This is a genomic window from Streptomyces sp. NPDC001401, assembly GCF_042895385.1.
Classification (GTDB): Bacteria; Actinomycetota; Actinomycetes; order Streptomycetales; family Streptomycetaceae; genus Streptomyces.
This window is the reverse complement of sequence record NZ_JBIAWI010000002.1, coordinates 604,304-719,253: the sequence shown is the minus strand read 5'-3', so window position 1 is coordinate 719,253 and position 114,950 is coordinate 604,304. Positions and strand designations below refer to the sequence as shown.

The following is a 114,950-nucleotide window of genomic DNA, read 5'->3' as shown; positions in this document are numbered from 1 at the left end:
CTCGCCCTGCGGGACGGGGAGTTGGCGGAGGCGCGGCACGGGTTCGCCGAATCGCTGCGGATCCGGGAGGAGCTGGGCTACCTCGTCGGTACGGCACCGGCACTGGCATCCCTCGCCGACGCGGAGGCGGAACCGGAGGCTTCGCGCCTGCGGGAGGAGGCCCGTCGGCTGTTCCGGTTGCTGGGCGGTGTACCGACCTGGCTGGCACGGCAGTTGGCGCCTCCGGCTGCGGGGGCGGCCACCGCGTGAGGGTCGCCGATGCCGAGAGGCCGCTGAGAGGAACCTGAGAGGTTGCTGTGCCAGGCTGGCGCGCCCGACCCCTTGGAGGAGCGCCCGATGAGCCTCGTCAACGGCCTGCCCGCACATGTCCTCTTGGTCCACTTCGTCGTCGTACTGGTACCGCTGACGGCTCTGGCCCTGGTCGTGTGCGCCGTGTGGCCGGCCGCTGCCCGCCGCATGGGTCTGGTCCTGCCGGTGCTGGCCCTGGTCACCCTGGCGAGCGTGCCGCTGACCACGGGGGCCGGCGAGTGGCTGGAGAAGCACGTGCGCGGCAACGCCCTGATACAGCGGCACGCGGAACTCGGCGACGGACTGCTGCCCTGGGCGCTGGGACTGTTCGTCCTGGCGGCGGGGGTCTGGTGGACGACCCGCCGGTCACCGGCACAGCGGGACGGCGCCAGGTCCGCGTCCGTCATCCGGATCGCGGCCGCCGTGCTGTCCGTCGCGGTGGCGGCCGGCGCCGTCGTCGACGTCTACCGCATCGGCGACTCCGGCGCGAAGGCGGCCTGGCAGGACGGCTACTCGAAGACGGCGACGGGAGCGGTCGAAGGGAACTGACGCCGGTCGCGGTATTCAAGCCTGTCCGGCGTTTGAGGACGAGGCCCCTTCAGGGCCGACAGCGGGCGTCTGGGGGCTGCAAGCCCCCAGCGGCCGCCCCCGCGAAGTGCCCCGCCACGAGCCCCCGCACCGCATCCAGATCCCGCACGATCAGCGCATCCAGCAGGGCCGTGTGTTCCGTCGCGTCCGCCACCAGGTCGGCGTGCCCCCGGGCGGCCGGGCCGCCGACCAGGGGCCACTGGGCCCGGCGGTGCAGGTCGTCGGCGATCTGCACGAGTTGCTCGTTGCCGGACAGGGCGAACAGCGCACGGTGGAAATTGCGGTCCGCCTCGGCGTACGTCGCCCGGCAGCCGGAGGACGCGGCACGGGCGGTCGCCTCGGCGAGGGGGCGCAACGCGGTCCACCGCTCGGCAGGCACCGTACGGGCCAGGCGCAGCATCACGGGGATCTCGATCAGCGCGCGGACCTCGGCCAGCTCGGCCAGCTCGCGGGCCCCGCGCTCGATCACCCGGAAGCCCCGGTTGGGGACGACCTCGACGGCGCCCTCGAGGGCGAGCTGCTGCATCGCCTCCCGCACCGGCGTCGCGGAGACCCCGAACCGCTCCCCCAGCGCGGGCGCCGAGTACACCTCGCCCGGGATCAGCTCGCCCGCGACCAGCGCGGTGCGCAGCGCGTCGAGGATCTGCCCGCGCACGGAGGCCCGCTGGACCAGGCGGGGCCGGGGTATCGGCTGCTCACTGTGCGTGTGCTCGCCACGGGTGGCCGTCTCGGCGACGCCCCGCTCCCGGTCCACGTCCTGAGCCCTGGGCTGCGGCGGCACGCGAGGCACCCCGCCGGTGCGGGCCTCCGGAATCCCCGTCTCCGCGGAGCTGTGCGTGCTCTGCTTCACGGGTCCTCCTCCGGACGTGTCGGTACTTGGGGTCATTACGGCGGGTTGTTACTCGTCCGTCAAGCACCTTAAGCGCAGTTGCCGTCAGTTCAAATCCCATTGAACTTCAGTAAGGCTAGGCTTGCCTTAGTAGTCGCCATTGCGCGGGGCGACGCACAGGCGCAGCACGACTACGGAGTGTGCGCACGGCCGGACGTCGTGGCGAGTTTCTAACTGCATCGGCATGCGCGGCCCACCCGTCCGCCGATCACCGTGCCGCGACCCCGAACCGGCAAGCTGTCGGCAGCCGCCGCGAGTTGAGGCACCCTCAGGCACGTCAGCCACAGGCCGTCCCGTAAGATCGGCGCGAACAAGGCGCCCGCCCGGTTACAGGCAATTCACAACTTCCTCACTTGCCGCAGGAACTTTCCGTAGAACCATCCGTACGGGTAGTCTTATTCGAACTCAACTCCCGCCCCTCAAGCGGCAGTTCGAGCAGAACGCCGCCCTGGGCATCCCCTTGCACTTCCTTGGCGGCCTCTTGCCCCGAAACCCCCTGAGGGCCGGTGGGATTGGGCCACTATGGCGGGCGTTACGCCCTATCCCAATGCAAGGGACCCCAGATGAGACTGACCGACATATCGCTGGACTGGCTGCTTCCGGGCGCCGTACTGCTCCTGGGCATGCTGGCGGCGGTGGCGGTGCTCGCGCGCAGCAAGCGGTCCGGGGAGCACGCGAAGACGGACGATTCGTGGGAGCGCAGCGAGGAGCGCCGCCGGCGCAAGGAGGCCATATATGGCACCGCCTCCTATGTCCTGCTGTTCTGCTGTGCGGCGGTCGCCGCCGCCCTCTCCTTCCACGGTCTGGTCGGCTTCGGCCAGCAGAACCTCGGCCTCACCAACGGCTGGGAATACCTGGTGCCGTTCGGCCTGGACGGTGCGGCCATGTTCTGTTCCGTGCTCGCGGTGCGCGAGGCCAGCCACGGTGACGCGGCCCTCGGCTCCCGGATACTTGTGTGGACGTTCGCGGGCGCCGCGGCCTGGTTCAACTGGGTGCACGCGCCCAGGGGCATCGGCCACGACGGTGCGCCGCAGTTCTTCTCCGGAATGTCCCTGTCTGCGGCCGTCCTCTTCGACCGCGCACTGAAGCAGACCCGCCGGGCCGCGCTGCGCGAGCAGGGTCTGGTGCCGCGTCCGCTGCCGCAGATCCGTATCGTCCGCTGGCTGCGGGCCCCCCGCGAGACCTACAAGGCCTGGTCGCTGATGCTCCTGGAGGGCGTGCGCAGCCTGGACGAGGCGGTCGACGAGGTACGCGAGGACCAGCGGCAGAAGGAGGCGAACCGGCTGCGCCGCCGCGAGGCGGACCGCCTGGAGCGTGCCCAGCTGAAGGCCATCAGCCGGGGCCACCGCGGGTTCATCGGCCGCGGCGGCGGACGCCAGGTGGAGCCCCAGGCCCTGGAGCGAGCCTCCGCCTCGGTTTCCGCGGAGCCTGCCATATCCAGCGCGGAACCGCTGCCCGTACGCTCACGCCCGTCCCTCCAGCCCGTCCGCAAGGCCGGTACTGAACCGGTGACCGTCGACCTCACCGCGGAGGACGACACCATGGCACTGCCGCGCCTCGACTCCCTGGAGCGCAAGCTCAAGGACCTCGAGCAGCAGTTCGGCTAGGAACGGCCTGCACGGGAAGGGGGCGTGACCCGAAGGTCACGCCCCCTTCCCGTGCTATGCCGCTCCGGCGTCGAGTTCGAACCACACCACCTTCCCCACCCCGTGCGCCCGTACCCCCCAGGCATCCGCGAGGGACTGCACCAGGACCAGGCCTCTGCCGTGCGTGCCGTCGTCGGCGTTCGGTACGCGCAGTCTGGGCCTGCGGGCCACGAAGTCCCTTACCTCCACCCGCAGTCCACGGGGTCCGACGGTGGCCGTCAGCACCGCGTCGTGGTCGGTGTGGATGAGTGCGTTGGTGACGAGTTCGCTGGTGAGCAGCTCCGCTATCTCCGACCGACCGGGCCTGCCCCACTGCCGTAACAGCTCGCGCAGCGCCTTGCGTGCCTCGGGCACCGCCTTCAGGTCCGACCGTCCGAGTCTCTTCCGTAGCTGGGACGGCTGCACCTGGTCCGCGCCGCCGTCGGTCTCTTCCTCCGTCTTCGCCGAGAAGGCCCCGATCGCTATGGGACCGCCCCCTCGTGCCTGCCTATTCATGACCCCCGCCCGCGTGCCGATGTCGGTTCCCCTCCTTGTCGAACACGTTCACGGGATCCATGCCCCACTGGGCACGCGGCAGTCATGTCGAATCCTCAACGACCAGGTGTTCGGCCACGGATGCGGCCCTTCCGACCGGGTAGATGACACGCTGGACAGTGCCGTCCGAGCGCCGAGGGAGCCGCCGTGCACGACGACCGAACGCTGGTGGAGGCGCGCCTGGAGCGCGCCATGGGACAGTTCGTGCGCCCCGCACAGTACGCGGAGCGCGTGCCGCTGGTTCTGTCTGTGTGGCATGTGCCCGGCGAACCAGTGCCGGTGGACCAGGCGCTGCAGGCCGATTACGAGTCCTTCACAACCGGAAGGGCGTGGGGAAAGCCCTGGTCGACGAGTTGGTTCCGGTTGACCGGGCGGGTCCCCGAGGAGTGGGCCGGGCGCCGGGTCGAGGCGGTGATCGACCCCGGGTTCACGGGCGACGGCCCCGGTTTCCAGGCGGAGGGACTGCTCTACGACGCCGCAGGCGTGCCCCTGAAGGGCATTCACCCGCGCAACCGTCACCTCGCTGTCGGCTCCCCGGCAAGCGGAGGCGAACCGGTGCATCTGCTCCTGGAGGCGGCAGCCAATCCGGCCGTGCTGCACGGCTTCGAGCCTACGCACCTGGGAGACGTCCGGACCGCCGGGGATCGGCTCATCTACCGATTCCGCTCTGCCGACCTCGCTGTACTCGACGAAGCCGTGTGGCAGCTGGTCCTGGACGTCGAGGTGCTTTCGGAACTGATGCACGAGCTGCCCATGGACCGGCCGCGGCGGCACGAGATCCTGCGCGCGCTGGAGGACATGCTCGACGCCCTCGACCTGCACGACGTCTCCGGCACGGCGGACGCCGCCCGGGCCGCGCTGACGGACGTCCTGTCCCGCCCGGCGTCGGCGAGCGCGCACCGGATCTCCGCAACCGGACACGCACACATCGACTCGGCCTGGCTGTGGCCGCTGCGCGAGACGGTCCGCAAGGCCTCGCGCACCTTCGCCAACGTCACCGCGCTCGCCGCCGACTACCCCGAGCTGGTGTTCTCCTGCTCGCAGGCCCAGCAGTACGCCTGGGTGAAGGAGCACCAGCCGCACATCTGGGAGCGGATCAAGAAGGCGGTCGGGGACGGCAACTGGGCGCCTGTCGGCTCGATGTGGGTCGAGTCCGACGCCAACATGCCCGGTGGTGAGGCGCTGGCCCGGCAGATCGTGCACGGAAAGCGGTTCTTCGCCGAGGAGTTCGGGGTGGAGACGGAGGAGATCTGGCTGCCGGACTCCTTCGGCTACACCGCGGCCTTCCCACAGCTCGCGAAACTGGCCGGAATTCGCTGGTTCCTCACCCAGAAACTCAGCTGGAACCAGTCGAACAAAATGCCCCATCACACCTTCTGGTGGGAGGGCATCGACGGCACCCGCGTCTTCACGCACTTCCCGCCCGTCGACACCTACAACTCCCAGTTTCACGGCCGCGAACTCGCCCGCGCGGAACGCAACTTCGCCGAGAAGGGACGGGCCACCCGCTCACTGGTGCCGTTCGGGTGGGGCGACGGGGGCGGCGGTCCGACCCGCGAAATGCTGGAGAAGGCCCGGCGGCTGCGCTCCCTGGAGGGCTCACCGCGGGTGGAGATCGAGAAGCCGTCCGCCTTCTTCGCGGCCGCCGAGCAGGAGTACGGGCCCGAGGCCCCGGTGTGGTCGGGCGAGCTGTACCTGGAGCTGCACCGGGCCACGTACACCACCCAGGCGAAGACCAAGCAGGGCAACCGGCGCTCTGAACACGCCCTGCGCGAGGCCGAGTTGTGGTGTGCGACAGCGGCGGTACGCAATCCGTCGTACGCCTACCCGTACGACGCCCTGGACCGGCTGTGGAAGACGGTGCTGCTGCACCAGTTCCACGACATCCTGCCCGGTTCGTCGATCGCCTGGGTGCACCGGGAGGCGCGGGACACGTACGCGCAGGTGCTGGCCGAGGTGGAGGAGATCACGGCCGGGGCGGTGGCCGCGCTGGGAGCGGGCGGGCCTTCGGTGTTCAACGCCTCGCCGTACGAGCGGACGGAGATCGCAGGGGGCGTGCTGGTCACGGTGCCGGGGCTGGGGAGCGCGCCGGTCGCGGGCGCGGCGGGCGAGGTCGTCCGGGCGGAAGGGGACGGCGACACCCACCTACTGGAGAACTCCCGGCTCCAAGTCACCGTGGACGCCCAGGGGTTGATCTCCTCCGTGCGCGACCTCGCCGCCGACCGCGAGGTGCTGTCCGGCCCCGGCAACCTGCTCCAGCTGCACCCCGACCATCCCAACGCCTGGGACGCCTGGGACATCGACCGGCACTACCGGCGCCGGCACACGGATCTGACGGACGTCGAGTCGGTGGAGCTGGTGGAGGACGGGCCGCTCAGGGCTGCGGTGCGGGTGACGCGGACGTTCGGGAAGTCGCGGATCACTCAGGAGATCCGGCTGGCGGCCGGCGCCCGGCGCCTCGACATCGTCACCGACGTCGACTGGCAGGAGTCCGAGAAGGTGCTGAAGGCCGCCTTCCCGCTCGACGTGCACGCCGAACGCTCCACGGCGGAGATCCAGTTCGGGCACATCCACCGCCCGACGCACACCAACACGTCCTGGGACGCGGCCCGTTTCGAGATCTGCGCGCACCGCTGGCTGAGGGTCGCGGAGGAGGGCTACGGCGTGGCCGTCCTCAACGACTCGACGTACGGCCACGACGTGACCCGTACCCCGCACCAGGGCGGCCTCGGCACGACCGTACGTCTGACGCTGCTGCGCGCCCCGCACAGCCCGGACCCGGAAACCGACCTGGGCGCGCACCGCTTCACCTACGCGCTGCTGCCGGGCGCGGACGTCGGGCACGCGGTCGCGGAGGGGCTCGCGCTGAACCTGCCGCTGCGCGTGGCGCAGGCGCCGGTCGTGGAGCCGCTGGTGCGGGTCGACCACCCTGCCGTGACCGTCGAGTCGGTGAAGCTCGCGGAGGACCGCAGCGGGGATGTGGTGGTACGGCTCTACGAGTCCCGGGGCGGGCGGGCGCGGGCCACGCTGGCGCCCGGGTTCCCGGTGGGCCGCGCCGAGGTGACGGACCTGCTGGAACGGCCGCTGCACGAAAGCGACTTGAGCTTCGAGCTGCGGCCGTTCCAGATCCTCACCCTGCGGCTGCGACCGGCGTAGCGGCCCTCGCTTCCGCTACTTCGCGCCGATGTGGAAGATCTTGCGGCTGTCGCGGGTCATGTCGACGACCAGCTTGGTGGTGCTCGACTTGCTCCAGGTCAGGGTGACGACGGCCTCCGTACGGTTCGCGGTGCTGCCGTTGTCGGTGACCTTCCAGGCGAGCGGGACGTTCTGGGCGCGCAGGACGCCGTCGGCGTGCTCCCTGTCCTCCCAGGCCGCCAGTTCCTTCTGGAAGGCGGGGGTGAGGTAGTGGGCGCGCAGTGCGTCGCCGAGGTTGCCGCTGTCCTCGTCGGTCACCGCGTCGATGTAGGTGCCGTAGAAGTCGGCGATGCGGGTGATGTTGTCGGACGGCTTGCCGCTGACGCTGCGCGGGGTGCCGGCGGAGGCCGACTGGGCGGTGGCGCCGAGGCCGAGGGCGACGGCGAGGAGGCCGGCGGTCAGGGCGGTGCGGGTCTTGCTGTTCATGTGTGTTCCCCGTTTTCCGAAGTGTGTGGTGATGGTCGGTGGGCCGCCCTCCCGACCCCCGTGGCGAGAGGGCGGCCCTGGTGGTGCGGTCAGTGGAGCTTGTTCACGGCCGTGGTGGCCGTCTTCTTGAAGGCCTTCACCGGGACGCCTTCGAAGCCGCCGAGCTGCGCCCAGTTCACGACCGTGACGGTGCGGCCGTCCCGGCCGACCGACAGCAGGCGGACGTCGCTCGCGCCCGAGGAGGTCTCGGTGTGGACGCCGTAGACGTGGGCGCCCTCCTCGACGGGCAGACTGCCGTAGTCCTTGCCGGTGGCCTCGGTGTCCGGGTCCTTCAACTCGATCCGGCCCGGGCAGGACTTGATGTCCTTGTTCAGCCATGAGGTCAGCTGCTTCGCCGAACGGGTGTCGGGCAGCACGACGGTGATCTGCCGGGCGTTCGTGTCGAGGTCGGTGCGGAAGTCGCGGTGCCAGGCGGACTCGTGGCCCGGCAGCGCTCTCAGACAGATGTCCCAGTCCGTGTCCTCCGGTACGCCGCCGGTGACCTTGCCGGCCGTCCAGGACGAGGTCGGGTGCGGCGGCAGATCGGCCGCCGCGAGAAAGCCGGGCGCCTTCGGTACGGCGCCGGCCGGCCCGGCCGACGCCACGGCCAGACCCGTGACGGCGAGTGTGATGAGCGCGCCTGCTCGGGTGCGCTTGGGCATGGATGTCCCCCCGTGAATCAGTGCATGGGTGTCGATGCCGCCCGACGCCGGTTGGTCGGTCCGGCCCTGGTCGGTGCGACACCAAGAGCATCGGCGGTCACAGCGGGCGGACGCAACGGCCGACGCCCCATCCGCGACGGTGGAACCATCCCAGCCCTTCTGACGTGCAGGTATATGAGTGCCTGGGATGGGGGAATCGGTGGACGACGGGGGATCAGTGGAGACTCGGGACGACGTCGAGGCGTTCGCGGCGCTGTTACGGCAGCTGAAGGACCGCACGGACCGGAGCTACGGCTCCCTGGCCCGCCGCGTCAACATGAACACCTCCACGCTCCACCGTTACTGCGCGGGCGAAGCCGTACCGCAGGACTTCGCTCCCGTGGAGCGGCTCGCGGCCTTCTGCGAGGCGACGCCGGAGGAGCGCCTCGAACTGCACCGGCTGTGGCTGCTCGCGGTCGCGGCGCGGCAGCGCCCGCGGGCGGTCGAGGCGGCCGTGGAGCCGGCGAAGACCGAAGAGGCACCGCCATCGGGCCCGGACAGTCCGGTGGTGCGCGCGCCCTGGTACCGGCGCAGGCGGACGCTTCTCGGCGCGGCGGTGGCAACCGTACTGCTGGTCACGCTGGGCAGCCTGTCGGCGCTGTCGGCGGATCGCTCGCCGGACGACGCGGCGCTGGCGCCCGGACATTCCCGTACCGGTGCCGGCGCCTCGCACCACCCCTCGGCCTCGGCGACCGGGCCCTCTCCCACCCGCTCCTCCGCCTCCCCCTCGTCGGGTGTACGGGGCTCGGCGAGCCCAGGGTCGAAGGACGGCCCGTCGGCGGCCGCGAAGAGCAACGCACCCGTGGCCACCGGCGTCCCCCTCGCCTGGACCACCGACTCGCAGGTCTGGGACGGGGGCTGCGCACACGACTACGTCATCGGCAAGGAGCCGGACCAGGTGCCCCCGCCGCCGGTGCCGCAGGACGCCGCGGCATGGGCGGCGACGCAGGGGGCGGTGCACGGGCGGCAGACGATGGTGCAGATCTCGGTGCAGGGGAAGTCGTCCACGGCAGTGGTCCTGGAAGCCCTCCGGGTCCGCATCGTCAGCCGCGGCACCCCGCTCAAGGGCACCACGTACGACATGGCGCAGGGCTGCGGCGGCGGCCTCGGCCCGCGCTACTTCGACGTGAACCTCGACATCAACCGCCCCATCGCCCACGCGGTCTCCGGCGTCGACGACAAAGGAGACCGCGTCCCCGCCGTGCAGTTCCCCTACCGCGTCTCCGCACAGGACCCTGAGGTGCTGCTGGTCACCGCGACGACCGAGGCCTACGACTGCGGCTGGTATCTGGAGCTCGACTGGTCCTCCCAGGGCCGCACCGGCACGGTCCGCATCGACGACCACGGCCGCCCGTTCCGCACCAGCAGCATCAAGGGGCTGCCCCGCTACTGGTACGGAACGAACGGCCACGGCGTGCGCCAGTGGGTGCCGGCCGTCGAACCGGACGCTTCCTAGGGCCGAGGCACGTTACGGATGTTGGAGCGGGCCATCTGCAGCATCCGGCCGACGCCGCCGTCCAGCACGATCTTCGAGGCGGACAGGGCGAAGCCGGTCACCATCTCGGCGCTGATCTTCGGTGGGATGGACAGGGCGTTGGGGTCGGTGACGATGTCGACGAGGGCCGGGCCCTTGTGTTTGAAGGCGTCCTTGAGCGCGCCGGCGAGGTCCTTGGGCTTCTCGACGCGTACACCGTGGGCGCCGCAGGCCCGGGCGACGGCCGCGAAGTCGGGGTTCTTGTTGGTGGTCCCGTAGGACGGCAGCCCGGCGACGAGCATCTCCAACTCGACCATGCCCAGCGAGGAGTTGTTGAAGAGGACGACCTTCACCGGGAGGTCGTGCTGCACCAGGGTCAGGAAGTCGCCCATCAGCATGGAGAACCCGCCGTCCCCCGACATCGACACGACCTGCCTGTTCCGGTCGGTGAACTGGGCCCCGATCGCCATCGGCAGCGCGTTCGCCATCGAGCCGTGGGAGAAGGAACCGATGACGCGGCGGCGGCCGTTGGGCGAGATGTAGCGGGCGGCCCACACATTGCACATCCCCGTGTCGACGGTGAACACCGCGTCCTCGTCGGCGAGTTCGTCGAGTACGGAGGCCACGTACTCGGGGTGGATGGGGACATGTTTCTCCACCTTGCGCGTGTAGGCCTTCACCACCCCCTCCAGCGCGTCCGCGTGCTTCTTGAGCATGCGATCGAGGAAGCGCCGGTTCTCCTTCGGCCGCACCCGCGGGATCAGACAGCGCAGCGTCTCCCGTACGTCGCCCCACACGGCCAGGTCCAGCTTGGAGCGGCGGCCCAGGTGCTCGGGCCTGACGTCGACCTGAGCGATCTTGACGTCGTCGGGGAGGAACGCGTTGTACGGGAAGTCGGTGCCGAGCAGGATCAGCAGATCGCACTCGTGGGTGGCCTCGTAGGCGGCGCCGTAGCCGAGCAGCCCGCTCATTCCGACGTCGTACGGGTTGTCGTACTGGATCCACTCCTTGCCCCGCAGCGCATGTCCGACCGGTGACTTGACCTTCCCGGCGAACTCCATGACCTCGGCGTGCGCGCCCGCGGTGCCGCTGCCGCAGAACAGGGTGACCTTGTCGGCCTCGTCGATCATCTCGACCAGGCGGTCGAGCTCGGCGTCGCCGGGGCGGACGGTGGGCCGGGAGGTGACGAGGGCGGTCTGGGCGGCCTTGTCGGGGGCGGGCTGGTCGGCGATGTCGCCGGGGAGGGAGACGACACTGACGCCGGACTGCCCGACGGCGTGCTGGATGGCGGTCTGCAGCAGCCGGGGCATCTGCTTCGGGTTGGAGATCAGCTCGCTGTAGTGGCTGCACTCACGGAACAGCTGGTCGGGGTGGGTCTCCTGGAAGTAGCCGAGACCGATCTCGCTGGAGGGGATGTGCGAGGCGAGCGCGAGGACGGGGGCCATGGAGCGGTGGGCGTCGTACAGGCCGTTGATGAGGTGGAGGTTGCCGGGGCCGCAGGAACCGGCGCACGCGGTCAGCTTTCCGGTGATCTGGGCCTCCGCGCCGGCCGCGAAGGCGGCGGTCTCCTCGTGGCGGACGTGCACCCAGTCGATGGCGGCGTTGCGGCGGACGGCGTCCACCACCGGGTTGAGGCTGTCGCCGACGACGCCGTAGAGGCGTTTGACTCCGGCGCGGACGAGGATGTCGACGAACTGTTCGGCGACGTTCTGCTTGGCCATGGCGCACTCATGCCCTTCGGTCTCCGCGGATCCCTGTGGGTCCATGAATTCACAGGCCGCCTCGTCATGCCTCCCAAACGGCGGCAGCCGTACGGTCGTCCGCGTACCCCTTGACCCTGACCTGGGTGTCGGCGAGGAACGCGGCGAGGCCGGGCGGGGTGGGTCCGGACCACCGGGTCGTCAGGTACCGGCACAGATCGGGTTCGCCGCGCAACGGCTCCGCGAGGCCGCCGCTGCACATCAGGAGCGTGTCACCCGGGTGGGCTACGGAGGCGCGGAACCGGAAGGGCTCGCGGGGCGGCTCCGGGGCGGGGTCGTACGGGCTCGGGGGTGTCGTGATCCCGAGGTCCATGGTGAGCCGGTCGCCCTCGGGTGTCTCGGCGGGCAGCGAGCCGAAGCCGACGACCGGCTCGCCGGTGGCATCGGTGACCCGCGGCTCGATGTCCTGCCAGTCTCCGTCGCGGAGGCGGAACAGTCCCCCGGCGCCCACGCCGAAGAAGACGCGCGTACGGCAGTCGGGGTCGGCGGGCAGGAGCAGGCAGCGCAGACTGGCCGCGTACTCCTCGGGCTCGATGCCCTGCTCAGCGGCGCTGGCGCGGAGTTTGCCGAGGCTGCGGTCGGTGAGGCGGTGCAGACCGGACTTGAGGTCGCCGCGCCGGGCGGCCCTTATGTCATCCGCGAGCCGGGCATGGCTGCGGCCGACGGCCCGGCCGATCCAGTGGCAGGCCTCGGCGGCCGCCCGGTGCGCCCCCGGTGTGGCGCGCGCGCCCGTGGCCATCGCCACCAGGATCAGCGCGTGCTCGCCGGTGCCGAAGCGGGCGGTGAGGAGCGAGTCGCGTCGGGGTTCGCCCCGGTAGCGGGCGGAGTCCCCGCGGACGGAGACGGCACGGAGGGTGCAGGCGCCGTAGCGGGCGCCGTCCAGCACGGTGTCCGCGACCAGGTCGTCGAGGTCGTCGGGGTCGGCGGGCGGGAGCGCGGTGGGTTCGGCGTCGTAGGTGGGCGGGCCCGAACCGACGTAGTCGACGGAGGCCGGGGGGAGGGTGGGGAGGTCGAGGTGGGTGGCGGTACGGGTGGCCTGCCGGGCGGGTTCGGGGTCCTGAAGGGGGTCGGCCGCGGGGGCCGGGGCCGGCGGGGCGGCGCCCTGCTGCGGGACGGGGTTCTCGACGGTGGCGCGATGGCGCGCGGTGTGCGGGAGCGGGTTGTCCGCGGCCTGAGGCGCTCGGTTGTCGGCGGCATGGCGCGGCCGGTGCTCCGCGGCCGGCGAGGCTTCCGGGTCCGCCGGGGTGGCGGCAGCGGTCGGCGAGCCGCCCCGGGCGGGGTCCGCGTCGGCCCCGCCGCCGGCCTCGGGGGGCATTCGCGATTCGGGGACCGCCGTGACGGGGGTTTCCGTGGAGGTACGGCCGCCGGGCGCGGCCGGCGGGGGGTCCCAGGGTGCCCGTGGCTTGGCGAACCCCTCGTCCACGGCCTCCGCCCCGGCATCGGCACCCACGGCTCCGGCGACCGACGCGAACCGGTCGTCCAGGGTGTCGGGCGCGGGTGCGGGGCCCGTGTCCTCGGTGGATTCGTCGTACAGCTGCCCCCACCAGTCGTCCTCGTGACCGGTGGGACTTCCCCCCTGCTGGCTCATGCCCCTAATTGTCCACCGCATGGGCGGTATGAAAACGGGGCATCAGGAAAAACCGGCACGCCAGTCCGCATCGAGCGATGCGCCGGGTGAGTCGTCGAACGGCGGTGCGGAACAAAGTCGCCGGGCGGCTCCACCCCCCAGGGGAGAACCGGATGACCACTGGCTGACCTGCGTCGCCTCCTTCTGTCCGGCACTCTGGTCAGATGGGAGTGTGGGACCTCCTGCTGGTCGGACTGGTCCTCCTGCTCGGCCTGTGCGGAGTGCTGGTGCCCGGGGTGCCGGGGTCGTGGCTCGTGTGGGCCGCGGTCCTGTGGTGGGCGCTGAAGGCCACACAGCCGGTGTCCTGGTGGATCCTGGTGGGTGCGACCCTCGCGCTGTTCCTCTCCCAGGTGGTGCGCTGGGCACTGCCGCCCAGACGGCTGCGCGCGAGCGGCGCCACCCCCCGGATGGGGGTGTACGCAGGGGCGGGCGCATTCCTGGGCTTCGTCCTCATACCCGTGCTCGGCGCGATCCCCGGCTTCATGGGCGGCATCTACCTCTACGAACGCCGCCGCCTCGGCGGGCACGGCGAGGCGATGGCGGCGCTGCGCACCGCGATGCGCTCGGGCGGCTCCAGCGTGCTTGCGGAGCTGTTCACGTGTCTGCTGATCGCGGGGGCGTGGCTGGGCGCGGTGATCTGGGGCTGACGTAGGGCCATGGGACTAGGCCGAGGATCCGATGTGCGGAGCGGGGCGGGCGTGTTTCGCTGCTCCCATGACCGAATTCAGCGAGGCGGAACGCGCGTATCTGAAGTCGCAGCGGCTGGGGCGGCTGGCCACCGTCGACCCGCACGGGCAGCCGCAGGCCAACCCGGTCGGCTTCTTTCCCCAGGACGACGGCACCATCCTGATCGGCGGCTACGCCATGGGCCGCACCAAGAAGTGGCGCAACCTCCAGCAGAACCCGAAGGTCGCCCTGGTCGTGGACGACATCGCGAGCCTGCGCCCGTGGAAGGTACGAGGCGTCGACATCCGCGGCGAGGCCGAACTCCTCACCGGACCGCACGAGTTGGGCCCGCACTTCAGCGAGGAGCTGATCCGCATCCATCCGAGGCGGATCCACAGCTGGGGTCTGGAGGACTAGAGAGCCGGCGAACTAGAGGGCGCCTTCGAGCGTCAACAACTGCACCTTCCGTTCGAGGCCCCCCGCGTATCCGGTCAGCGAACCGTCCGCTCCGATCACGCGGTGGCACGGCCTGACGATCAGCAGCGGATTGGCACCGATCGCACCGCCCACGGCCCGCACGGCAGCCCGTGAGGCGCCGATCCGCGCGGCGATCTCGCCGTACGTGGTGGTCGCCCCGTAGGGAACGGTGTCGAGGGCTGCCCACACCCGCTCCCTGAACTCACTCCCGGCCGTTCTGAACTCCAACCGGAATTCCTTCAGTTCACCGGCGAAGTAGGCCGCCAACTGCTCCTCGGCAGCACGGAACGGTGCGGGCTCCAGCCGCCAACTCTCCTGCACCGTACGGCCGTTCTTCTGCCCGGGCACGGAGACGGAGGTCAGGGCGCCGTTCGGGTCGGCGGTGAGGAGAAGGGGCCCGACAGGGCTGTCGAAGCGGCTCCAGAGAACAGTCATGGCAGTCATGCGGGTCAGTCCAACTCTCCTGCTGCACGCAGGTGTTGCAGGGCATACGAGCGCCAGGGGCGCCAGTTGTCGGGGACGTCCGGGCCGGGCGGGGCGACGTCGGGATCACCCAGCGCCCGGGTGCGGATCACGGCGACCGTGCCGGCGTCCATGCCGGGCACCGCGAGCAGCGCGGCCTCGGCGTCGTCGCGGTCGGCTCCCGGATCCAGGCGTACGGCGCCGTCGGCGAGGGCGGCGGTGAGCGCGCCCAGGGTGCCGTCCGGTTCGGCCTCCGCGAGGACGGCCGGCTCGGGAAACAGATGGGTGAGTCCGGAGGACGGCGCATCGAGCGCCTTCCCGTACCGCCGTACGAGCCGCTCGGCCTCCGCCCGCCCCACCAGTGCGCGCACCGCCAGTTCCTCGGGATCGGCGGCCCCCGGCGACCGCAGCCCGGGCCGGGCGGCGACCAGCGGCGCGAGCCGATCGTCACCGCCGAGCCGCTCGTCGACGGCGTACGGATCGGCGTCGAGATCGAAGAGCCGCCGCAGCCGCCCCACGGCGGTGGTCAGATCACGGGGATCGGTGAGATGCAGCCGGGCGTCCAGCCAGCCGCCGGGATGGGCACCGGACGCGGACCTGGCCGCCCCCGGCCGCTCGTCGACGGCGACGACGCCGGTACCGTGCGGAAGCCGCAGGGTACGGCGGTACGTCCGCCGCCCGCGCCCCCCGCTGACCTCCTCCACACCCGCCACGGCCTCCTCCGCGAGCAGATCGAAGACGGCACCGGCCTGGTACGGCCCCCGGTGGGCGAGCCGCAGCGGAATCCCGCCGGTCTCGACGACCGCACGCCGACCGCCCCTACCCGCCCTCGGGGCGGCCGCCCGCAGCTCGCTCGGCGTCGACGCGTACACGTCCCGGATCGTGTCGTTGAACTGCCGCACACTGGCGAACCCGGACGCGAACGCGATCTCCGTGATCGGCAGCTCCGTCGTCTGCACCAGGACCCGCGCGGTGTGCGCACGCTGAGCCCGGGCGAGGGCAACGGGCCCGGCACCGAGCTCACCGGTGAGCTGCCGCTGTACCTGCCGGGCGCTGTACCCGAGCCGCGTGGCAAGCCCGGCGACACCTTCCCGGTCGACCACCCCGTCGCCAATGAGCCGCATGGCCCGCCCCACGACATCCGCCCGCACGTTCCACTCGGCCGACCCCGGCACGGCATCCGGCCGACACCGCCGGCAGGCCCGGAACCCCGAGCCCTGCGCGGCGGCGGCCGTCGCAAAGAACCGAACATTGCGCCGCTTCGGCGTCACCGCCGGGCAGCTGGGCCGGCAGTAGATCCCGGTCGTCTCGACGGCGAAGAAGAACTCCCCGTCGAACCGGCCATCCCGACTCCGCACGGCTTCGTACCTGCTGTCTTCGTCCATCACACCATCCAGTCTCCGCCGCATGGGACTGCCGGGCTAGCGGAAATCGGACGTGGAGCTGAACAGCATCTTCAGCCCGTCCGGCACCCTCAGCCCGTCCGGCGTTTGAGGACGAGGCCGTTCAGGCCGAAGGGGGGTCTGGGGGCACAGCCCCCAGGGACGGCGCCCCCAACCGCCGGAGGCACCCTCAGCGCCGCCGCTTCAGCTCCATAGCCGCCCGCCCCGCGGCGCCCTTCCGCTTCCACTCCCGCCGAAGCTCCGCCCGGACCCGCGCATCGGTCTTGGCCACGATCCACTGGTTCTCCCGCATGAGCTTGCGGTAACTCTCCAGCCTCCGGTGCGACAACTCACCGCTCTCCACAGCGCCCCGCACCGCACACCCCGGCTCCGCATCGTGCGCGCAGTCGTGGAAGCGGCACCGCTCGGCCAGTTCCTCGATCTCGGAGAAGACCTGTCCCACCCCGCTCTCGGCGTCCCAGAGGCCGACGCCCCTGAGCCCCGGTGTGTCGATGAGGACACCCCCGTCGGGCAGTGCGAGCAGGTTGCGCGTGGTCGTCGTATGACGACCCTTGCCGTCGACGTCCCGCGCGGCCTGCACTTCCATGACGTCGGAGCCGAGGAGAGCGTTGGCGAGGGTCGACTTGCCCGCACCGGACTGCCCGAGCAGCACGGACGTACCGCCGGAGACAAGGCCGACAAGGACATCGAGCCCGTCCCCCTCCACGGCACTGACCGTCAGCACGGTCACGCCCGGCGCCGACAGTTCCACGTCCTGGACGAGATGCGCACGCGTCACCGCGTCCGGCACCAGGTCGGCCTTGGTGAGCACGACCAGCGGCTGCGCGCCCGACTCCCAGGCCAGTGCCAGGAAGCGTTCGATGCGGCCGAGGTCGACTTCGACGGCGAGCGACACGGCGACGATCGCGTGGTCGACATTGGCGGCGAGGATCTGCCCCTCGGACCGCTTGGAGGAGGTGGACCGCACGAAGGCGGTACGGCGAGGCAGCAGTGTCCGCACATAGCGCGGATCGCTGCCGTCAGGGTCGACTGCGACCCAGTCCCCCGTGCACACGACCTTCATCGGGTCACGGGGGACGACGAACTCTGTGTCGGCGCGGACGGTGCCGGCCGGGGTGACGACGTCGCACTGGCCGCGGTCGACCCGGACCACGCGTCCGGGCAGCAGTCCTTCGGTGTCGTACGGTGCGAATTCGTCCGCCCATGCGTCGTCCCAGCCGTAGGGCGCGAGCGCGGAGAAAACAGGGGAAGCGGAGCTGGAAGTCAAGGGTGACCCTTCACAAGGGTGGCCCCGGCGAATGGAGTTGAGGTCAGCCGGTGGCCACGGAGGTGGACTTGATGATCTGGATGCGGGCAGAGCTCGTCGCAAAGACAGCCATCGGTCAACACCTCCATTTCCTCGAACAGTCGACAACGACGATCAGTAGTCGCCGCGCGAAGCAGTGATCAGCCTAGAGCGGCGTACACATGAACTCCACCGAATTACGGGCTTGCGCCGCCTCGGCTTCAAAGGCCACGGCGTGCCGCCCACCACTTGACCTTCCCAACCTATAGTTGACGACGCGTTGGTCGACACGCGTTGAAACACTGTCCGGGTCTGGGGACTTGAAAGCGGTTTCCGGGGTGTGGTCGAGGCAGGGTGAGGAGAACGGATGACGAGGTGGATCGCGCGATCCGCCGCAGGAGCGGCCGCCGCCCTCGCGATACGCCGCGAAACCCACGCGGCTGCCCGGCAGATCCGCAGGGACTTGGGCCTCTCGAGCGTCCAGAGCATTGACGGTCTGGTGGAGCTCGTCGCCGAGCGGCGCGGCCACCCGATAACTGTACTGTACATTGACATGCCGCCCACGGTCAGCGCGTTCTCCCTTGCCACCCCCGACCAGGACTACATCGCAGTCGACGAGCACGCCAGTGAACTCACCCAGGTGAACTCCATCGCCCACGAACTGGGGCATTTCCTTTTCGACAAGGCGGAGGACGTGAGAGTGCCCGTCGAGGGGGGCAACGGCAGCCCGCTGTCGAGGGAGTTGGCGGTTCAGCTCACGCCCGCGCTCAACCCCGATACGGTCACCGCCTTCTTCCAGCGGTCTCACTACGACTCGCCGGTCGAGCGAAAGGTCGAGGCCTTCGCCACCGTGGCGCTGGACCGCAAGATCACGCTCCGAGAGCCCGACGCGCACGGCTTCACCTTCGGCTTCACCCACCGGAGGACTGGTGTCTGAGAGCAGCGCGACCACTGTCTACCTGGTCATCGGCTCCCTCCATCTGACGATCGCCCTCTGGAAGGCCTCAGCCCTCGTACGTTCCCCTTCTCTCGGCCTGGCCTTGCAGGTCGCCACCCACGGACTGGGCGGCATCGTCTACGTGGTCGCCTCTCCTTCTGGGTACCGGAGCCTCGGTTCGGCGTCCGGTCAACCGTGGTTCCCTACGCTGCCGATCTACCTGGGCATCCTGTTGTGCTTCGGGACGCAGCACCTGTTGACGATCTTGTGGACCCCGTCCCGGTCGGATGAGCCGCGGCGGGTCCAGCGGCAGATCGCGGCCTGGGCGGTCGCCTACGGCGTCTCCTTGGCGGTCATGGTGGTCGCGTTTCTGACCACGGATCTCGACGGACCGGCCGATCCGCTCAAGTTCAATACCGCGCAGGTGCACCATCCGCAGGTGCAGGTCTTCCTCGGTGTGTTTCTGACCATGCTCACCTGCGGAACGGTTCACACATGGCGTCTCACGCGACGTGCAAAGGCCGATGACAAGGCGATCATGCACTCCGTCCGCTGGTACGGGCGCAGCATGCTCGTGACGTCCGGGTACGTGGTGTGCTCGGCGCCCGCAGCCGCAGCCGCTGCCCTCGGTCACCACCAACTCGACGACGTGGGGGTGCTGGGCTCCGCCTTCGGAGTCGTGGGATCCATCATGACCTGCTACGGAGTCTCCGGAGCGGCGTTGAGCAAGTGGCTCGGCGAACGTCGGGACATCGCGGTCCTGCAGCCGTTGTGGGATCTCGTCGTCGCAGGAGTCGACCAGGAGCTGTCTCTGGGTTCGGGGCAGCGGCGGTCGGATCACCGGCAAGCCTCAGCCGGTCCCGAGCGATCCAGGCCGAATCGCTTCTTCAATGTCCGGTGGACGCTTCATCGACGAGTGATCGAGATCCTCGACGGAATCCGGCAGCTGGAACGGCGCGCCTGGATCAGCGACCTGCCGACGCAGGCGGTCGCGAGTCTGCACGGCGAGGCGATGCAGACCGACGCCCTCCGAAGCCGGCTGGGCCTGGGGAGGAAGGGCCTGTCCCCCCATGAGCTCGAAGCCGCCGCCACGGCCGCGGTCCTGCGTGACGCGGTCGAACGCCTCCAGGCGGCAGGCTCCGACGGCACGGCACCGGCCGCTTCGGCCGGGCCCGCGCTGTTCGCCCCGGGAAAGAACACGCCCGCCGCCCAGGAGAGGACCCGCCTGGTGCGCGTGGCCCGAGCGCTGCGCTCCCCTCTGGTGGAGTCATCGCTGCAGGTGGTCCGCGCTGCCCGGGAGGGCGAAGGAGCGCCCCGGACTCGCGCAGCGGCACTGTAGTGTCCCGTCCCGATTGCGTTTCTCAGCGACGCACCCATTCGAACGGAGCTGAGCCGTCACGGGCTCGGAGGGGAGCCCCGTGCAACGGGCAGTAGTGCTTGGCGGAAGCTACGCGGGTCTCTTGGCAGCCCGCGTGCTGAGCGACTTCGCCGAAGAGGTCGTCATCGTGGAACCGGACCACCTCGACGATGAGGCAACCGGCCCGGGCGCACCGCACCGGCACCAGTTGCACGCCCTGCTCGCCATGGGGCATACGCAGCTGGAGCGCTGGTTTCCCGGCATCACCGGGGAGTTGACCGCGGGCGGTGCCCTGGTCGGCAGCGGCCGAGCCGTCCAGTTCTACGTCGACGGCAGGCCGCGCCCTCCCCTGGACGACGTCGAAATGCTCGGCGCCACACGCCCGTTCATCGAGAGCGCCGTACGACGGCGTACGCGAGAGCTGCCCGGTGTGCGCTTCCTCGCCGGCCGCGGCAAAGGACTCCTGGTGCGGGGCAACCGCGTGTGCGGCGTCCGCTACGCCCCGCCCGGGCACGAACACGAACACGAACACGAACACGAGACGACGCTCGCCGCCGACCTCGTCGTCGATGCCATGGGCCGGTCGAGTCGCCTGGGCAGTTGGCTCGACCGGGAGGGGTGGCCCGCGCCGCCTGTGGAGCGGATGCGGATCGACCTCGGCTACGCGACGGCCGCATTCCACCGGGGCGGCGAACTCCCGGGGACAGTGATCGCGCACTCCGCCCCAGGACCCGAAAGCGGCTACCAGCCCGCGCGCTGCGAACCCGGAGCACTCGCGGCGGTCGAGAACAACCGGTGGACGGTCGTCCTGGCCGGTTACGCCGGTCACCGACCTACCAGGGACCCACGGGAGTTCATCGCCAGAATGCGCCGTTGCGTCGCCCCGCTGCGGGAGGTCGCCGAGCACTGCGCGCTTCAGGGCGACGTCTCCACCTTCCACTTCCGCGAGAGCCGACGCCGCCTGTTCCGCGCGACAAGCCGCTTCCCGGGCGGACTGGTCGCGGTGGGCGATTCCATGGCCTCCGTCAACCCGGTGTACGGGCAAGGGCTCACCCTCGCGGCTCTGCAGGCCCGCGCGCTCGCCATGTACCTGCGCTCCGGAGCGGCGCCGCATGCTCCCGCCTGGGACTACTTCCGTCGCGCGGACGTCTTCGTCGATGCCGGGTGGAAACTGTCGACCACCGCCGACCTGGCCCAGCCTCACGTCGCCGGCCCCTATCCACGCGGCTATCCCCTGATCCGCTGGGTGGGCGACAAGATCACACAGGCATCGGTCCGGGATCCCGAGATCAACCGCGTCTACATGGACGTCGTCCACATGCGACAGCCTCCGCGAACCCTCACCCACGCTCATGTCCTGCTGCGCACGGCGCGCGTCCTCCTGGACCGCTGACCGTCCGTGCCCGTACCGGAACCACCAACCGAAGGAGAGCAGTGCCCCGATGGCCAGCGGCCCTGACCGAGGCCGGCATCACTGACCCGACGCTGCGGCGCGCCTACGACGCCCAGCGCGACCTGGTACGGAAGTTCGCCCTCCACCAGTACCTCGCCACCCGGCTGCTGCTCCCGGCGAAGCTCCATCCGTCCGTCGTCGCCCTGGTCGCCTTCATGCACGAAACCGACGAGCGGATCGACGCCGGAGAGGTCGGCGCGCGCAAGGAAGCACTGGGTTCATGGCAGCGTGAGGTCGGGGCGGCACTCGACGCAGGCCCCGGCCCGGGGGCTCCCGCGTCCGGTCTGCTCCGGGCGCTCGCCGACACCGCACGCCGATGCCCGGACACGGCCGCGCGCGTGCACGACTTCCTGGACGGGGCGCCCGTCGAGGCCGAATGGACCGGCTTCGACAGCGAGGCCGACTACCAGGCCTACATCGACAGTTACTCGCTGCCCGCCCTGATGCTCACCGCGTCGCTGCTCGCGCCGGCGCCGAAGGAAGATGCGGACGAGCTGTTCCTCCAGGGATGCCGGGCGCTGATCGAGGGGTGGCAGCGCATCGACTTCCTGGCCGATCTCGCCGAGGACGCCGAGCAGGGCCGCATCGGCATCGCACGCGAGGAACTGGACCGGTACGGGCTGACCTTCGAGGACCTGCGAGGCAAGTCGCAGGCATGCGTTCCCGCTCTGGGGCGGCTGGTCGGCGCGCAGGCCGATCTCGCCGAGACCGCGCTCACCGCGTGCCGGGGACTGCCTGATCTGGTCGACGCACCCTACCGGCCGTTCCTGCGGGCCCTGATCTCCCTTCAGGTTCTCCACCTCCAGGCCGTGCGACGCAAGGGAGGTTCCCTCCTGCACGGCGGGGCGCGACCGTCGATCCCAGCCGCCCTCGGCGTCCTGGCGCGGCAGTACCGCGCAGCGAGAAGCGTGCGGCGCCTGTCGAGCTGACGGACGGTCTCCCCCCGGGCCGGCTGTCGTCAATCGTCGTGCTTGGCCAGGCCTACCGCATTTCTGAGGATGCCCATCACGCTCCTGCGGTGCTTGGCCGGCAACGAGCGCATCGTGGCGGCGAGTTCGCTGAGTTCAGGGTCCTCGTCGCCACCGTCCGCAGCCGCCGGCGCCTGGGACGCGCGCTGGGCCGTTTCGACCACTTGGTGGATCGCCGCCTGCAACTGCCGTGACAACTGGTCACTGCCGGCCGACACGCTTCCGCGCAGAGCCACGCGCTCCACCCGCCGGCCCTTGAGTTCGGCGATCAGCCGTGCCTGCTCCAGAACGGGCTCGAGGGCCGTCAGGAGTGCCGTCTTCGGTCCCAGCGTGAAGAAGCCCGGGGCGTCGAAGAACTCCGCCAGGTCTTTGCTGACGTCGAATCCCGGGTTGCGCGAGCCGTTCAACAGGTTGGTGATCGTCGATTTGGCCACACCGACGGCATCGGCGACCTCCTGGAACGTGTGCTTGCGCCCGTTCTCCTTGAGCCTGGTGTCCATGAGGAACCGCAGGCGGTCCTTGAAGGGCAGGTCGACCTCGTCGGGGCTGACGGAATCCCCCGCGAAGAGTTTGCGGACCGTCGCCTCGGTGATGCCCGTTTCGCCGGTGAGCCGGTCGAAGTTGATCACCTCGATGGTGTGGCCCAGTTCCTCGAGCTCCGCCTTGATCGATGCCAGGGCCGCCGCAACGTCCTCCACCCCGGTGGTGCTCTCCATAAGAAGGCGGTCTCCTGCCTCGTCGTCGGTACACCCGCGTGGGCGGCGCACAGAACGTTAGCGCCCGAGGGGCGCGCCCCGCACCTGAGGGGTCACATTTGTAGCCCATCGCGGGCCTCGACGGAACGATCGAGGCGCCAATTGACATCCACGAGTGGGTGCAGCATGATCCCTGATCGTGACAAAGGGTCGACCGCCGGAGAGGTACGCCCCCCGCACGTCAAGTCACAGACACGGACCTGGCGTTCTCGCCAACACAGGAGACGTCTCCACGACGGACCCCTCCCCCTGAAGCTCCGACGGTCACACCGCCACAGGGGAGCGGTGTGGCCGTCGGGTCCGTCGAATACGCCCGGCCCGACCGAACACGCGCGTACGTAGCGGGGGTTGCCCCAGGCGGCCGCTCAACTCCCCAACCCCGCAAAGGGCCCCGGCACCTCCCCCGACCCCCGCCGGATCAGTTCCGTCGGCATGACGACCGTGCGGGGCGGTGAGGTGTCGCCGTGGATGCGGGCGAACAGCAGGTGCGCGGCCGTGGTGGCAAGGGCGACGGGGTCCTGGGCGATGACGGTGACGGGCGGGGTCAGTCGCTCGGCCAGCGGGAAGTCGTCGAAGGCGATGAAGGCGATCTCGGGGGGCAGGACGGTCAGGGCGCCGAAGGCGAGGTTCTCGTTGTCGGCGAGGAGTGCCGTGGGAGGGTCCGGGGAGGTGAGGAGGGCCGTGACGGCCTCGGCGGCGGACCGTGCCGAGCGCAGGCCGTGGCGGGCCAGCCCGGGGTCGGTGTCGATGCCCGCGGCCTGCAGTGCCGTCCGGTAGCCCCGGTGGCGTTCGCCGTTGGTCCAGATGTCCTGCCGGCCGCCGAGGTAGCCGATGCGGCGGTGGCCGTGGGCGATCAGGTGACCTACGGCCTCCTCGACCGCGGCGGAGTTGTCCACCACCACGGTGTCCGCCTCCAGGCTGGGTGCCGCCCGGTCCACGCACACGATCTTGGTGCCCTGTGCCTGGGCCGGACGCAGGAAACGGTGGCTGCCCGCCACCGGAGTGAGGATGAGGCCGTCGACGCGACGCGCGGTGAAGGCGGTGACGACCTCGCGCTCCCGGCGCGGGTCGGCGCGGCTGGAGCCGATGAGCACCACGCTGCCGCTCCGGCGGGCGACGTCCTCGGCGGCGGAGGCGACGGCCGCCATGAAGGGGTCGGCAACGTTGTCGACCAACAGGCCTATCGTCCGGCTCGGTTGGTCCGCGCGGCGCAGCTGACGCGCCAACTCGTCGCGCTGGTAGCCCAGTTTGCGCACCGCGGCCTCGACTCGCGCGGCGGTCCGCGGTGCCACGCTCCCCTCGCCGTTGACCACCCGGGACACCGTCATCGCGCTGACGCCCGCCTCGGCGGCGACGTCCTTCATCGTGGGGCGGCCGACCACGCCGCAGTCCTCCTCGGCAGTCGGGCGGGCACCGCCGGGCCGCGGGTGCAACCTCTTGAGATCCGGTTCACACACGACCCTTGACGCCCACTCATGGGGCTCCCAGAATCGACGAACTGTTAACGATACCAACGCGAAGGCACAACATGGCCTCTGCAAGGGAACCACTTCTCGCGGCACACGGTGTGGTCAAGCGTTTCGGTCACGTCCAGGCGCTGCAGGGCGCCGACTTCACGGCGTACGCGGGCGAGGTCGTCGCCCTGATCGGCGACAACGGCGCAGGCAAGTCGACTCTGGTGAATGTCCTGTCGGGCGTGCTCTCCCCCGACGAGGGCGAAGTGCGGGTGGAGGGGAAGGCGGTGCGGTTCGGCGGGCCGATGGACGCGCAGCGGCACGGACTTGAGACCGTCTACCAGGATCTGTCGCTCGCGCCGGATCTGGATGCGGCGTCCAATCTGTATCTGGGCAGGGAGGTCGTGCGCGGCGGGCTGCTCGGCCGCCTGGGCGTGCTCGACCGGCCCGCGATGCGGCGGGAGGCGGTCAAGGCGTTCGGCGAACTGGGCGTCGAACTGAAAGATGTGACGGCTCCTGTGACAACGTTGTCCGGCGGTCAACGCCAGTCGGTCGCCGTGGCGCGTGCGGTCGCGTTCGCGAACAAGGTCATCTTCATGGACGAGCCGACGGCGGCGCTGGGTGTCATCCAGCGCGCGCGGGTCCTGGACACCGTGCGCAGGGTCGCCGACCGGGGCATCTGTGTGGTGCTGATCAGTCACAACATGCCCGAGGTGCTGTCGGTCTCGGACCGGGTGGAGGTGCTGCGACTCGGCCGGCGGGTCGCCTCGTTCACCGCCGCGGACACGACGATCGAGGAGCTCGTCGGGGCCATGACCGGATCGCTGGACGAACCCGCCCAGCAGAACGGGTCCTTGAGGAAAGCGGAGGACGAGCGATGACCGCCGACAGCAAGGAAGTCCGGCCGGCCGCGGCACAGCAGCAGGACCCGCCCGCGTCGGGCGGCGGTGCGCACACGACCGTGCCCGGCTGGCTGCGGCGAGCGGCCGGAATCAGCGAGCTGTGGACCTTCGTGATCCTCGTGGTGCTGGTCGCGTTCTTCACCATCGCCGCGCCGGGCAAGTTCTTCACCCAGTACGACCTCACGCAGATCGCCGTGAACGCGGCCATCTACCTGGTACTGGGCGTCGGCATGACGTTCGTGATCATCACGGCCGGGATCGATCTGTCGATCGGCTCGGTGCTGGTGCTGGCCGCGGTGGCCGCCGGCGAGTACAACATCCACCACGGCGGGCCCGACGCCGGCTGGGGCACGGTCGTGGTCTGCGTGGTCATCGCCCTTGCGGTGGGCGCCGGTTGGGGCGTGCTGCAAGGGGCGGTGGTGGCGACCGGGAAGGTGCCGCCGCTGATCGTGACGCTCGGCGGTCTGGGGGCCGCGCTGGGCATCGCCGAACTCGCCACCGGGGGCCAGGACCCGGCCGGCGCCGCGGCCACGCATCTGCAGAACAGCCTCGGCTTCGGCAAGGTGCTCGGCATTCCGTGGCTGGTGGTCCTCGCCGCGGTGGTCACCGCCGTGTTCGGCCTGGTGCTGGGCGCGACACGGTTCGGCACGCACACCCTGGCGATCGGCTCCAACCCAACTGCCGTACGGCGTGCGGGAATCGGAGTGGGACGGCACCTGGTGAAGGTGTACGGGCTGATGGGGCTGCTGGCCGGGCTCGGTGCGGTGATGTGGCTGGCGTCCTACGGCACCACGTCGATCGCCGGGCACTCCACCGACAACCTGAAAGTGATCACGGCCGTGGTGCTCGGTGGCACCAGCCTCTTCGGCGGGCGCGGATCCGTGCTGGGCACCGTGATCGGTGTGTTCATCCCGGCCGTGCTCACCACCGGACTGATCGTCATCGGCGTTCAGCAGTACTGGCAGGACGTCGCGGTGGGCGTCGTGCTCGTCGCGGCCGTCTACGTCGACCAGATGCGCAGGAAGACCCGAGAGCAAGCTTAAGGAGATGTCTCGATGTTGAGCATTCGCAGCAGGCGCAGCGCACTGGTCGCCGCGGGCACCGTACTGGCCCTCACCGGGGCCGCCGCGTGCAGTTCGTCGGACAGCGGGGGGTCGGGGTCGTCGGGCGGGGCCGCGCACAAGAAGGTGCGGCTGATCACCGGCGTGAAGAGCGACCCCTTCTACATCACCATGACCTGCGCGGCCAAGACGGAGGCCAAGGCCAAGGGCATGGACTTCAGCGCGGACGGTTCCGCGCAGTGGGACGTGTCGGTGCAGCGCCCGCTCCTCGACTCGGTGGCGGCCTCCCGGCCGGACGGGCTGCTGATCTCGCCGGTGGACACCAGCGCGCTCACGCCGTCGCTGAAGCAGATCCAGTCGGCCGGCACCAAGGTGGCGCTCGTCGACACCACGGTCACCGACTCCTCGATCGGCATCACCCGTATCTCGTCCGACAACGAGAAGGGCGGCCGGGTCGCCGCCGACGCGCTGGCCAAGCTGATGGGCGAGAAGGGCTCGGCCATCGTGATCAGCGTCAAGCCCGGCGTCTCGACGACCGACGCCCGGATCAAGGGCTTCACGGAGGAGATGAAGAAGTACCCGAAGATCAAGATGCTGCCCACGCTCTACGACAACGACCTGCCGGCCACCGCCGCCTCACAGATCCAGTCGACGCTCGCTGCCCACCCCGATCTGGGCGGCGTCTTCGCGGGCAACACCAACACCGGCCAGGGCATCGCCACCGGCCTCAAGCAGGCCGGCAAGGAGGGCAAGGTGAAGGTCGCCGCCTTCGACGCCGAGCCCGACGAGGTCGCCTCGCTCAAGGCGGGCACGCTCCAGGTCCTGGTCGCCCAGGACCCGGCGTCGATCGGCAGGGAGGCCGTCGACCAGCTGGCCGCCGCCTTCGAGGGCAAGTCCGTCCAGAAGTCGATCGGCACCAACATGGTCGCCATCACCAAGGCGAACATGGGCGACCCGTCGGTCAGCAAGTACTTCTACAAGTCGGGCTGCTGAGCGGCAGACTCACTCAACGACCGGGTGACTCAAGCGAGTTCACCCGGTCGGGGCGCCCGTCACCGGCGGGCAGCTCGCCCCTCAACTCTTCGTGCAGCTCTGCCCGTTGAGCGTGAAGTCGTACGGCGAGGTGTTCTTGCCCTGCCAGGACCCGAGGAAGCCGAAGGTGATCGTGCCGTCGGCGGGGACGGCCTTGTTGTAGTCGGCGGCGGTCGCCGTGACCCGGGAGCCGTTCTGGGCGACGCTCGCGTCCCACATCTGGCCGACCTTCTGGCCGTCCCGGAAGGACCAGGCGACACGCCAGGTGTCGAGGGCGTCGGCGGTGGTGACGGAGACGGTGGCCTGGAAGCCGTCGGTCCACTGGCTGACCACGTCGTAGGCGACCTCGCAGGTGGCGGACTCGCTCTTGCCGGGATCCGGAGCGCTGCCCGCCGTGGTCGAGGAGGTGCCCTGGGGTTCCGGGTCGGAGTTCTTGTCCCCGCCGGGCTTATGCGAGGTGGCTGACGGTGCCGGTGTCGGGGAGGCGCTCTTCGGCGACGAGGTGGCGGACGGCAGGGACGGGCGCGGGGCCGCCACCGGGCTGCTGTCGGTCGGTGCGTCGCCCGCGACGGCATCATCGTTGCCGCTGCCGCCGAACGGCATCATCGACGCGGCCAGCGCCAGCAGCGAGACCATGACGGCGGCCACGAGCAGACCGCCCCGGATGACGCGTGCGCGGTCGGTACCGGTCTTGGGTTCGCCGCCCTCCCCGTCCGCGGGGTCCGGGCGCCCGGCGCCGAGGCGCACCTCTGCCGCCCGGCGGCGGCGCTCCAGGTAGGCGAGGCCGCCCCAGCCGATCACACCGCCGGCGAGGGCGGCGGGCAGCCCGCCGCCCTGCGGACGCAGACAGGCGGCGGCCTCCGCACAGTCCACGCAGGTGGCGAGGTGCCGCGAGAGGTCCGGCGGGATGTCGGCGGCGGGCGACCTGGTGATCGCGTCGAGGAGGCGCGCATAGCTGCGGCACTGCGCGTCCATCGGCGTGTCGAGATGGTTGCGGTGGCAGCGGTCCCTGAACAGGACCCGCACCTGGGCGAGTTCGTCACCCACCAGGGCCGGGTCGAGGCCGAGCCGACGGGCCACCACGGGCCGCGGCAGCGCCTCCACCTCGGCCAGCCACAGCAGCGCCGCATCGGGTTCCTGCAGGTCACGCAGGCCGCGCAGGGCGATCGGGCGTTGCAGCGGGGGCCCGGTGTAGCGGTCGGCCTTGTCCGAGTTGAGCCACAGGCGCAGGTCGGGGTCGAGGTCGTGGCCCTGTCCGCCGGTCTCCCAGGCCGCCGCAGTGGTGCGTACGGCGGTCAACAGCAGCGGGATCACGGGGAGGCGGGGCGAGCGGCGGCCGCTGCTCCGGGCGCTGGAGGTCTCGGCGGCGCGGACCTCGCGCATACCGAGCGCGAACGCCTCCGTGGCCAGCTGAGTGGCCGCGGCGGCGCCGGCCGTGCACAGATCGGCGTAGGAAAGCACCGCGTCCCAGCACTCGGAGAACAGCGCGGCCTCGGCGGCGTCCTTCGGGGTCGGCAGGTCGGGCATGAGTCTCCTGCATCCACAAGCGAGGTCAACTCACCATGACGGCAAAGGAGTTGGGGGGAACCTCGCGGCAGGACAGGAGCCTTTCACGTTTTCAACACAACTGACAAGCACTGTGTTCAGTTGTTGTGTTCAGTTGTCCTGACAGAACCCTGTGCACCGGCCGCGAGGCGCAACTCCGCCCTCTTGTACGGACGGAGACGGCGTTCGACTCACGGCACCCAGCCGTCACTCACACCTCTGCCGCCTCCTGCGCCGGAAGACTGTCCATGAACGAGCTGACGGAGAAGACCGCGCGGCCGGGTCCGGGCGGGCCGTATCCGGGGGGCGAGGACAGGCCGAAGTCGTCCATCGTCTGGCGATAGGCCTGCAGCAGCCGGATGTGGTACTCCAGCGGCGCGCCCTGCGGATTGGCCTTGCCGAGCGGGGTGGTGGGCTCGGGGCACCAGGTGGTGAAGCGGGGCGTGATGCCGTGCGACATGAAGAAGCGCAGGCCCTCGGTGGTCGAGGCGATGGCCTCGTCGACCGTCTTGAAGCCGAAGGGCTCGGCCATCTCCACGCCCGCCACGAAGTTGGGGATGACGTTGCGCGCGCCGAAGATCTCCGCCGAGTCCAGGATCCGCTTGTGCCACTCGTCGCGGCCGACGTAGCGCTCCTTGCCCGGGCAGTACATCTTGAAGAGGTACTCGTCCCACACCTCGTAGTTGGGGTGGTAGATCTGCACGCCGTAGTCCTTGAACCGCTGCACGTCGTCGCGCGGCAGCGCCTGGGCGACGACCTTGCCGATCCAACGCCCCGGGAAGCGCTCCTCGATGGCCTTGGCGTAGTGGCCGTAGAAGTCGGCCTCGTCGCGCCCGGCGACCGTCTTGGTGATCGCGCCGCCTGTGAGGGTGTAGGCGGTGGACGCCTTCGCGGTGTCGTAGCGATCGATGATCTCAAGCGCTTCCAGGACCTCCTCCACGTCCTTCACGCCCGTGTACGGCCGGCCGGCCGCCTTGTGCTGGCGCCAGTTGTGGTTGATGTCGCAGTACTGGCACTCCTCCTTGGCGCCGAAGTACTGGCAGACCCGGAAGACGGTGAGGTAGATCAGGTAGCCCCACTGGATGGTCGGGGCGACCTCCATGACCGACTTCCCGCTGGAGAGCTTGTGCCGGTAGTACTCGGGCATGGGCGGCACGCCGACGTCGGCGATGCGCTTCCCGTCGAGGTAGAGGCCGAGCACGCCCTCGTCGTCGGCGGCGACGCGGTAGGGCGAGGTCGGGTTCACGCGCACGGAGACCACGGTGCGGCGCAGGTCGTACGGGCCGCCGGTGAGGATGATCTCCTCCGGCGGGCGCCGCAGTGCGGCCTCACCCAGCTCCGGCAGGGTGCCGTGGTCGAAGGAGAAGATGAAGTACGACTTCGGCTTGACCTCGCCGGACTCGTTGTCGCTGAGGGCGGACGGGTCGAAGGCCACGCCACCTCGCAGCAGGTCCTCTTTGAAGACGGCTTCCCGCGGTACGTGCGGGAACCGCTCCATCAGATCCTCGACCAGTGCGGTACGGCTGCCCATCCCGACTCTCCTTCCGGCAGGCGTTCGACTCCCCACCGTATGCCTCCGGTCGGACGTCAGCCGTGCCGGGTCCCCTCGCGGCGCGCGATGTGTCCAGGTATGGGGGTCTCCGACGGCAGCACCGGGTCGGGTACGGGGGCGCCCCAGGCCGAGGTCAGGGGCAGCGTTCCGGCCCACAGACCGAGCTCGGCATCGGGGCCGTCGCCGTCGTCGGGGGCGCCGGTACGGATCTTGACGGAGGCCTCTTCGAGGGAGAGGGCGAGGAGAGTCGTGGCGGCGAGTTCCTTGCGGCTCGGCTGCCGGGCGTACGACCACTGGCCCGGCGCGGCATGCTCGGTGAGGAGCCGCAGGCCTTCCAGCTTCTCCTCCGGGTCGGTGATCTTGCGGGCCTCGCCGTGGATCATCGCGCTGCGGTAGTTGACGCCGTGCTCGAAGACCGAGCGGGCGAGGATGAGGCCGTCGATGTGCGTGACGGTGACGCAGACCGGCGTACCGCCCGCGAGGCTGCGGCTGGCCACGGAGCCGTGCAGGTAGAGCTGCCGGTCGTCCCGCCCGTAGACGGTGGGCACGACCAGCGGCCGCCCGTCGACCACCACACCCAGGTGGCAGACGAACCCCGCGTCGAGAATCGCGTCGAGGTCGGCCCGCTCCAGGCTGCCCTGCTCGCGGAGGCGGCGGTGACGGGTGAGGTCGGTCTCAGGGAGTGGTCCGAGCGTCATACCGGTGGACGGTACCGATATCGCAGCTGTCAGGCCAGAGTTTTGCGAATAGACCCGTTACACACGCCGAAGCATACGAAATCCGCAGCTCAGGCTTCCCGGTCCCACGCCCCGGGATCCACCGGATGGGCCGGCTCCCCGCCCGTCAGCAGACGTGCGGCCTCCTCGGCGACCGTCATGCCGAGGCGGGACAGCTCGTTGCCCTGGGAGCCCGCGAGGTGCGGGGTGACGAAGGCGTTGGGAAGGTCGTAGAGCGGGGAGTCCGCGGGGAGGGGCTCGGGGTCGGTGACGTCGAGGACGGCGTTCAGGCGGCCGGTGCGGAGCTCGGCGACCAGGGCGTCTTGGTCGACCAGGCCGCCGCGCGCGGTGTTGATGAGGGTCGCCCCGTCGGACATCAGGGCGAGTTCCCGGCGGCCGATCAGATGGTGCGTCTGCGGCGTCTCGGGCGCGTGGATCGTGACGATGTCCGAGGTGTGCAGCAGGTCGTCCAACGGCAGCAGCGGTACGCCGAGTTGGGCCGCCCGGAGCTCGGTGACGTACGGGTCGGTGAGGCTCACGCGCAGGTCGAAGGGGGCCAGCAAGCCGATGACGCGGCGGCCGATGCGGGAGGCGCCGATCACGCCGACGCGACGGCCGTGGTTGCCGATGCCGGGGACGACGCCCCAGCCGGGGTGGGCGCGTTCGGTGCGCAGGCGTTCCCGGGCGCCGAGGAGGTCCTTCCCGGCGAGCAGGATCATCGCGAGGGTGTACTCGGCGACCGGCAGCGCGTTGGCGTCGGCCGCCGAGGAGACCGCGATGCCGCGCCGCCAGACCTCCGGCGTGGCGAAGCCCTTGACCGAGCCGGCCGAGTGCAGGACGGCGCGCAGCTCGGGGGCCGCGTCGAGGACGGCCGCATCCAGGCGGGGGCAGCCCCAGCCGGTGACCAGGATCTCGGTGCGGGCGAGCACCTCCCGGACGCGCGGGTCGGTGAAGTCCTCGGCGATCAGGTCCGGGTCGATGTCCACCGCCTCGCGCAGTCGCGCGAGGACCTCCGGAGGGAAGACGAGCGGCAGGTTCTCGGCGGTCATGGCGAACAGGGCCTGGGGACGCTCGGGCAAGGGGGTGACCCTCCGGCTTCGTCGGGACGTTGCAGAAACAGATCTCCACGCTAGGCGGTCTCGCTGAGGTCCGGCACGGTACCGCGTGCCGTAGGGGCGCGGGGCTGTGACATCAGCGGCTCCGCCTCGGGGCGCGACCAGCCCCCACCGGCCCGCGGTTCATCACCGCGATTCCAGCGGAGCGCTCAGGCGGCAAATGAGAGGGTCAACGTGTACGCACTTCGCGGGAGGGACGGCAGGAATGACGCAGACGGTCACCAACTGGGCGGGCAACATCACCTACACGGCGAAGGAACTGCAGCGTCCGCACTCGCTCGACGCGCTGCGGGCCCTGGTCGCCGACAGCGCGAAGGTGCGCGTGCTGGGCAGCGGCCACTCCTTCAACGAGATCGCCGAGCCGGGCCCCGAGGGCACCCTGCTCTCGATCGCCGCACTGCCGCCGCTGATCGACGTGGACACCACGGCCCGTACGGTACGGGTCTCGGGCGGCGTCCGGTACGCGGAACTGGCCCGGGTGGTGCACGCGCACGGGCTCGCGCTGCCCAACATGGCCTCCCTGCCGCACATCTCCGTGGCCGGCTCGGTGGCGACCGGCACACACGGCTCGGGGGTCACCAACGGATCGCTGGCGTCACCCGTGCGCGAGGTGGAGCTGGTGACGGCGGACGGATCGACGGTGACGATCGGGCGGGGCGACGAGCGCTTCGACGGTGCAGTGACCTCGCTGGGCGCCCTGGGTGTCGTAGTCGCCCTGACCCTCGACCTGGAGCCGTCCTTCGACGTCGAGCAGCACCTGTTCACCGAACTCCCCCTCGCCGGGCTGGACTTGGAGACGTACGAGACGATCGCTTCGGCGGCGTACAGCGTCAGCCTGTTCACCGACTGGCGGGAGCCCGGCTTCCGGCAGGTGTGGCTCAAGCGGCGCACCGACCAGCCGCTCCCGGACTTCCCGTGGGCGGCGCCCGCGACCGAGAAGCTGCACCCCGTGCCGGGAATGCCGGCCGTGAACTGCACCGAGCAGTTCGGCGTGCCGGGGCCGTGGCACGAGCGGCTGCCGCACTTCCGGGCGGAGTTCACGCCGAGCAGCGGGGCCGAGCTGCAGTCGGAGTATCTGCTGCCGCGGCAGCATGCCGTCGACATGCTGCAGGCGCTCGACGGCATCCGGAAGACGGTGGCCCCCGTGCTGCAGACGTGCGAGATACGCACCGTCGCCGCCGACCCGCAGTGGCTCAGCCCCGCATACGGGCGGGACACCGTGGCGGCGCACTTCACCTGGGTGGAGGACACGGCGGCGGTGCTGCCGGTGGTGCGGCGGGTGGAGGAGGCATTGGACGCCTTCGACGCCCGCCCGCACTGGGGCAAGGTCTTCACCACGCCTGCGCCTGTTCTGCGCGGCCGGTATCCGCGACTGGGTGACTTCCGGGTGCTTGCGCGAGCCCTGGACCCGGACGGAAAATTCGCCAACCCCTTCGTGCGGTCCGTGCTGGGCGACTGACTCCCGGAGGACTTCCTAAACCCCCTTTCCTAACCCCTTGTCGAAAGTCCCCCGCAGGCCATAGCCTTGCGCCGCGCCGGTGCCGACGTGCCCGGTCCGCCTGAGCGAAGGGACGGGGGTACGCACCGTTGAAGCGCACATCACGTGACATCCGCACCGCGAACCGCTACGAGGTGCTGCGCCAGATCATCGCCGCGTCTCCCACCTCCCGGCAGGAGCTGGCGGCCGCCACCGGGCTGAGCCTCGCCACGGTCGCCACGCTCGTCGGCGAGCTCCTCGACCTGCGAATGATCACCGAAGTCGGCTTCGAGGACTCGGCGGGCGGCCGCCCCCGGGGCCTCGTGGCCGTCAACGCGTCGGGGGGCGCGTTGATCGGCGTCGACATCGCGGAGACGTACGTCCATGTCGAGCTCTTCGACCTCGCGCTGAACGTCCTGGCCCGCGCCGAGGAGGACGTCCGCCCCGGCGAGAGCCTCCCCGCGCAGATGGTCGGCCATGTCGCCGCCGCCGTCGGCTCGGTGGTCACGCAGGCCGGGATCGAGGGCGCGCGGGTGCTCGGCGTGGGCGTCAGCGTGCCGGGCCAGGTGGACCGGGCGACCGGCATCTCCGAGTACGCGCCCAACTGGGACTGGCACGACGTGCCGCTGCTCGACCTGCTCACCGAGCACATCGCCTACCCCCTCTACCTGGACAACCCGCTGCGTGCCGTCGCGGTGGCCGAGCTGTGGTTCGGGGCCGCCCGCGGGCGCGGGGACGCCGTCGTGGTCAACCTCGGGACGGGCGTGGGCGCCGGGCTCGTCCTGGGCGGCGGGCTGCACCGCGGAGTCAGCAACAGCGCCGGCGAGTGGGGCCACAACACGATCGTGCTCGACGGACGCCTGTGCCACTGCGGCAACCACGGCTGCGTGGAGACGTACGTCGGAGCGCCCGGAATCATGCTGAATCTACGGGAGTTGAGCCCCGGCAGCCCGCTGCTGCACCCGGAGGACCAGACGGCCACCATCGCCGCGCTGGCCCGGGGGATGCGGGAGCAGGACCCGGTGGCGATCAAGGTGGTCCGGGACACCGCCCGTTATCTCGGCGCCGGCATCGCCGACCTGGTCAATCTGTTCAACCCCGAAGTGGTCGTGCTCAGCAGCTGGGTCGCGGCCGCCCTGGGCGAGCCTCTGGTCGCCGAGGTGCGCGAGGCCGTCGCCCGGCACGCGCTGCCGCGGCCGATGGCCGCCACCGAGATCGTCCTCTCCCCGATCCCCACCGACCCGGCGTGTCTGGGCGCGGCGACGTTCGCCCTGGAGGGCGCACTGCAGTCCGTCGGGCAGAGGTCTGCCAAGAAACGCACCACCCCTGCAAGGAGCCGTACCGCACCACCTTCATGACGACGGAAGGGATGCACGTGTCTCACCCCCACCGCAGTAGATCGGTCCTGTTGACGGCCGCAGCCGCACTCGCTGTCGCAGGACCCCTGATATCCGCCCCGCCTTCCTCGGCCGCCACCCCCACGGCGGCCGAAGTCTCCCCGCACGCCGCCCAGACCATCGACGACATCGGTGCGTCGGGCGCCTGGTGGGTCAACGACCTGCAGTACTTCAAGCCCGAGGTGCAGGCCCGGGTGGCCCAACTGCTGTTCTCCCAGCAGGGGTTGGCCCTGAGCTCGTACCGCTACAACATCGGCGGTGGCGGCACCGCGGTCACCACGCCGGCCCGCGCCGCCCAGGACTTCCTGAACTCCGACGGCTCGTACGACTGGAGCAAGGACAAGGGCGGGCAGACGTTCCTCAAGTACGCCGCCCGGTACGGCGTCAAGGACCTGATCGGCTTCGTCAACAGCGCACCGGCCCGGTGGACGACCAACGGGCAGTCCTGCGGCGGCCAGTTGAAGGCGGAGAACGAGTCCGACTACGCCAAGTACGTGGCCGATGTGACCGACCACTTCGCCAAGCAGGGCGTGAAGCTGGACTACATCAGCCCGTTCAACGAGCCGGACAACGACTTCGGGGACTGCGGCCAGGAGGGCATGCAGGTCACGGTCGACCAACGCGACGACATCGTACGGGCGTTGGGCGCCGAGCAGCAGGCCCGCCATCAGCGCACGAGCATCATCGCGGACGAGTCCAGCAAGACCACTCAGTTCACCTCCGAACTCCCGCAGTGGATCTCGCAGCCGGGCACCGGGCAGTACGTGTCCGCGCTCGCCCACCACACGTACAACAACCCCGACGACGGCCAACTCGCCAACGTCTACGAGACGTCGAGGACAGTCGGCAAGAAGTCCTGGGCCACGGAGATCTGCTGCTTCGGCAAGGGCTCGACCGGCTGGAACCAGGAGTACGACCCGACCATCGACAACGCCCTGTTGATGTCCCGGATCATCTACAAGGACTTCGCGAGCTCGCACGACTCGGCCTTCCAGTGGTGGGTCGCGCTCGCGAGCGGCTACGGCACCTCCCCCACCGAGAAGAACGACGTGGGCTGGAACGACGGCCTGATCTACTACGACCCCGACTACGCGACGAACGGCAACCAGAAGCTGTACTTCACCAAGCGGTACTACGCGCTCGGCCAGTACAGCAGGTTCGTCCGGCCGGGCTCGGTCGCGCACAACGTGACCGGGGCGCCGGACGGCGTCGAGGTGTCGTCGTACGACCGGGACGGCAAGTGGGTGGTCGTGGTCAACAACCACAACTCCACTGACACACCGCTGAGTTTGCACTTCAACAACAAGACGCCGGCACGGGCCGAGAAGGCCGTCCGCACCTCGGCCACCGAGGACTGGGCGAACGTCGCCAAGCCGTCGGTGAGCGGCGGCACGGTGTCGGCGACGCTCGCCGCCCGCTCCATCACGACGTACGTCTTCGACCAGAAGGGCCACGGCAGTTCGGCGATCACGGGCGCACTGCAGGGCAGGCAGTCCGGCAAGTGCCTGACCGCGGACGCGTCCGGGGCCGCCATCAGCACGTGCACGGGCGGGGCCGAGCAGTCGTGGTCGTACGACGGCAAGGGCGCTCTCAAGGGCGCGGGCGGGTATCTGACGGCCGGGAGTTCGGGCCTGACGACGTCCGCCGACTTCACCGGTGACGCAAGCCAACGCTGGCTGCTGAACGCCAACGGCCAGATCCTCAGTGAGGCGTCCGGCAAGTGCCTGGACGTCAGCGGGCAGGCGAGCGCCGACGGCAGCAAGGTGATCCTGTACAGCTGCAACGGCGGAAGCAACGAGGTCTGGAACCGGCAGTGAGTCCATGACCACCCCCTTGTCCGAGGGCCGCCGGCACCCTTGACCCGGCGGCCCTCAACCCCCTTGCGAGACCCCCCTGTTCGGGATTCCGAACCGGAGACAACGCTTCGAGCAGACTTCGTCCAACCCCTTGCCGAAGGCTTAGCCGAAGGTTAACGTCCCGCACCGCAACGCATTTTTCGAGCCACGTAGCGCTGAAGCCGTGGAGCTGAAGCCGTGGAGCCGCAGCCGCAATCGAGACAAGGACGTCAGCATGTCGGCAATGAGCAACAGCAACTTCTCCCGCCGGTCACTCTTCCGGGCCGCCGCGGGCATGGCCGCCGCAGGCACCCTGGCAGCGTGCGGCAGCAACAACGGCCGGGGCGGGAGCGGGGGTTCGGGCCCGCAGCTCACCCAGTACTTCCACGCCTACGGTGAGGCCGGGACGGAGCAGGCCCTCAAGCGGTACGCGGCGGCGTACAAGAAGGCCGACGTGAGCACCAACTGGATCACGGGCAACAACTTCGAGTCCGCGCTCTTCGCGGCCCTGCTCACCAAGAAGGCGCCCGACGTCTTCGAGTTCCACCCGCAGCTGCAGCTCGTCAAGAGCGGCCAGGTGGCCGACCTGAGCGACCTCATCGACCCGGTCAAGGACGACTTCAACCAGAACGACATCAAGTCCCACACGGTCGACGGGAAGATCTACGGGATACGGATGATCGACGACCCGCAGTTCTTCTACTACCGCAAGTCGATGCTGGAGAAGGCGAAGGTCGACGTCCCGACCACGCTCGACGAGCTGATCGAGGCCGCGGCCAAGCTCACCACCAGCAAGGTCAAGGGCGTCTTCCTCGGCAACGACTTCAGCGCGATCCAGAACCCCATCATCTGGTCCGCCGGCGCCGACACCATCAACGAGAAGAACGAGATCGCCTATCACACGGACGGCGTCGTCGAGGGCCTCAAGAAGCTTCGCACGCTGTTCACCAGCGGCAACGTGCTTCTGGACGCCCCGACCGACTTCTGGGACCCGTCCTCGCTCAACCAGGGCCTGTGTGCCATCCAGTGGGGCGGCATGTGGTCCATGCCGGCCATGCAGAAGGCCCTCGGCGACGACCTCGGCATCTTCCCGTTCCCGAAGATCGGCAGCGCAGGCAAGCTGTCCGTCTACAACGGCGGCTGGTCGATCTTCGTCAACGCCAAGGGCAAGAACGTCGACGCGGCCAAGGAGTACGTGAAGTGGCTGTGGCTCGACCAGAAGCAGTACCAGGAGGACTGGGCCACCTCGTACGGCTTCCACATCCCGCCGCGCACCTCGATCGCCAACAAGGCCACCAAGCTCAAGTCGGGTCTGCCGGCCGAAGGCGTGAAGCTCTTCACCGACTACGGCCACTTCGACAACATCGCCTACGACCAGACCATGCAGACCGCGTTCGCCGACGTGATCGCGTCCTCCGTCCGTAAGAACGGCAACCCGGAGGCCGCGCTCGACACCTGCGACAAGAAGGTCAACGTCGAGCTCAAGAAGCTGTTCGGATAGGCCGCCGGGAAGACCACGACATGTCGACCACCACCACACGCGGGGTCGCCCAGCCCGCCCCGGCCAAGGCCTCCCAGGCCCGGCCGCGGCGGGGCCTGCGGGGCAACGCCACCCTGAACTTCTGGCTCTTCACCGGGCCCTTCCTGATCGGCCTGGCGATCTTCGTCTTCGTGCCGATCGTCTGGAGCGTCTGGCTCAGCTTCTTCGACGCCCGCTACACCGTCACGCCGAGCCATTTCATCGGTTTCGACAACTACAAGCAGATCCTGACCAACAGCGGCTTTCCTGATTCGCTGCTGACGTTCACCGTGTTCGCCGCGTTCATCGTGCCAACCACCTGGGCGCTGTCGCTCGGGCTCGCGCTGCTGGTGAACCGCCTTCGGTTCATGAGGGCGTTCTTCCGGTCGGTGTTCTTCCTGCCGACCGCCGTCTCGTACGTGGCCGCCGCCCTGATCTGGAAGATGTCCATCTTCAGCGGCGTCCGCTTCGGGCTCGCGAACACGGTCGTCGGTTGGTTCGGCGTCGACAACATCGCCTGGGTGTCCAACCCGACTCCGCCCTGGTACTGGCTGGTCATCGTGACCCTGCGGCTGTGGATCCAGTCGGGCTTCTACATGATCCTGTTCCTGGCGGCGCTGCAGAACATCCCGGCCGAGCTGTACGAGGCCGCCGCCATCGACGGTGCGAAGAAGGGCTGGCAGACCTTCCGGTACATCACGCTGCCGCAGCTGCGCGCCACTTCGACCGCGGTGATCCTGCTGCTGCTCATCGCCGCCTACCAGGCCTTCGACGAGTTCTTCAACATCATCGGGCAGAAGGCGACCTGGGCCCAGACACCGCTCATGGTGCTCTACAAGTCGGCCCTCGGCACCAGCCAGGACTACGGCGCCGGCAGCGCGGGCGCGGTCATCCTGTCGCTGCTCATCTGCCTCGTCACCCTGATCCAGGGCAAGTTCATGGGCTTCGGAAGGGGGGATGAGTCCAAGTGACCACCACCGCACCGCAGATCGGCAAGCAGCGCAAGAAGGGCCGGGGCGTCTTCGGCAACACGGGGCTGTACATCGCCGTCGGCGTCGCCGCCCTGCTCTTCCTGATCCCCTTCTACCTGATCCTCCGCAACTCCCTCTCCACGGACCTGGAGATCACGGGCGAGAACTGGAAGCTGCTGCCCTCCTTCCAATGGGGCAACATCTCCGAGCTGTTCGACGACCCCACGGTCGACTTCGGCCGCTCCATGATCAACTCGCTGGTCGTCGCCGTCCTGACCACGTTCGGCACCCTCCTCGTCTGCTCCCTGGCCGGCTACGGCCTGGCCCGCATCCCGTACAGGCACGCCAACAAGGTCTTCTACGCCGTCCTCGCGACCCTGATGGTCCCGACGGCCGTGACCTTCGTGCCGAGCTTCGTGCTGGTCTCGTCGCTCGGATGGGTGGACACGTACCGCGGTCTGATCATCCCGGGCCTGTTCAGTGGTTTCACCTGCTTCCTTTTCCGGCAGTACTTCCTGGGATTCCCGAAGGAGCTGGAGGAGGCGGCACGCGTGGACGGGCTCGGCTACTGGGGCGCGTACTGGCGGATCGTCGTACCCAACTCGCTGAACTTCTTCGCGGCGATCGCCACGATCACCTTCATCAGCGCCTGGAACTCCTTCCTGTGGCCGCTGGTCATCGGCCAGGACCCGAGCTCCTGGACCGTCCAGATCGCGCTGTCCTCCTTCATGACCAACCAGACCGTCAACTTCCATCTGATCTTCATGGCCACCGCCATCTCCATCCTGCCCCTGATCTTCGTCTTCCTCTTCCTCCAGCGCTGGCTGGTACAGGGAATCGCACAGACCGGCATCAAGGGCTGACGCCCTCCACTCACGACCTGGAGACCGATGTCTTTCCGCACCTCCCCCACTCTCGACTCCGCTCGAGCGGGGGCACCCCCATCGGCCTTTGACTACGTAGAGGACGTCTCACCCGGCAGCGGGGCCCTCCCGCCCCGCGCCTGGTACGCGTCCTCGGATGCGAAGTCCCTGTCGCTGAACGGCAGTTGGCGGCTGCGCGTATCGCCGACCGTCGATGCCGGGGACGACTCGTTCGCCGAGCCCGGATTCGACGCCGGAGGCTGGGCCGAGGTCACCGTCCCCGGCCACTGGGTCCTGCAGGGCGACGGCGCCTTCGGCCTGCCCATCTACACCAACCACCTCTACCCCTTCCCGGTGGACCCGCCGCACGTCCCGACGGAGAACCCGACCGGCGACCATCTGCGCGTCTTCGACCTGCCCGAGGAGTGGCCCGCCGAGGGCGGTTCCGTCCTCCGGTTCGACGGCGTCGAGTCCTGCGCCCGCGTCTGGCTGAACGGCACGGACATCGGCGAGTTCAAGGGCTCCCGGCTGCCGCACGAGTTCGCGGTCGGGCACCTGCTGAAGCCGAGCGGCAACGTCCTGGCCGTACGCGTGCACCAGTGGTCGGCCGGCTCGTACCTCGAGGACCAGGACCAGTGGTGGCTGCCCGGCATCTTCCGTGACGTGACGCTGCTGCACCGCCCGGCGGGCAGCGTGCTCGACTTCTTCGTAAACGCTTCCTACGACCACGTCACGGGCGAGGGCAGCCTGCGCGTCGACTCCGACGTCGACGGGCGGGTGTCCGTGCCCGCCCTGGACATCGATGTCGCCACGGGGGAAACGGTTACGGTACCGGTTCAGCCGTGGTCGGCCGAGGTGCCGAAGCTGTACGACGGCGAGCTGGTCACCGAGGGCGAGCGGGTGCCGCTGCGCATCGGTTTCCGTACCGTGGAGCTGGCCGACGGCCTGATCAAGGTCAACGGCAAGGCGGTGCTCTTCAAGGGCGTCAACCGCCACGAGTGGCACCCGGAGAAGGGCCGCGCACTCGACCTGGAGACCATGCGCGAGGACGTGCTGCTGATGAAGCGGCACAACCTCAACGCGGTGCGCACCTCGCACTACCCGCCTCACCCGGCCTTCCTCGACCTGTGCGACGAGTACGGCCTGTGGGTCATCGACGAGTGCGACCTGGAGACCCACGGCTTCACCGAGCAGGCCTGGCGGGACAACCCCGTCGACGACGACCGCTGGACCCCGGCCCTGATCGACCGCGCGGCCCGCATGGTCGAGCGCGACAAGAACCACCCGTCGGTGGTCATCTGGTCGCTGGGCAACGAGGCCGGCACCGGACGCGGCCTCACCGCCATGGCCGAGTGGATCCACGGCCGGGACTCCTCGCGCCTCGTGCACTACGAGGGCGACTGGAACTCCCGTGACACGGACATGTACTCGCGGATGTACGCCTCCCACGGCGAGGTCGAGCAGATCGGCAAGGAGCTGGACGGCGGCACGCACAAGCGCCGCGACCTCCCCTTCATCCTCTGCGAGTACGGGCACGCCATGGGCAACGGCCCGGGTGGCATCGCCGACTACCAGGAGCTGTTCGAGAAGTACGACCGGCTCCAGGGCGGCTTCATCTGGGAGTGGATCGACCACGGCGTCACCCACCCCGAGCTGGGCTTCGCCTACGGCGGCGACTTCGGCGAGGAGCTGCACGACGGGAACTTCGTCTGCGACGGCCTGATCTTCCCGGACCGGCAGCCCTCCCCGGGCCTGCTGGAGTTCAAGAAGGTCATCGAGCCCGTCTCCATCGACGGCGCCGACGGCACCGTACGGGTCACGAACAAGCAGGACTTCGCCGACCTCTCCGCCTTCGCGTTCGAGTGGTCCTACCAAGTGGACGGCGAGAGCGTCGAGTCGGGCGCCCTGTCCGTGCCCGCGCTCGCCCCGGGCGCCTCGGCCGACGTCAAGCTGCCCGAGCCGCCCGCCGACCACGGGAGCGGCGAGACGCAGTGGACGGTACGGGCACTGCTGGCCGCCGACACCGTCTGGGCGCCCAAGGGCCACGAGGTGGCGTGGGGCCAAGTCCCGGTCACCGCACGGGCGTTGCCCTCCGTGGCAGCGACCGACGGTCCGGTGGCCGGCGACGGCGTGATCACGCTCGGCCCGGCCTCCTTCGACGCCCGCACCGGTGCGCTGAAGACCATCGGCGGAGTCGAGGTGAGCGGCGGTCCGCGGCTGGACGTGTGGCGGGCGACCACCGACAACGACGAGGGTGCCGAGTGGCTGACCGGCATCCGCTCCGCGGAGCTGTGGCGCAAGTACGGCCTGCACCGCATGCGGCACCGCCTCGACTCCGTGGAGCTCGGTGACGACGCGCTGACCGTACGGACCCGGGTGGCGCCCGCCGCCTGGGAGTTCGGGCTCGCCGCGGTGTACCGCTGGACCTCGGACGGCAGCCGCCTGAGGCTGACCGTGTCCGTGGGGCCGGAGGGCGAGTGGCCGGTGCCGCTGCCGCGCCTCGGCGTGCGGTTCGGCCTCACCCAGGCCGACGCCGTGAAGTGGTACGGCGGCGGCCCCGGCGAGGGCTACCCGGACACCAAGTCGGCCTCCAAGGCGGGCCGTTGGGAGTCCACGGTCGACGGGCTGCAGACGCCGTACCTGCGCCCGCAGGAGAACGGCGCGCGCGCCGACGTCCGCTGGGCGGAGCTCGGCGGACTGCGCATCGAGGGCGACCCGGAGTTCTTCCTCAGCGCCCGCCGCTGGACGACGGAGCAGCTGGACGCGGCCACCCACCTCACCGACCTCACCCCCGGCGAGACGGTGTGGGTGAACCTCGACCACGCCGTGCACGGCATCGGCACCGGGTCCTGCGGCCCGGGCGTGCTGCCGCAGTACCAACTGCCGGCCGAACCAGCCGAGTTCTCCTTCGTCTTCTCGGAGATCAGTTGACGGACACGGACATACGGTCCCCTGCGGCCGGCCGGCTCTTCAGTCGGCCGGCCGCAGTCGCGTCCTGCGTCGGCTTCGTCCTGATCGGCATGCTCCAGGCGCTGTACGGCCCCGCGGTGCCGGGCCTGCGTGCGCAGTTCAACCTGTCCCCGTCCGGTGCCGGGCTCGGTCTGAGCCTGCACTTCTCGGGCGGCGTCGCGGGCGTCCTGGCCTTCAACGCGATCCATTCCCGGATCAGCAACAGGGCGCTGCTGGCGGCGAGTTACGGCCTGATGGCACTGGGCGGCGCGGGCTTCGCGCTCGCCCCGAACTGGCCCCTCGCCCTCGCCGCCGCCTTCCTCGGCGGCCTCGGCTTCGGCGGCATCGACTACGGACTCAACCAGCTGTTCGCCGTGGGTTTCGGCGACCGCTCCACGGCCATGCTGAACGTCCTCAACGCCCACTTCGGCATCGGGGCGGTGCTCGGCCCGGCGGTGGTGGCATGGCTGGGGCCGGACGAGTACGCGTACGCCTTCGCGGCGTGTGCGGTGCTGGCTGCGGCGCTGGTCCCGCTGGGCTCAAGTGGCGTACGTACGCGGGGTGTTGAGCCGTCGGACCAGCAGACAGGATCGCTGGGCGGCCTGCCTCGCATCCTGATCGGCTTCCTCGCGCTCTACATCCTGAACGTCGGCGTGGAGGCAGGCGTGGGCGGCTGGGAGCCCACGCATCTGGAGACCGTCGGCTACAGCGCGACCGTGGCCGCGTCGGCGACCTCCGTGTACTGGCTGATGATGACGGCGGGCCGTTTCCTCGTCGTGCCGATCACCCTGAAGTACTCCCCCGAGCGCATCCTGACGCTCTGCGCGGCCGGCATGACCGTGTGCCTGCTGCTGGCACGTGTAAAAGGAGTGGCGCCGGTGGCCTACGCCGGTGTTGGGTTGTTCATCGCGCCGGTCTTCCCGACCGGACTGCCCTGGCTGAACAGGGCGCTTCCCCAGGCGAGGCGCGCCGGTGCCTGGGTCATCGCCGCGTCGATGATCGGCGGAGTGGCGGCTCCCCCGCTGCTGGGGGCGGGCATCGAGGCCTCGGGCATCCACGCCGTCCCCTGGCTGCTGACCGTGCTCTCCGCCGCCTCCCTCGCGGCGACCGTCTGGCTGATCCAACTCACCCGGAGGTTCATCGAGTGATCGGCAGTATCGAGGTCCGCTCCCTCTCCCGCTCCTTCCACACCACCGTGCGCCGTGCGGGTTTCGCCGGCACGCTCAGATCGCTCGTCAACCCGGAGCGGGCCGTCAAGCACGCCGTCTCCGACATCAGCTTCGACGTGGCCCCGGGCGAACTCCTCGCCCTGCTGGGCCCGAACGGCGCCGGCAAGTCCACCACCATCAAGATGCTCACCGGCATCCTCACACCCACCTCCGGCGAGGCCCGGGTCGCGGGCGTGGTGCCGTACGAGGAGCGGGAGCGCAACGCCCGTAACATCGGGGCCGTGTTCGGGCAGCGCACCCAGCTGTGGTGGGACCTGCCGGTCAAGGAGTCGTTCGCGATCCTGCGGGACATCTACGACGTGCCGAATGCCGAACACGCCGCCCGGCTGGGGGAGTTCGACGACATCCTCGAACTCTCCGCCTTCTGGGACACCCGCGTCCGGCATCTCTCCCTCGGCCAGCGCGTGCGCTGCGACCTGGCGGCCGCTCTGCTGCACGACCCGCCGGTGGTCTTCCTCGACGAGCCGACCATCGGCATGGACGTGGTGGTCAAGGAGCAGGTGCGGGAGTTCCTGCGGCATCAGGTCGAACAGCGCGGCCGTACGGTCCTGTTGACCACGCACGACATGACCGAGGTCGAGCGGCTCGCCGAACGGGTCGTGCTGATCAACCACGGACGGCTCGTCCTCGACGGCACCCTCGACGAGATCCGCCGCAAGTTCGGCTCGACCTGGCAGGTGCGGGCGACGCTCGCCGACGGGCACACCGACGTCGTACCGCCGCCGGGCATCGCACTGCTGCGGCAGGACGGCCCGCAGGTGGTGTTCGGACCGGACGGGCCGGAGGCTCCCACGGTCCACCAGGCGCTCAAGGCGGTCATCGAGCGGTACGAGGTGACGGGCGTCGCCATCGACGAGGCGGACCTGGAGGACGTGATGCGGGTCGCGTACGCGCATGCGGAGCCCGCGGCGGAAGGGGTCTGACATGGCCGTTCTGCACGCGTGGCGCACCGCCCGCGTCACCCCGCTCGGCGAGTTGCACGCCCCGCCCCGGATGACGGCCGTCCTGGTCCGGCTGACCGTCCAGGTGGTCCTGGTCGCGTCCCTGTGGAGCGGCCTGTACGCGCATGCCGGCGCCACGGCCGGCATGAGCCGCGAGCAGGCCATCACCTACGCCGTACTGGCCGTACTCGCCTCCCGGCTGCGGGAGTTGGACCAGTACGCGGGCCGGGACACCGTCCTGCAGCACATGCATTTCGGCACCATCGTCTACTGGTATCTGCGTCCGCTGCCGCCCGCCCGCTACCACGCGCTGCGCGCGCTCGGCGAGCAGGTCTACGGGGCCGCGTGGGCGCTCGCCGGATACGCGGTGTGTCTCGCTGCCGGGGTGATCGAGCCGCCCGGATCGGCCGCGGTGGCCGGGGTGTTCGTGGTCAGCCTGCTGCTCGGCCAGCTGGTCCTGTACTTCGTGATGCTTCTTCTGGACCAGCTGTGTTTCTGGACCATCCGCAACTCCTCCGCGATGCTCATCCTGCTCTTCGCCCAGAACCTGCTGTCCGGGGTGTACGCCCCGCTGTGGTTCTTCCCCGACTGGTTCCGCACCATGAGCACCTTCCTGCCCTTCCAGGCGACGCTCAGCGTGCCGCTGTCGCTGTATGTGGGCCGGATCCAACTGGCCGACGCGGGCGGGCAGTTGGCGATCCAGGCCGTGTGGGTCGTACTGCTCTTCCTGCTCACCCGGTTCCTGTGGCGACGGGCCGCCCGCCGTGTCATCTCGCAAGGAGGCTGATGCCCATGAGTGCCGTCCGGATCATGTGGCGCATCACGCGTCTGAACATCCGCGCCCAGATGGAGTACCGCGTCGAGTTCCTGCTGAACATCGCGATCGGCGCGATCTGGCAGGTGTCGGTGATCGTGTTCGCGACCGTCCTGCTGTCCCGGTTCACCGGGATGGGCGGCTGGGACAGCTCGGAGGTGCTGCTGATCCCGGCGACACGGATGCTGGCACACGGGTTGTTCGTGCTGTGCCTGGGCCGGGTGCACCAGCTGGGCCGGTTCATCCAGGAAGGGAAGATCGACATCTATCTGCTGCGGCCGATGCCGGTTCACCGCCAGGTGCAGCTGCAGTTCTTCCCCACCAACGCGATCGGCGACCTGACGGTGGCCGTGGGCCTGATGGTCGGCGCCCTGTCCCGCAGCCAACTCGACTGGACGACGGGTCGGATCACGTACCTGATCGCCTGTCTGCTCGGCGGCATGCTGCTGGAGGCGGCCCTGTTCACCGCGGTGGCCTGCGCCGCGCTCCGTTTCCCGGCCGCCGACTACTGGGGCCGCTGGCTGGAGGAGCTGCTCGGCACCTTCGGCAGCTATCCGCTGAACGTCCTGCCCCGTGCGGTGGGCGGCTTCCTCACCTTCGGCCTCCCGCTCGCGTTCGTCGCCTACTTCCCGGCCGCGGTGCTCACCGGGCACGGCCACGACACGGGCGTCCCGTACTGGCTGGCGGCGGCCTCCCCGCTGCTCGGCGTGCTCGCGTACCTCGGGGCGCGGCTGCTGTGGCGCTGGAGCCTGAACCACTACACGGGGGTGAACGGATGAGCCGCGCCGGGCCTCAGGGCCACTCGCGCTCGAGTTCCTTGATCAGCCGGGAGAGCATGGCCGGCTCCGGCAGATTGCGCAGGGACCTGGCAACCTCTGTCTCCCCGAACTCGCGCTGCTCCAGGGTCTTCGCCGGGTCCACCGCCGCTTCGGCCTGCACCTGGATGTAGTTGAGGCTCGTCGCGACGAGTGTCGAGAACGCGTCCAGGCCCCGGATCCTCCCGGGGCCGCCGGCCTCCAGGTAGGCGCGGACGACTCGCCGCGCGGAGTCCGCATTCAAGCGGTTTCGTCCCGACCATGCGAACACGATCCAGGCCAGCTCACGCTCCGGTGCCGTGGGTCCCGCGTTGTCCCAGTCGATCAGGACCGGGCCTTCGGGGCCCAACAGCACGTTCTGCGGCTGGACATCGAGATGCGAGGTCACCAGTGCGCTCCGGTCGGCCGCGGTCACCAACCGCGCCAGTTCCCCGGCCGGGCCGGCGGCGAACCGGGCCAGTGCGTCCGACCATGGCAGGCCCGCAGCACCCGTCCTTTGGTGCAGTTCCTCCCAGTCGGCCTCCTGAGGGCAGGTCTCGTACCAGGAACTCGGCGCCTCGCTCGCGCCTTCTCCGGCCACATGCAGCAGCGCGAGCGTACGGCCGACCCAGCTGAGGATCTCCGGCCGGGCCGGGTCGGCCCCGGCCCCGTCGACCCATTCGTAGAGCTTCACGGAGGATCCGCCCAACCTGGGCGGAAGCCAGGAGACATGGGCGCCGTCGCGGTTCGCGAGGAGCTTCGGGGAGGCGATGCCGAGTCGCTCCGAGGCCTCCCGCAATGCGGCTTCCCGCTGGACCTGGTGCTCGTCACAGCCGAAGAGCATCTCCTTGACGGCCCATGTCGAGCTTCGGCCCGACAGCTTCCAGATCTGCCCCAGCGCACCGCGCGTGACGGGAGTCATCGTCCACGGACCGGCGCCGAGTCCGTACACCTCGACCAGGTGATCGACCGCGTTGCGCATAGGGGTTCCCCTCTCCTACCTGTGATTCGACGGGTCCGGTGACCGTGTCAGGCGCTCCTGACCGGCGTGAACAGGGCGACGGCCGGGATCCCGGCGCAGCAGCAGCCCGCGACGAGCGCCGCCGGTCCGGTGCCGTGCCGCTCGGCCATCCAGGTGAGGACAGCGGCGCCGACGGGGGCCGCCGAGTAGTGGAGGGTCCAGAAGGCGGAGGTGACGCGACCGAGCAGGGGCTCGGGAGTGATCTCCTGGCGCAGGGACATGGAGCAGGTGCCCGCGATGGCGACGCAGGCCAGGAAGAGCGCGCCCAGGGCGGCCACCACGCGCACGTCCCCGGCCCAGCCCAGGCCGGCGACGGCCGGCCCGCACACCGCGACCGCCCCCATCCAGGTCCGCCCGAAACCGAGCCGGCGCCGGATCCGGGCGACCAGCAGCGAGCCGGCGATCGTGCCGAGCGCGCCGCACGCCATGACGGTGCCGACCGTGCCGTCGTCGTGGCCGAGGTCGTGCTTGAGGTGGTAGATGACCAGGTCGGTCAGGCCGAAGGTGAGGAAGCTGAAGACGAAGAGAAGGGCGGTGAGGGACCGCAGGACGGGGTGGCCGTAGAGGAAGGACACCCCGGTGCGCAGGTCCCGCCAGAGGCCGGTGCGCCGGGGTGGGCGGTCGTCGGCGGGGCGGGCGCGGAAGCGGACGAGGAGCATGCAGGCCGCCGACACCCCGAAGCTCGCCGCGTCCACGCCGACGGCGGCGGCCGGCCCGGTCCAGGCGGCGACCAGTCCCGCGCCCAGCGGCCCCATCACCCCGGCCGCGGCGGCCGTCGCGTTCAGGCGGCCGTTGGCCTCCGTCAGCCGGTCGCTGCTGACCAGGCTGCGGACGACGGTGACGTAGCCGACGGCGAAGAACGTGCCGACGGCCTCGCACAGCGGCAGCACCGCGTACAGCAGCCAGAGCTGCGGCCCGAACAGCCACACGACGGGGATCAGTCCGTACAGCACCATCCGTACGAGGTCGCAGGCGATGAGGAGTCTGCGGCGGTCGGCACGGTCCACCACGACCCCGGCGAAGACCGCCGCGAGGACGGCGGCGGCCGAGCCCACCGCCGTCAGCAGGCCCATGCGGGCGACCGACCCGGTGGCCTGGAGGACCAGCAGGGGCAGGGCGACGAGGGCGAAGGAGTCGCCGAGGACGGACAGGGTCTGGGCCGTCCAGAAGATGCCGAAATCCCGTTGCCGCCAAAGGGGTTGAGCGGTGTGGGGTGTGATGTCGGGCGTGCTACTCACGGACCCTCGACTGCCGGACCCGCCGTCATGGCTGCCGGACCCGCCGTCGTCGCTACCGGACCCGCCGTCGCGGCCGCCGGACTCGCCGTCGTGCCTGCGCGCCTCGTGCGTCACGCACTCCCCCTCACCGCCTCATGCTCCCCCCTCGGCCCGGCAACCCTATGTCCGTCTCGATCCACGGCAACCGAATTTCGGTCGGCGGCGACACAGGGGGGACGCACCCCGCATCCCCCACCTCCGTCCCCTGAGGAGCAGCCGTGCCGCACACGCCGAGAACCCACCGCCGCCGCCTGGTGCGCCCGCTCCCCCTCGCCGCCGCGGGCGCCCTGATCGCCGCCGCGGCCGTCGCGCTCCCCCAGCTCACCCCGGACGCCTCGGCCGCGACCACCCTGCGCGGATACGCCGACGGCCGCGGCGTGAGGATCGGCGCGGCCGTCGGCGACACCCCGCTGACCTCCGACTCGTCGTACACCACCGTCCTGGACCGGGAGTTCGACTCGGTGACGGCGGAGAACGCGATGAAGTGGGACGCGGTGGAGCCGAGCCGGTCCAGCTTCAACTGGGCCGCCGCGGACCGTCTGGTGGCGCATGCCGCCGCCCACCACCAGGGCGTACGCGGCCACACGCTGGTCTGGTACTCGCAGCTGCCCTCCTGGCTCAGGAACGGCAGCTTCTCCGCCTCCGAGCTGAATTCGATCCTCAAGAGCCACATCGACACCGAGGTCGGCCGCTACAAGGGCAAGGTGTACGCCTGGGACGTGGTCAACGAGGCGTTCAACGAGGACGGTTCGATGCGCAGTTCGCTGTGGCAGAACAAGCTCGGTACCGGTTACATCGCGAACGCCCTGAAGTGGGCGCACGCCGCCGACCCCGCCGCGAAGCTGTACATCAACGACTACAACATCGAGGCGGACAACGCGAAGAGCGACGCCCTGTACGCCCTCGCGAAGAAACTCCGCGCGAACGGCGTCCCGTTGAACGGCATCGGTTTCCAGTCGCACTTCGTGGTGGGCGGGGTGCCGTCGTCGATGAAGGCGAACCTCAAGCGCTTCTCCGACCTCGGCCTGGAGGTCTCGGTCACCGAGCTCGACGTCCGCATCCCGCTGCCCGCCTCGGCCGCCGAACTCGCCCAGCAGTCCGCCGACTACAAGAGGGCGAGCGAGAACTGCCTGGGCGTGGCCCGCTGCGCCGGGATCACGGTGTGGGGCGTCTCCGACAAGTACTCGTGGGTGCCGGGCACCTTCGGCGGGTACGGGGCCGCGCTGCCGTACAACGAGAGCTACGCGCCCAAGCCCGCCTACACGGGGCTGTCGAACGGGCTCAATCCGAACGCCTGAGCCGCGCTCGGCGGTCGTTCACGCGGTGACCAGGTCGTCCCAGTGGTCGGCAAGCGCGGGAATGGGCTGCGGAACGGGGCCGAGGCCACCGTCGTACGGTGCTTCGAGCTCGTCGACCGCGTCCTTGACCGCCCGTTCGGAGAGGGCCGGCGGCACGGGAGGAAGCGTGTGGCGGACGCCCGGGCCGTCGCAGGCGTGCGGAGTGGTGTCGGCATGGTGCGGTACCGGTGTGTAGCTGGTCCAGTCGAGGCTGTTGAGACGGTGGAGCTGATCGGCCCAGTGCTGGGCGTCCCGCATGTCACCGCGGCGCAGATGCAGCAGGTACACGCACAGGGCAGCGGTGACGCTGCCGGCGCCTGCTGTACCTCGCCGACCAGGAGGAGGGCGAGCCGGAGAACGTGTACGTCACCCTTCCCAACGCGAGTGGTGGGGCAACCAGCTCTGGCAGGGCTCCCCCGACTCGCCGCGCGACGACGCCCTCGCCGCCGTCGCCGAGGCGGCGCAGGACACCCTCACCGAGTGCCTCTGGCAGGCCTGGCCGGTGTGCGCCGTGCACGACCTCGGGATGCATCTGAGCGAGAAGGACGGCCGGCCCGCGTGGCGGTGCACCGGAGCCGGGCGGGACCCGGAGCACGTACGGGCCGAGGTCGGGGAGCTCCGAGAGCTGGTACGAGACAGCCCGGCCGTCTGTGACGCGGGAGGGAATTCGGTCGCCGAGAAGTAGCTGGGCATACTAGGCTGCTTCCTAGGATGTCTAGGAAACAGAAATTCGGAGGTCGGTCGCGTCCATGGTCAGAGCCGGACTCACCCCAGCCCGCATCGTCGCGGCGGCAGCCGACCTCGCCGACGAGGTCGGCTTCGAGAACGTCACCCTGTCCGCCCTGGCCCGCCACTTCGGCGTGAAGGACGCGAGCCTCTACTCGCACGTCAAAAACCTCGACGACCTCCGCACGCGCCTCGCCCTGTTCGCCGGCGCCGAGCTGATCGACCGCATCGCCGTCGCCGTCGCCGGACGTGCCGGCAAGGACGCGCTGGCCGCCTTCGCCGGCGCCTACCGGGAGTACGCGCTGGAGCGGCCCGGGCGGTACGCCGCCACCCAGATCCGTATGGACCAGGCCCTGGTCGCCGCCTCCCCCGACTTCCGCCGCACCGCCGAGATCACCTACGGCATGCTCCGCGCCTACGGCCTCGAGGAGCCCGATCTCACCGATGCCGTACGCCTGTTGCGCAGCACCTTCCACGGCTACTGCGCCCTGGAGGCCACCGGCGGCTTCGGTGCCGCGCGCGATGTGCAGAAGTCGTGGGACAAGGCCGTGGACGCCCTGCATGTGACGCTCGAACACTGGCCCCGCGAGGAGAAGAACCATGGCTGAGGACCTGCATTACGACGTACGCGGCAAGGGGCCCGTCCTCTTGATAGTCCCCGGTGGGGCCGGACACCCCATGGGCTTCGCCCCGCTGACGGACGTCCTCGCCGACCGCTTCACCGTCGTGACGTACGACCCTCTCGGGCTCGCCCACGGGCGGCTCGGAGAACCCGTCGGCGACCAGCGGGTGGAGGAGTGGAGCGACGGGGCGTCCCGGGTGCTCGACGAGGTTCTCGCCGAGGGCGAGTCCGCTTACGTCTTCGGGACCAGTTCCGGCGGTATCGCCGTCCTCGACCTGCTCGCCCGGCATCCCGAGCGGCTGCGCCACGTCGTCGCGCACGAGGCACCCTGCGTGGGGGTGCTGCCGGACGGGACGCGGCAGCAGGCCATGTTCCGGGAGGTCTACGACACTTATCGCGCCACCGGGCTGCAGGCGGCCGGCCTTCGGCTGGGCGCAGGTCTGGCGGGGCGGGAGCCACAGGAGAGTCCGTCGGGGCAACCCCTGTCACGAGCCGAGGAGTTGGGCACCCCGATGGCCCTCTTTCTTGCCCATGTGCTGCGGCAGTTCACCTCGTACGTTCCCGACCTCACCGCGCTCACGGCCTCCGCCGCCCGCCTCACCCTCGCCGCCGGCTCCGACTCCCGCGGTCAACTCCTTCACCGCACCGCCCAGTTCCTCGCCGAGCAGAGCGGCAGCAGCTTCGTCGAGTTCCCCGGCGGGCATGTCGGTGTGGCCGAGCATCCCGTCGCGTTCGCCGAGCTGCTCGCCGAGACGCTGGTCGCAGGCGGCGGCACACCCGTCCCGCTGACCACTTAGACTGGAAGCTTCGGGGGAGGGAGCGCGCCTTGTCTCAACAGCAGCTGGGACGCGGTCCCTTGAGATCGAACGGCACCGCACCGGAACCCGGCGGGCCGAGTGAGGCCGCCCGGTTCGTCGGCTGGCTGGGGAGCCTCGGCTGCGCTGCCGCCGGGTATGCCGTGTTCCAGTTCCTGTTCGGGGTGCTGCCCGACTCCCTCGGCGGACAGGCCGCCAAATACCTGGTCTCAGGGGTCAGCGGGATCGGGACCGGCGTGGCCGCCTGGCTCGCGGCGGCACTGCTGCGGGCCCGGGCGGGGACGGCCGGCCCCGTCACCAGAACGGCCGCCGTCGTGGCACCCGCTGCGCCCGGCCCCCTTCCCCAGGTCTTCGCCGCCGCGTACGGCACGCTCGTCGACAAGGTGTGCGTGGTCGACGACCCGGCCCGTGGGCGGCTCACCGGCTGGTCGCACTCCCTCGGCGAGAACAGCCCGACCCGCCCCACGTCCGTCGGCACCGCGTACGGCCTGCACATCATGCTCGACTTCGGCGCACCCGACGGGCGGCTGCGCACCGGGGATCTCGTGGACACGCTGTGGCGGCTGCGGCTGCCCGACGGGGGCTGGTCCGCACGGTCGCAGGGTGCGGAGGCCCGACCCGAGGTCACCGCCCTGGTGCTGGGTGCGCTGGCCCGGGCGGGGGCGTCCGGCGAGCGGCTCGCTCAGGAAGTGGGCCGCTGCACGGCCGGCTTCACCCGCGAACTCGACCGTGCCGGGCGGGAGTCGACCCACGTCGTGACCACCGTACTGCGCGGACTGCTGCGCGCCGCGCCCGACTCCGCCGTTCTGCCCGTGCTGCGCGAGGCCCTGGCCGACGGCGCGATCAGCGACCCGCGCCGTGAGCACCTGCGCTGCTGGAGCTACCGCCTCGACCCGCCGTACGGAATGCCCTCCGCACTGCACACGGCGCAGGCGGTCGTGGCCCTGGACCGGGCCGCCCGGGTACTGGACGAGCCCGAGGGCGCGGGGGTGCGCTCCGCCCGGGAGGACGGCGTCCGCTGGCTGCTGGCCTGCACGAGCACGGCCCACACCCGCTGCCCGGACCTGAGGAACCTGCGCGAGGAGGTGCGCCGCCCCCGCACCGACGACCCCTCACGCCACGAGGTCCTGAACGTACGGCACTTCACCGCCTCCTGGGTGCTGCGCGCCCTGATGACCCCGGGCGCCCGGGAGGTCGCGGCGCAGGACGGGCTGGAGGAGGCGCGGCGGGAGCGGCTGGACGGCGCGGCGGCCGCCGTGTGGGCCGGGCAGACGGACGGCATCTGGTCCTGGGGCCGTACGGACAGCAGTGAGCTGCGGCATCCCATGTGGATGACCTATCAAGGCCTTTCGGCGCTGCGGTCACATGCCGTATGGATGTATCGACCGGACGAATGACCGGAAGAACGAACCGAGAACAGTGAACCGAAAGCAGTGGACCCGGAGGTATGTGTGCATGGGCGGTCGGCAGGTTCTGGCGGCGCGACGACTGCTGGCCGGGACACTGGACGGTGAACTGCCCGAGCACGAACTGGTCGCCGCGGCCCGCTTCGTCGTCGCCGAACTCGGCTCGCCCGAGCGGCTGTTGGAGCTGATCGCCGAACTGGCCTCCGGCGAGGGCGATCCGCAAGGATGCGCCCGGTTCTCCTACCGGCACGTCCTCGGCTTCGACAAGCTGTTGCTGATCGACGGCGGGCCGCTGCACAAGCTGCGCGCCCACCTGTGGCACCCCGACGCCGGCGCGATCGGCAAGGAGGACATCCACAACCACCGTTCCCCGCTTGCCTCTTACGTCGTGCGCGGGCGGCTCGCCATGGAGTTGTACGACGTCGAAGGCGGCGGCAGGGACGGAATCCCGGCCGCCCGGTACGAGGAGTCGCTGAAGCAGGGATCGTCGGACTGGCTGCTGGAGCCGGCCGGTCCGGCGCGGCTGCGGCTGACCCATGTGGGGCAGTACGCGGCGGGCAGCGCATACGCCCTGCCGGCGCACACCCTGCACCGCGCCTGGTGCGACACGGACGTGCCGACCGTGACGCTGTTCCTGGAGACGGGGAGCGAACGACGGCAGCACACCGACGTGTTCACCGCGGCGGGCCCGCATCCGGGCGCCGTACCGAAGGTGCCGCTGGAGGTGGACGACTACCTGGGTGCGCTGAACGGACTCGCCGAACTGCTCAGGAGTTCATGAAGGTCAGGAGTTCAGGAAGGCGAGTTCACGAAGGCCTGGTCCACGATGTCGAGGTTGTACTCGTCGATCTCGACCGTGGTCAGCTCGGAGCGCGCGAGCCAGGCGTGGGACTGGTCGGCCCGAGGCAGGGTGACCTGCTCGGTCAGCGGCCTGACCAGGAAGTTCTCCTGCCAGTTCTTGATCTCGTGCCCTCGGTACTCACTGACGAAGGACGACTCGCCGACCTTGCGGACGACCTCCCCCAGGAGCCCCGTCTCCTCCTTCAGCTCCCGCAACGCACCGTCCCGGGCGCTCTCGTCCGGATCGAGCTTGCCGCAGGGAACGCCCCACACTCCGGGCAGGAACTTCTCCGTCTCACTGCGGCGGACCAGCAGCACCCGGCCCTCGTCGTCCATCACGACGGCAGCCGCCAGTCGCTTGTCGCCGGGGATGTCCATGTCCATGGTTCCTCGGTCCCTCGCCGGAGATGAGTCCAAAGGGTCTGATACCCACGAAAGCATCCACCGTACCGCGGACTGACCGCGTTCCGCTGTGACCCGGATCGCTCCGGCCGGGTTTGACCGCCCGGTTCGGCCAGGTGGCGGCCGGCCCGAGGACGTGGTCGACCATGCCGGTGACGGCCCGGGCGGGTGTTTCCCGTGAAGTCTCGGTCATACCGGCAGGCTGGGAGCACGTCGCTTCGGTGACGGCCGAACTGTGCACGCCCAAACCGTTCGTCTCAGGCCCAATCCGTTCGTGTCACGCACGACCCGTTCGTCTGCGCCGAGTTGGGAGAGGACACGGGCCGGACGGGTGAATTCGCTGCTCCATGAGAGGCGTTGTGCGCTGTCGTCGTGCAGCGCACACACGCCGCTCCTCGATCATCTCCGCGTCGGCGCTCGGCCGGCCTGAGACGAGGAGCGGCGCGATGACTGATCGGAATGTTTCCCGGAGGCGGTCTGGCCGGCGGCGCGCCAGGTGGGCCGCGGTCTGTGCGGGGCTCGCCCTGACGCTGGCGGTGGGGCAGCAGTGCGCGGCAGTGGCGGCCGACAGCCCCGCGCCTCCGGCACCACCGCGGAACATCCTCGCCCTCCCGGCGGCGGGGCTCGGCGGGCTCGTCAACCCCGATGCGCCACCGGCCGGGGCCGACGACTGGAACTGCAAGCCCACGCGTCAGCATCCGCGCCCGGTCGTCCTGCTGCACGGGACCTGGGCGAACGCCCATCTCAACTGGGGCATGCTGTCCCCGTATCTGAAGCAGCAGGGCTACTGCGTCTTCGCCGTCAACTACGGCGGGGCGCCCGGCAGTCCGATCAAGGCAACCGCGCACATCCCCGACTCCGCCCGGCAGATCGCCGCTTACGTCGACCGCGTGCTGAAGGCCACCGGGGCCAAACAGGTCGACCTCGTCGGGCACTCCCAGGGCGGCGGTCTGACGCCCCGCTGGTACCTGCGGTTCGCGGGTGGCACGGACCCCGCGCACCCGAAGCGGAACAAGGTGCACAGCCTGATCGGCCTGGCGCCGTCCAACCACGGCACGACCGCCTCCGGCCTCGGCACACTGACCACGAAGCTCGGCCTCAACCAGCCCGTGTCCCTCCTCGTCGGCCAGGCGTACGCGGACCAGATGGTCGGCTCCCAGGTGAACACCACGCTGGACCGGGCCGGGGACACCCAGCCGGGCGTCTCCTACACCGTCATCGCCACGAGGTTCGACGAGGTCGTCACCCCCTACACGCACCAGTTCCTGGCCGCGGGACCGGGCGCGACCGTCAAGAACATCACGATCCAGGACGTCTGCCGCCAGGACCTCTCCGAACACGTCTCGATCGCCTACGACTCCAACGCCGCCCAACTCGTCCGCAACGCCCTCGATCCCGCCCACGCCCAGCCCGTCCAGTGCGGCCTCACCCTGCCCGTGCTCGGCGGCTGAAACCCGCCACGCCGTGACGCCCGCCGCCCCGGGAAACCGGGGCGGCAACCCTTTGAGCGACCGCGGCGACAAGGGGGCATGACTTCAGCAAGACGCACGACCACCCACCGCCGGGTCCGGGCCGCCCGTAAGCCCGTGATCGCCGGACTCGCCGCGACCGCCGCACTGGTCGGCGCCTGGTACGCCACCGCCGGTGCCTCGACGACCGCCGCCTCCGGCCTCGCGGTCGGCACCACCTCGGTGAGTCTGTCGGCCAAGTTCCCTTATCTGTCCGCCGGTTACAACAACACGCGCGAGTGGACGCGGACGGCGACCGCGGTCGCCCCGAACGGCACTCTGCGCGTGGCCTGGCCGGCCTCCGACGGCGTCCACGTCACCCCGCTGACCTCCGCCGGGAAGCGCTCGGGTGCGGACACCGTCGTCAAGGGCGCCAAGGAGGTCGGCGGTCTGGTCGCGCACAACAACGGCTTCGCGCTGCTGACGCGGGTCGCCGACACCAACAAGTGGCACGACACGGCGGCCGCGCTCGTCCGCTACACGAACGGCAGGCAGACCTTCCGCACCAAGCTCACCGGCGCCTCCTCGCACGACACGTCCCCGACGCTCGACGGCCAGCTCACCTGGAACGGCACCAAGTACGGCGCGTACTTCGTCGTGCACGGCGCGGGCGGCTTCGCCGACGGGCACTACGGCGACAAGCTGTCGTACATCAGCGCCAAGGGAGCGAAGCTGAGCGGCGGTTGGGGCTGGGGCTGCAGCCACAACGAGGGCATCGCGCTGCACGCCGAGAAGTCCGGCGCCTTCACCTCCCTCTGCTTCGACGACTGGCGCTCGGGCCTGTTCGTGTCGACGGGCATCGCCGCCCCGGACGTGGCGCCGGTCGTGCAGCGCGAGCAGTGCTGGGCGGGCTACTGCGGCGGTACGTTCCCGAGCCGTACCGGTGACCTGGTGAAGTCCTCGACCGGCCGTTACGCCACCGCGTTCGCCTCCCGCGGCGCCGCCTCGGCCAAGAAGAACCCTGCCGACTCCTCGGGCCGCGGCTGGTCCGTCACCCCGAAGACCAGCACCCACCAGGTCGCGGTCGCCTTCCTGAAGAACCGCAGCTCCGACCCCGGCAAGGCGGTCTACCTGACCGGTGCCAAGGGCACGGAGCACGTGAACGTCCACCTCGCCCCGTACGGCAAGGACAAGCTCCTGCTCTCGTGGGAGTCGCTGAACAACGCCAAGTGCAAGGACGGCACGTGCACGGGCAGGTTCGCGGGCACGCATCTGCGGCTCATCGACTGGAACGGGAAGTTCCAGAGTGCGGACAAGGTGGTAGGCGCACGTATCACGGGCGACATCGCGGTCTGCGCGAACGGTGCACTGACCTGGGCGTACGTGCCGGTGACCCCGTCGTACGCATCGCCTCTGAACGGGGCCTCCCCGACCTCGAAGACCCTGAGGATCGCCCGGCTCACTCCCTGATGGACGCAGGCCGGTGCGGGGGGAAATGAACCGGTGTCCGCCGGAGTGGTCCGGGCAGGTGAGGCTGCCCGGCCACCAGTGCCACACGCCGAGTGGCACGCCGGCCGGCGCGTCGTCGCAGGACCTGGCGCGAGGATGAGACAGGACACGGTCCTCGTCCCTGGCCAGGCGCTGGACGACGTCCGGCGGTAGCCGGCGGGCCCGGGCCGCGCTCGTGCGCACCAGCGGGTGCGTGGACGCGGCCGGGCGGCGCGCGGGGTTCAGCCCTGCGCGCCGCCACCGCTCCGTGAGCTCGTCCCTCCCCCTCGTCAGGGGGCCTCACCCTGCCGGACAGGACTCCTCGACGGCGATCTCGTCCCGGGATCCGCCGAGCCTGACCCGCACCTCGGGCCCCTCGCTCCAGCGCACCGTCAACTCCCCGGCCCCGTCCGCCCGTACGCTCACCGTCTCGCCCAGCGGCACGGGATCCTTCTCACCGGTGAGCCGCGCCAGCGCGACGAACAGGCTGTCTCCCGCTCCGGTGACCCCGGTGAGCGTCCCGGAGAGCCCGACGACCGGCGCCAGTTCGGCCCGCAGGCCCTCTCCCGCCGCCCACCCGGTCAGCCGCACGGCCGTCCCGGGCTCCGCCCCCGCCACCAGATGCGCCCGCACCTCCACGGCCCCGCGCGCCAGCACCACGCTGGTCACCCGGGCGCCTCCACCCGCCGTGTGCCGGGAGGCCACCCACCCCTCCCCCACGCCCAACGGCTCGATCTCCGTCCGGCTCGGATCGTCCCCGAGGATCACGCTGTTGTCGTACGACGACGAAGGCTCCGTCACCGTCGAGTAGGCGAGGCGCGTGTAGTACGGGTCGTAGCGGACGTCCTCGCTGCCGTGGTTGTGGAGGCGGACGACGCCGTCCGAACTCGTGCACTGGAGGAGCCAGTTGGGCGCCGGGATCGGCGTGAGAGCGTCGGAGCGCTCCGCCGGGCCCGGCTCCTCCGTCGCCGTCCACACCGGGTGGTCCGGGGGCAGGAGCAGGCCGAGGAAGCCCTTGCTCGCCCAGTACGGGGAGGCGGGGCCCGAATAGCCTTGCAGGACGGCCGGGTCGGGGCCGTGCCAGCCGAGGGTCAGCAGGCCGCGCGAGTCCACCGCGCCTCGCTCCAGGAAGTACTTCAGGGCCCCCGACGCCAGCCGCCGGGTCTCGCCCGGCGGCAGTGGCGTACGGCCCGTCAGTGCGCCCAGCCACAGCGGGACCGTCGTCGCGAAGCGGTAGGTGAGCGAGCGGCCCTGGTGCATCGGGGCGCCGTCGCCGCCGAACAGGCGGGCGTAGTCGGCGAGATGGCGCTCGAGCCTTCCCCCGTACAGGTCCAGAAGTGCGGCGTCGTCCGCGAGCCAGGCGTGCAGCACCGGGTACAGGTGCATCGCCCAGCCGTTGTAGTAGTCGAACTTGCGGCCGTCGCCGTCCGTGTACCAGCCGTCGCCGACGTACCACTCCTCGATCCGCGCAAGGCCCCGGTCGATCGCCTTGCGCGACGCCTCGGTCTCGTAACCGATTTCGTCGAGGAATCCGCCCACCGTCACCGGGAACAACTCCCAGTTGCAGGGCCAGGCTTCGGCGGTCAGCGCGTCCCCGAGCCAGGCGGCCGCCCGCTGTCGTACGCCCTCGTCCAGCCGGTCCCACAGCAGCGGGCGGGTCAGCCGCAGGGCGAGGGCGATGGAGGCCGCCTCGACCAGGGGCTGACTGCGGTCCTCGATCCGCGGCCAGACGCCCGTGACGCCGGACGCGAGCCCGTCGGCGTAGCGCTCGAGCGCGTTCTCGTCCTGGCGGAAGGCGGCGGCGAGCAGCGTACGGGCGTAGCCCTCCAGGCCGTCGGAGAGCCGGCCGGACCAGCTCGTGCGGTCGCCGGGGAGGTGGTAGAGCGCACCGCCCTCCGCGACGTACGGCTCGACCGCGGCGAGCAGGGCGTCGGCGGCCGCCTCCCAGTGGGCGCGGGTGCAGCCGGTGCGCGGGCTGAGGGTGCGGTCGGCGGGGGGCAGGTGCATCGGCTCTCTTTCGGGACTTGCGGCAACGAACGAAAGGTGAGACCTGGGGCGCCCCGGTTCCGGTCGAGACGCCCCAGGGGTTCATCCCACCCGCACCAGGCCCCTGGGCACCAGATGCGCGGCGACAAGCGCGTCGCGGACAAGTCCCGCGTACACCGTGGCACCGTGGACGGAGGTGTGGGTGTTGTCCTTCTTCTCGTTGTAGAGATAGATCGCCTTGGAGCCCTCGACGCCCAGGGACTCCACCAGCGCCTTCGTCTTCGCCGTCAGGTCGATCAGCGGTACGTCCTCGGCGGCGGCGACCGAACGGATGACAGCAGGATGGTCCACACCGAGGCCATTGACCAGCAGTGCGGTGTTGTTGTTCAAAGTGCCGTCGGCATTGAACCAGCGCCGCACGATCGGAGTCACCAGGACCGGGTCCCCGACTTTCTCCCGTACACCCGCCACCAGAGTCTCCAGATTCGTGCGATATGTCGCTTCGTCCGTGGTCTTGTCGTTGTGCGCCAGCTGGATGAGCACCAGGTCGCCGGGGTGGATCAGCGGCTGCACGGTGGCCCACAGCTGCGGGTTCTGCAGATAGGTCACCGTACTCTCGCCGGAGTCGGCGTAGTTGGCGACGGACAGCCCCTTGCGGAGGTACTGCGGCAGCTGCTGGCCCCAGCCGGAGTACGGGTCGGCGGGCTGGTCGCAGACCGTGGAGTCGCCGACCAGGAAGATCTGACGGGCGTGCCGGGCGGGCGTGACACTGATGTCCGCGAGAGCGGGGGCCGAGCCGCCAACAGCGAGATCAAGGCCGGGAGTTCCGTCCGGCCCGGTCGGCTCGCCCTCCGGTGTGCGCACGTTGACCGTGAAGCTGCGGGCGACTCGTTCACCGGCCGCCGCGGGTGTCTCGGGAAGCAGGGACCGCCGGGTCTCGCCGCTGACGGCGGTGCTCGATGCGGCCTCGCCGCCGAGCAGGACCTTCACGTCGTACGTGCCGGGCGGGACGTCGAAGTGGCAGGCGCCGGCGGTGCAGTTCTCGATGCCGAGGGGCCGGTGTCCCCCGTACGCCTGGGCCGGTACGGCCGTCAGGCAGGCGCTCAGCGTCAGCGCCGCCGACACGGCGAGGTTGAAACGTCTCATTCGCGCATCCCTCCGAGGAAAGACCGGACGACAAGGCCTGGCGGCAGGGACCGTACCGCTGTCTGCAAGCGCTTTCTAGCCCTTGGGCTGATTTCACAAGATTGCCAACCTTGCGCGCGCGAAAGCCCTTTCGCGAAATCGATTCAACTGTCACCCTCACAACCACTCGCACCACCCCCACACGGCTTCCGAAGGAGGCACCCCCCATGTCCGAAACCGCGAACAGACCGGTCGGCCGCCGCACCTTCGTCCTTGGTTCCGCCGCTGCCGCCGGGACGGCGGCCCTCGCCGGGCCGCTCGCCGCCTCGGCGTCCGCCGCGAGCTTCGGCTACTCCGACGACGGGTCGAACTACGTCGTCGACACCGGCGCCAGCCTCGTCTTCAAGGTCAGCAAGACCAACGGCGACCTGACCTCGCTGGTCTACAAGGGCACGGAGTACCAGGGCTACGGCGGCAAGAACTCGCACATCGAATCCGGCCTGGGCACCTCCACGGTGACCATCAAGCAGTCCGGTTCGACGATCCTGATCTCCGTCGCGTACGGCACGCTGAAGCACTACTACGCGGCCCGCAGCGGCGAGAACAACGTCTACCTGTGGACCAACAAGGCCGACGACTCGGTCAGCGCGACCCGCTACATCGTGCGCGTCAAGGCGGGCATGTTCCTCAACGACGAGCCCGACTCGTACACCTACGCGCCGACCACCATCGAGGCCTCGGACGTGTTCGAGAAGTCCGACGGCCAGACCCGCTCGAAGCACTACTCGAAGCTGCGGGTCATGGACTACGACTACATCGGCTGGTCGACGGGGAGCGTGGGCCTGTACGTGGTCCGCTCCAACCACGAGAAGGCCTCCGGCGGCCCCTTCTACCGCTCCCTCCTGCGCCACCAGAGCGCCGACGGCGGCGGCCTGTACGAGATCCTCTACTACGGCGAGAACCAGACGGAAGCCCAGCGCTTCGGTCTCCAGGGCCCGTACGTCATCGCCTTCACGGACGGCGGCGCGCCCTCCTCCTCGCTGTACCACGCGAACCTCACGACCTCGTGGGCGGACTCGCTCGGCATCTCGGGGTACGTCGCGGCGAGCGGCCGCGGCAAGGTCGCCGGTGTCGGGATCACCGGACGGAACACGGCGTTGCCGTACACTGTCGGGCTCGCCAACTCGGCCGCGCAGTACTGGGGTTCGGCCCGTTCCTCGGACGGCTACTTCTCCATCGCGGGCGTGCTGCCGGGGACGTACACCCTGACCGTCTTCAAGGGTGAACTGGCCGTCTACACCAGCTCGGTGACGGTCACCGCGGGCGGTACGACGTCCCTCAACACCATTGCGATCCCGTCCTCCAACGACCCGAGCAACGCGAGCGCGATCTGGCGCATCGGCGACTGGAACGGCTCGCCGAGCGGGTTCAAGAACGCGGACCTGATGACGTACGCGCACCCGTCGGACAGCCGGGCCGCGTCCTGGACCGGCAACGTCGTCGTCGGCAGCGGCACCGAGACCTCGGCCTTCCCCTGCTACCTCTGGAAGGACGTCAACAGCGGCATCATCGTCTACTTCAGGCTGACGGCCGCCCAGGCCGCCGCCGCGCACACCCTGCGCATCGGCGTGACGACGGCCTACGCCAACGGACGGCCGCAGGTCGTCGTCAACGACAACTGGACCTCCGCCGTCCCCTCGCCGCCCTCCCAGCCGAGCACCCGGTCACTGACCGTGGGCTCGTACCGGGGCAACAACTACACATTCACCTACAGCGTGCCGGCGTCCGCCTGGCTGACGGACACCAGCGCGTACAACACGCTGAAGATCTATGTGGCGAGCGGCTCGGGGTCGACGTCCTTCCTCAGTGCGGGCACGTCGATCGACGCGATCGATCTACTGGCCTGAGGTCAACTCCCGTGCGTCCACTGCTGGTTGGTGCCTCCGTTGCAGGTGTACGTGATGATCGCGGCGGAGTTGGCGGTGGACGCGCCGGACACGTCCAGGCACTCCCCGCTCGCGCGCGACTTGACGTTGACGTACGAGCCGGAGGTGGTCAGCGACCACTGCTGGGTGGTGGCCGAGCCACTGCAGTTCTCCTGGGTGACCGTGCTTGCGTTCTCCTGCACGCACAGGGAGCTGTTCCGGACCATCAGCTGGTAGTAGCCGCTGCCGAGGGACTTGAACCAGTACTTCTGGTTGTTGCCGCCGTTGCAGTCGTACTGCTTGATCTGGGCACCCTGCCACAGCGACTGGCTGGTCACGTCGGCGCACTTGCCGCTGTGCCGGGCGATCAGCGTGTTGTACGTGGCACTGGTGCCGGTGACGGTCCCGGCGGCCGTGTCGACGGTGACCTCGGGGTACCAGGACATGGACATCGAGGTGGAGCTGGGGAAGGTCAGCGGCAGCCAGACGTAGCGGGAGTCGTTGACCGTCCCGCCGAAGGAGTTGCCCCAGCGGTCGCCCAGGTAGAGGTAGGAGGTGCCCGAAGTCCCCTGGACTGGAAGGACGTACGCGGTCTGTGAGCCGTAGGCGGTGGAGTCGCCGATGTTCGTCATCGAGGTCCACGGGCCGGAGAGGCTGGTCGCGGTGGCGTACTGCTGCTGGTTGGGGTTCCAGCCGGTGGCGGCCGAAGTCAGCATGAAGTAGACGCCGCCCCGCTTGAAGAGGGCCGGTGCCTCGCGGTGGCCGCCCGGCCAGGGGTTGGCGACCAGGCTGTCGATGCCGGTGTAGTCGGCGGTGAGCCTGTAGATGTGCAGGTCGTAGTTCTCGTTGGCGGCCGAGACCATGTACGCCGTGCCGTCGGTGTCCACGAACGTGGTGATGTCCCGGGACATGTACTGGCCGAGCGGCTGGAAGCTGCCCTGGTAGGTGTAGTTCCCGTCGACTGTGTCCGAGACGGCGACGGCCGCGCGGGCCTGGCTGTAGTCGACGCCGTTCTCCTTGTGCATCCACATCACGAACTTGCCGGTGGAAGCGTTGTAGATGACTTTCGGCCGCTCGATGTAGGCGGTGGACAGCTCGGAGGCGGACGACTGGGTCAGGACGTGGTTCCTGAACTCCGAGTTCTTCAGGTCGGTGGAGCGGTAGGCGTCCACGTACTTGAAGGTGTTGTCGGAGTTGCGGTCCTCGCCGAACCAGTAGTAGTACGAGCCGACCTTGATGACGCCGCCGCCGTGGGCGTGGACGGCGTTGCCCGAAGTGTCCGTGAACTGGATGCCGTTGCTGACGGTCTGGGCGGCCGCCTGGGCCGGTCCGGCGGTCGCGAGGGCGCCGAACAGGCCCAGGCAGAGGGCGAGCAGTACCGCGTACGCACGTCTCATGTCACGCACTCTCCTTCGCGGAGTCGGCCACCGCACCGGTGGCCGTGTCCGCCACGGGGACCCCGAAGTGGGGGGTGCCGTCCGGGTTCCAGCCCAGCTTCTGGATCCGGGTGTGGCGGTTGGGGTCGTTCAGGGGGTCGCCGGTGATCTCCTTGTACTGGCGGGCGTGGTAGACGAGGACGTCGCTGCGGCCGTCCTCGGCGACCGTGAAGCAGTTGTGGCCGGGGCCGTACTGCTTGGTGGTGTCGTTGCTGGTGAAGACGGGGACCTGCGACTTGGACCAGTTGGCGGGGTCCATCAGGTCGGCGTTCGCGTCGACGGTCAGCAGGCCCATGCAGTAGTGGTGGTCGGTGGCGCTGGCCGAGTAGGAGAGGAAGAGCCGGCCGTTGCGGGCGAGGACGGCGGGGCCCTCGTTGACCTTGTAGCCGACGGTCTCCCAGTCGTACTCCGGTGTGGAGAGCCTGACTTGACGGCCCGTCAGGGTCCATGGGTTCGCCATCTTCGACAGCCAGAGGGCGGTGTTGTTGTCCATGCCGGGCTCGTGCTGGGCCCAGACGAGATAGCGGCTGCCCCGGTGGGAGAAGGTGGTGGCGTCGAGAGAGAAGGTTTCCCAGGCGGTTTTCACCTGGCCCCGCTCCACCCAAGTCCCCTTGAAGGGATCGGGGTTGGCGTTCTCCAGGACCCAGATGCGGATGTCCCACACGCTCTCGGCGGGCGCGGAGGCGAAGTAGATGTACCACCTGCCGCCGATGCGGTGGATCTCCGGCGCCCAGATGTGCGCGCCCATGACGCCGGTGGCGTGCTTGGTCCAGATGACGGACTCGGCGGCGGTCGCGAGGCCGTTCAGGGTGCGGGAGCGGCGCAGGACGATGCGGTCGTACTCGGGGACGGTGGCCGTGAAGTAGTAGTGGCCGTCGGCGTGGCGGTGGATGTACGGGTCGGCGCGCCGGCGGACGAGCGGGTTCACGAACGGGGCCGCCTTCGGGGTCGGCGCGGCGGTGGCCACTGCGGGGGTGGCCGCCAGGGCGCCGGCGGCGAGGGCGGCCCCCTTCAGCATCAGGCGGCGGCTGGGGACTGGGGGCAGGTCGTTGTTGCGGCTCATGCGGCTGCCTCTCGGGGGACGTTCGAGGTAGCGAACACCATCTGTGATTACGAACGCCGAAAAGGTAAGGGTGTGGAACGAGGAGGTCAACGGGTCTGACGCGACTCGCAGAGAGCGCTTTCGCAATTTCCGGCGTATCGCAGATTTTCTGTTATCGGCGGCCCTCCCAGCCCGTCTCCTCTGACGTGCGCAGCCATAGCCAGCAGACAGCAGCCGTCGCCGGAGCCCTCGCGGCGGTCGCCGCCCTGCTCTCCACCGCCCACCCCGCCGCGGCCGCCGGTACCCGTGACGTCACCGCCGACGTGCTCGCCGACCGGGACGTGACGCTCACCGGCGACACCGTGGTCACCGTGCCGTCCGGGACGACGACGTACGACGGGGTGTTCCACGGCGAGGGCACGCTCACCGTGCGCGGCGGCGGGACGCTGGTCCTCACCAAGGACAGCGACTTCACGCTCCCCAGGTCACGTCAGCGGCAGGTGGTCAAGACGCAGGGCGGCAACCACCCGTACGTCACCACGGACGACGCCGACCCGCCCGCGATCACCGTCGAGCGGGGCGCGACCCTGCAGTACGGCACCGGCGGGACGACCGGGCTGATCGGGCACTTCCCGTACAACACCCCGGCGTTCCGGCTCAACCAGGACAACATCCGGGTCGACGGCACGCTGCGGCTGTCGCTGACGAGCGCCTACAACCTGGGCACGATCAGCGGCTCGGGCCTGATCACGCAGCCCCGCTTCCTCTGGGGCACCTGGGACCTGTCGGGCACCCACACCTTCTCCGGAGTGATCGACAACGGCACGCAGGTGAACGCCGGACGCCCGGAGTACGCCACGTCGCTGCCGAACGTGCGCAAGATCCTCAACCAGGGCACGTACACGGTCGACACCCCGCTGGGCCAGACCGTGACCATGGGCATGGACTTCTACCAGCGCGAGTACGGCAGTGACATCAACATCCAGTCCCGGCCCGGCAGCAAGGTGATCCTGACCGGCCAGTACAGCTGGTCGAACCAGGGCGGCGACACCAACCCCTCACTCAGCGACCCGTCCCTGAACTGGACGCCCGCGCACAAGAACGTCAACAAGCGCGGCACCAACATCAAGGGCGCGAACGTCCAGTGGGGCAACGGCACGACCGACAAGATCTTCATGCCGGGCACGGCAGAGACCGTTTACATCAACTTGCTCGCGGCGCGCTCCCGTTCGCTGCTCACGTTCGACTACGACGGGCCGGTGACGCTGGGCGCTCCCATCGGCGGCGGCAGGTTCCACGACACGCTGGCCGCGCCCGGCGCCGGGGACATCGTCATCAAGGGGACGAAGGGCAACGACGTGACCTTCGCCGCCGTCCAGTACTACAACGGCTCGACGACGGTCGAGAAGGGCGCGGTACTGCGACTGGGCAGCGGCAAGCCGGGCGGGGACGGCGGGCTCTACACCAAGGGTGACCTCTACAAGGTGGTCGACAACGGCTCGCTGGTGCTGAACAACACGGGCAAGGCCCTGGCCCTGTCCCGGATCAGCGGCAGCGGGTCGCTGACGCAGACCGGGACCGCCACGGCGACCCTGACGGGAAGCGGGGTGACGTACACCGGCACTACGACGGTCAAGAAGGGCACCCTGGCGCTGCGCTCCGGCGCAAACCTCGTCCACAGCAAGGCGATCAGACTCAGCTCGACGGGCTCGCGGCTCGACGCCGGGCCGTCCGGACTGCGCGTGGCCACCACGCTCACCGGCAAGGGGACCGTGGAGGGGGCGGTGACCAACGACGGTGTCGTGGCGGGCGGGGTCACGGTCTCCGGGAGCTACACGCAGAGCGCGAAGGGCGAACTCGTCCTGGGCGCCGAGCCGTTGAAGGTGAAGGGATCCTCGGTCCGACTGGCCGGAGACCTCGACCTGTCGGCCGCCGGGACGAAGCCCGCGCGAGAGATCACCGTCATCGAGCACTCGGGCAAGTCGAAGACCACCGGTACGTTCAGGGGACTGAAGCAAGGCGCACGCCTGAAGCTCGCCGACACCACGTACCGGATCAGCTACAGCGGCGGCGACGGCAACGACGTGACCCTGACCGCGACCAGCACCAGCCACTCCCCGACCGCCGCGCACCCGGACACGGCATCGTCCGGCGCGGCGGCAGCCGCCGGCCCCCGCACCGCCAACACCGCGAGCAGTGGCCTCGGTTGGTGGCCGTACGTGCTGGCGATGGGGCTGCTCCTCGGACTCGTGGTGCCCGCGGCCATGCGCGGGCGCAGTGGCCGACGGAGGGGCGGGCGGCATGCGGCGCAGGGTTAGCGGTTGTCCGGTTCAGCGTCCGCTCGGCGCCTCGAGGAAGCCCAGTCGGGGGGCCAGCGCACGGGCCTCGGCAGCCCAGTCGGCGAGGAAGGCGAGCGTCGACCCACGTTCCTGGTAGCGGAGTTCGCCGGACACGGTGCGGGCGCCGCCGTAGTCCAGCTGCTCCTCGCCCGCGCGGGCCAGCGACAGGGCCGTGAGCCAGTCGTACTTCACGGCCGAGGCGCACACCGCCAGCCGTACGAGGTGTTCGTCGCCGCCCCAGCCGCCCTCCCGCAGGCCGTACAGGTACGCCGCGTACGCCCGCGCCGCGTACTCGGGCAGGCGGGTGGCCGGGACGAACAGGTCGAAGACGGAGTCGGGGAGGTAGTTGCCGAGGTCCTCGCCGAGGGCTCCGTCGCCGGCGAACGCCCAGTCGAAGAGCACGCTGCCGGAGCCGTCGGAGCGGACGTTGGCGGGCCACTGGTCGAGGTGGCTGAGGGCGCGCGGCAGGCTCTCCATGATCTGGAGGAACCACTCGCGGTCGTGGTGCAGGCGGACCATGTCGTGGCGCAGGCCGGGCGGGAAGTGGTCGCGAACCAGCGGCTGTTGCCAGGCTTCGTCGTCGTCGAGGAGTTCTTGGCCGCGGGTCTTGCTGCCCACGTACTCGCGCAGGAACCGACGGGAGAGCCAGGGGCGGTCCGCCGTTTCGCCCACGGCGGCCTGGGCCGCGCCGAGGCGGCGGGCATGTTCGATGTGCCGGGCGAGCGGCCAGGACGTCGCCGGCTCGCCCCGCACGTCCTCCAGCCACAGCGCCACGTCGCCGTCGGGCCGCTCCACGCAGGCGAGCAAGCGGGGAGCGCGGATGCCGTACGGCCGCCAGATCTGCGCGAGGCCGGACTCGTAGACGTGGGCCTCGCGCCGCCAGTGGTTCCAGTGCCGGGGGTCGTCGGAGGCCGCCCAGCGTCCGGTGGCCTTCTTGTTGCGGGTGAGCACCTTCAGGACGGCCGAGCGGTTCCCGCCCGCGTCTCCGGCCGATACGCGCCATACGCCCGCGGTGACGCCGTTCCTGGGGTTGTGCACCAGGGGTTCGAGGACGGGCTTGTCGGTGCCTAGCACCTCGCGTGCCTCGGCGTGCAGGAGAGCGGTTGCAGGCATTGCCCAAGACTAGAGCCCGGGTGATCGTCGCAGGGCGGGCGAAGATCAACTCAAGTGGACACGGTCCGATGTGGATTCCAGCCCCCGCTCGACTACCGTCAATGCCATGACCAGCAACACCGCCCTCACCGAAGCCCTCGCCGCCGGAACCGTCGTTCTCGACGGCGGCATGTCCAACCAGCTCGAGTCCGCCGGGCACGACCTGAGCGACGAGCTGTGGTCGGCGCGGCTGCTCGCCGAGCGTCCCGAGGCGATCACCGAGGCGCATCTCGCGTACTACGAGGCGGGCGCGGACGTCGCGATCACCTCCAGTTATCAGGCCACGTTCGAGGGGTTCGCAAAGCGCGGGATCGGGCGGGAGAAGGCAGCCGAACTGCTCTCCCTGAGCGTGGAGTTGGCGCGCGAGGCGGCGCGGCAGGCGCATGCGAAGGGGGTCGCGCGACCGCTGTGGGTGGCCGCGTCCGTCGGCCCGTACGGGGCGATGCTCGCGGACGGGTCCGAGTACCGGGGGCGGTACGGGCTGAGCGTCGACGAACTGGAGCGCTTCCACCGGCCTCGCCTGGAGGTGCTGGCGGCTGCCGGTCCCGACGTGCTGGCCCTGGAGACGGTGCCCGACTCCGACGAGGCGGCCGCGCTGCTGCGGGGGGTCCGCGGGCTGGGGGTGCCCGCGTGGCTCTCCTACTCGGTCGAGGGTGGACGGACTCGGGCCGGCCAGCCGTTGGAGGAGGCCTTCGGTCTTGCCGCCGACGTGGACGAGGTGATCGCTGTCGGCGTCAACTGCTGTGCGCCGGAGGACGTCGACGGCGCGGTGCGGATTGCTGCCCGTGTCACCGGCAAGCCGGTTGTCGTCTACCCCAACAGTGGCGAGGCCTGGGATGCGGAGGCGCGCGCCTGGACCGGGCGGTCCTCCTTCACCTCCGAGCAGGTGACGGGCTGGCGGACGTCCGGGGCTCGGTTGATCGGCGGGTGCTGCAGGGTGGGGCCGGGGGCCATCGCGGGGATCGCCGGGGCGTTGCGGGGCTGAGCCGGTTCGCCTTCTCGCCGTAGGGCTTCTGTTGTCATGCGGCTGCCGCTTTTCCGTGGTTGATCGCGCCCACGCGGCGGAGCCGCATATTGGCACTGTCCCGCGCCCCTTCAGGGCGCTACTCTCGCCGGTGGGAACCGGTTGCCGGGCTGTTTCTGCAGTTCCGAGGGGGCGAGGCGGGCATGACCAGGAAGAGCGACGACGCGAGCCGCAGCACCATCCGGGATGTGGCCGCCCGTGCGGGGGTGTCCGCGTCGACCGTCTCTCGGGTGCTCGGCGGGGTGTATCCGGTGAGCGCCGCGACGCGTAGCCGTGTGATGCGTGCCGTGCACGAGATGGACTACGTCGCCGACGCCCGTGCCAAGGCGGTCGCCGGGGTCGGGACGCCCGCCCTCGCCTTCGTGCTCGAGGACATCACCGGGCCGTCGTTCGCGCACATGGCGTACGGCGTGGAGCGCGAGGCGACCCGGCTCGGGCATCTGTGCCTGGTGTGCAGCACGGAGGGGGATGTGCGGCACGAGCTGGAGTTCGTGGAGATGATGCGGGCCCAGCGCGCCGCCGCCGTGATCCTTGTGGGCGGCGTCGCCGACACCCCCGAGTACCGCGAGCGGACCCGCCGTATCGCCGACTCGCTGGCGTCGGCCGGTTCGCGGCTGGTGCTGTGCGGCCGGCCGCCGCTCGGCCCCGGCGCCCCGGTGACGGTCATCGAGTACGACAACGAGGGCGGCGCCTACGCCCTGGTCGCCCATGTGCTCGCCCAGGGCCACCGCCGTGTTCTGTTCCTCGGCGGCAAACCGGACCACACGACGGCCCAGGGGCGTGAGCGCGGCTATCTCGCCGCCCATCGCGCCCGCGGTCTGGAGCCCGACCCGGCGCTGCTCCTGCACGGCGACTTCACCCGCGACGCGGGCCACCGTCTGATGCGCGAAGCCCTCAAGGAGGGGCTCGAGTTCACGGCCGTGGTCGCGGCCACCGACATGGTCGCGGCCGGTGCGCTCACCGCGCTGCACGAGGCGGGCCTGGACGTGCCGGGCGATGTTTCGCTGGCCGGTTACGACGACATTCCGTTCGCCCGCGACCTGCACCCCGCCCTGACCACGGTGCACGTCCCGTACGAGGAACTGGGCCGCCTCGCCGTCCGTACGGCCCTGGGCCGCAGTGCGGAGACTCCGGACGAGCATCTGCTGCTGGGGACGCATGTGGTGGTGCGGGACTCGGTGGCGGCAGCGCCGGAGTAGCCGCCCCGCGTGGTCACTGCCGGCGGACCGAGCCGGGCAGCCGCAGGCGCCGTACAACCGAGCGCAGTTCCGTACTGCGCGTGGGCAGACCGTCGACCTGGACCGATGCGGGTGTGGATTCCGCGGTCCTGAGGGAGTCGGCGGTCCACAGGGCGAGTTCGGCATCCCGCGGCCCATAAGCGGTGCGCGGCTCGCCCGCGTCGAAGATCCGCACCGGATGCGACTCGTCCCAGCGCTCCCAGCCGGGGTTCCCGTCGGCCGCGAACCGCACCCACGCCGCGTGCATGGTGTCGGCCAGCTCCTCAGGGGCGCCCTCGCCGGCCAGCCTGCGCGATTCCGGTACGTCGCCGGTGTCGAAGACGAAGCCGAGCTCCAGGGCGTGGCAGGCGCCGAGGTCAGGGAGGCTGGAGGGCCAGCCGAACTCGTAGACGTACGAGGTGTCGGGGCGGGCGTCGGCCAGCCGGTGCAGCGGCACGCGCAGCAGGTGGTCGGTGACCATCTGGCCGACGATCTCGGCGGTGCCGGCCTCCGGGTGCAGGGTGCGGTAGCCGCGGGGCACCTCGGTGCCGCAGCGGCAGCGGGCCATGGCGCCGGCGAGGGCGACCGCACCGAGCCGGTCGACGCGTTCCAGGAGGCCGCCGGGGACGAGCCAGAGGCGGTACTCCTCGCTGGTCCAGCCCAGCATCAGGTCCACGTCCTTCGCCGCGTCGCCGTCGACCAGGGCCTGAAGAGGGTCGCGCGGCACGAGGTCGCCGTCGACGACGATGCCGAAGGAGGGGCCGCCGAGCACGGGGCTGCTGAGCTTGCCGACCTCGGTCTGGGTACGCAGCAGCAGGTCACGGTCGACCTCGGCGAAGGCCGCGGCGGTGGCGGGGATCTTCAGCCGGTTGGCCATGCGGCGCACCATGCGCCGTACCTTGTCCCGTTCGAACGCTTCGGGCGGCCCGCTCTGCAGGACCGCCCGCCGCATGAGCCCCTGTGCCTGCGGGGCGGCCAGCAGGGCGCCGATGCTGATCGCCCCCGCCGACTGGCCCGCGAGGGTGATCCGGTCCGGGTCGCCGCCGAAGGCCGCGACCGACTCGTGGACCCACTGCAGGGCGGCGAGCTGGTCGCGCAGGCCGGGGTTGGCGGGGGCGTCCGGGAACAGTCCGTAGCCCTCGACGCCAAGCCGGTAGTTCACCGAGACGAAGACGACGCCGTCCCGGGCGAAGTTCCGCCCGTCGTACACGGGCACGGCGGAGGATCCCCTGGTCAGGGCGCCGCCATGCAGCCACACCAGAACCGGGAGCCGGGCCCCTGGACCCGGCTCCGGCGTCCACACGTTCAGATTGAGGCAGTCGTCACCAGGGACGACGGGGTCGGACAGGTACTTCTCGAAGGCCTCGGAGTAGGGCGGCTTCGGCGGCGTCGGCCCGAACGCGCTCGCGTCGCGCACACCGTCCCAGGGCTCGGGCGGCACGGGCGGGCGGAACCGGCGGGGGCCGAAGGGGGGTGCGGCGTACGGGATGCCCCGGAACACCGCGATCCCGTGCTCGTACCGGCCTCGTACGGCCCCGTACGGCGTGCTCACCACGGGGCCTGTCTCGACTGCTGCCGTCATACGACCACCAGCCTCCTCACCGCGCCACTGCACCGGTAACAACAGAGCACCACAGGTCGCCCCGGTATTCCGGTGCAGAGCGCGATTCGGCCGCTACTTGGGGTACGCGGCTACTTTCTGTACACGGTTACTACTTCGCGTACATGAGGGTGCCGAAGCCGAGCTGGTCGTAGCCGCCGCTGGTCGAGCCGTAGTCGCCTCCTCCGCCTTCGGGGGCGACGAGGTTGTAGTACATGGCCGAGATGTACTTGTCGTCGAGGTACAGGCGCCGGTTGTAGTGGAAGTGGAGCATGGCCCACACCGGGCGGACCTGACCGCGGGAGCCGGAGGAGATCACCGTCTGGGACGACTGGGCGCAGCTCTGCCCGGTGCCCCACGTGTAGGTGGTGTAGGGCACGTCCTGGCCGGTGTTGTACTTGGCGACGTACTGGGCGGCCTTCATGAAGCGGCGGCTGTCGTACGAGTAGAGGTCGTCTCCCTGGTTCCAGGCCATCTCGCAGAGAGCGCCCATCTGCCCCATGCCCATGATGGTGTGGCCCTGGTCGCGGCCGGACTCCTGCCACTGGCCGAGGGCGTAGCCGTCGGAGTCGGTGTACAGGTACGGGACCGCGTGCGCGATGGAGCCGTTGCCGGCGCCGGACTTGAAGTAGCTGACGGCCTGGTCGTACTTGGCGGCGTTGTCGGTGAGGATCCCGATGGCCATGATCGAGGCCATGTTGCACAGGTCCCAGTTGGCCCAGTAGTTGGTGATGCAGGCGTCGTTGTGGCTGGTCAGGAAGCTGTTGTTGAGCGGGTAGAAGACGTTGACCATCATCTTCTGGAACGCGGCGAGGTCGAACCCGGCGTAGCCGCGCATGAGCTCGGCCGCCTGGCAGAACTCCCAGCCGTAGATGCCGGCCGCGAGGAACCGGTCGGCGTTGCCGGTGAGGGTGGTCAGCTTGGACGACCAGGCGTTGAGGATCTTGACCGCGGTGTCACCGTTGGCGGCCGTACCGCCCACCGCCCAGCGCAGGGCGTTCTGGTAGGCGGCGGCGATGTCGTTGTAGAGGATGCCGTAGTTCTCGCCCGTGCCGCCGCGGATGATCGTGGCCTGCGGGTTGGGCGTCCAGGTGGACTGCGAGTGGGAGTTGGCGGTCAGCTTGTTCCAGCCGGACAGCCAGGGGTCGGTCTTCGCCGCGACCTTGACCTTGGCGCGGTTGATGTCGCCGGCGTTGTGCAGCATGCCAGGGTGGGTGAAGGTCGAGGGGGCTGCGTCGGCGGTGTTGCCCGCCAGCGCGGCCGCGGAGCCCCCGAGGGCGAGTGCGGCGGTGAGACCGCCGGCGGTCCTCAGCAGACCGCGGCGGCTCAACTCGCCCTGTTCAAGGGGCTGGTGGGGGGAGATGCGGCTCATCTTGTGCGACTCCAATCCGTGGGGGGATCAGTCGGGGGTGATGCTCACCTCTTCGAACCGGGCGGTGCCGAGGGCCAGGGGGCTGCGCGAGCAGACCACCAGACCCACGTGGAAGGGGGCGTCGCCGAAGCCGGGGATCTCGCCGGAGGCGAGGGCGGTCCAGGTGGCGCCGTCATCGGTGGAAACCGCTGCGGCGAAGGCGGTCCCGGCGCGCTTCAGCCGCAGCAGCAGGGGCAGTTGTACGGTCGCGGTGCCGGAGAACGCGGAGGCACCGGCCACGGTCCTGCGCAGCATCAGCTGCGCGGAGGTCCCGCCGGTGACGATCACCCCGGCGGCCTGGTCGAACGGTGACAGCGACTTGGCCATCAGCAGCCCCACCCGGTCGGCGGTGGCTCCGCTGCGGGTGACCAGCCGGGCGGTGACGGTGCAGTCGCCGGTGACGGGCTGTCGTACGAACTGCCCTGTCATTCCTTGGTTGTTGACGGTCAGGTCGACGCCCGCGCCGCGGACCGTGAAGGTCCCGCCCTCGTACGACGTGCTGCCCGGCGTGCGGATCGCGACCACGCCGAGCGTCCCGTACGCCCGGTCGTCGAGGATCACGTCGCCGAGGTCGCCGTGGGTCCAGGGGGCGGGCGGCGGTGTGCCGACCGTGAGGGCGAGGGTGGCGGTGCCGTCGCCTGCCGCGTTGCCCGCGCCGGTCGTGATCGTGAACTCGCCGGTCTGGTTGGGGGTTCCGCAGATCAGGCCGGTGCGCCTGTCGACGCGCAGGCCGTCGGGGAGACCGTCGGCGGTGAAGCGTATGGGCTCGTGCGAGGCACGGAGAAGGTGCCGGAACGAGACACCCTGGTTGGCGAACGCCGTTGAGGCGGAGGTGAGTTGGGGCACGGAGGGCGTCGGCATGGATGCCGTCGCCGGGTCCGAGAGCGGTCCGCGGCCACCGGCGTTCGTCTTCGCGACGACGTAGTGGTACGTCGTTCCCGGTGCGCCGGTGGCGTCGGCGTAGCGGATGCGGGTGCCGAAGCCGACGGGACCGATGCCGGTCGCGACGGTGTGGTACGGGCCGTCGGCGTCCTCGGCCCGCAGCACCTTGAAGCGGGCGGAGGGGTCCGGGTCGGTCCAGGCCAGCTCGACGGCGTCGGAGCCGCTTGTCGCCGTGAGGCCGGCCGCGGTTCCGGCCGGGCGCGGTACGGACCACACCTCGCCCGAGGCCGACGTCACGGTGACGTTGTCGAAGGCTCCGGTGCCGGTCTCGGCGTAGTCCTCGTCGACTCCGAGACAGGAGGTGAGGACGAGACCGGCCTGCGCGGTGTGTCCCAACTCGACGTCGGTGGCGCCGACTTCGGTCCAGCGGATGCCGTCCGGGGAGATCGCGCCGGTGCACCGGCGGCCCTTGCGCGTCACCCGCACCCAGTACGGCGCCCGCAGCCGGTAGCCGTCACCTGCGCCCTCGACGTACGGGGCCTCGAGCGGGGTCGCGGACTCCGGGAGGGTGCCGAGGTTGGAGATCGGGAAGGCGGCGCCCGTGGTGATGGCGTCCTGCTGGGCGGGCGGCACGGGCGTGCTGCCAGTGGCGGAGACGTCCGCCCCGTCCGACGGACGCACACTCCACACCCCGCTCCAGGTGTGCAGCGGCAGCCCCTGGATCAGCATGTCGGCGTGCGCCGCATCGGGGTCGACGGAGGCGCGCAGGGTGACGCCGATCTTGGAGTACTGCGAGCTGAGCGGCCACACGATGCGCGCGGTGACCGTGCCGTCGCCCGGCAGCGGCAGATGCGCGAGGCGGTAGGTGTCGGCGGTGCCGCTCGCCTCCAGCACGAAGCGCTCACCGTCGAACGCGGCCGAACCGGGGATCCTCACATCGCCGAGGTCCTGGGTGGACCAGGGGACGGGGAGACCGGCAGCGGCGGAGACGGTGCGTGAATCGCCGCTGCTGCCCTGGGAGTTGGAGGCGATGACCGTGTAGTGGTACGTCCGTCCCGGGCGCGCTTCGATATCGCTGTACGCCGGCTTGTCGAGGCCCGTGGCGATCTCCTCGTACGGGCCCTCGGGCTCGGTCGCCCGGCGGACGGTGTACGTGCTCGCCCACGCGGACGGCAGCCAGCTCACTGTGACGGACTTGCCGTCGCCGACCGCCGTGAGGCCCGCCGGAGCCGTCGGCACCGGCACCGTCGACGAGGTGGACGTCGCGCCAGCGTAGGCGAAGGTGCCCCAGCTGGGCAGGTCGTCGTTGCTGCCCTCGACTGCGCGGGCGCCACCGGTGCCACGGAAGACGGCGGCCTTGGTGTACGGGGTGTCGAGGCCGCGGACGCCGGCGTAGTGGGCGTAAGCCATCTCGTAGATCGGCGGAAGGTTGCCGCGGCCGGTCGCGGAGACGGCCTTCTTGATGTACTTGCCGGTGCGGTCGAGGTCGGGGGTGAAGGGGACGTCGCCGCCGAGGTTGTAGCGGGCGGCGTACTCGAAGTTCGCGAGGATGCGGTTGCCGTTGAAGGCCCACAGGTCGACGCCCTGGTTCCAGGCGACCTGGGCGATGTCCCCGGTCAGGCCGACGGCGAGTTGTTCGTGGCCCTGGTCGCGGCCGGCCTCCTGGCCCTGGCCGGCGTCGGTGACGATGCGGTGCGGGATGCTGCCGTTGCCGGCGCCGGCCGCGGCGAAGCGCAGGGCGTCCTCGAAGAGGACGCGCTCCTCGCAGAACACGCCGATGGCCAGGATGGTCTGAAGGGCCGTCAGATCCCAGTTGCCGTTGGCGTAGAGCATGTAGCCGGACACGGCCGGATACCAGACGTCGAGGAAGGACCGCTCGCAGCGGGCGATGTCCGCCGCCGCCCAACCGTCGTAGTCGCTATGCCGGAGGAGTTCGGCGGCGTTGACGAACTTGAAGGCCTGGAGCCCGGCGCCGAGCGGACCGTCCGCACCGGTGATCGCCGTCAGGGACGCCGACCATGCGTCGAGGATGTCGCGGGCCTTGTCCGCGTGGGCGCGCTCGCCGGTGACCGCCCACATGAGGGCATTCTGGTAGGCGGCGGCCGAGTCGGCGACGGCCTGGTTCTGGAAGTTGGTGGGGCCGCGGCCCCAGGTGGTGATCTGGCCCGTGTTCTGGATGGCGTAGGAGGACGAGGAGCGGGCGTGCGCTGCGAACGCCAAGTAGCCGTCATAGACGGGGGATTGCCTGGCGGTGACGGCTGCTTTCATACGGGCGAGGTCGTCGGCGGTGTGCAGCAGCCCCGGGTGGGTGAAGGCTCTGGTTCCGGTGTCGGTTTGGGCGGCGGCCCGGGCGGCGGTGGGGACGAGCAGTCCGCTCGCGCCCGATGCCAGCAGCAGGGCCGCCGCGCCGCCGAGGAAGCCCCGGCGGCTCGTCGCGGGGGTGCTCATGACGCCGCGGCCGCCTCGGCCTCGGCGGTCGTGAGGAACGTCAGGTTCGTGACGTGCTCGTTGTAGAACCACTGGATCGCGTCGGTGGTGTAGTACCACTTGGGCTTCTTCATCGAGTCGGCGATGACGGCGCCGTTGATCACCAGGTTCTCGAAGGTGACGTTCTTGATGGCGTGGTCGGCGTCGTAGCCGAGGAAGAGCGACGGCTCGGCGCGGGTGCCCGTGTAGGTGAGGTTCTTGACGTAAACGTCTTCGATACCGCGGCCGACCGAGGTGTTGTACTTCGGGTTGAACATCACCTTCATGTAGATGACCTGGCCCCAGCGGAAGTCCTCGATGCGGATGTCCTCGATGCGGACGTTCTTGATGAGGTTGGAGTCGCCGGGATTGAGGGCGATGCAGCCCTGGTAGTTCATCTGGGGTTCGCGGTGGTCGAGGACGTCGATGTTCTTGATGACCAGGTTCTCGAGCGTCTCGGGGGCGTCGGTGTTGCCGTGCGTGCCGACGTTGATCGGGTGCGCGACATCTGCCCACAGGGTGCAGTTCTGGATGGTGATGTCGCGGGTGTCGCCGTAGTAGTTCCAGCGGTGGCAGTAGATGGCGAAACAGTCGTCGGAGTTGCGCATGAAGCAGCCGTCGAAGACGATCCCGGTCGAGGAGAACACGTCGAAACCGTCTCCATTGCCCTTCGAGCTGAACGCACGCGCCTTCTTGACGTGGACGTTCTCGCTCATGCCGAACGTGCCCGCGTAGCCGTTGGGGTTCATGATGATGACGTCCTCGACGCGGATGTTCCTGCTGCCCTCGCAAAGGATGCCGCCGGGGCCGGCGTTGAGCATGCCGTGGCCGGTGAGGGCCGCCTTCTCCACGTCCTTGAAGAACACCTGCGCCTGCAGGACGGCGCCGCCCGCGAGATGGACGGTCTTGCCGCTGGGGACGGTGAGGACGTTGCCGGTGACGGTGTGCACGCCGGGGCCGAAGTAGATGACGTCCGGGTCGTCGGCCGAGGGCGGGTTGGGGCAGATGTGGTTGGTGATGACATGCAGACAGTCGAAGATCTCGTCGTTGATCTGGACGACGACGTCCTTCGGCTCGTCGAGGGTGAACACCAGGGTGTCGCCGCCGAGTTCGGGCCTGATGCCCAGCGAGTCCGGTCTCACCCGGGCCTTGGTGGTGCCGCCCTTGAGGTAGGTGACCTCGATCTCGACGGAGCCCTGGAAGTCGAAGTACACCATCGAGGTGTTGTAGACCTTGCCGGACCCGGTGGTCGGGTTGATCTCCTCCAGCTGAGGCCGGTAGATGTCGAGCGTCTGCCAGTCGCCGTCGGGAGCGGTGCGCACCCGTACCTTGAAGCTGGTGTTGGTCGGCATGGTGGCGGGGCGGGGGTAAGTGACCAGCTTCGGCGCGGAGTTGTCGTCGGCCGCCCGGGCCGCCGTGGCGGTCAGGCCGCCCGACAGTCCGGCGGCGAGCACGGTGGCGCCCGCCGCCTGCAGGGCGGTACGGCGTGACAGAGGCGTGTTCATGCGTGACTCCTTGCAAGAGATCGCAACAGGTCGGTACGAGAGGTTGCTTGCGGCCGGTTACTTGAGGCCGGTGGTGGACATTCCGGCGACGAAGCCGCGCTGGGCGACGAGGAAGATCAGCAGAATCGGGACCACGTACATCACCGAGCCGGCGGCCAGGAGGTTGTTGACGGGCAGTCCGCCCGGAGTGACGTACGAGGTCATGAGGGCGACGGAGAGCGTGGTGCGGTCGCTGGACAGGAGCAGCATGGGGGCGATGAAGTCGCCCCAGCTCCAGGTGAAGGCGATCACGAAGCTCGCGGCCAGCACCGGCCAGGACTGCGGCAGGAAGATCCGCCAGAAGATCCCGGCGTATCCGCAGCCGTCGACGATGGCGGCCTCCTCCAGTTCCCGGGGCATCCCGGCGAAGAACTGCCGGAAGAGGAAGACCAGGTACGGAGCTGCCGCCAGCCCCCACAGCACCCAGGGCCAGTAGGTGTTGACCATGCCGAGCTTCGCGAAGATGAGGTACGTCGGGAAGAGCGTGATCATCTGCGGCAGCATCATCGAGCCGAGCAGCACCCCGAACAGGACCTTCTTGCCGGGGGCGCCCAGCCGGGCGAAGCCGAAGCCGACCCAGGCGGAGCTGAGGGAGACCAGGGTGGCGTAGATGAGCGAGATGACCAGGGAGTTGCGGGCGTAGCCGAGGAAGTCGATCTGGGTGAACGCGTCGGCGAAGTTGTGCCACTGGATCTTGTCGGGCAGCCAGTGCACCGGGGACGCGGCCAGCTCGGGCGTGGTCTTCAGGCCGGTGACGACCAGCCAGCCGAAGGGGCCGAGCATCAGGCCGGTGATCACGACGAGGACGGTGTAGAGGACCAGGCGGGATGCGCGCACCCGCACCTGCGTCGCGGAGTCGGGGGTCTTCGGCGTCATGGTCGCGGCGGTCACTTCTCGGCCTCCGGGTCGACGTTGTAGAACACCACGCCGGACGTGGCTTTGAAGATGAGTCCGGTCACGACGAGGATCAGGACGAAGAGCACCCACAGGAGCGCGGAGGCGTAGCCGTAGCGGCCGAGCGCGAAGTACTCGGCGAACACGTGCATCATGTACATGTAGTTGGTCTGCGGGATCGCGGTGACGCCCTTGGGAGTGGCGTCGGCGGCGATCAGCAGCGGCATGATGGTCTGCACCGAGGCGATCATCCCGGTCACGGCCTGGAAGAGCAGGACCGGTGAGAGCAGCGGCACGGTGATGCTGCGGAAGGTCCGCCAGGCGCTCGCGCCGTCGATCCGGGCCGCCTCATGGAGCTCGCGGGGCACGTCCTGGAGACCCGCCAGCGAGATGATCATGACGTTTCCGGCGGCCCACAGCACCGCCATCAGGATCACGTAGCGGGCGTACGGGTCGTCCAGCCAGGCGACGGCGTTGACGCCGAAGATGTTCAGGACACCGTTGGCGGCACCCGAGTCCCGGTTGAACAGCTGCTTGAAGATGAGCCCCGCGCCCACCGGCGGCACCACGGCCGGCAGATAGAGCAGGGTGCGGAACACACCGCGCGCCTTGAGAGGACGGTTGACCAGGACCGCGAGGGCGAGTCCCGCGATGATCGACAGCGGTACGGAGGTGATGGCGAACACGCCCGCGCGGCTCAGCGAGTCCCACGTCACCGGGTCGGAGAGCAACTCGCGGTAGTTGCCGAGCCCGACATAGCGCCAGTGCGGCGAGATGCCGTCGAAGGTGGTGAAGCTCAGCCACAGGGCGTACGCCATGGGGCCGACGGTCAGCAGCAGGAACCCGATGATCCAGGGCGAGGTGAACATGTAGAAGGCGCGGTGCCGCCGTGCCGTCATCGAGCCGCGGGGCAGGTCCGCGGAGCGGGCGGAGCCGGTGCGCGCGGCGGACCGGGGCCGCTGCGCGGCTTCGGAGATCTGACCGACTGTCATCCCACCTGCTCCTTACCGCGCTTCATCTGCTCGTTGACGACCGAGTTGAGACGTCCCGCGAGGGTGTCCACGGAGATCCGGCCGTTCATCGCGGCCGGGATGACCTGGTTGATGAGGGCTTCCAGCGCGTCCCACTTGATGTAGGGGGTGAAGGGAGTCACCGAGAAGTGCTTCAACTCGGCCTCCTGCACCTTGAGCACGCGTTTCTGGTAGTCCTCCTTGTGCGGCATCAGCGGCTGGAGCGACTTCAGGCTCGGTATCCCCCAGCCGCCCTCCGCGCGCGCCTCGGCCGGTCCCTCGCCGAAGAACCACTCGAAGACCCGCCAGGCGGCGTCCTTGTTGCGCGCCTTCTTCGGCATCCACATGCCCGTGGCGCCCTGACAGGAGCTGAGCCGCGGGCCGCCTTCGAAGACGGGGGCGGGGGCCAGGCGGGACACCTTCGCCACCTTCGGCTCGGCGTTGATCATTCCGCCCAGCCAGTAGCCGCTGCCGGACATGGCCATGCGGTTCGCGACATAGGTGGGCCCGTCCCAGGCGTCGGGGTTGGGCTGGATGAGGCTCGGCCCCACCTTGGTCCTGGCGTAGTCCAGATACCAGGTCAGGGCCTTGCGCGCCTCGGGGGTGGTGAAGTCGACGCGGCTGAAGTCCTCGGTGAAGAGACTGCCTCCGGCGGCGGCCGTCAGGTTCGTGAAGAGGATGCCGAGACCCAGACCGTTGTAGCTGCCGCCGTAGACCGTGGTCTGGCCGTTCTTGCGCTGGACCAGACGCTTGGCGTTGTCCAGCCACTCCTCGAACGTGACCGGCTCGGTCTCGGAGGGGTAGTCGACGCCCGCCTTGTCGAAGAGGGCGGTGTTGTACCAGAACATCGCGTCCTGGGAGAAGTCCTTCGCCATGCCGTAGCGGGGGCCCCTGCCCTGGGTCTTCCCGTCGTAGCGCCACAGGTCGTTGGCCGGCGCCAGGTCGTCGGCCTTGAGGACGGTGGACCTGGCGAAGTACGGGTCCAGGTTCTCGGCCACGCCACGGGCGGCGAAGTACGGCGCGTCGAGGGCGCCGATGCCACGCACCAGATCCGGCGGGTTTCCACTGGTGAGCATCGCGATCAGCCGGGTGATGTCGTCCTGCACCACAGTGATCCTGATGCCCAGTTCCTTCTGCACCTGCTTGATCAGGTCCGCGGAGACGTCGTCGAGTTTGACCATCATCGTGACGCTCTCGCCGCCGCCGGTCGCGGCACCGGCCACTTGCAGGGCACAGCCGCTGAGTGAGACCGCACCGGCCGCGGCACCGGCTGCCGAGAGGGCGAGAAAGCGGCGGCGGCTCACGGGAGCACCGGCCTGGGAGTGCATGAACTACCCACTCTCTTCGCTGAGATGGATGACGGGAGTCGGAGCACGCGACGGGGGATGGATGCGGCGTGCGAATGTTTCGGGAACCGGTTGCTGCACGGTGTCACGGAGCTTCCGTCCGGGAGCACGGCACGTCAAGAGGCATGACGAACTTTCGAAAACAGTGGGTCCGCCGGGCGCAGGGGGTTCAAGTGGCTACGGTGCTGGTCGGAGCGGCAACCGGTTGCCGAATCGGGTCTGCGGCGTGGTCCCGCTCCGGGAAACCGCAGTAACCGATTTCGGCCCAGAGCAGGATCAAGGGCCGCAGCTCGGGCCGCAGCTCCCCGAAGAGGGCCGCCTACAAGCCACCCTTCCGACCGATTGACCGCCGCTTCACCGCAGATCTACGGTAGAAGGCGCTTTCTGAAACAGTTTCCTACGGGGTGGCATCCTCCTTTCCGCCCCCGTCTCGTCCCGCCAAGTCGTCCAGCCAAGTCGTCCAGCGTTCAGGAGAGCCATGCCCAACCCCCAGCCGCCGAGGGCCGTGTTCGCGATGGATCCGGTGCACCTCCCGCTGCTCTTCCCCCCGCCGCTCATGGCCCGGCTGAAGCAGGCGTCCGACCTCGACCCCGGGTTCGTCGTCCGGGACTTCGCCGATCCGGCGGCCGCGGAGACCCTCGCCCGGACGGAAGTGCTGATCACCGGGTGGGGCTGCCCGAGCCTCGACGCCGGCGTGCTGGCCGCGGCGCCCCGCCTGCGCACCGTCCTGCATGCCGCGGGCTCGGTCCGTTCCCTGGTCGGCGAGGCCCTGTGGGAGCGCGGGATCACCGTGTGCAGCGCGGTGACCGGCAACGCCCTGCCGGTCGCGGAGTACACCCTCGCGATGATCCTGCTCGCCGGGAAGGACACCTTCGTCCACCGCGAGCGGTTCCGCACCACCCACGCCTATCCGACCGACGCCGAGACCGCGCGCACGGGCAACGTCGGCCGCCGGATCGGGATCATCGGCGCCTCGCGCGTGGGCCGCCGGCTGCTGGAGCTGCTGCGGCCGTTCGACTTCACGGTCCTGCTCCACGACCCCTACGTCAGCCCCGCCACGGCCACCTCCCTCGGTGCCGAACTCCTGCCGCTGGAGGACCTGTTGCGGCACAGCGACATCGTGTCGCTGCACGCTCCCGACATCCCCGAGACCTACCGCATGCTCGACGCCGGCCGGCTCGCGCTCGTCCGGGACGGCGGCGTCCTGATCAACACCTCGCGCGGCGCCCTGGTCGACCCCGACGCGCTCACCGACGAACTGGTCTCCGGCCGGCTGCACGCGATCCTCGACGTCACCGAACCGGAGCCGCTGCCCGCCGGATCCCCGCTCTACCGCCTGCCCAACGTCTTCCTCACCCCGCACATCGCGGGCTCGCTCGGCAACGAGCTGGAACGTCTCGGCCGTATCGTCGTGGAGGAACTGGAACGCCTGGTCGCGGGCCTGCCACCGGCCCATGAGGTACGGCACTCGGACCTGGCCCGGGTCGCATGAGGGCCGGTGTCCACAGCCCGGCCGGAGCTCGGACAGGGGCTCTCCGCCCGCGTCCGACGCGTGCCGCTCCTCCCCCGTTATCCACAGCCGGGCACCTCGGAGAAACAATGGGATACGGTTTCCGCACCGGCCAGGGGCACGGTCTTCGGCCGTACGGCAAGGGGCCGCATTCCCCGTCGGCCGGGGCAGCAGTCGTGAGGGTGAAGGAGCCGCAGCGGTGAGTCAGCGCAAGGCGTCCGGTGACGCCGGACGGGCCACCATCCGCGACGTGGCGGAGCGGGCAGGGGTCTCCGTCGCGAGCGTGTCGCGCGTCCTGTCCGGCAACTACCCCGTCTCGGAGGACCTGCGCCGCCGGGTGATGAAGGTGGTCCGGGACCTGGACTACGTCACCAACGCCCACGCCCGCTCCCTCGCCGGCGGCGGTACTCCGACGGTCGCCATCCTCATCAACAACATCACCGGCGCCGCATTCGCCCACGTGGCCAAGGGAGTTGAGGGCGCGGCCACACTGCGCGGCTGGCTCTCCCTGGTCGGCACCACCGGCGACGACCCCGAGCGGGAGCTCGCGCTGGTCAACCTCATGCGCCAGCAGGGCGTGGCCGCGGTGGTGCTGCTCGGCGGCGCCTACGACTACGACGAGTACCAGCTGCGCATGGCCCGCTTCGCCCGCTCCCTCGACGCGGCCGGCTCCCATCTCGTCCTGGTCGGCAGGCCGCCCCTGGAGGGCGACGTCCCGGCCACCACGGTCGACTACGACAACGAGGGCGGCGCCTACGCGATGGCCAGCCATCTGCTGTCGGCCGGTCACCGCAGGGTCCTGGTGCTGCCCGGTCCCGCCGAACTCACCACGGCCCAGGGCCGGTTGAGGGGCGCCGAGCGCGCCTTCGAGGCGTACGGGGTGCCCTTCGACCCGGGCATGGTGCGGCACGGGCCGTACGACGACGAGCACGGGTACAGCGCCGTCGAGACGGCCCTGCACGAGACGCCGGACTTCACGGCCGTCCTCGCCGGGACGGACGTGGTCGCCGCGGGCGCCATGCAGGCCCTGCGCGCGGCCGGGCTGCGGGTGCCGGAGGACGTCTCGATCGTCGGCTACGACGACATCCCGCTCGCCTCCCAGCTCACGCCCCAACTGACCACCGTTCATGTGCCGTACGAGGAGATGGGCCGCGTCGCGCTGCGCGCGGTGGCCGACCGGCGCGAGGGCGGCGCGGGCCGCCGCAAGGGCGCCGACGGCGACCACCTCGTGCTGGGCACCCATGTCGTCGTACGCAACTCCGTGCAGCCACCGTCGACCAGGCGCTGACACACCGGGCACGGATGCACCGGACACGGCTGCCCCGGACACGGATGCCCAGATCGGATGCGCCTCCCGGGAAGCGATGTTTTCGTAACCGGTTTCCTGCATCCACCAGCGCTTTTCTCGCCCTGACGCAATAAGTTCGCGCACACCCCTTGCTACGGCCGGACCTGTCGGCCTACCTTCACGGCAACCGCTTACTACAGCTTCCGCTTGGCCGACCCCCCTCAGCCGCGAGCCGACGGATTCCGGCCGCCGTTCCCGGCCTGCACCGAGCCGCCGTCTTCTCGTTCCCAGACGCCCAACTTCCGAAGGAACACGGTCAGATGAACTTCACCAGCTCCCGGAGAAGGTTCGCCCACGCCGCTGTCGCGGGACTCGCACTCAGTGGTCTGCTCGCCGCCTGCGGCGGTTCGGACTCCGGGGACGGCACCAAGTCGTCGGGCCCGGTCACCCTCCCCTTCTGGGGCTGGGCCAACGGTCAGGACGCCGTCGCCAAGGCGTTCAACGCCTCGCACAAGGACGTCAAGCTCAAGTACACCAAGGTCACCGACCAGTTGACCATGCAGAAGCAGCTGACCAACGCGGTCAAGGCGGGCAACGCGCCGTGCCTGGTGCAGAACACCGCCGAGTACGTGACCAGCTGGGTCTCGCAGGGGGCGCTCGCCGACATCAGCCAGTACGTCGGGGCGAGCAAGAACAAGTTCAACTCCGGTTCCTGGGCGAGCGCACAGGTGCAGGGCAAGAGCTACGGCGTCCCCACCAGCTCCGCGCCGAACTTCACGATCTACCGCACCGACATCTTCGACAAGTACGGCATCAAGCCCCCTGCCACCTGGGACGACTTCATCGCCGCGGGCAAGGTCCTGAAGAAGCACGGCATCAAGATCACCAACTACGCCGGTGAGGACCCGAGCACCCTGGAGGTGCTCGCCATGCAGGCCGGCGCCCACTGGTACTCGATCGACGGCAACTCCTGGAAGGTCGACTTCCAGGACCCGGGCACCCTGAAGGCCGCGAAGGTGATCCAGGAGATCATCGACAACGACCTCAACTCGAAGCTGTCCTTCGCCGACTACGCGGCCGTGCAGCGCAACTACGACAACGGCGGCACCGCGACCCGGCAGATCTCCACCTGGCAGATGGCCGGCATGGTGCAGAACTTCACCAAGTCCTTCGGGAAATGGGCGCTTTCGCCGTGGCCGACGTACCAGGGCGAGGCGGCCAGGACACCGGCCGGCACCAATCTGACCGGCAGCGTGACGCTGGTGACCAAGCAGTGCAAGGACGTCAAGCAGGCCGCCGAGGCCGCGCTGTGGATGTCCACCAACACCGGCGCGGTCAAGACGATGGCGAGCCCGACGACCGGCAACGGCGTGATGCCGGCGCTCGCCGACAGCAACTCGTACGTCGGCGAGGCGGTCTCCGACAAGCTGCTCGGCAAGAACTACGAGCCGGCCCAGAAGGTGGTCACCGACAGCCTGAACACCGTCACGACGGACTGGACCTTCGGGCCGGACTGGACCGCCATGTTCACCGAGATGCAGGCCGGCTGGGCGAAGGTCGTGGGCAAGCAGGAGAAGGTCACCGACCTCCTGGCGCACATGCAGGAATGGACGGTCAAGGACCTGAAGTCCCGCGGCATCAGCGTCAAGGGCTAGAGGCAGAGGGCGAGAATCGATGATCCGCGAGGGCGAGAAACGATGATCCGCTCACTGCGCTGGAAGGGTGCCGCGTTCACGGTGCCCTTCCAGCTCGGCTTCGTCTTCCTCTATCTGCTCCCGATCGGCTACGCGGTCTACCAGTCGTTGTACCGCGAGCAGCAGTCCGGGCTGGGGCTCGGCGGCTCGACGGAGAAGTTCGCCGGGCTGGACAACTACCAACAGGGCGTGACCGACTCGGCGTTCATGGGTTCGGTGCTGCGGGTGGTGCTGTTCGCCTGCGTGCAGATCCCGGTGATGCTGCTCATCAGCCTCGTACTGGCGCTGTTCCTGGACGCGTTGACCTCGAAGGTCGCCGGCCGGTTCCGGATCCTGCTCCTGGTGCCGTACATGATCCCCGGCGTGGTCGCCGCGCTCGTGTGGATCAACCTGTACAGCCCGGACGTCGGCCCGCTGACCCCACTCGGCAGGGTCTTCGGCTTCGACTGGAACTTCTTCGCGCCGTCGATGGTGTGGCCGTCCATCGGCAATCTGCTCACCTGGCACGGCGTCGGCTACAACATGGTGATCATCTACTCGGCACTGCAGGGCGTCCCGCGAGACCTGTTCGAGGCCGCACGGCTCGACGGCGCCTCCGAGCGGCGGATCGCCCTGAGCATCAAAATCCCTTACGTACGGGGCGCATTGGTCCTGACCGGCATGCTGTCGATCATCCAGATGCTGCAGATCTTCAACGAACCCGCGCTGTTCCGGAACATCACCCCGCAGACGGTCAGCGACAGCTTCACCCCGATCATGATCATCTACAACCAGGCGTTCAACGCCGGCAACTACCACTACGCCGCCGCCCTGTCGGTGCTCCTCGCCCTCATCCTCGGCGTCGCCTCCTTCCTCTTCTACCGGCTGACTTCAAAGGAGGCGGACTGATGCTGACGACGGACAACGGCACGAAGCAGGCGCCCGCCGCCGTGCGCCGTATCACCCGGCCCGACCCCGCGGCGCGGTCACGCGGCGGCCAGCGCTTCCTCCTCGTCGGCCTGACGCTGGCCAGTGTCTACAGCCTCTTCCCCGTCTGGTGGCTGATCGTCGCCGCCACCAAGAACCGCGTCGGCCTCTACCAGAGCAACGGCCTGTGGTTCTCCGGCTGGCACCTCTGGGACAACCTGCACCAGCTGTTCACCTACGAGAACGGCATCTTCCTGCGCTGGACCGCCAACTCCTTCCTGTACGCAGGGGCCGGCTCCCTCGGCGGCACCCTGCTCGCCCTCGCCACGGGCTACGGCCTCGCCCGCTTCCAGTTCCCGGGCCGGCACCTGGTGTTCGCGTGCGTGGTCGGCTCGTTCCTGATCCCGATCGCCCTGCTCACGCTCCCGCTGTATCTGCTGTTCTCGCAGATCGGCATGGTCGACACGCCCTGGGCGATGCTCATCCCCTGCCTGATCAACCCCTTCAGCGTGTACCTCGCGAAGGTCTATACCGAGGCCACGATCCCGTACGAGCTGCTGGAGGCGGCCCGTATCGACGGCGCCGGTGAACTGCGCATCTTCGTCAGCATCGTGCTGCGGATGATGACGACGGGCGGAGCGACCGTCTTCCTGCTGGCCTTCGTCAACACCTGGAACGCCTTCTTCCTCCCGCTGACCGTGCTGCGCGGCGAGAACAACTGGACCCTCAACATCGGCCTGTACAACTGGTCCGGCAAACGCCTCGAGTCCGGGGTCGACCTGACCAGTCTGGTGCTGACCGGCGCCCTGCTGTCCATCGTGCCGATGGCGATCATGATGGTGGCGATGCGCCGCTACTGGCGGACCGGCGTGACGCTGGGGGCCCTCAAGTGACCGTCCCCTCAGGAGCCTTGACGTGACGCACTTGCACAACCCCGTCATCCGCGGCTTCGCCCCCGACCCCTCGCTGGTCCGGGTCGGCGACTGGTACTACGTCGCGACGAGTTCCTTCGAGTGGTTCCCGACCATCCCCGTCCACCGTTCGCGAGACCTGGCCCACTGGCAGTACGCGGGCCATGTGCGCGGTGCCGCCCCCGGGGACTCGCTGGCCGGCGTGCCGGACTCGGGCGGCATCTGGGCGCCGTCGCTGAGCTGGGACGGTGAACGGTTCTGGGTGGTGTACTCGGTCGTTCGGTCGGTGGGGACGCCGTATTTCGACACCGATACATACGTCAGTACGTCCCCCACTCTCGACTTCGCTCGAGCGGGGGCACCCCCATCCGAGGTGAGTGGCAAGTGGACAGCCCCGCAACGGGTCACGAGCCATGGCTTCGATCCCGCGCTCTTCCACCACGAGGGGCGGCTGTGGCTGCTCAACCTGCAGAACGACCACCGACCGGGTGGACGCCGGTTCGCCGGGATCGTCCTGACCGAGCTGGACCGGGAGACGCTGAACCCGGTCGGTGGCGCCCACTTGCTGCTGCAGCATGAACGGCTGATCGAGGGGCCGAAGTTGCTGTGGCGGGAGGGCTGGTACTACCTGGTGCTGGCGGAGGGCGGCACGGGCTTCGAGCACGGGGTGCGGGTGGCACGCGCTCGCGCGATCACCGGCCCGTACGAACTCGACGACCGGACGCTGCTGACGAGCCGGGACGATCCGTCGCTGCCGTTGCAGAAGGCGGGACACGGGGAGCTGGTGCAGACTCCGGACGGAGACTGGGTGCTCAGCCACCTGACCGCCCGCCCGGTACGGACGCCTCAGGGCCCGCGGTGCACGCTGGGCCGGGAGACGGCGGTCCAGGCGGTGGCCTGGGACGAGGACGGCTGGCCGAGGATGCCGCACGGGGGTCGGCATCCGGCCGTCGAGGTCGACGTACCGACCCGTCCCGAGCCGCTGCCGCCCCAACTCGCCGATTCCGAGGGGCCGTTGGGCTGGCCGTGGAGCACCTTGCGCGCGGCCCCCGATCCGTCCTGGGCCGACGTCACCAGCCGTCCGGGCTGGATCCGGCTGCGCGGCCGGCACGGGCCCGAGTCGCGGTGGGCGCACAGTCTGCTGGCCCAGAGGATCACGGAGCACCGGGCGGAGGCCGAGGTCACCGTGGAAGCACGGCCCAGCACCTTCACGCAGGCCGCGGGGCTGGTGCTCCGGTACAACACGGAGGCGTATCTGAGCCTGGACCTGACCTGGGCGGAGCCCGAGGGCGAGGGACAGCACGGGCAGCAGTGGCGGGGCGGCGGCCGCAGGGTGCTCCGGCTCGTCGAGCGCGACGAGGGGAGCACGCGGACGGTGGCGGTCGTGGACGTCGACGAGGCCGCGCCCGTGACGCTGGGCGCGACGGTCGACGGCGCCGAGGCGCGGTTCTGGCATGTGCGGGACGGGGTGCGTGTGCCGGTCGGGGAGCCGTTGGATTTCGGCAGGCTCTCCGACGACCACGGATCCAAGCTCCGTTTCACCGGGTCGATGGCCGGTATCCATGCCGTGGACCTGGTCGACGCGGCGTTCACGGCCGACTTCACCGGCTTTCGGCTGATCTGCTGGTAGTCGTTGGCCGTCATCCACCGGCGGCCGCCGCCGCGTTCGAAGTTTCGAAAGTTCGAAACCGTGAAGACCTGCGAAGTCCGGCCTCTTCCCGACGTGATCCGGTGAACCTAGTGTAGGAAGCGCTTACTGTTTCCACGCTGGTCGAAACTTTTCATGGCCCTCGGGCGGGCCGGAGAGGTGGTTCCCGATGGTCCGCACGGGGAGTGCGAGCGTGGCGGCCGGGCCGACGCTGGCGGTCGTGGCCCGCGAGGCGGGGGTGTCCGTGCCGACCGCCTCCAAGGTGGTCAACGGCCGGGAGGACGTGGCACCGGAGACGCGCCGCCGCGTCACCGAGGCACTGGACCGGCTCGGCTATGTCCGCAGACCCCGGTTCGACGCCGCGAAGGTGCCGGGGCTGGTCGACCTGGTCGTGCACTCGCTGGAGAGTTCCTGGTCGGGGGCGGTGCTGCAGGGTGTGGAGGCGGCGGCGCACGACGTGGGGCTGGAGGTGGTCGTCTCGGCGGGACTCACCCGGACCCGTGGCGGGCGCCCGGAGCGCGGCTGGCTGGACAAGCTGATCGCGCGCGGTTCGTCCGGGGTGCTGTTCAACCTGGCCGAGCTGACGCCGTCGCAGTACGCCTGGCTGGACACGCACCGCATCCCGTACGTCCTGATCGACCCGGTCCTCGAACCGCCGCCGGGCGTGGTGTCGGTGGGCGCGGCCAACTGGCAGGGCGGGGTCACCGCGACCGAACACCTGCTCTCGCTCGGCCACGAACGCATCGCCGTCATCGCCGGTCACCAGCGCAAGATGTGCAGCAGCGCCCGGGTCGCCGGGTACCGCTCGGCACTCGCGTCGGCGGGGGTCCGCCACCGCCCGGAGTACGTCCGGCACGCCGGCTTCGACGAGAGCGTCGCGCACCGCCGCATGCTGGACCTCCTGGACCTGTCCGAACCGCCGACGGCGGTCTTCGTCTGCTCCGACCACATGGCCCTGGGGGTGTACGAGGCCCTGGCCGTACGGGGGTTGCGGGTCCCGGACGACATCAGCGTGGTGGGCTTCGACGACCTGCCCGAGTCACGCTGGGTCGCTCCCGCTCTGACCACGATCCGGCAGCCGCTGTCGGAGATGGCGGCGACGGCGTTGCACTTGCTGGTGCGGATGATGGCGGGGGATCGCCCGGAGGGCACGCGTACGGAGTTGTCCACTCGGCTGGTGGAGCGGGCCAGTACGGGACGCTTGCGCTGAGCGTCAGCCGGAATTGGCGCTGTACGTCGTTCGTCTGCGGCTGCATCGTGGCCGGTCGCGCAGTTCCCCGGCCCCCTAAAAGGCCCGCTGCCGCACAGGCGTTCCATTGTGGCGGCTGGCTGCGTAGCCTCGGCTGCGATGAACGCCATTCCCTCGTATCTGGACCATCTCGTCCTCGCGACCCCCGAACTCGCGGCGACGGTCGCCGACTTCGCCCGGCGCACCGGTGTGACGCCTGCGCCCGGTGGTGCGCATGTGGGCTTCGGTACCCGCAATTACCTGGTGTCGCTGGGCGGTTCCAGCTATCTGGAGATCGTCGGTCCCGATCCGGAGCAGTCGGGGCCGGAGGGGCCTCGCCCGTTCGACGTGGACCAGTTGGCCTTCGCACGGACGGTGACCTGGGCGATCAGTCCGCCGGACCTGGACGCGGCGGTCGCGGAGGCGCGGGCGCGGGGGTACGACCCCGGTGCGGTGCGCCCGATGAGCCGGCGCCGGCCGGACGGCACGCTGCTGGAGTGGCGGCTGACCGACGGCGACACAGCGCATCCGTCCGGTCTCGTCCCCTTCCTCATCGACTGGGGGTCCTCGGCCCATCCGACCGCGACGGGGCTGCCCGTCACCCCGCTGCTCCGGCTGTCCGCCACCGCCCCGGACCCCGACGAGCTACGCCCCCTGCTGTCCGCCGTCGGAGTCGAGCTCCTCGTGGCCGAAGGACCGGTGGGTCTCTCGTTCACGGTGGACACACCTCACGGGCCGGTGACCTTCGCCTGAGGGTGTCCGATTCCTTCAAGACCGGCCGCCGGGGTGCTGCCTACGGTGACGGCATGACTCCACGATTCGCCGTGATCGGCCTGGTCGCCTCCGACATGGCCGCCTCACTCGCCTTCTACCGTCGCCTCGGGCTCGTCTTCCCCGAGGGCTCCGAGGACCAGCCGCATGTCAATGCCGAGCTGCCCGGCGGGCTGGTCCTCGCCCTGGACACCGAGGCCACCATCCGTTCCTTCCACTCCGGGTGGCGCCCGCCGGCCGGTGGCGGCCGGGTCGGCCTCGCCTTCAAGTGCGCGACGCCCGCCGAGGTCGACTCCCTGTACGAGGACCTCGTGGGCGCCGGGTACCACGGCGAGCTCAAGCCGTGGGACGCCTTCTGGGGACAGCGGTACGCGACCGTGCACGACCCGGACGGCAACGGCGTCGACCTGTTCGCGCAGCTACCCTCGGCCGAGTAGCTCCCCGAGCCGCAACCCCGCCAACTCCTTCACGTCCCGGGCCAGATGGGCCTGGTCGGCGAACCCGGCGCGGGCCGCCGTCTCCGCGAACGGCACCCCTTCCCGAGCCAGCCCCAGCGCCCGCTGCAGCCGCAGCACGCGGGCCAGCGTCTTGGGGCCGTAGCCGAAGGCGGCCAGGGAGCGGCGGTGCAACTGGCGGGCGCCGAGGCCGAGTTCGTCGGCGGTGGCCGCGACCGGGCGGCCCTCGCCGAGGGCGGTCACGAGGTGCCGTAGCAGCGGATCGGGGGGTTCAGTGTCCGCGGCCAGTCGCAGCGCCAACTCCTCGAGCCCGCTTGCCGGTTCGGCAGCTGCGTTGATGCGGGCGGTGAGGCGGCGGACCTCCGCGGCCGGCCGCAGTTCGGCGAGTGCGACGCGCCGGTCGCGCAGTTCGTGCGCGGGCACGCCCAGGAGGGCGGGCGCGGTGCCGGGGTAGAAGCGGACGCCCACCCATACTCCGGGCTCGCCCGCGGTGACGTACGCGTGCGTGTCGGGCCCCGCGACCAGCAGCCGGCCCTGGTGCCACAGCAGGTCCATGCAGCCGTCGGGGAGCACGCGTCCGACTCCGGCCTCGGACGGGGTGTTCGTCCACACGACGGCCCCGGTCAGCCGGGACGCCCTCTCCGTGTACACGTACGAAAGGCTACGCCGCCCGCGTCCGGTGCTCCTGCGGGCTCACCCCGTACACCCTCTTGAAGGCGCTGGACAGTGCGAACGCGCTGCCGTAGCCGACCTGGCGGGCGATCGCCTCGAGGGTGTCGTCGGTGTCGCGCAGGCGGTCGGCGGCCAGGGCCAGGCGCCAGCCGGTCAGGTACGTCATCGGGGGCTCGCCCACGAGGTCGGTGAAGCGGCGGGCGAGTGCTGCCCGGGAGACTCCCGCCTTGGCCGCGAGCGAGGCGACCGTCCAGGGGTGGGCGGGGTCGTCCTGCAGCAGGCGGAGCACTCGGCCCACCACGGGGTCCGCCAGCGCCCGGTACCAGGCCGGTGCTGCCGCCTCCGGGCGGGAGAGCCAGGCCCGGAGCGCGGCGATGACCAGCAGGTCGAGGAGGCGGTCCAGGACGACCTCCTGGCCCGGTTCGTCCCGCACGATCTCCTCCATGAGGAGCGGCGTGAGCGGGCAGTCCCACACGTCGGGGGTGAGGGTCAGCAGCGGCGGCAGGGCGTCCAGCAGGCGCCCGCTGACCTCGCCCTGCCACAGATAGGTGCCGATCAGCATCACGGCCGAGCCGTCGAGCCGGTCGCCCCAGGTCCGCACGCCGAGGTCCATGACGCCGTTGAGGGAACGCCCGTCGGGGTAGCGGCACTCCGCACCGGGCAGGATCAGCGCCTGCGGCTCCGTGTCGGGGTCGTCGGCGCACGTGTACGGGTCCAGGCCGCGCGCGATGGCGAGGTCGCCGGCCCGCAGCAGCACCCGCTCCCCGGCGTCCGGCATGATCCACGCCTCGCCGCGGACCATCAGCATGACGCTGAGCGGGGCGCGGTCCTCGATGCGCACGCACCAGGGCGGTTCGAAACACGCTCGGATCATGAAGGCGCCCCGCGCGCGGGGACCTTCGAGGAGGCCTGCGAGAGCGTCCATGCGGCCAGCGTAGACGTCTGCGTATGGGAATGAGCCGTTCAGCGATGGGGTCTTGGGGCGCCCCGCCCTTGACTGGAGGCATGACGGACAACGCAGCGAACACGCAGAACACGACGGTTGTGGTGACCGGCGCCTCGGGGCGTACCGGGAGCCGTGTGGCACAGGCGGCGCGGGCGGCGGGTTTCACCGTGCGGGCCGCGTCCCGCGCCCGGGGCTTCGACTGGGAGGAGCCGACGACATGGGCGCACACCTTGCGGGGCGCCGATGCGGCGTACCTCGTGTACCCGTCCGACGTCGGTATGCCCGCGGCCACGGAGGGCGTCCGGGCGCTCGCCCGGGAGGCGGTCGGGCTCGGGGTGCGGCGACTGGTGCTGCTGTCGGCACGTGGGGAGCAGCAGGCGCTGGCGACCGAGGAGGCGCTGAAGGCGTCGGGCGCGGACTGGACGGTCGTGCGGGCCTCGTGGTTCGCGCAGAACTTCAGCGAGGGGCCGCTGGTGGAGGAGTTGCGCAGGGGGGAGCTGGTGTTTCCGGCCGGCGAGGTGCAGGAGCCGTTCGTCGACGTGCGGGACATCGCCGACGTGGTCGCGGCCGCGCTGACGTCGGGGGAACGGTATGTCGGGCGGACGCTGGAGCTGACGGGGCCGCGGCTGCTGTCGTTCCGGGAGGCGGTCGCGGAGATCTCCGAGGCAAGCGGCAGGGAGCTCACGTACACGCCGGTTCCGGCGCGTGCCTACGGCGAGGCGCTGGCCGGGTTCGGGGTTCCGCCGCAGGAGGCGGAGTTCCTGGTGGAGGTCTTCGAGGGGGTGCTGGACGGGCGCAATGCGCGTCTTACGGATGGTGTCCAGCAGGTGCTCGGGCGGGCGCCGCGGGATTTCGGGGACTTCGTGCGGGACGCTGCCGCGGCGGGCGTATGGAAGGCATGAAAGAAAGCGCCGTTGGGGTGCGGGATGCGTATTGGCTGCGGGTGATCCGTGGCTGGTCGCGCCCACGCGGCGGAGCCGCATATCGATACGGCCCCGCGCCCCTTTGGGGCGCTTCAGGAGCCCTCGTGCTTGTGCGGCGGGTGTGTGCTCTTCACATGTGTCCGCAGGCGTGACGTCACGTCCTCCGGCGGCAGGAAGCGGGACCATCTCTCCGGGAACTCCGAGGGCATGTCCGGGTCACCGGCGTCGGTCTCGTGGCCCGCGGCCGTGCGGGCCACGTGCTCGGCCAGCTGCGCCTCGCGCAGCCGCTCGTTCGCGGCGCGGGCCGCGGCGGTCGCGGCGGCCGGCCAGACCCGGTCGATCGCGGCGTTGACCGCGGCCCCGACGAGGACGGCGAACGCGGACACACCGATCCACAGCAGTACGGCGACGGGCGCGGCCAGTGAGCCGTAGATGGTGGGGCCCTCGACCGTGCTGGTCAGGTAGATGCGCAGCAGGTAGCTGCCGAGCACCCACATGGCGAGGGCCACCAGGGCACCGGGCACGTCCTCGATCCACGGGGAGCGCACGGGGACGGATACGTGGTACAGGGTGGTCAGGAAGACGATCGACAGGACGATGACGACGGGCCAGTACAGGACCTGTACGACCGTCTCCGACCACGGCACCACGTTCACCACGGCGTCGGGACCGGCCACCATCAGAGGCAGCGCGACCGAGCCGATCAGCAGGGCCGCGACGAACAGCGCGAAGGACACCAGCCGGGTCTTGACGATGCCGCGGACGCCGTCGAGGCCGTACATGACGGTGATGGTGTCGATGAAGACGTTCACGGCGCGGGAGCCCGACCACAGGGCGAACAGGAAGCCGATGGAGATGACGTCGGGTCTGCCGCCCTTCATCACGTCGTGCAGGATCGGCTGGGCGATCTCGTGGACGCCCTTGTCCGACAGGACGGTGCGGGACGCCTCCAGGATGTTGTTCTCCAGGCTGGCGATGGAGTGGGCGCCGGTCCAGTCGTCGACGTAGCCGAGCAGACCGATCAGGCTCAGCAGCAGGGGCGGCACGGACAGCAGCGTGAAGAACGCGGCCTCGGCCGCGAGGCCCAGGATGCGGTACTCCATGCACGAGTTGACGGTGTCCTTGAGCAGCAGCCAGGCAGTCCTGCGCTTCGAGACGTTCCGATAGAGGGCACGCGCCCTGTGGAGACGCCCGGAGGGGCTCTGCGGGGATTCACTTGCTGGCTGCACGACCTAAAGGTATCCGCCGTGGCTGCCTGCACTCATCCCCCGTCCCCCCAGCTCGTCGGAGTGCCGCCGCGGAAACCTGGCCGCAACGGGGCGGCAACCACCGGAGGAATCCGACCCATTTTTCTGTCATGTCCGCGTTAGCCGGATCGTTCGGGTGTTCATTCGGCCGCCTTTGTAAACGACACACGTCGTCACCCCGATCGAAAACTCCTCTGGGTTGGGAAATCGCCAATGGGCGAAATTCCCTTGAACCGTTCATGACGCCCTGCGTCATTTCCACGCGGCCACTTCACACACTTCCGCAACATTCTGAACTCGAATCCCGCCGCTTCCCAATGTTATTGAATTTCGCCCCGCTGTGAACAGTGGGCGGAGTTCCGCCGTATTTCTCTCGGGGGAATTTTCATGCCAGCTCCGTACCCGTTGACGCGTACGCCGTCAAAGGCCCACCGAGGCGACACGGGCCGGGCTGTGCCGCCCATCGTGGGGGCGGACTGGGCGCGCGGGCCCGCCCTGATCGGGATGTTCTCCGTACATGTGCACGACGCGTTCGCGTGCACGCCGGGCGGCGGAATGTCCGCGCCCGGCAACAGCCCGGTCGGTGTCGGAACCGGGCAAGCCGCAAAAGTCGTAAAGCCTGTAAAACCTGTAAGGAGCGCACGTGGTGGGAAAAATCGACACCGGCACCGAAAATGTCCTGGCCGAGGTTCTGTCGGGTGTCGTCAGCAAGGAACACATACCGGTCGACAGCCACTTCTTCGACGATCTCGGCGCCAATTCCCTGACCATGGCCCACTTCTGTGCCCGCGTACGGAAGCACCCTGATCTGCCATCGGTCTCGATGAAGGATGTGTACGGCCATCCGACGATCCGCAGCCTGGCGGCAGCCCTCGACACCGCACCGGCCCCCGCCCCCGCGCCGGACGGGATCGAGACGCCCGCGCCGGTGCCCGGCAGCACCCCGCGCTATCTCCTGTGCGGCGCCCTGCAGTTCCTGGTCTTCGCCGCCTACTGCCTGCTCGCCGGGCTGGTCATGGGCCGGGGCTACGAGTGGATCTCCGCCGTGGACGGGGTCGTCGACGTCTATCTGCGGTCGCTGGTCTTCGGCGCCGCGGTGTTCGCGGGTGCGTGCATCGTGCCGGTGGCCGCCAAGTGGCTGCTGGTCGGCCGCTGGAAGGAGACCGAGTTCCCGGTCTGGAGCCTCGCCTACGTCCGCTTCTGGACCGTCAAGGCGCTGCTGCACGCCAACCCGATGATCCTGTTCACCGGCAGCCCGCTGTACGTGCTGTACCTGCGGGCGCTCGGCGCACGGATCGGCAAGGGCGTCACGATCCTGTCCCACTCGGTGCCGGTCTGCACCGACCTGCTGACCGTCGGCGCCGGCACGGTGATCCGCAAGGACTCCTTCCTCCTCTGCTACCAAGCCCACGCCGGCCGCATCCACACCGGGCGCGTGACCCTCGGCCGCGAGGTGTATGTCGGCGAGAAGACCGTCCTCGACATCGGCACCTCGATGGGCGACGGCGCCCAGCTCGGCCACTCCTCCGCCCTGTACGGCGGCGCCTCGGTCCCGGCGGGCGAGCGCTGGCACGGCTCGCCCGCCCAGCGCACGGACGTCGACTACGTCCGCATCCCCCCGGCCCACTGCTCCACCCTGCGCCGGACGGCGTACGGCCTGGCGGGCCTGCTGCAGATGCTGGTCGTCTACGTCCCTCTCGCGGTCGGCGGAACGTACCTGCTGCTGACGCTGGTTCCGGCCCTCGACAAACTGCTCGACCCGAGCACCCAGGACCTGGGTTCGGCCGCGTTCTACAGCGAGGCACTGGGCTTCTCCCTGGCCGCGTACGCCGCCTTCCTGGTCCTCGGCCTCGCCACCGTATCCCTGCTCCCACGCGCGCTGAGCCCGCTGCTGCGCCCGGACCAGGTCTACCCGCTCTACGGATTCCACTACTCGGTGCAGCGCGCGATCGCCCGTATGACCAACATCAAGTTCTTCAAGTGGCTGTGCGGCGACAGCTCGTACATCGTCCCCTACCTGCGGGCCATCGGCTACGAGCTCTCGCACGTCGAGCAGACCGGCTCCAACTTCGGTACGGAGGTCCAGCACGAGACGCCGTACCTGGCCACCGTGGGCAGCGGCACCATGGTCGCCGACGGGCTGTCCATCGTGAACGCCGACTTCTCCGGTACGTCCTTCCGCGTCTCGCGCGCGACGATCGGGCCGCACAACTTCCTCGGCAACAACATCGCCTACCCCAGCGGCGGCCGCACCGGCGACAACTGTCTGCTGGCGACGAAGGTGATGGTCCCGCTGGACGGTGAACTCCGCGAGGGCGTGGGCCTGTTGGGCTCGCCTCCGTTCGAGATTCCGCGCACCGTCGAGCGCGACACCCGCTTCGACCATCTGCGCGAGGGCGCCGAACTGCACCGCCGGCTCGCCCGGAAGAACCGTTTCAACCTGCGCTCGATGGGCCTGTTCCTGTTCCTGCGCTGGCTGGACTGGTTCGTGCTCAGCATGATCGGCTTCGCCGCCTTCGACCTGTACGGCACCCACGGCGTCCTCGGCGGTCTGGTGATCGGCGCGTCCCTGATGGCCGGCCTCGCGTTCAGCACCGGCTACTACGTGCTGGTGGAGCGGGTGATCGGACGGTTCCGCCCGCTGCAGCCGAAGCTCTGCTCGATCTACGACCCGTACTTCTGGTGGCACGAGCGGCTGTGGAAAGTGCCCGACAACCACCTCGTCGTCTTCAACGGGACGCCGTTCAAGAACCTGGTCTGGCGGCTGCTGGGCGTCCGCCTCGGCCGCCGGGTCTTCGACGACGGCTGCTACATCACCGAGCGCACGCTCGCCGCGATCGGCGACGACTGCACGCTCGCCGCACACACCAAGGTGCAGGCCCACTCGCAGGAGGACGGCACCTTCAAGTCCGAGCACATCACGATCGGTGCGGGCTGCACGCTCGGCACCGGAGCGCTCGTCCACTACGGCGTCTCGATGGGCGACGGCGCCGTACTCGCACCCGACTCCTTCCTGATGAAGGGCGAGGAGATGCCGCCCGGTGCGCACTGGGGCGGGAACCCGGCGGTCGCGCCGCGGCACGCATGACAGCAACAGGGGGAACCGAACTCATGGAAACGATCCCGCGATGGACGCTCGACCCGGTCCCTGGCCTCGCGGAGTACCAAGTCCCGCTGCCGGAAGGCACATCGGTGCAGCCGCCCGACCTTGCGGCCGCGCATGCCAGGGTGCTGACCGCGCTCACCGGCGAGCAGACCGAGTACGACACCGCACTGCACGTGGGCGTCGCCGACGGCATCCTGCGGCTGCGCTACCGCACCGACGTCCTCGACGCCGAGGCCGCCGCCCGTATCGCCGGCTACCACCTCACCGCGCTCGCCGAACCCGACCGCCCCACCCTGCTGTCCGAGGACGAACTCCGGTTCCAGCTCGATGAGTTGGCGGGCCCCGAGAGGGAGCTGCCGGACCGGCGGGTGCACGAGCTGTTCGAGCAGCGGGCGGCCCTGCACCCCGACGCGGTGGCCGCCGTGCAGGACGGGCAGCAGTGGACGTACCGGGAGCTCAACTCCCGTGCGAACCGCGTCGCCCGGGCACTGCTCGCGCGCGGGCTGCGCCGCGAGGGCGTGGTTGCGGTGGTGATGGAGCGCAACCTGGACTGGCCGGCCGCCGTGCTCGGCGTCCTCAAGGCGGGCGGTGTCTATCTGCCGATCGAGCCGCACTTCCCTGCCGACCGCATCGCACGGACCCTCGCCCGGGCCGACTGCGAGCTGGTCCTCACCGAGCGCGGCAGCGACGGCAACCTCGGCCGGACGGCCCGGAAGCTGTTCGCCGACACCGCGTACGCCGAGGGCCACGCCGACGACGACCTGGGCATCCCCGTCGCCGCGGACCAGCTCGCGTACATCTACTTCACGTCCGGCTCCACCGGCGAGCCCAAGGGGGCGATGTGCGAGCACGCCGGCTTCCTCAACCACGTCCTCGCCAAGATCGGCGACCTGCGGATCGGTGCCGGGCGGACGGTCGCGCAGACCGCGCCGCAGTGCTTCGACATCTCGCTGTGGCAGCTGGTCGCCGCGCTGCTCGTCGGCGGGCGGACGCTGCTGGTCGGGCAGGAGACGATCCTGGACGTGCCGCGGTTCGTGGACACCGTCGTGCGGGGCCGCGTGAACGTGCTGCAGGTCGTGCCGTCGTATCTCGAGGCCGTGCTCGCCGAGTTGGAGCAGCGGCCGCGCGAACTGCCCGACCTGCGCTGTGTGTCGGTCACCGGGGAGGCGGTCAAGAAGGAGCTGGTGCAGCGCTGGTTCGACGCCATGCCCGGGATCCGGCTCGTCAACGCCTATGGCCTGACGGAGACTTCGGACGACACCAACCACGAGGTCATGGACCGGGTCCCGGACCAGGAGCGGGTGCCGCTCGGGCCGCCGATCGCGAATGTGCGGGTGTACGTCGTCGACGAGGACCTGGTGCCGGTGCCGCTGGGCGCGCCCGGCGAGATCGTCTTCTCCGGAGTGTGCGTCGGGCGGGGGTACGTCAACGACCCCGAGCGCACCAAGGCCGCGTTCACCGACGACCCGTACCGGCCCGGCGATCGGCTGTACCGCAGCGGCGACCACGGGCGCTGGCTGCCCGACGGGAAGCTGGAGTTCCTCGGCCGGCGGGACAGCCAGGTGAAGATCCGCGGGTTCCGTATCGAGATCGGCGAGATCGAGAACCAGCTGCTGCGGGTGCCCGGCGTGCGCGACGGCGCCGTGGTCGTCGTACGGGGTACACAGCTGGCGGCGTTCTGCACCGGTCCCGAGCCGGTGGGCGCCGACGAGGTGCGCAACAAGCTGGCCGCCTCGCTGCCGTCGTACATGGTCCCGGCGGTCGTGCACTGGCGGGAGCGGCTGCCGCTGACCGCCAACGGCAAGACCGACCGCAGGACGCTCGCCGCGCTCGCAGAGGAGCTCGACACCGACGACTCCGGTGCGCCGGACACGCCCGCCGAGCGGCGGTTGGCCGCCGCCTGGGCCGAGGTGCTCGGCATTCCCGCGGACCGGATCGGCCGCCGGGACCACTTCTTCGACCGCGGCGGCACCTCGCTGTCCGCCGTGAAGCTGGCGATCGCCCTGGACCGGGCGATCACCCTCAAGGACGTCACCCGCCACCCGGTCCTCACCGACCTGGCGGCGTTGCTCGACCAGCACCACTGAAAGGAACCTGTGCAATGACGCACTCGTCCCCGGCCTTCCTGCCGGACCTCGAACAGACCCCGGGCCGTCCACCGCTCCTGCACGCCAAGTCCGTCGGCGATCCGGCAAGTTGGGCCGCCGAGCACCGCGGCGCGCTGCGTGCCGCGGTCGCCGAGCACGGCAGCCTCCTGGTCCGCGGACTGGGCCTGACCGAACCCACGGCCACGGAGGATGTGTTCCGGCACCTCTCCAGCGGCCGCCTGATGGCCGACCGGGAGCCCTTCGCGCCCCGCCGCTCCTACGCCGACGGCGTGTACTCCTCCTCCAAGTGGCCGCCCAACCAGCAGATGTGCATGCACCACGAGCTGAGCTACGCCCTCGAGTTCCCCGGCCTGCTGCTCTTCGCCTGCCTGGTGGCACCGGAGACGGGCGGCGCGACCGCGGTCGCCGACGGGCCGAGCGTGCTTCGGGCGCTGCCCGCCGAGCTGGTCGAGCGGTTCGAGCGGGAGGGCTGGCTGCTGACCCGGACGTACAACGACGAGATCGGGGCGTCGGTCGCCGAGGCGTTCGGCACCGACGACCGGGCCACCGTCGAGCGCTACTGCCGTACGAACGCCATCGAGTTCGCCTGGCAGGACGACGGCTCGCTGCACACCCGGCAGCACCGCAGCGCCGTCGTGCACCACCCGGTGAGCGGTCGGCGCTGCTGGTTCAACCAGATCGCCTTCCTCAACGAGTGGACGATGGACCCCGAGGTGCGCGAGTACCTGGTCGATTACTACGGCGCCGACGGCCTGCCCTTCAACACCCGTTTCGGCAACGGCGATCCGCTCGACGAGGACATCGTCCGGACCGTCAACGAGGTCTACGAGGCCCACACCCTGCGCGAGCCGTGGCACTCCGGTGATCTGCTGCTCGTCGACAACATCCGCACCGCGCACAGCAGGGAGCCCTTCGACGGGCCGCGCGAGGTGCTGGCCGCACTGGGCGACTCGGTGCGGCTGACGGACTGCGCGCCGACCATCGAGGTGAGGATCGCATGACCACCACGGAGAGTGCCGCTCGAAGCGGACCGGCCGCACCGCCGTTCGCGGTGATATCCGGCGAGCAGGTGCAGTCGGTGCTGCACGGCCGGGAGCCGGAGGTCGCCGGACTCGTCGAGGCCGTGTACCGGCTGCACGGGGCGGGCGACGCGGTGAACCCGCCGTCGTTCTTCCTGCGCTTCCCGGACCGCCCGACGTCCCGGATCATCGCGCTGCCCGCCTCGCTCGGCGGGCCGCTGCGGGTGGACGGCCTGAAGTGGATCTCCAGCTTCCCTCAGAACACGAAATCCGGCCTGCCGCGCGCCTCCGCCGTACTGATCCTCAACGACCCGGACACGGGCTACCCGTTCGCATGCCTGGAGAGCTCGGTGATCAGCGCGACGCGCACGGCGTCCTCGGCGGCGCTGGCCGCCGACCGGCTCAGCAGGACCCGCGAGCGCCCGACGCGGGTCGGCTTCATCGGCACGGGTCTCATCGCCCGCCACATCCACACCCATCTGACCGCCACCGGCTGGGAGTTCGAGGAGACGGGCGTGTACGACCTCTCCCCCGACAGCGCGGCGGGATTCCGCGGCTACCTGGAGCGCTCGGGCGCGAAGGGGCACGTCACAGTGCACGACGAGCCCGAAACCCTGATCCGTTCCTCCGACCTGCTGGTGTTCGCCACGGTGGCGTCCGCACCGCACGTCCACGACCCGTCGTGGTTCTCCCACCACCCGCTGGTGCTGCACGTGTCGCTGCGCGACCTGGACCCGAGGATCCTGCTCGCGTCGGCCAACTACGTCGACGACGTCGAGCACTGCCTCAAGGCGGAAACGTCGCCGCACCTGGCCGAACAGCTGACGGGGAGCCGGGAGTTCCTCGACGGCACGCTGAACGACGTACTGACCGGGCGGGCGACCGTCCCGGAGGACCGGACGGTGGTGTTCTCCCCGTTCGGACTGGGGGTGCTCGACCTCGCGGTCGGCAAGTTCGTCCACGACGAAGTGGCCCGTAGGGGCGGGCTGCACGTCGTGGACGGGTTCTTCCACGAGCTGCGCCGGCACGGCTGACCTGCCGGTCATCGTGGCGCATGAGGAGGGGGCAGCATGCCCGTCATTTCTGATCCCGTTCAATTCAACGAGGAGGAGCTCTACGTCGACCTTCGGGCCGCGCTGGGGCTGCCGCTGTACCTGAAGTGCGAGGGCTTCAACTTCGCCGGCTCGATCAAGCTCAAGGCGGCGACCGAGATGGTGAACGCCGCCGAACGCGACGGTCTGCTGCGGCCGGGCTCGGTCCTGGTCGAGTCGTCGTCCGGGAACCTGGGCGTGGCGCTGAGCGTGATCGCGGCGAGCCGGGGCTACGGATTCCTATGCGTGACCGACGCGCGGTGCAACCAGCCGACGATCCGGCTGATGGAGTCCCTCGGCAGCCAGGTGCACGTCATCGAGGAACCGGCCGCGCACGGCGGTTTCCTGGGCGCGCGGATGGCGTACGTCAGCGCACTGTGCGCGTCCGACGAGCGGTACATATGGCTCAACCAGTACACCAACCAGGGCAACTGGAAGGCGCACTACCGCACCACGGCCCCCGCCATCGCCCGCCGCTTCCCGCACCTGGACGTCCTGTTCGTCGGGGCCGGCACGACCGGGACCCTGATGGGCTGCGCCCGCTGGTTCTGGCAGTGGCGGCGCCGGGTGCGCATCGTGGCCGTCGACAGCGTCGGCTCGGTGAGCTTCGGCGGGACGCCGGGGCGCCGCATGATCCCGGGGCTCGGGACGAGCGTGCCGCCGGCGCTGCTCGACGAGTCGTACGTGGACCACCTGGTCCGCGTCGAGGAGAGCGACGCCGTCCTCGCCTGCCGCCGCCTGGCCGCCCGCGGCTTCATGTTCGGCGGCTCCACAGGGACCGTGATCAGCGGCGCCGGCCAGTGGCTCGCCGAACACGGCCACCAGGGCCTCACCTCGGTGGCCATCGCCCCGGACCTCGGAGAACGGTATCTGGACACCGTGTACCGGGAGGGCTGGCCGGCGGACGTGGCCGAACCGGAGCCTGCGATGGCCCGGCTGGCCTGACGTCTCCAGCGCCCCCGGCGGGGACTGCGTCCCCTGCACCCCGCTTCCGGGGGCCGGCCCCCGGACCCCCGCTCCTCAAACGCCGGAGGGGCTGGATTCAGCGCTCGAGCCCGCTGCCGCCATCCCAGTCCCCCACCCACCCGATGGGGGGCGCACCTTCTAGCCGCCGGCGAGCGTCTTCCAGCCCGTCCGGCGTTTGAGGACGAGGCCGTTCAGGCCGATCCGGGGGTCCGGGGGGCAGGGCCCCCTGGCGGGGCCGAAGGGGCGGAGCCCCTGGTACGGGACGGGTAGGGGCGGCGGGGGCGCTGCATCCATCAGCGGCTCCGCCGCGGGCCGCCCCGCGGCCGAGGACCGTGCGTGACCCCCGCCCCGCCCCGAGGTACTTTCGCCGCATGGCAGGCACCACGCACACCGTGACCAACCAGCCCCCGCCCCTGGACGGCTACGACGTCTTCACCTCCGACCGCGCCCTGACCGCGGCCGTCGAGCGGCACCTGGACCCCGAGCTGCTCGACGAGGCCCACGGCGACCTGACCGCGCTCGGCCGGGCCTCCGGTTCGGCACAGCTGCAGGAGTGGGCGGTCCAGGCCAACGAGAACCCGCCCCGGCTGCGCACGCACGACCGCCACGGCCACCGTGTCGACGAGGTCGACTTCCACCCCGCCTGGCACCGCCTGCTCGGCAAGGGCGTCGCGGCGGGGCTGACCGCTGCCTGGGTCCGGCCCGGCGGCCATGTCCGCAGAGCCGCCGCGTTCCTGGTGTGGACGCAGGTCGAGGCCGGGAACCTGTGCCCCCTGTCGATGACCCATGCGGCCGTCCCCGCACTCCGCACCGACCCGGCCCTCGCCGCCGAGTGGGAGCCGCGGCTCACCTCCCTGGTCTACGACCGCGGGCTGCGGCCGGCCCGCCTCAAGGCCGGGGCCCTGTTCGGGATGGGCATGACCGAGAAGCAGGGCGGCAGCGACGTACGCGCCAATACGACGGCCGCGCGGCCCCTCGCCGAAGCGGGGACGTACGAGCTCACCGGGCACAAGTGGTTCTGCTCGGCTCCGATGTCCGACGGGTTTCTGGTGCTCGCGCAGGCTCCGGGCGGGCTCACCTGCTTCCTCGTGCCGCGCGTCCTGGAGGACGGCTCCCGCAACGTCTTCCTCATCCAGCGGCTCAAGGACAAGCTCGGCAACCGCTCCAACGCCTCCGGCGAGGTCGAGTTCGACGGCACCTGGGCCCGCCGGGTCGGCGAGGAGGGGCGCGGGGTGCGGACCATCATCGACATGGTGGCGGCGACCCGGCTGGACTGTGTGCTGGGCTCCGCGGGCCTGATGCGGCAGGCGGTCGCGCAGGCCGTGCACCACTGCACCTACCGGGAGGCGTTCGGCGCGAAGCTGGTCGACCAGCCGCTGATGCGCAACGTCCTGGCCGACCTGGCGCTGGAGTCCGAGGCGGCGACCACCCTCGCGCTGCGCCTCGCCGCCGCCTACGACGACGGCGGCGAGCAGGAGCGGGCGCTGCTGCGGATCGCCGTACCGACGGCCAAGTACTGGGTGACCAAGCGGTGTACGCCGGTCACGGTCGAGGCCGCCGAGTGCCTGGGCGGCAACGGGTATGTCGAGGAGTCGGGGCTGCCCCGGCTGGTGCGCGAGTCGCCGCTCAACTCGATCTGGGAGGGCGCCGGGAACGTGCAGGCGCTGGATGTGCTGCGCGCACTGCAGCGCGAGCCGCAGGCCCTGAACGCCTACCTCCAGGAGGTCGGCAAGGCCCGCGGCGCCGACCACCGCCTCGACGGCGCGATCAAGAACCTGCTGACCGAACTGGCCGATCTGGACGGAATCGAGGGGCGGGCCCGGCGGCTGACGGAGCGGCTCGCCCTGGTGCTCCAGGGTTCGCTGCTGGTCCGGTTCGCGCCGCCGGAGGTGGCCGACGCGTTCTGCGCCTCGCGGCTGGGCGGCGACGGGGGCGCGGCCTTCGGGACGCTGCCCCACACCCTCGATCTGGCGTCGGTGGTGGAGCGGGCCCGGCCTCTGCTCTGAACTGCGCTCATGCATGACGGGGGTGGTGCTGCGCCGACACGGCACCACCCCCGCTCAACGGGCCCGTTCGAGGCCACGAACGCCGCTCGGGACGGCGTTGCTCAATATTCAAACAATTTGGAGCCGTTCACCAGGGTTGCAAGGGGTTGCAACTTGCTGCTGTCTGTGGCTGGACTGCGCCCGTCCGTCAGGAACGAACGGCACTATGAGACGGACAGTGCGGACGACTCCGGCTCCGTGGCCGAAACGCGACGGGAAAGCGGTTGTCCCGAGCCCTTCTTCCGGGAGGCCCCGAGGTGCATCCGCCGACGGACGTGACGCAGCTCGCCGTGGTCGACACGGCGCGCGCGGCGCGGGTACTCAGCGAGGTCCGCGCCGCCAGGCTCTCCGGGCAGCGCACCCCCGTCGCGCCGCGCCCGGTGATCGAGCAGTCCTGGGGGCGCATGCTGCGCAGCGGCATCGACCCGGAACGCGACCACCGGTCCGGGCTGCTGCCCGCCGACGAGGTGCGGCGGCGCCGGGAGAGCACGACGCTGCGGCACGTCCTGCCGGTGCTGCGGGAGGGGCTGCTGTCGGTCGCGGACGTCGCCCACCACATCATGGTGGTCGCCGACCAGGACAGCCGGGTGCTGTGGCGCGAGGGCAGCCCGGCCGTGCTGCGCAAGGCGGACGGGCTCGGATTCGAACTCGGCGCCGACTGGCGGGAGGACGTCGTCGGGACCAACGGCATCGGCACCCCGGCGGTGGTGCGCCGGCCCGTGCAGGTCTTCGCCTCCGAGCACTTCGTGCGCTCGCAGACCTCCTGGACCTGTACCGGCGCGCCCATCACGGACCCGCGCGACGGCCGGCTGATCGGTGTCGTGGACGTCAGCGGGCCGCTGGAGACGATGCATCCGGCCACGCTCGCCTGGGTCGACTCGGTGGCCAAGCTCGCCGAGGCCCGGCTGCGCGAGCTGCACCTGACCTCGCTGGAGCGGCTGCGCGCGGTGGCCGCGCCGGTGCTGGCCCGGGTGGGCGGTCGGGCCCTGGCAGTGGACCGGGACGGCTGGACCGCGGCGGTGACCGGGATCCCGTACACCAGCCGGATCGCCCTGCCCAAGTCCCTGTCGGCGGGCCGCCGGTGGCTGCCGCCGCTCGGCCTGTGCTCGGTGGAGCCGCTGGCCGAGGGCTGGCTGATCCGGGCGACGGACGAGCCGGTGCCGCGCGCTGCCACGCGCATCGCGCTGGACCTGACGCAGCCGCGCCGCTGGTCGGTCACGGTGTCCGGGTCCGCGGGCTCCTGGAGCCACGAACTGAGCCCCCGGCACGCCGAGTTGCTCTATCTGCTCGCCCTGCACCGCAACGGCCGCAGCGCGGCGGGCCTGGCCGAGGACATGTTCGGCGACGCGGCCCGTACGGTGACGGTGCGCGCCGAGATGTCCCGAGTACGGCGCTATCTCGGGGGGTTGCTGGAGCACCGGCCGTACCGCTTCTCGGAGGACGCGGAGGTGGAGCTGCTCCTCCCGGCCGACCCGCACGAACTGCTGCCGCAGTCGACGGCACCGGCGGTGATCAACGTACGGCAGCCGGTGGACATGCCCTGAGCGCGTCGTTACGTATCCGGTTCATGTCCGGTTCATATCCGGTACGTGTCCGACACATACCCCTGAGTGACCCCACGGCCGTATCTTCCGCATATTTGCAGGGTCTTCGTCCCCGGCGGCGCCGGACTGCCGTAGCATCCCTCTACGGGCCACCCCACCTGCTCCTTTGGTCAACACACGGACCAATGGCCGCAGTTGGCCCGCCTCGGGAGGACGTATGAAGCAACGTGGCCGACACCGCAGGCAGAAGCGGGGCCGTGCGCTGCGCGCCTTCCTCGCCGGGACCGCCCTCGCACTCACCGCCGCCGCCACCATGATCAGCGCCTCGCAGGCCACGGTCGGCGACAAGCCGGGGGCCCTGAAGGCGCTCGCCGCGTCCGACCGGGCGGCCGGGCTGCGGCTCCAGGAGCGCCTGGTGCCGCAGAGCACGCTCGACCGGCTCGCCGCCGCGATGGGCAGGCCCGTCGGCGTGAGCACCGTCCTCGACGACGCCGACCACTCCCTGCGCACCGCGGCCGACTGCACGACCGCCGAGCGCACGGCGCTGCCCGTGGCGCCCGCGGCCACGCGCGCGTACTGCTGGGACGCCGCCGACACCCGCGGCTGGCGGGCCGGCGCGGTCACCACCTCCGGGGACGCGGACGACGACGGCCACTGGGGCGAGCACCGCGTGATCCTCTCCGGCTGGACCCACCGGACCGGACCGTCGGCGAAGCCGGGCCTCGCCCGGGTCGCCTTCGTCGACGCAAGCGACCCCGACCGCCTCATCTACGCCTGGGCGGCGCTCGCCGTCCCGGTCGACGGCGGCCGCGACTACCGCGGGCTCACCTCCCCCGTCTCCGGCATGGTCTGGTACCAGGGCAAGCTCCTGGTCACCGCCGCCGACGGCCTGTACGTGTACGACATGCACCGCATCCAGCGGGCCACCGTCGACAGCGGCACGGTCGGCAGGGTGCGCGGCGGCTGGGCGGCGTACGGCGCGCGGTACGTCCTGCCGGCCGTCGCCTCGTACCGCCTCACCGGCGGGAGCCCACGCCCGGCGGCGATCTCCCTCGACCGCAGCACGGCGCCCGACAGCCTGGTGGCGAGCGAGTGGGTGCCCTCGGACAGCGGACGGCACACCCGGCTGTGGCGCTACGCGTTCAGCAGCGACCCGGCCCGCGCCGGCCTGCTGGCCACCGACCCCGCGGGACGCGCGGTCGCGACCGAGGCGTACGAGACGAAGACGACCGGCGTCGGCGGTGTCCTGTCGTACGGCTCACAGTGGTACCTGGCCCGGGCGACGAACAGCCCGGACGGCCGCGGCACGCTGTGGCGGCAGAACGCGCGCGACGCGAAGGCCACCCAGTGCGGCTCGGACGAGACGAACCGCTGCTGGACCGGACAGGCCGGCTCCCTCTCCTACTGGGAGGAGACCGGTGAGGTCTGGTCCCAGTCCGGGCGGATGCTGTACGCACTGCCGATGAGTTCGATCGACAGGTCCCTGGGCTAGATCGAGAGGTCCCCGGGCCGGCCGCCGAGGCCGGCCGCCGATCGACGCGGCCACCGGCCGGATGATTCCCTGACGGGCATGACCAACATTCCCGTGACCACCTGGTCCCTGGAGCAGACCGCCCCGACCGACCTGCTTCCGGCCGCCGCGCCGGAGGGAGACGTACGGATCGTCCGCTCCGAGGTCCCCTCGCCCGAGTTCAGCCGCTTCCTGTACGCGTCCGTCGGCGGCGACATCCGCTGGATCGACCGGCTGGGCTGGACATATGCGCAGTGGCAGCAGTACCTGGACCGGCCGGGTGTGGAGACATGGGTGGCGTACGACCGGGGCACGCCCGCGGGATACGTGGAGCTGGACCCGCAGGACGACGGGGTCGTGGAGATCACCTACTTCGGGCTGATCCCCGCGTTCCGGGGACGCCGGATCGGCGGACACCTGCTGTCGTACGGCGCCGCCCGCGCCTGGGACCTCGCCGAGCGCCGGCCGGGACTGGCGCAGACGAAGCGGGTCTGGCTGCATACATGCAGCCTGGACGGGGAGCACGCCATGGACAACTATCTGCGCCGGGGGTTCAAGCTCTTCGACACCAAGGTCGAGGAGGAGGCCGAGGTCCCGGAGCCGGGCCCGTGGCCCGGGGCATACCGCGCCTGACCTGCACGGACAAGACCGGCGGCAGCCGATGTGATCGACGACACCCTTGTCCCACATTCCGGGACAAGGGTGTCCGCATCATGGACGAAGCTGGACTGTGTCCAGATTGCCATGACACGCTTCCGTCATGTCTGGAACTGGAATTGCCTTGGTGAGTCGGCGGCACGTCGACCTCGGCCGCATGTCCAGCGCCATCTGTCCGGCGCGCTGACGAACCGCAGCCCGCCCGACATCTCCTGACTCTCTGTCTCATCCTGCGCAAAGTCGCGCACGTACACCCATGCGCCCGTACGCGCAGGTCAGAGCCGATTTCCCGCCTGTCCCGAAGGACGTAGAACCATGGCCGCCACCCCGCAGAAGCCTGCCGCTTCGACTCCCCGCCGCAAGGTGAGCCGTCACCGCGGTGAAGGCCAGTGGGCCGCGGGGCACCACACCCCGCTGAACGGCAACGAGCAGTTCAAGAAGGACGACGACGGTCTCAATGTGCGGACACGCATTGAGACGATCTACTCCAAGCGGGGCTTCGACTCGATCGACCCCAACGACCTGCGCGGACGTATGCGCTGGTGGGGCCTGTACACCCAGCGCAAGCCCGGGATCGACGGCGGCAAGACCGCGATCCTGGAGCCGGAGGAGCTGGACGACAAGTACTTCATGCTGCGGGTGCGGATCGACGGCGGACGCCTCACCACCCAGCAGTTGCGTGTGATCGGCGAGATCTCGCAGGAGTTCGCGCGCGGCAGCGCGGACGTCACCGACCGGCAGAACATCCAGCTGCACTGGATCCGCATCGAGGACGTGCCGGAGATCTGGAACCGCCTGGAGGCGGTCGGGCTGTCCACCACCGAGGCCTGCGGCGACGTGCCGCGCGTCGTCATCGGCTCGCCGGTCGCGGGAATCGCCGAGGACGAGATCATCGACGGCACGTCCGCCATCGACGTGATCCACGAGCGGTACATCGGCAGCAAGGAATTCTCCAACCTGCCCCGCAAGTTCAAGACGGCGATCTCCGGCTCCCCGCTCCTGGACGTCGTCCACGAGATCAACGACATCGCGTTCGTCGGTGTCGAGCACCCCGAGCACGGCCCCGGCTTCGACCTGTGGGTCGGCGGCGGACTGTCCACCAACCCGAAGCTCGGCGTCCGGCTCGGCGCCTGGGTGCCGCTGGACGAGGTCCCGGAGGTGTGGGCCGGTGTGATCGGCATCTTCCGCGACTGGGGCTACCGCCGCCTGCGCACCCGCGCCCGGCTGAAGTTCCTGGTCGCCGACTGGGGCGCGGAGAAGTTCCGCCAGGTCCTGGAGGACGACTACCTCGAGCGCAAGCTCGTCGACGGACCCGCGCCCGCCGAGCCCTCGGGCCGCTGGCGCGACCACGTCGGTGTGCACCGGCAGAAGGACGGCCGGTTCTACGTCGGCTTCGCCCCGCGCGTCGGCCGCGTCGACGGCGCCACGCTCACGAAGATCGCCGAGGTCGCGGAGGCCCACGGCTCGGGCCGGGTGCGTACGACCGTCGAGCAGAAGATGATCGTCCTCGACGTCGAGGAGGCGCAGGTCGAGCCGCTGGTCGAGGCCCTGGAGGCGCTCGACCTCACCGCCAAGCCGTCCCCCTTCCGGCGCGGCACCATGGCCTGCACCGGCATCGAGTACTGCAAGCTCGCCATCGTCGAGACCAAGGCGCGCGGCTCCCAGCTGATCGACGAACTGGAGCGCCGGATCCCGGAGTTCGACGAGCCGATCACCATCAACGTCAACGGCTGCCCGAACGCCTGCGCCCGTATCCAGGTGGCGGACATCGGTCTCAAGGGGCAGCTGGTCCTCAACGACCAGGGCGAGCAGGTCGAGGGCTTCCAGGTGCACCTCGGCGGCGCGCTCGGCCTGGAGGCCGGGTTCGGCCGCAAGGTGCGTGGCCTGAAGGTCACCTCCGAGGAACTGCCCGACTACGTCGAGCGCGTCCTCAAGCGGTTCCAGGACGAGCGCGAGGACGGCGAGCGCTTCGCCGCCTGGGCCTCCCGTGCGTCCGAGGAGGCCCTCTCATGAGCGAGCGGGCCGCCCCTTTCTACTGCCCCTACTGCGGCGACGAGGACCTCCGTCCGAGCGAGCAGGGCCACGGCGCATGGGAATGCGCGGCGTGCAACCGGGCCTTCCAGTTGAAGTTCCTCGGGCTGCTCGCCCGGGGTCTTCAGCACTCCGAAGCAGGGGGAGACGAGATATGACCGCGGTGAAGGAAGAACGTACGACCGAGGATCTCAAGGCGCTCGCCGAGCAGGCGGGGAAGGACCTTGAGAACGCTTCCGCGCTGGAGATCCTCCAGTGGGCGGCGGAAACCTTCGGAAAGCGGTTCTGCGTGACGTCCTCGATGGAGGACGCGGTGGTCGCCCACCTCGCCTCCCGCGCCATGCCCGGCGTGGACGTCGTGTTCCTCGACACCGGTTACCACTTCCCGGAGACCATCGGCACCCGTGACGCGGTGGAGGCTGTGATGGACGTCAATGTCATCACGCTGACCCCGCGTCAGACGGTCGCCGAGCAGGACGCGGAGTACGGCCCCAAGCTGCACGACCGCGACCCCGACCTGTGCTGCAAGCTGCGCAAGGTCCAGCCGCTCGAGCAGGGCCTGAAGAGCTACGTGGCCTGGGCGACCGGTCTGCGCCGCGACGAGTCCCCGACCCGGGCGAACACCCCGGTCGTCGGCTGGGACGAGAAGCGCCAGAAGGTCAAGATCTCCCCGATCGCCCGCTGGACCCAGGACGACGTGGACGCCTACGTCGCCGAACACGGCGTACTGACCAACCCGCTGCTGATGGACGGCTACGCGTCCGTCGGCTGCGCCCCCTGCACCCGCCGCGTCCTGGAGGGCGAGGACGCACGCGCCGGCCGCTGGGCCGGAAGCGCCAAGACCGAGTGCGGGCTGCACGGATGACGACGACGATTCAGGAGACGAACGTGACGACCGGAGCCACCGTCTGGCTCACGGGTCTGCCGAGCGCCGGCAAGACCACCATCGCGTACGAGCTGGCCGGCCGGCTGCGCGAGGACGGCCACCTCGTCGAGGTGCTCGACGGCGACGAGATCCGCGAGTTCATCTCGGCGGGCCTCGGCTTCAGCCGCGAGGACCGGCACACCAACGTGCAGCGCATCGGCTTCCTCGCCGAACTGCTCGCCCGCAACGGCGTCAAGACGCTCGTCCCGGTGATCGCGCCCTACGCGGACAGCCGCGAGGCGGTGCGCAAGCGCCACCAGGAGGGCGGGGCGGCGTACATCGAGGTGCACGTGGCCACTCCGGTCGAGGTCTGCTCCGTACGTGATGTGAAGGGTCTGTACGCCAAGCAGGCGGCGGGCGAGCTGTCCGGGCTCACCGGGGTCGACGACCCCTACGAGGAGCCCGAGACGCCCGACCTGCGCATCGAGTCGCAGCACCAGACCGTCCAGGAGTCCGCGGCCGCGGTCCACGCGCTGCTCACCGAGAGGGGACTGGCATGACGACGACCGTCGCCGAGGCCGAAGAGGGGACGGACAGCCCGTACGCCCTCTCCCACCTGGATGCCCTCGAGTCCGAGGCGGTGCACATCTTCCGCGAGGTGGCGGGCGAGTTCGAGCGGCCGGTGATCCTTTTCTCCGGCGGCAAGGACTCCATCGTCATGCTGCACCTGGCGCTGAAGGCCTTCGCGCCGGCGGCCGTCCCCTTCTCGCTGCTGCACGTGGACACCGGGCACAACTTCCCCGAGGTCCTGGAGTACCGCGACCGGACGGTGGACCGGCACGGGCTGCGCCTCCATGTGGCCTCCGTACAGGACTACATCGACCGCGGTGTGCTGAAGGAGCGTCCGGACGGGACCCGCAACCCGCTGCAGA

97 protein-coding genes and 1 pseudogene (2 of these 98 running past the window's edge) are annotated in these 114,950 nt (G+C 70.3%); 63 read left to right on the top strand and 35 right to left on the bottom strand.

The window, feature by feature from the left end; all coding sequences use genetic code 11:
* A protein-coding gene (locus tag ACFY10_RS10800) for a hypothetical protein (protein WP_390664709.1) crosses the window boundary here: on the top strand, positions 1-249 show its final stretch. It extends 534 nt beyond the left edge of the window; 249 of the gene's 783 nt are visible here — the last part of the coding sequence; the start codon falls outside the window, past its left edge; it ends in the stop codon at positions 247-249.
* 87 nt (positions 250-336) lie between these two features.
* Entirely contained in the window at positions 337-837 is a 501-nt protein-coding gene (locus ACFY10_RS10795; RefSeq protein ID WP_390664708.1) for a DUF2231 domain-containing protein, read from the top strand.
* 49 nt (positions 838-886) lie between these two features.
* On the opposite strand, the gene ACFY10_RS10790 is transcribed toward ACFY10_RS10795, so the two are convergent.
* Complete coding sequence (locus tag ACFY10_RS10790) at positions 887-1,762, bottom strand: GntR family transcriptional regulator (protein ID WP_390664707.1); 876 nt, start codon at positions 1,760-1,762, stop codon at positions 887-889.
* Positions 1,763-2,328: 566 nt separating this feature from the next.
* On the opposite strand from ACFY10_RS10790, the gene ACFY10_RS10785 reads away from it, so the two are divergent.
* A complete protein-coding gene (locus ACFY10_RS10785; RefSeq protein WP_390664706.1) occupies positions 2,329-3,372 on the top strand; it encodes a DUF2637 domain-containing protein in 1,044 nt (347 codons plus the stop codon).
* A gap of 54 nt (positions 3,373-3,426) precedes the next feature.
* Here the strand turns inward: ACFY10_RS10785 and ACFY10_RS10780 are convergent, their stop codons facing one another.
* Positions 3,427-3,906: an ATP-binding protein gene (locus ACFY10_RS10780; RefSeq protein WP_390664705.1), complete on the bottom strand. Its 480-nt coding sequence runs from the start codon at positions 3,904-3,906 to the stop codon at positions 3,427-3,429.
* A gap of 186 nt (positions 3,907-4,092) precedes the next feature.
* On the opposite strand from ACFY10_RS10780, the gene ACFY10_RS10775 reads away from it, so the two are divergent.
* The gene (locus ACFY10_RS10775) at positions 4,093-7,101 is read left to right on the top strand and encodes an alpha-mannosidase (protein WP_390664704.1); all 3,009 of its coding nucleotides are present in this window, start codon (positions 4,093-4,095) and stop codon (positions 7,099-7,101) included.
* A 15-nt stretch (positions 7,102-7,116) separates the two neighbouring features.
* Here ACFY10_RS10775 and ACFY10_RS10770 read toward each other — a convergent pair whose 3' ends face one another.
* A complete protein-coding gene (locus ACFY10_RS10770) occupies positions 7,117-7,566 on the bottom strand; it encodes a hypothetical protein (RefSeq protein WP_390664703.1) in 450 nt (149 codons plus the stop codon).
* Between the two features lie 89 nt (positions 7,567-7,655).
* Entirely contained in the window at positions 7,656-8,267 is a 612-nt protein-coding gene (locus ACFY10_RS10765) for a hypothetical protein (RefSeq protein WP_390664702.1), read from the bottom strand.
* Positions 8,268-8,454: 187 nt separating this feature from the next.
* Between ACFY10_RS10765 and ACFY10_RS10760 the strand changes: the two genes are divergently transcribed.
* Positions 8,455-9,762, top strand: a complete 1,308-nt coding sequence (locus ACFY10_RS10760; RefSeq protein ID WP_390664701.1) for a helix-turn-helix domain-containing protein — start codon at positions 8,455-8,457, stop codon at positions 9,760-9,762.
* Here ACFY10_RS10760 and ACFY10_RS10755 read toward each other — a convergent pair.
* Complete coding sequence (locus tag ACFY10_RS10755) at positions 9,759-11,501, bottom strand: pyruvate dehydrogenase (protein WP_390664700.1); 1,743 nt, start codon at positions 11,499-11,501, stop codon at positions 9,759-9,761. The two genes, ACFY10_RS10760 and ACFY10_RS10755, sit on opposite strands and share 4 nt — an antisense overlap.
* Before the next feature lie 64 nt (positions 11,502-11,565).
* Complete coding sequence (locus tag ACFY10_RS10750) at positions 11,566-13,128, bottom strand: protein phosphatase 2C domain-containing protein (RefSeq protein ID WP_390664699.1); 1,563 nt, start codon at positions 13,126-13,128, stop codon at positions 11,566-11,568.
* A gap of 203 nt (positions 13,129-13,331) precedes the next feature.
* On the opposite strand from ACFY10_RS10750, the gene ACFY10_RS10745 reads away from it, so the two are divergent.
* Together ACFY10_RS10745 and ACFY10_RS10740 are read left to right on the top strand one after the other, a co-directional pair.
* Entirely contained in the window at positions 13,332-13,814 is a 483-nt protein-coding gene (locus tag ACFY10_RS10745) for a DUF456 domain-containing protein (RefSeq protein WP_390664698.1), read from the top strand.
* Between the two features lie 67 nt (positions 13,815-13,881).
* Positions 13,882-14,250: a PPOX class F420-dependent oxidoreductase gene (locus ACFY10_RS10740; RefSeq protein ID WP_390664697.1), complete on the top strand. Its 369-nt coding sequence runs from the start codon at positions 13,882-13,884 to the stop codon at positions 14,248-14,250.
* A 12-nt stretch (positions 14,251-14,262) separates the two neighbouring features.
* Here ACFY10_RS10740 and ACFY10_RS10735 read toward each other — a convergent pair whose 3' ends face one another.
* The 3 genes from ACFY10_RS10735 to rsgA form a co-directional block, all read right to left on the bottom strand.
* Positions 14,263-14,745 (bottom strand): methylated-DNA--[protein]-cysteine S-methyltransferase, encoded by a 483-nt coding sequence (locus tag ACFY10_RS10735; protein ID WP_390664934.1) that lies wholly within the window; start codon positions 14,743-14,745, stop codon positions 14,263-14,265.
* Positions 14,746-14,759: 14 nt separating this feature from the next.
* Positions 14,760-16,157, bottom strand: coding sequence for a DNA-3-methyladenine glycosylase 2 family protein (locus tag ACFY10_RS10730; RefSeq protein ID WP_390664933.1), 1,398 nt, complete (start codon positions 16,155-16,157; stop codon positions 14,760-14,762).
* Positions 16,158-16,344: 187 nt separating this feature from the next.
* A complete protein-coding gene (gene rsgA / locus ACFY10_RS10725) occupies positions 16,345-17,442 on the bottom strand; it encodes a ribosome small subunit-dependent GTPase A (RefSeq protein WP_390664696.1) in 1,098 nt (365 codons plus the stop codon).
* A gap of 385 nt (positions 17,443-17,827) precedes the next feature.
* On the opposite strand from rsgA, the gene ACFY10_RS10720 reads away from it, so the two are divergent.
* From ACFY10_RS10720 to ACFY10_RS10705, 4 genes are all read left to right on the top strand, one after another.
* Positions 17,828-18,397, top strand: a complete 570-nt coding sequence (locus tag ACFY10_RS10720; protein ID WP_390664695.1) for an ImmA/IrrE family metallo-endopeptidase — start codon at positions 17,828-17,830, stop codon at positions 18,395-18,397.
* Positions 18,390-19,736 carry a DUF6545 domain-containing protein gene (locus ACFY10_RS10715; RefSeq protein WP_390664694.1) on the top strand — a complete coding sequence of 449 codons (1,347 nt, stop codon included), beginning with the start codon at positions 18,390-18,392 and terminating at the stop codon, positions 19,734-19,736. Before ACFY10_RS10720 ends, ACFY10_RS10715 begins: the two co-directional genes overlap by 8 nt.
* Before the next feature lie 121 nt (positions 19,737-19,857).
* Positions 19,858-21,147 carry a hypothetical protein gene (locus ACFY10_RS10710; RefSeq protein ID WP_390664693.1) on the top strand — a complete coding sequence of 430 codons (1,290 nt, stop codon included), beginning with the start codon at positions 19,858-19,860 and terminating at the stop codon, positions 21,145-21,147.
* Positions 21,148-21,188: 41 nt separating this feature from the next.
* Positions 21,189-22,136 (top strand): phytoene/squalene synthase family protein, encoded by a 948-nt coding sequence (locus ACFY10_RS10705; RefSeq protein WP_390664692.1) that lies wholly within the window; start codon positions 21,189-21,191, stop codon positions 22,134-22,136.
* A 29-nt stretch (positions 22,137-22,165) separates the two neighbouring features.
* Here ACFY10_RS10705 and ACFY10_RS10700 read toward each other — a convergent pair whose 3' ends face one another.
* Both ACFY10_RS10700 and ACFY10_RS10695 read right to left on the bottom strand, forming a co-directional pair.
* On the bottom strand, positions 22,166-22,891 hold the full coding sequence (locus ACFY10_RS10700) for a helix-turn-helix domain-containing protein (RefSeq protein WP_390664691.1): 726 nt from the start codon (positions 22,889-22,891) through the stop codon (positions 22,166-22,168).
* A gap of 404 nt (positions 22,892-23,295) precedes the next feature.
* A complete protein-coding gene (locus tag ACFY10_RS10695) occupies positions 23,296-24,312 on the bottom strand; it encodes a LacI family DNA-binding transcriptional regulator (RefSeq protein WP_390664690.1) in 1,017 nt (338 codons plus the stop codon).
* 146 nt (positions 24,313-24,458) lie between these two features.
* Here ACFY10_RS10695 and ACFY10_RS10690 point away from each other — a divergent pair, with 146 nt between their 5' ends.
* The 3 genes from ACFY10_RS10690 to ACFY10_RS10680 are packed head-to-tail and all read left to right on the top strand — an operon-like array spanning position 24,459 to position 27,340.
* The gene (locus tag ACFY10_RS10690; RefSeq protein ID WP_390664689.1) at positions 24,459-25,265 is read left to right on the top strand and encodes an ATP-binding cassette domain-containing protein; all 807 of its coding nucleotides are present in this window, start codon (positions 24,459-24,461) and stop codon (positions 25,263-25,265) included.
* Positions 25,262-26,329 (top strand): ABC transporter permease, encoded by a 1,068-nt coding sequence (locus ACFY10_RS10685; protein ID WP_390664688.1) that lies wholly within the window; start codon positions 25,262-25,264, stop codon positions 26,327-26,329. The genes ACFY10_RS10690 and ACFY10_RS10685 overlap by 4 nt, the downstream gene beginning before the upstream one ends.
* 12 nt (positions 26,330-26,341) lie before the next feature.
* Positions 26,342-27,340, top strand: coding sequence for an ABC transporter substrate-binding protein (locus ACFY10_RS10680; RefSeq protein WP_390664687.1), 999 nt, complete (start codon positions 26,342-26,344; stop codon positions 27,338-27,340).
* 81 nt (positions 27,341-27,421) lie between these two features.
* Here the strand turns inward: ACFY10_RS10680 and ACFY10_RS10675 are convergent, their stop codons facing one another.
* From ACFY10_RS10675 to ACFY10_RS10660, 4 genes are all read right to left on the bottom strand, one after another.
* A complete protein-coding gene (locus tag ACFY10_RS10675; protein WP_390664686.1) occupies positions 27,422-28,906 on the bottom strand; it encodes a cellulose binding domain-containing protein in 1,485 nt (494 codons plus the stop codon).
* 229 nt (positions 28,907-29,135) lie between these two features.
* Complete coding sequence (locus ACFY10_RS10670) at positions 29,136-30,455, bottom strand: radical SAM protein (protein ID WP_390664685.1); 1,320 nt, start codon at positions 30,453-30,455, stop codon at positions 29,136-29,138.
* 56 nt (positions 30,456-30,511) lie between these two features.
* The gene (locus ACFY10_RS10665) at positions 30,512-31,174 is read right to left on the bottom strand and encodes a pyridoxamine 5'-phosphate oxidase family protein (protein WP_390664684.1); all 663 of its coding nucleotides are present in this window, start codon (positions 31,172-31,174) and stop codon (positions 30,512-30,514) included.
* Between the two features lie 89 nt (positions 31,175-31,263).
* Entirely contained in the window at positions 31,264-32,271 is a 1,008-nt protein-coding gene (locus ACFY10_RS10660; RefSeq protein ID WP_390664683.1) for a hydroxyacid dehydrogenase, read from the bottom strand.
* A gap of 241 nt (positions 32,272-32,512) precedes the next feature.
* Here ACFY10_RS10660 and ACFY10_RS10655 point away from each other — a divergent pair, with 241 nt between their 5' ends.
* The 11 genes from ACFY10_RS10655 (at position 32,513) to ACFY10_RS10605 (ending at position 47,081) form a co-directional block, all read left to right on the top strand.
* On the top strand, positions 32,513-33,766 hold the full coding sequence (locus tag ACFY10_RS10655) for an FAD-binding protein (RefSeq protein WP_390664682.1): 1,254 nt from the start codon (positions 32,513-32,515) through the stop codon (positions 33,764-33,766).
* A 128-nt stretch (positions 33,767-33,894) separates the two neighbouring features.
* Complete coding sequence (locus ACFY10_RS10650) at positions 33,895-35,142, top strand: ROK family transcriptional regulator (protein WP_390664681.1); 1,248 nt, start codon at positions 33,895-33,897, stop codon at positions 35,140-35,142.
* Between the two features lie 11 nt (positions 35,143-35,153).
* A complete protein-coding gene (locus ACFY10_RS10645; protein WP_390664932.1) occupies positions 35,154-36,998 on the top strand; it encodes a glycoside hydrolase in 1,845 nt (614 codons plus the stop codon).
* A 253-nt stretch (positions 36,999-37,251) separates the two neighbouring features.
* Positions 37,252-38,517 carry an ABC transporter substrate-binding protein gene (locus ACFY10_RS10640; RefSeq protein ID WP_390664680.1) on the top strand — a complete coding sequence of 422 codons (1,266 nt, stop codon included), beginning with the start codon at positions 37,252-37,254 and terminating at the stop codon, positions 38,515-38,517.
* Between the two features lie 20 nt (positions 38,518-38,537).
* The gene (locus ACFY10_RS10635) at positions 38,538-39,506 is read left to right on the top strand and encodes a carbohydrate ABC transporter permease (protein WP_390664679.1); all 969 of its coding nucleotides are present in this window, start codon (positions 38,538-38,540) and stop codon (positions 39,504-39,506) included.
* Complete coding sequence (locus ACFY10_RS10630; RefSeq protein WP_390664678.1) at positions 39,503-40,369, top strand: carbohydrate ABC transporter permease; 867 nt, start codon at positions 39,503-39,505, stop codon at positions 40,367-40,369. Before ACFY10_RS10635 ends, ACFY10_RS10630 begins: the two co-directional genes overlap by 4 nt.
* 27 nt (positions 40,370-40,396) lie before the next feature.
* Positions 40,397-43,300: a glycoside hydrolase family 2 TIM barrel-domain containing protein gene (locus ACFY10_RS10625; protein WP_390664677.1), complete on the top strand. Its 2,904-nt coding sequence runs from the start codon at positions 40,397-40,399 to the stop codon at positions 43,298-43,300.
* Positions 43,301-43,389: 89 nt separating this feature from the next.
* On the top strand, positions 43,390-44,466 hold the full coding sequence (locus tag ACFY10_RS10620) for an MFS transporter (protein WP_390664931.1): 1,077 nt from the start codon (positions 43,390-43,392) through the stop codon (positions 44,464-44,466).
* Positions 44,463-45,470, top strand: a complete 1,008-nt coding sequence (locus tag ACFY10_RS10615) for an ATP-binding cassette domain-containing protein (RefSeq protein ID WP_390664676.1) — start codon at positions 44,463-44,465, stop codon at positions 45,468-45,470. The genes ACFY10_RS10620 and ACFY10_RS10615 overlap by 4 nt, the downstream gene beginning before the upstream one ends.
* Before the next feature lies 1 nt (position 45,471).
* The gene (locus tag ACFY10_RS10610) at positions 45,472-46,275 is read left to right on the top strand and encodes an ABC transporter permease (RefSeq protein ID WP_390664675.1); all 804 of its coding nucleotides are present in this window, start codon (positions 45,472-45,474) and stop codon (positions 46,273-46,275) included.
* 5 nt (positions 46,276-46,280) lie between these two features.
* Positions 46,281-47,081, top strand: coding sequence for an ABC transporter permease (locus ACFY10_RS10605; RefSeq protein WP_390664674.1), 801 nt, complete (start codon positions 46,281-46,283; stop codon positions 47,079-47,081).
* Positions 47,082-47,094: 13 nt separating this feature from the next.
* Here ACFY10_RS10605 and ACFY10_RS10600 read toward each other — a convergent pair whose 3' ends face one another.
* Entirely contained in the window at positions 47,095-48,078 is a 984-nt protein-coding gene (locus ACFY10_RS10600; RefSeq protein WP_390664673.1) for a phosphotransferase enzyme family protein, read from the bottom strand.
* Positions 48,079-48,125: 47 nt separating this feature from the next.
* The gene (locus ACFY10_RS10595; RefSeq protein WP_390664672.1) at positions 48,126-49,355 is read right to left on the bottom strand and encodes an MFS transporter; all 1,230 of its coding nucleotides are present in this window, start codon (positions 49,353-49,355) and stop codon (positions 48,126-48,128) included.
* 257 nt (positions 49,356-49,612) lie between these two features.
* Between ACFY10_RS10595 and ACFY10_RS10590 the strand changes: the two genes are divergently transcribed.
* Entirely contained in the window at positions 49,613-50,692 is a 1,080-nt protein-coding gene (locus tag ACFY10_RS10590) for an endo-1,4-beta-xylanase (RefSeq protein ID WP_390664671.1), read from the top strand.
* Between the two features lie 18 nt (positions 50,693-50,710).
* On the opposite strand, the gene ACFY10_RS10585 is transcribed toward ACFY10_RS10590, so the two are convergent.
* Positions 50,711-51,019 carry a hypothetical protein gene (locus ACFY10_RS10585; protein WP_390664670.1) on the bottom strand — a complete coding sequence of 103 codons (309 nt, stop codon included), beginning with the start codon at positions 51,017-51,019 and terminating at the stop codon, positions 50,711-50,713.
* Between the two features lie 13 nt (positions 51,020-51,032).
* Here ACFY10_RS10585 and ACFY10_RS10580 point away from each other — a divergent pair, with 13 nt between their 5' ends.
* The 5 genes from ACFY10_RS10580 (at position 51,033) to ACFY10_RS10560 (ending at position 55,081) form a co-directional block, all read left to right on the top strand.
* Positions 51,033-51,416, top strand: a complete 384-nt coding sequence (locus tag ACFY10_RS10580; RefSeq protein WP_390664669.1) for a hypothetical protein — start codon at positions 51,033-51,035, stop codon at positions 51,414-51,416.
* A gap of 64 nt (positions 51,417-51,480) precedes the next feature.
* Positions 51,481-52,065 carry a TetR/AcrR family transcriptional regulator gene (locus ACFY10_RS10575; RefSeq protein ID WP_390664668.1) on the top strand — a complete coding sequence of 195 codons (585 nt, stop codon included), beginning with the start codon at positions 51,481-51,483 and terminating at the stop codon, positions 52,063-52,065.
* Positions 52,058-52,876: an alpha/beta fold hydrolase gene (locus tag ACFY10_RS10570; RefSeq protein WP_390664667.1), complete on the top strand. Its 819-nt coding sequence runs from the start codon at positions 52,058-52,060 to the stop codon at positions 52,874-52,876. The genes ACFY10_RS10575 and ACFY10_RS10570 overlap by 8 nt, the downstream gene beginning before the upstream one ends.
* Positions 52,877-52,905: 29 nt before the next feature.
* Positions 52,906-54,291 (top strand): hypothetical protein, encoded by a 1,386-nt coding sequence (locus tag ACFY10_RS10565; protein ID WP_390664666.1) that lies wholly within the window; start codon positions 52,906-52,908, stop codon positions 54,289-54,291.
* A gap of 58 nt (positions 54,292-54,349) precedes the next feature.
* The gene (locus tag ACFY10_RS10560) at positions 54,350-55,081 is read left to right on the top strand and encodes a hypothetical protein (RefSeq protein WP_390664665.1); all 732 of its coding nucleotides are present in this window, start codon (positions 54,350-54,352) and stop codon (positions 55,079-55,081) included.
* An 11-nt stretch (positions 55,082-55,092) separates the two neighbouring features.
* Here the strand turns inward: ACFY10_RS10560 and ACFY10_RS10555 are convergent, their stop codons facing one another.
* A complete protein-coding gene (locus ACFY10_RS10555) occupies positions 55,093-55,518 on the bottom strand; it encodes an NUDIX hydrolase (RefSeq protein WP_390664930.1) in 426 nt (141 codons plus the stop codon).
* A 470-nt stretch (positions 55,519-55,988) separates the two neighbouring features.
* On the opposite strand from ACFY10_RS10555, the gene ACFY10_RS10550 reads away from it, so the two are divergent.
* Both ACFY10_RS10550 and ACFY10_RS10545 read left to right on the top strand, forming a co-directional pair.
* Complete coding sequence (locus tag ACFY10_RS10550) at positions 55,989-56,993, top strand: esterase/lipase family protein (protein WP_390664664.1); 1,005 nt, start codon at positions 55,989-55,991, stop codon at positions 56,991-56,993.
* Between the two features lie 78 nt (positions 56,994-57,071).
* Entirely contained in the window at positions 57,072-58,460 is a 1,389-nt protein-coding gene (locus tag ACFY10_RS10545) for a hypothetical protein (RefSeq protein ID WP_390664663.1), read from the top strand.
* A 318-nt stretch (positions 58,461-58,778) separates the two neighbouring features.
* Here the strand turns inward: ACFY10_RS10545 and ACFY10_RS10540 are convergent, their stop codons facing one another.
* Both ACFY10_RS10540 and ACFY10_RS10535 read right to left on the bottom strand, forming a co-directional pair.
* Complete coding sequence (locus tag ACFY10_RS10540; protein WP_390664662.1) at positions 58,779-60,485, bottom strand: DUF2264 domain-containing protein; 1,707 nt, start codon at positions 60,483-60,485, stop codon at positions 58,779-58,781.
* 81 nt (positions 60,486-60,566) lie between these two features.
* Positions 60,567-61,610 (bottom strand): rhamnogalacturonan acetylesterase, encoded by a 1,044-nt coding sequence (locus ACFY10_RS10535; protein ID WP_390664661.1) that lies wholly within the window; start codon positions 61,608-61,610, stop codon positions 60,567-60,569.
* A 206-nt stretch (positions 61,611-61,816) separates the two neighbouring features.
* On the opposite strand from ACFY10_RS10535, the gene ACFY10_RS10530 reads away from it, so the two are divergent.
* Positions 61,817-63,496 carry a rhamnogalacturonan lyase B N-terminal domain-containing protein gene (locus ACFY10_RS10530; RefSeq protein ID WP_390664660.1) on the top strand — a complete coding sequence of 560 codons (1,680 nt, stop codon included), beginning with the start codon at positions 61,817-61,819 and terminating at the stop codon, positions 63,494-63,496.
* A 2-nt stretch (positions 63,497-63,498) separates the two neighbouring features.
* Here ACFY10_RS10530 and ACFY10_RS10525 read toward each other — a convergent pair whose 3' ends face one another.
* A complete protein-coding gene (locus ACFY10_RS10525; RefSeq protein ID WP_390664659.1) occupies positions 63,499-64,911 on the bottom strand; it encodes an RICIN domain-containing protein in 1,413 nt (470 codons plus the stop codon).
* A 1-nt stretch (position 64,912) separates the two neighbouring features.
* Positions 64,913-66,013 (bottom strand): family 43 glycosylhydrolase, encoded by a 1,101-nt coding sequence (locus tag ACFY10_RS10520; protein ID WP_390664658.1) that lies wholly within the window; start codon positions 66,011-66,013, stop codon positions 64,913-64,915.
* A gap of 185 nt (positions 66,014-66,198) precedes the next feature.
* On the opposite strand from ACFY10_RS10520, the gene ACFY10_RS10515 reads away from it, so the two are divergent.
* Positions 66,199-68,310, top strand: a complete 2,112-nt coding sequence (locus tag ACFY10_RS10515) for an autotransporter (RefSeq protein ID WP_390664657.1) — start codon at positions 66,199-66,201, stop codon at positions 68,308-68,310.
* A 12-nt stretch (positions 68,311-68,322) separates the two neighbouring features.
* Here the strand turns inward: ACFY10_RS10515 and ACFY10_RS10510 are convergent, their stop codons facing one another.
* On the bottom strand, positions 68,323-69,444 hold the full coding sequence (locus ACFY10_RS10510) for an aminoglycoside phosphotransferase (RefSeq protein WP_390664656.1): 1,122 nt from the start codon (positions 69,442-69,444) through the stop codon (positions 68,323-68,325).
* A gap of 106 nt (positions 69,445-69,550) precedes the next feature.
* Between ACFY10_RS10510 and mmuM the strand changes: the two genes are divergently transcribed.
* From mmuM to ACFY10_RS10495, 3 genes are all read left to right on the top strand, one after another.
* Positions 69,551-70,468, top strand: coding sequence for a homocysteine S-methyltransferase (gene mmuM / locus ACFY10_RS10505; protein WP_390664655.1), 918 nt, complete (start codon positions 69,551-69,553; stop codon positions 70,466-70,468).
* Positions 70,469-70,650: 182 nt separating this feature from the next.
* A complete protein-coding gene (locus ACFY10_RS10500) occupies positions 70,651-71,706 on the top strand; it encodes a LacI family DNA-binding transcriptional regulator (protein ID WP_390664654.1) in 1,056 nt (351 codons plus the stop codon).
* A gap of 9 nt (positions 71,707-71,715) precedes the next feature.
* Positions 71,716-71,838 carry a hypothetical protein gene (locus tag ACFY10_RS10495; RefSeq protein WP_390664653.1) on the top strand — a complete coding sequence of 41 codons (123 nt, stop codon included), beginning with the start codon at positions 71,716-71,718 and terminating at the stop codon, positions 71,836-71,838.
* Between the two features lie 166 nt (positions 71,839-72,004).
* On the opposite strand, the pseudogene ACFY10_RS10490 reads toward ACFY10_RS10495, so the two are convergent.
* The 7 genes and pseudogenes from ACFY10_RS10490 to ACFY10_RS10460 form a co-directional block, all read right to left on the bottom strand.
* Positions 72,005-73,306 (bottom strand): annotated as a pseudogene (locus ACFY10_RS10490) (carboxylesterase/lipase family protein); the annotation flags it as partial.
* 130 nt (positions 73,307-73,436) lie between these two features.
* A complete protein-coding gene (locus ACFY10_RS10485) occupies positions 73,437-74,696 on the bottom strand; it encodes an alginate lyase family protein (RefSeq protein ID WP_390664652.1) in 1,260 nt (419 codons plus the stop codon).
* Positions 74,697-74,723: 27 nt separating this feature from the next.
* Positions 74,724-78,065, bottom strand: coding sequence for an alginate lyase family protein (locus ACFY10_RS10480; RefSeq protein ID WP_390664651.1), 3,342 nt, complete (start codon positions 78,063-78,065; stop codon positions 74,724-74,726).
* Positions 78,062-79,588, bottom strand: coding sequence for a glycosyl hydrolase family 28 protein (locus tag ACFY10_RS10475; protein ID WP_390664650.1), 1,527 nt, complete (start codon positions 79,586-79,588; stop codon positions 78,062-78,064). Before ACFY10_RS10475 ends, ACFY10_RS10480 begins: the two co-directional genes overlap by 4 nt.
* Positions 79,589-79,645: 57 nt before the next feature.
* A complete protein-coding gene (locus tag ACFY10_RS10470) occupies positions 79,646-80,503 on the bottom strand; it encodes a carbohydrate ABC transporter permease (RefSeq protein WP_390664929.1) in 858 nt (285 codons plus the stop codon).
* Positions 80,504-80,514: 11 nt separating this feature from the next.
* A complete protein-coding gene (locus ACFY10_RS10465) occupies positions 80,515-81,513 on the bottom strand; it encodes a carbohydrate ABC transporter permease (protein ID WP_390664649.1) in 999 nt (332 codons plus the stop codon).
* On the bottom strand, positions 81,510-82,859 hold the full coding sequence (locus ACFY10_RS10460) for an extracellular solute-binding protein (protein ID WP_390664648.1): 1,350 nt from the start codon (positions 82,857-82,859) through the stop codon (positions 81,510-81,512). The genes ACFY10_RS10465 and ACFY10_RS10460 overlap by 4 nt, the downstream gene beginning before the upstream one ends.
* Positions 82,860-83,355: 496 nt before the next feature.
* On the opposite strand from ACFY10_RS10460, the gene ACFY10_RS10455 reads away from it, so the two are divergent.
* The 9 genes from ACFY10_RS10455 to ACFY10_RS10415 all read left to right on the top strand — a co-directional run bounded on the left by ACFY10_RS10455 (position 83,356) and on the right by ACFY10_RS10415 (position 93,270).
* Entirely contained in the window at positions 83,356-84,369 is a 1,014-nt protein-coding gene (locus tag ACFY10_RS10455; RefSeq protein ID WP_390664647.1) for a hydroxyacid dehydrogenase, read from the top strand.
* A gap of 217 nt (positions 84,370-84,586) precedes the next feature.
* Positions 84,587-85,675, top strand: coding sequence for a LacI family DNA-binding transcriptional regulator (locus tag ACFY10_RS10450; protein WP_390664646.1), 1,089 nt, complete (start codon positions 84,587-84,589; stop codon positions 85,673-85,675).
* Between the two features lie 320 nt (positions 85,676-85,995).
* Positions 85,996-87,330, top strand: a complete 1,335-nt coding sequence (locus tag ACFY10_RS10445; RefSeq protein WP_390664645.1) for an ABC transporter substrate-binding protein — start codon at positions 85,996-85,998, stop codon at positions 87,328-87,330.
* 42 nt (positions 87,331-87,372) lie between these two features.
* A complete protein-coding gene (locus ACFY10_RS10440) occupies positions 87,373-88,257 on the top strand; it encodes a carbohydrate ABC transporter permease (protein WP_390664644.1) in 885 nt (294 codons plus the stop codon).
* Positions 88,257-89,168, top strand: a complete 912-nt coding sequence (locus ACFY10_RS10435; RefSeq protein ID WP_390664643.1) for a carbohydrate ABC transporter permease — start codon at positions 88,257-88,259, stop codon at positions 89,166-89,168. The genes ACFY10_RS10440 and ACFY10_RS10435 overlap by 1 nt, the downstream gene beginning before the upstream one ends.
* Positions 89,169-89,190: 22 nt before the next feature.
* On the top strand, positions 89,191-90,816 hold the full coding sequence (locus ACFY10_RS10430; RefSeq protein WP_390664642.1) for a family 43 glycosylhydrolase: 1,626 nt from the start codon (positions 89,191-89,193) through the stop codon (positions 90,814-90,816).
* A gap of 187 nt (positions 90,817-91,003) precedes the next feature.
* On the top strand, positions 91,004-92,044 hold the full coding sequence (locus tag ACFY10_RS10425; RefSeq protein ID WP_390664641.1) for a LacI family DNA-binding transcriptional regulator: 1,041 nt from the start codon (positions 91,004-91,006) through the stop codon (positions 92,042-92,044).
* Positions 92,045-92,182: 138 nt separating this feature from the next.
* Positions 92,183-92,815, top strand: a complete 633-nt coding sequence (locus ACFY10_RS10420; RefSeq protein WP_390664640.1) for a VOC family protein — start codon at positions 92,183-92,185, stop codon at positions 92,813-92,815.
* Between the two features lie 53 nt (positions 92,816-92,868).
* The gene (locus ACFY10_RS10415) at positions 92,869-93,270 is read left to right on the top strand and encodes a VOC family protein (protein WP_390664639.1); all 402 of its coding nucleotides are present in this window, start codon (positions 92,869-92,871) and stop codon (positions 93,268-93,270) included.
* On the opposite strand, the gene ACFY10_RS10410 is transcribed toward ACFY10_RS10415, so the two are convergent.
* Both ACFY10_RS10410 and ACFY10_RS10405 read right to left on the bottom strand, forming a co-directional pair.
* Positions 93,253-93,939: a DUF6597 domain-containing transcriptional factor gene (locus tag ACFY10_RS10410; protein ID WP_390664638.1), complete on the bottom strand. Its 687-nt coding sequence runs from the start codon at positions 93,937-93,939 to the stop codon at positions 93,253-93,255. The two genes, ACFY10_RS10415 and ACFY10_RS10410, sit on opposite strands and share 18 nt — an antisense overlap.
* Before the next feature lie 10 nt (positions 93,940-93,949).
* On the bottom strand, positions 93,950-94,885 hold the full coding sequence (locus ACFY10_RS10405; protein WP_390664637.1) for an AraC family transcriptional regulator: 936 nt from the start codon (positions 94,883-94,885) through the stop codon (positions 93,950-93,952).
* An 80-nt stretch (positions 94,886-94,965) separates the two neighbouring features.
* Between ACFY10_RS10405 and ACFY10_RS10400 the strand changes: the two genes are divergently transcribed.
* Positions 94,966-95,808, top strand: coding sequence for an NAD(P)H-binding protein (locus tag ACFY10_RS10400; RefSeq protein ID WP_390664636.1), 843 nt, complete (start codon positions 94,966-94,968; stop codon positions 95,806-95,808).
* A gap of 113 nt (positions 95,809-95,921) precedes the next feature.
* Here the strand turns inward: ACFY10_RS10400 and ACFY10_RS10395 are convergent, their stop codons facing one another.
* A complete protein-coding gene (locus ACFY10_RS10395; protein WP_390664635.1) occupies positions 95,922-97,058 on the bottom strand; it encodes a YihY/virulence factor BrkB family protein in 1,137 nt (378 codons plus the stop codon).
* Between the two features lie 664 nt (positions 97,059-97,722).
* Between ACFY10_RS10395 and ACFY10_RS10390 the strand changes: the two genes are divergently transcribed.
* From ACFY10_RS10390 to sbnA, 5 genes are read left to right on the top strand one after another with little or no spacing between them, the layout of a single operon-like run.
* Positions 97,723-100,164, top strand: a complete 2,442-nt coding sequence (locus tag ACFY10_RS10390) for a Pls/PosA family non-ribosomal peptide synthetase (protein ID WP_390664634.1) — start codon at positions 97,723-97,725, stop codon at positions 100,162-100,164.
* Between the two features lie 23 nt (positions 100,165-100,187).
* Positions 100,188-102,269, top strand: a complete 2,082-nt coding sequence (locus ACFY10_RS10385; RefSeq protein ID WP_390664633.1) for an amino acid adenylation domain-containing protein — start codon at positions 100,188-100,190, stop codon at positions 102,267-102,269.
* A 14-nt stretch (positions 102,270-102,283) separates the two neighbouring features.
* Positions 102,284-103,291 carry a TauD/TfdA family dioxygenase gene (locus tag ACFY10_RS10380; RefSeq protein WP_390664632.1) on the top strand — a complete coding sequence of 336 codons (1,008 nt, stop codon included), beginning with the start codon at positions 102,284-102,286 and terminating at the stop codon, positions 103,289-103,291.
* A complete protein-coding gene (gene sbnB, locus ACFY10_RS10375; protein ID WP_390664631.1) occupies positions 103,288-104,343 on the top strand; it encodes a 2,3-diaminopropionate biosynthesis protein SbnB in 1,056 nt (351 codons plus the stop codon). Before ACFY10_RS10380 ends, sbnB begins: the two co-directional genes overlap by 4 nt.
* Positions 104,344-104,379: 36 nt before the next feature.
* Positions 104,380-105,345 carry a 2,3-diaminopropionate biosynthesis protein SbnA gene (sbnA, locus tag ACFY10_RS10370; protein ID WP_390664630.1) on the top strand — a complete coding sequence of 322 codons (966 nt, stop codon included), beginning with the start codon at positions 104,380-104,382 and terminating at the stop codon, positions 105,343-105,345.
* Positions 105,346-105,504: 159 nt separating this feature from the next.
* On the opposite strand, the gene ACFY10_RS10365 is transcribed toward sbnA, so the two are convergent.
* Positions 105,505-105,660, bottom strand: a complete 156-nt coding sequence (locus ACFY10_RS10365) for a hypothetical protein (RefSeq protein ID WP_390664629.1) — start codon at positions 105,658-105,660, stop codon at positions 105,505-105,507.
* A 77-nt stretch (positions 105,661-105,737) separates the two neighbouring features.
* Here ACFY10_RS10365 and ACFY10_RS10360 point away from each other — a divergent pair, with 77 nt between their 5' ends.
* The 10 genes from ACFY10_RS10360 to cysD all read left to right on the top strand — a co-directional run.
* Positions 105,738-107,372 carry an acyl-CoA dehydrogenase family protein gene (locus ACFY10_RS10360; RefSeq protein WP_390664628.1) on the top strand — a complete coding sequence of 545 codons (1,635 nt, stop codon included), beginning with the start codon at positions 105,738-105,740 and terminating at the stop codon, positions 107,370-107,372.
* Positions 107,373-107,668: 296 nt separating this feature from the next.
* Entirely contained in the window at positions 107,669-108,955 is a 1,287-nt protein-coding gene (locus ACFY10_RS10355; protein ID WP_390664627.1) for a GAF domain-containing protein, read from the top strand.
* A 217-nt stretch (positions 108,956-109,172) separates the two neighbouring features.
* Positions 109,173-110,447, top strand: a complete 1,275-nt coding sequence (locus ACFY10_RS10350) for a hypothetical protein (protein ID WP_390664626.1) — start codon at positions 109,173-109,175, stop codon at positions 110,445-110,447.
* Between the two features lie 78 nt (positions 110,448-110,525).
* Positions 110,526-111,098 carry a GNAT family N-acetyltransferase gene (locus ACFY10_RS10345; protein WP_390664625.1) on the top strand — a complete coding sequence of 191 codons (573 nt, stop codon included), beginning with the start codon at positions 110,526-110,528 and terminating at the stop codon, positions 111,096-111,098.
* Positions 111,099-111,225: 127 nt separating this feature from the next.
* Entirely contained in the window at positions 111,226-111,309 is an 84-nt protein-coding gene (locus tag ACFY10_RS10340) for a putative leader peptide (RefSeq protein WP_310591794.1), read from the top strand.
* Between the two features lie 128 nt (positions 111,310-111,437).
* On the top strand, positions 111,438-113,135 hold the full coding sequence (locus tag ACFY10_RS10335) for a nitrite/sulfite reductase (RefSeq protein ID WP_390664624.1): 1,698 nt from the start codon (positions 111,438-111,440) through the stop codon (positions 113,133-113,135).
* Positions 113,132-113,311 (top strand): hypothetical protein, encoded by a 180-nt coding sequence (locus tag ACFY10_RS10330; protein ID WP_030940226.1) that lies wholly within the window; start codon positions 113,132-113,134, stop codon positions 113,309-113,311. The genes ACFY10_RS10335 and ACFY10_RS10330 overlap by 4 nt, the downstream gene beginning before the upstream one ends.
* Entirely contained in the window at positions 113,308-114,018 is a 711-nt protein-coding gene (locus ACFY10_RS10325) for a phosphoadenylyl-sulfate reductase (protein ID WP_390664623.1), read from the top strand. The genes ACFY10_RS10330 and ACFY10_RS10325 overlap by 4 nt, the downstream gene beginning before the upstream one ends.
* 23 nt (positions 114,019-114,041) lie before the next feature.
* Positions 114,042-114,578 (top strand): adenylyl-sulfate kinase, encoded by a 537-nt coding sequence (cysC, locus tag ACFY10_RS10320; RefSeq protein ID WP_390664928.1) that lies wholly within the window; start codon positions 114,042-114,044, stop codon positions 114,576-114,578.
* On the top strand, positions 114,575-114,950 hold the 5' end (the start) of the coding sequence (gene cysD / locus ACFY10_RS10315) for a sulfate adenylyltransferase subunit CysD (protein ID WP_390664622.1). It continues 563 nt past the right edge of the window; only the first 376 of its 939 coding nucleotides appear in the window; its start codon is at positions 114,575-114,577; its stop codon lies beyond the right edge, outside the window. Before cysC ends, cysD begins: the two co-directional genes overlap by 4 nt.

What these genes read in the sequence shown, in the direction of transcription:
- ACFY10_RS10600 (WP_390664673.1), bottom strand. Translation starts at nt 48,078, where the DNA reads ATGCGCAACGCGGTCGATCACCTGGTCGAGGTGTACGGACTCGGCGCC.
- ACFY10_RS10485 (WP_390664652.1), bottom strand. Translation starts at nt 74,696, where the DNA reads ATGAGCCGCATCTCCCCCCACCAGCCCCTTGAACAGGGCGAGTTGAGC.
- ACFY10_RS10460 (WP_390664648.1), bottom strand. Translation starts at nt 82,859, where the DNA reads ATGCACTCCCAGGCCGGTGCTCCCGTGAGCCGCCGCCGCTTTCTCGCC.
- ACFY10_RS10365 (WP_390664629.1), bottom strand. Translation starts at nt 105,660, where the DNA reads ATGGATGCAGCGCCCCCGCCGCCCCTACCCGTCCCGTACCAGGGGCTC.
- ACFY10_RS10340 (WP_310591794.1), top strand. Translation starts at nt 111,226, where the DNA reads ATGTCTGGAACTGGAATTGCCTTGGTGAGTCGGCGGCACGTCGACCTC.
- ACFY10_RS10645 (WP_390664932.1), top strand. Translation starts at nt 35,154, where the DNA reads ATGCACGTGTCTCACCCCCACCGCAGTAGATCGGTCCTGTTGACGGCC.
- ACFY10_RS10335 (WP_390664624.1), top strand. Translation starts at nt 111,438, where the DNA reads ATGGCCGCCACCCCGCAGAAGCCTGCCGCTTCGACTCCCCGCCGCAAG.
- ACFY10_RS10785 (WP_390664706.1), top strand. Translation starts at nt 2,329, where the DNA reads ATGAGACTGACCGACATATCGCTGGACTGGCTGCTTCCGGGCGCCGTA.
- ACFY10_RS10535 (WP_390664661.1), bottom strand. Translation starts at nt 61,610, where the DNA reads ATGAGACGTTTCAACCTCGCCGTGTCGGCGGCGCTGACGCTGAGCGCC.
- ACFY10_RS10470 (WP_390664929.1), bottom strand. Translation starts at nt 80,503, where the DNA reads ATGACGCCGAAGACCCCCGACTCCGCGACGCAGGTGCGGGTGCGCGCA.
- ACFY10_RS10540 (WP_390664662.1), bottom strand. Translation starts at nt 60,485, where the DNA reads ATGCACCTGCCCCCCGCCGACCGCACCCTCAGCCCGCGCACCGGCTGC.
- ACFY10_RS10765 (WP_390664702.1), bottom strand. Translation starts at nt 8,267, where the DNA reads ATGCCCAAGCGCACCCGAGCAGGCGCGCTCATCACACTCGCCGTCACG.
- ACFY10_RS10675 (WP_390664686.1), bottom strand. Translation starts at nt 28,906, where the DNA reads ATGCCCGACCTGCCGACCCCGAAGGACGCCGCCGAGGCCGCGCTGTTC.
- sbnA (WP_390664630.1), top strand. Translation starts at nt 104,380, where the DNA reads ATGCCCGTCATTTCTGATCCCGTTCAATTCAACGAGGAGGAGCTCTAC.
- ACFY10_RS10690 (WP_390664689.1), top strand. Translation starts at nt 24,459, where the DNA reads ATGGCCTCTGCAAGGGAACCACTTCTCGCGGCACACGGTGTGGTCAAG.
- ACFY10_RS10625 (WP_390664677.1), top strand. Translation starts at nt 40,397, where the DNA reads ATGTCTTTCCGCACCTCCCCCACTCTCGACTCCGCTCGAGCGGGGGCA.
- ACFY10_RS10605 (WP_390664674.1), top strand. Translation starts at nt 46,281, where the DNA reads ATGAGTGCCGTCCGGATCATGTGGCGCATCACGCGTCTGAACATCCGC.
- ACFY10_RS10475 (WP_390664650.1), bottom strand. Translation starts at nt 79,588, where the DNA reads ATGAACACGCCTCTGTCACGCCGTACCGCCCTGCAGGCGGCGGGCGCC.
- ACFY10_RS10760 (WP_390664701.1), top strand. Translation starts at nt 8,455, where the DNA reads ATGGGGGAATCGGTGGACGACGGGGGATCAGTGGAGACTCGGGACGAC.
- ACFY10_RS10575 (WP_390664668.1), top strand. Translation starts at nt 51,481, where the DNA reads ATGGTCAGAGCCGGACTCACCCCAGCCCGCATCGTCGCGGCGGCAGCC.
- ACFY10_RS10640 (WP_390664680.1), top strand. Translation starts at nt 37,252, where the DNA reads ATGTCGGCAATGAGCAACAGCAACTTCTCCCGCCGGTCACTCTTCCGG.
- ACFY10_RS10530 (WP_390664660.1), top strand. Translation starts at nt 61,817, where the DNA reads ATGTCCGAAACCGCGAACAGACCGGTCGGCCGCCGCACCTTCGTCCTT.
- ACFY10_RS10510 (WP_390664656.1), bottom strand. Translation starts at nt 69,444, where the DNA reads ATGCCTGCAACCGCTCTCCTGCACGCCGAGGCACGCGAGGTGCTAGGC.
- ACFY10_RS10405 (WP_390664637.1), bottom strand. Translation starts at nt 94,885, where the DNA reads ATGGACGCTCTCGCAGGCCTCCTCGAAGGTCCCCGCGCGCGGGGCGCC.
- ACFY10_RS10415 (WP_390664639.1), top strand. Translation starts at nt 92,869, where the DNA reads ATGACTCCACGATTCGCCGTGATCGGCCTGGTCGCCTCCGACATGGCC.
- ACFY10_RS10735 (WP_390664934.1), bottom strand. Translation starts at nt 14,745, where the DNA reads ATGACTGTTCTCTGGAGCCGCTTCGACAGCCCTGTCGGGCCCCTTCTC.
- ACFY10_RS10385 (WP_390664633.1), top strand. Translation starts at nt 100,188, where the DNA reads ATGGAAACGATCCCGCGATGGACGCTCGACCCGGTCCCTGGCCTCGCG.
- ACFY10_RS10700 (WP_390664691.1), bottom strand. Translation starts at nt 22,891, where the DNA reads ATGGAGAGCACCACCGGGGTGGAGGACGTTGCGGCGGCCCTGGCATCG.
- ACFY10_RS10795 (WP_390664708.1), top strand. Translation starts at nt 337, where the DNA reads ATGAGCCTCGTCAACGGCCTGCCCGCACATGTCCTCTTGGTCCACTTC.
- sbnB (WP_390664631.1), top strand. Translation starts at nt 103,288, where the DNA reads ATGACCACCACGGAGAGTGCCGCTCGAAGCGGACCGGCCGCACCGCCG.
- ACFY10_RS10740 (WP_390664697.1), top strand. Translation starts at nt 13,882, where the DNA reads ATGACCGAATTCAGCGAGGCGGAACGCGCGTATCTGAAGTCGCAGCGG.
- ACFY10_RS10350 (WP_390664626.1), top strand. Translation starts at nt 109,173, where the DNA reads ATGAAGCAACGTGGCCGACACCGCAGGCAGAAGCGGGGCCGTGCGCTG.
- ACFY10_RS10520 (WP_390664658.1), bottom strand. Translation starts at nt 66,013, where the DNA reads ATGAGCCGCAACAACGACCTGCCCCCAGTCCCCAGCCGCCGCCTGATG.
- ACFY10_RS10545 (WP_390664663.1), top strand. Translation starts at nt 57,072, where the DNA reads ATGACTTCAGCAAGACGCACGACCACCCACCGCCGGGTCCGGGCCGCC.
- ACFY10_RS10360 (WP_390664628.1), top strand. Translation starts at nt 105,738, where the DNA reads ATGGCAGGCACCACGCACACCGTGACCAACCAGCCCCCGCCCCTGGAC.
- ACFY10_RS10420 (WP_390664640.1), top strand. Translation starts at nt 92,183, where the DNA reads ATGAACGCCATTCCCTCGTATCTGGACCATCTCGTCCTCGCGACCCCC.
- ACFY10_RS10570 (WP_390664667.1), top strand. Translation starts at nt 52,058, where the DNA reads ATGGCTGAGGACCTGCATTACGACGTACGCGGCAAGGGGCCCGTCCTC.
- ACFY10_RS10435 (WP_390664643.1), top strand. Translation starts at nt 88,257, where the DNA reads ATGCTGACGACGGACAACGGCACGAAGCAGGCGCCCGCCGCCGTGCGC.
- ACFY10_RS10730 (WP_390664933.1), bottom strand. Translation starts at nt 16,157, where the DNA reads ATGGACGAAGACAGCAGGTACGAAGCCGTGCGGAGTCGGGATGGCCGG.
- ACFY10_RS10445 (WP_390664645.1), top strand. Translation starts at nt 85,996, where the DNA reads ATGAACTTCACCAGCTCCCGGAGAAGGTTCGCCCACGCCGCTGTCGCG.
- ACFY10_RS10780 (WP_390664705.1), bottom strand. Translation starts at nt 3,906, where the DNA reads ATGAATAGGCAGGCACGAGGGGGCGGTCCCATAGCGATCGGGGCCTTC.
- ACFY10_RS10465 (WP_390664649.1), bottom strand. Translation starts at nt 81,513, where the DNA reads ATGACAGTCGGTCAGATCTCCGAAGCCGCGCAGCGGCCCCGGTCCGCC.
- ACFY10_RS10560 (WP_390664665.1), top strand. Translation starts at nt 54,350, where the DNA reads ATGGGCGGTCGGCAGGTTCTGGCGGCGCGACGACTGCTGGCCGGGACA.
- ACFY10_RS10755 (WP_390664700.1), bottom strand. Translation starts at nt 11,501, where the DNA reads ATGGCCAAGCAGAACGTCGCCGAACAGTTCGTCGACATCCTCGTCCGC.
- ACFY10_RS10670 (WP_390664685.1), bottom strand. Translation starts at nt 30,455, where the DNA reads ATGGGCAGCCGTACCGCACTGGTCGAGGATCTGATGGAGCGGTTCCCG.
- ACFY10_RS10345 (WP_390664625.1), top strand. Translation starts at nt 110,526, where the DNA reads ATGACCAACATTCCCGTGACCACCTGGTCCCTGGAGCAGACCGCCCCG.
- ACFY10_RS10400 (WP_390664636.1), top strand. Translation starts at nt 94,966, where the DNA reads ATGACGGACAACGCAGCGAACACGCAGAACACGACGGTTGTGGTGACC.
- ACFY10_RS10665 (WP_390664684.1), bottom strand. Translation starts at nt 31,174, where the DNA reads ATGACGCTCGGACCACTCCCTGAGACCGACCTCACCCGTCACCGCCGC.
- ACFY10_RS10635 (WP_390664679.1), top strand. Translation starts at nt 38,538, where the DNA reads ATGTCGACCACCACCACACGCGGGGTCGCCCAGCCCGCCCCGGCCAAG.
- ACFY10_RS10525 (WP_390664659.1), bottom strand. Translation starts at nt 64,911, where the DNA reads ATGAGACGTGCGTACGCGGTACTGCTCGCCCTCTGCCTGGGCCTGTTC.
- ACFY10_RS10330 (WP_030940226.1), top strand. Translation starts at nt 113,132, where the DNA reads ATGAGCGAGCGGGCCGCCCCTTTCTACTGCCCCTACTGCGGCGACGAG.
- ACFY10_RS10455 (WP_390664647.1), top strand. Translation starts at nt 83,356, where the DNA reads ATGCCCAACCCCCAGCCGCCGAGGGCCGTGTTCGCGATGGATCCGGTG.
- ACFY10_RS10655 (WP_390664682.1), top strand. Translation starts at nt 32,513, where the DNA reads ATGACGCAGACGGTCACCAACTGGGCGGGCAACATCACCTACACGGCG.
- ACFY10_RS10425 (WP_390664641.1), top strand. Translation starts at nt 91,004, where the DNA reads ATGGTCCGCACGGGGAGTGCGAGCGTGGCGGCCGGGCCGACGCTGGCG.
- ACFY10_RS10440 (WP_390664644.1), top strand. Translation starts at nt 87,373, where the DNA reads ATGATCCGCTCACTGCGCTGGAAGGGTGCCGCGTTCACGGTGCCCTTC.
- ACFY10_RS10325 (WP_390664623.1), top strand. Translation starts at nt 113,308, where the DNA reads ATGACCGCGGTGAAGGAAGAACGTACGACCGAGGATCTCAAGGCGCTC.
- ACFY10_RS10790 (WP_390664707.1), bottom strand. Translation starts at nt 1,762, where the DNA reads ATGACCCCAAGTACCGACACGTCCGGAGGAGGACCCGTGAAGCAGAGC.
- ACFY10_RS10550 (WP_390664664.1), top strand. Translation starts at nt 55,989, where the DNA reads ATGACTGATCGGAATGTTTCCCGGAGGCGGTCTGGCCGGCGGCGCGCC.
- ACFY10_RS10685 (WP_390664688.1), top strand. Translation starts at nt 25,262, where the DNA reads ATGACCGCCGACAGCAAGGAAGTCCGGCCGGCCGCGGCACAGCAGCAG.
- ACFY10_RS10745 (WP_390664698.1), top strand. Translation starts at nt 13,332, where the DNA reads ATGGGAGTGTGGGACCTCCTGCTGGTCGGACTGGTCCTCCTGCTCGGC.
- ACFY10_RS10720 (WP_390664695.1), top strand. Translation starts at nt 17,828, where the DNA reads ATGACGAGGTGGATCGCGCGATCCGCCGCAGGAGCGGCCGCCGCCCTC.
- mmuM (WP_390664655.1), top strand. Translation starts at nt 69,551, where the DNA reads ATGACCAGCAACACCGCCCTCACCGAAGCCCTCGCCGCCGGAACCGTC.
- ACFY10_RS10480 (WP_390664651.1), bottom strand. Translation starts at nt 78,065, where the DNA reads ATGAGCACCCCCGCGACGAGCCGCCGGGGCTTCCTCGGCGGCGCGGCG.
- ACFY10_RS10680 (WP_390664687.1), top strand. Translation starts at nt 26,342, where the DNA reads ATGTTGAGCATTCGCAGCAGGCGCAGCGCACTGGTCGCCGCGGGCACC.
- ACFY10_RS10380 (WP_390664632.1), top strand. Translation starts at nt 102,284, where the DNA reads ATGACGCACTCGTCCCCGGCCTTCCTGCCGGACCTCGAACAGACCCCG.
- ACFY10_RS10610 (WP_390664675.1), top strand. Translation starts at nt 45,472, where the DNA reads ATGGCCGTTCTGCACGCGTGGCGCACCGCCCGCGTCACCCCGCTCGGC.
- ACFY10_RS10555 (WP_390664930.1), bottom strand. Translation starts at nt 55,518, where the DNA reads ATGGACATCCCCGGCGACAAGCGACTGGCGGCTGCCGTCGTGATGGAC.
- ACFY10_RS10500 (WP_390664654.1), top strand. Translation starts at nt 70,651, where the DNA reads ATGACCAGGAAGAGCGACGACGCGAGCCGCAGCACCATCCGGGATGTG.
- ACFY10_RS10750 (WP_390664699.1), bottom strand. Translation starts at nt 13,128, where the DNA reads ATGAGCCAGCAGGGGGGAAGTCCCACCGGTCACGAGGACGACTGGTGG.
- ACFY10_RS10620 (WP_390664931.1), top strand. Translation starts at nt 43,390, where the DNA reads ATGCTCCAGGCGCTGTACGGCCCCGCGGTGCCGGGCCTGCGTGCGCAG.
- ACFY10_RS10770 (WP_390664703.1), bottom strand. Translation starts at nt 7,566, where the DNA reads ATGAACAGCAAGACCCGCACCGCCCTGACCGCCGGCCTCCTCGCCGTC.